The sequence below is a fragment of the Gemella haemolysans ATCC 10379 genome, assembly GCF_000173915.1.
Classification (GTDB): Bacteria; Bacillota; Bacilli; order Staphylococcales; family Gemellaceae; genus Gemella; species Gemella haemolysans.
This window is the reverse complement of record NZ_ACDZ02000014.1, coordinates 1-115,343: the sequence shown is the minus strand read 5'-3', so window position 1 is coordinate 115,343 and position 115,343 is coordinate 1. Positions and strand designations below refer to the sequence as shown.

Here is a 115,343-nt window from a genome sequence, read left to right as displayed (position 1 = left end):
TTCATACATTGCATCGTATCTGTAATTGCTTTTAAGACTATTATTTTTCACATCATATACCAATCTTATTTCAGTAGGTACCTCTTTAGAGTTCTCTTCAAAGAGTACTTCTATCTTTTCTGCATCCTCTATTCCATATTCTAATAGCGAGAATTGGATATCATCTGAATCATTAATTTTTTCTGACAAATACTTATTTACATCACTTTTCTCAGAAATGAATCCACCAATTTTATAAAAAACATCAAAAGAAACTAAACCATCCTCTAAAACCACATATATAAAAACTGTCTCTGCTTTATTTTCTATATACTCGAGTGATAAAGAAATCATATCAGATTGAATATCCATCAATTGATCTTCGAATACCCTATTCATAATAACTACCTCTTATTAATATTTCTAATAATCTCTATTCTTGTTTTTCTATCAATTTTATATCGAACTTGAAATTTTGATGGCCTTAATGAGTTTCCATCATACTTAATTTTTACATTTACGCTAACTTTTTTATTATTCTTATAGTGCATTCATCCATTCTCTCTCAAGACGACGATACTCTTCCAAGTTAACATCTTTCGCTTGTGATAATAAATTATCTGATTCAGGAGATGCACCAAATAAATCTCCAAATATATGACCCGCATGATTATCATGTAATTTATCCGGTGTATTTTCTTTATGTCTTAGTCTACCATCATGTAGCTTTAATTGCAAGTTATCTTCGTACGCTTCACTAATACGCCCCAACTCGTCTGTCTGATATGAATAATTATGCTCTCCAGCCTGACATCGAACATTGGGCTTTAATTTCCCTGCATCATCAAAGTGAGAACCATCTCGAAGTATATCACCGACCTTGTCCGCTACTTTTCCAGCATCATCAGAAACTCTCACCACATCATCTGTATATTTTTTATAGAGATTGTAAATATCTCTTAGCGTTCCTTCCTTCAACGTGAAACCTGCTGGGAAGCGTCCATAGACTGCTACTTCTACTGTTCCTTGGAAGACTGGCCGGGGGAGCTTGGTGTCTAAGATTTTATTAACAAGGTTTTTGAGATGTTGGTCACCTTTAGTCAGATATTTCTCAATCTTCGGTGCCCATTTCTCTACCTGGAGGGCAATCTTACCTTTTGTAGCTAAACTGGCCAGTTTAATACTTTCTGCTAGTTTAGTACCATACGTCGTGCCTTTGACTGCCCCTTGACTTCACCGATACCTATAAACATGGAGCCGATTTCTCCAATGTATTCGCCATACTTGAAGAAATCGCCACTGGCGAGGTCTGTCTTGAGTTGATGAACAATTTGATCCCGAACCTGTTGGTAAGTAGTATGGAGTTCGCGGACTGGCTCAACATCTTGAAAAGCATGTCCCAAGCCAGTCTGATCTAAAACGTAACCTGCCGTAACTTTTCCCATCACCAACAGCTTATCTGCGGTCCCTTTCAGATATTGCTTGATCCATTCGGAGGTCTTCTAACCAGTAAGCACATTAAAATCAGCTATAGCACTGATACCAGCCAATTGGCCTAAATCGACCGCACCGATAGCTATCGTAGAAATACCACTTCCAATACTCCCTATCACACCTTCACCTAGTAAAAGTGTTTCTCTTAGCACAGGAATAGGCAGATTCCGTGTGCCCTCAACGACATTACCCCTCCAGGAGACAATCTCATTCGAGCGTTCCTTCAGCCAGGCTTAGATGGGGCGATAATGTGCCAGAATTCCTTATATGCTACGCTTAGTAATCGTATTCTGCGATACCAATAAACTCTAATGTCCCAGAACCATTGTTACTTACTTTTAATTCTTCTTTAGAATAATCAAAATCATAAATCAAAACAATTGTATTATAGGTTGATGATATTTTAGGAAACTGCATAATAATCTCTTCATCGTATGAGAATCCTTCAAGCAAAACATCAATATTATTTTCAGAAACATCAACCCAATCTTTTTCAACTAAATCTCTATCGTAGTACGACAAATGAAAGTCTGTCTCAAATTCTGAAGAAACGCTATCCCCATCCTCTTTATTTGAAATTTTGAAGTATTCTTGAAATTCTTCTTGACTGGCAAAATTACCAAGCCATAACGATACTTTTTGTTTCATTTTTAATACCTCCTCAATCCTTCTGGTAAATCTAAAATTCCATTTTTCATTCTTCGACTTGCCCATTCATTTAATCTGTGTGCAAATTCCTCATAATCATATGACAAATCAATAATTTTTAATATCTCATTATGAGCTTTTGTAAAGCCCCGTCCTCCATGTACTCCACGAGGATTTATGAACTGCATATCTTCAATTAAACTTCTCATTTCTTTGATATCACCCATGGAAACTCCCCATTTTTTAAATTGAGGAGTCCGAGAAACAAGATTCCATTCATGGTAGCCACCTGGTCTTCTTATTCTATCTTCGATTTTTTTTACGTAATTTTGGGATTTCCCATAATTTCTCTAGTTCTTCTGGAGCTAAATTATCAAACCACCCATTAAATTTACCATTTTTAACTGTTGGAATAATATCATCATAGACTCGCTCCATCCTACCAGAACCACTTACTCCTCACGCCACATCCTCCGCTGGACAAAATCTTTAATACGTTTAGAAAAACAATAAATATCTATTCTTTAATTTCCAGTTTCATCATCCTCATCGTCTAAAATTATTTCATCTGAACTGACTAACTCCTCTTTGGTAATTTCTCCCATTTTAAATCTGCGTCTTTTGTTTAGATCAAAAATTATTTCATGCAAATCTGCAAAGTAAGAAGAAAAGTTAGCCATCGAAGACAATAACTCGCAATAGAATTGACTGTATTGCTCATCAGCTATACTTTGATCAATTATTTCTTCCTTAAATGCTGAAATACCTGACATAAGCTCTTGAAAGTCATCAGATAGATTATCATCTATCAATTCTTTAAAATCTTTTAATTTCTTATTTTCTTCTAACGAGTATCCTAGCCTCGAATTGAATCGTTTACACACCTCATAAAGTTTATAGATTTCTTCCTTCAATATAATTTCCTTCCTTTAGCTTTTAATAACTTATCTGTGTTTAAAGTACCATCAAGATTAAGTACAGATTTCAAATTACCACGTTTATCAAAAACTTCAAAATGGTCCATATGTAAACCATCCAAATAAAGGTAATCTCCTTTGCACAAATTTCTATCAACCTTCTTCATCACTTCATAAACACTCTGCCCGTCATACTTCTTCTTAGTCTTTCTAAGGCTTCCCACAATCTTTTGTCTAAATTCTGTTTCAAAAAACTTCGACATATTATTGACAGCTTGTGTGACTCGCTCCGTCCTACCAGAACCACCTACTCCTTGTACTACATCGTCTGCGTGTTCACTTGAGAAGTGCATCACATCAGGCAGAGTCTTACTCTCAACGCTGAAGGTAGGCATGGTTCCAATACCTCTCGCAAAGGCAACTGCCTCTTTACGAATGCCGACTGGGATTCGGATATCTAATAATTTCTCCCCAAATTTCCTAATGACATTATTAATCTTAGACAGGATATTGTCAACCTTTGAACCCCATTTTTCGACATTTGTGAGAATTCTTGCCTTAGTACTGTTCTTGGCTATCTGAATCATCTCAGCTGCCTTAGCTCCGAGTTTCGTACCCTTAGCCATCTCCCCTACAACTGCTGGACCAACAAAAAGACTCGCAACTTCAAAGGTCAAGCCTCCTGCATCATAGGCATCCATATGGGTAACTTTATCTCAGAGGGATTTTCCTGTCTCTTGAGCACGATAAGCCGCCTTATCCGCATAGCTAGCATTGGGATCCTGGCCACGCTGAGCCGCTCCTGGATCCGTCAGAGCAGTGTAAGTTCCTACTCCTAACTCCGCAAGGCTAGACAGGTTATCTGCTGTTCCTTGCAAGTCACGCTTTATTCACTCGGGCATTTTCTAACCTAAAAGTATACTACAAAAAGCTATCACACAGATAATTGTTCACTAATTTTCTACCATATTTAAAAACTCACTAAATGAATTTGCCAAAAAATAAGTATTCATATTATCAGTAGACGATGCAAATTCATAGGTATCATCATAAAAATAAATTCCAGCATTATCATCCTTGCTCAGCCAGAACACTATGAAGCCATGCTGAATAGTGTCCCCAATAATGATTGAGTTCGGAAACAAATCATCTTGATATTCACTTGTCCACTGTTTAATATCTCCATTTTTTACATTCGTTGAAACACCAAACATTACATCAATATTAATTTCTTCACTAACTTGAGGAATTCTTACTAAATTTTTATATCTATAAGCTGTATTTCTACCACCGTTTTCCTGCAACAAAAAACTCTTATAATCCTCCGGAAGAACCACTTCAAATTCATTTTCTAACATTAAAATTTCCCCGTTATTAGCAAATCCAAATTTATCTAGCTTTATTGTCATTTTTATTTATTACCTTTCATAATTGATATATCGCCTCAATGGGAAAATTGTCTGTGTACAGCACTATCAACTGCTTATATCGTTTTCCCATCTTGATGATGATGCCAAGTATTACCTACACCTGCATCTCCTACCTTGCAAAAATCTTTTAATCTCTCCTCAAATCCACTTTCTATTACAAATTCTTTTTTTACTTGTGGTGGAATACCATTTTTAAAATCAGAAAATCCTTCAATATATTTTATTGTGATACCCTCAGAATTTGTATATGCCCATGTTCCATCTTCAAGTATTTCAACTTTCCCTCCTTTATCCATCCATTTTTGTAGTGCGGTATCCAACTGACTCTGAGCAGTTACGACCATCTTCATATAGGCCTCTTGGGTTTTCTGAAGCTCCGCAATATCTACATAAAATCCCATTAGCCTTCCTCCTAGTGAACATAAAAAGCGAGGAATCAATATCTATTCTTCAATCTCCAAATTCATTTTCTTCGTCATCCAAGACTACTTCCCCTGAACTTTTCCATTCTTCTTTTGTGATTTCACCACTTTGATACATGAAGTTCTTATTCAATTCAACTAAAATATCATCAAAGTCATCAAAACAATCGATTATCCCCCTAATTCCAGTTAATAAATTTAGAAAGCAATAGTGTAATCTGAATTCTCTGAAGAGGAAATTGTAGTAATGTCTATCTTGTTAAACAATCTTAATCCTTCATAAAAACGATCTTCATATTTTTCTAGAAAGATATTTATAGTATTGTCTATATCTCTGATGCTTTCTTCTCTAAGTAGCACACCTTTATTATTCTCATTAAGAATAGTCAATCGTTTCATTACATCTTTTAATTCTGAACTAATCATTTTAATCTCCTCCCAGAAGCTAAATTAAATTTTTTACTATTAGAAGTTCCATCAGGATTAAGAACATCCTTTACTTTGCCTCTTTTATTGAATACCTCAAAATGATCTTTATGCCGACCATCTAAGTGCAACTTATCTCCTTTTTTTAAAATATCATCTAAACCACAGGACTACGATTTAAATCATAAATATCTATTTGTTTTTTTTCAAATAACATTTCTAATTTTTGATACCCATTCTCAACAAAAAAATGGTACTCCGACTCAGAAATCGGAACTGCAAACAACCAAGTTACATATTCATGATCAAATTCCAAATCGTGCAACTCCCATAAAAATGGGATAGTCAATAACATGTGCTTCATATTAAAATCTAGATAATAATTATCTATTGCATTTAGAAATACAGTCCCTGGTATACAAGGAGATGATCCATCCATAACTTTAAAAGCACAGTCACTTATTATATTTGGAAACAAATCATTCCTACTATCTGTTGAACCAATAATTTCTGCTCTTAAAGATTTATCATCTATCTTTTTGTTCAAAGTGTAGTCTGATAACCCAACAGTGGAGTAAGAAGATACGTGTTCAATTGGAGAATCAGCACCACAAAATATGTCAATTTCTTTTCCAGATTCATCTTTAAATACATATACTCTTGGAGTACCGCCAACATCATCTAAAAGCTTTCTAGCTGTCTCTTTTTTATCATATTCCATAGTAAGTCCCCTTTCTTCAAAATCATGGACCAAAATAAAAATCCATCTTATCTTCACCAATATGACTTCTATTAGATTCTGGTAGCTCTGGTCTATAGCTATTGGGATTATTATATTCATCTAAAAATTGTTTACGAGTTATTTTTCTATCAGCCGCACTTTGTTGGTGTTTTCTAAATTTATGTCCCGGCTTATACCCCATATCCCAAGGCTCCTCAATATCCATTACCTTTTTAGTAATAGGATCTTTGACAACACCTTGTTCATCCTTAGCTTTATCCCAGACAGTTTCCTTTGCATTCTTCCTATAACCTGATGGACGCTTGTAAAGTTTTTTCTCTAAACAGGAGTGTATCTTTCACTCCTTGACGGTAAAATCATCTAACGCTTTATAGGATATCAAAGATAAAGTGTAGAATCTAACTTTTATTTCATCTCTATGAAGGTAGATGTAAGATTTCAATTTATTAAATAGCTCATTATAAAAAGTTTTTTCAATAAATAACTCAAGGAATTTATCACCCATAAATAGGACTCCTGCATTATATTTTGTGCATTACTCTTAACATATACTCAAAAGCATGATTCCGTAACCAAATACTAGCTATTTGCAATATCATCTTTAGAATATAGCATTCCTAAAAAGTCTTCAAATGTGTCCGTGATAAAAGTTGTAGATGGATTAAGTTCATAAGAAGATTCATGATGCCATATGCACACACTAGGATTCTCCCTTCTCTGACTATAATCTAAGCAAACAAAGTCTCCGCCAAATAAAGCCGCTACAGGTAGTAATTCTACTCCTAAAATATCTTCAGAATACAGTAAGCGTTCAGCTAATTGCGTTAGAATTACATCTATATCATACATACCCAAAGTATGATTTTGAGTATCATGTAAAATACATAAAAAACGTTCTATTATACGTTCCTGATCTTGAGGTAACTTTCCGCTAAAGATATTCTTCTTAGGAATCAACCCACTATATTGTAAAAAAAATTCCTTAGCAGATGCTGGGAGTGAAACCCTCCATATCTTTTCTTCTTCATTCAGTAACTGTTCGTCAGGTAATGGTGTTATTATCGTATTTTTATATTCCATTATTAAACATTAAATCCTTTCTATTTATCTTATAGCGTCGGCCCAATGACCTAAAGCATGATTCCGTAACCAAATACTAGCTATTTGCAATATCATCTTCAGAATATAGCATTCCTAAAAAGTCTTCAAATGTTTCTGAAACAAACTCTACACTAGGATGCCATTCATATGAATCCTCGCGCTTCCAATAACATACCTTAGGATTCTGGGGCCCTTCTCTATAATCTAAACATATAAAATCACCACCGAACAGTGTTGCTACTGGTAATAGTTCTACACCAACAGAATCTAGATCCACACTTAAAATTTCTAGTATTGGACTCCATATAACATCAATATCGTACATTCCTAGGGAATTCTCTTCAAAATCATCTAAAATGCAAAGAAATCTTTCTATAACATACTCTTTATCATCACTGATTTTAAAAAGATTCTTTTTAGGAATTATCCCATTATATCTGATTATAAATTCCTTAAAGGAACTCGGTAAATCAATGCACCATTCTTCCTCTTTTTCCTTAACTAATTCAATACTAGGCAAAGGGAGGATTACCGTTCTAATATCTTCCACCTTCTAATTTTTTCCTTTCTTTTTATATTTAGAATGAATACCACATTCAATATATATTAGCAGCACTATACAAGAATTACATACACCTCATAAAAAATCAATCATGATAATACTACTATATATAACTAATCTAAAATTTCAGATATTTTTACCTCTTTTTCCTCATTTAAATCATAGAAACCAACATGAACCCCCTCCTCGTATAGCCACGCTAAATTCGTCCCATACTTCGCTTCAAAAATTTCTTCCATCACAGGTACAATAGAAAACATGGTTTTTGCTGATACAATTTCAAAATTTTGGGGATTATTTACGTATTCCTCATCATCGGAACTAGAATAAATAGTCCATCCATTTAATTGTAACAGTCGAGATTCTTCTCTGTAAGTATACGCAATAGGTAATCCATTTTTTACATTCCTTGATAGAACAAATCCTCCATAATTATCATTTACTTTCATTTTCATACTTCTCCAAAATATTTAAAAAATCATTTCTCCAAGATAACTCTTTAGCGTAGTCTAACGCAGATTTACCCGCATCATTTTTTAGAGTATAATCTACATTATGTTTTAGCAATAATTCATAAATAGGATATGCATCTTGCGTTGTTAATTTTAAAACAGTTAAAGAATAAATTAATGCTACTGATCCATATTTATCAACTGCATTAATATTTATACCCGCTTCAATTAACTTAGCTATTACATTTACTGCGTAATCTACATTCGGTCTCCAATTTGCTTTAAATTGAAAAAAATTATGTAGTGCTGTTCTACCATCTCTATCCTGATAGTTTATATCTATACCTCTATCAAGCAAGAAGTTAATTATCTTAATTCGGTCTTCAATTTTATCACTATTAGTGAGGACAACCGATAAAAGATTCAATTGTTCCTTATTTACCTGATTTATACTACCGATATATAAATCTTTCAGTAATTTAAAATCGCCTACCTGTGCAGCTTCAAATATTGCTTTTGATTCCATGTCATCCATCTCCTTACTCATACTTTTAAATTATTGTTTTATCTATAATCTACACTTGTAATGAAATTTAAATAATCTGAGGATTTTACAGAGCCATCATAAGCATAGTTATAGATTAGTACAACTGTATTGCCTTTATTTATAGTCAGACTCTCTAATGCGTTCAATTTACACAACAACTGTTCCTCATAGGAAGCAGTGCGCAAAATAATAGATATATCGTTTGTTTCATTTGGCAAAACTGCTTTTTCAATTAAATCTTCATCTATATCATTAATGTCTATCTTAAAATCATTGAAAAAATCAGAAACAACGATCTCTCCCTCATCATCATAAGTTAGATCAATATAATTTTCTAATTCAGTTAAATTTTTGAAATTACCTATCCAAATAGATACCGTATTGTCTGTTTTCATTTTATTAAATCCTTTCTATTGGCTATGGGGTTCTTAGCCACTTAGGTAATACCTAAAATCATCCCTCAAGACTATAATTATCCCAGATATTTAATCTTCTCACAAACATATCATAATCTTTCAACGAATCAATAATTTCCAGCAATTCATTATGTGATTTTGTAGAACCTAAACCACCATGGCCTCCTTCAAGATTAATAAACTTTTCATCTAAAATTGCAGTACGTAACTCTCTAATTTTTTCGGCAGTTATATCCCAATACTTGAATTACGGAGTCCTTGAAACTAAATGCCACTCATGCATTCCACCAAGATATCTTAATTGACGTTCAATTTTCTTACGTAGTTCCTTTTTCTTCCAAATAAAGTTTAACTCTTCTACCGTTAGAAAATTAAAAATTTTTTCAAAATCTCCACTTTTAACTGTTGGAATATCCTTAGCTGTTATATTTTTTATATCATCATAGAAGCGCTCTACTTTCCCAGAACCACCTACTCCTCGTACTACATCATCCGCATGTTTACTAGAGAAGTGCATTACCTCACACAGAGTTTTCGCCAACAAGATTCTGAAAATCCGTGATTGTCTTAGAAAACTCAAAAAAATATGATTGTAAAAATTACTTCAATTATTCAATCACAGTCAATTGATTTATAAACTCCTCAAAAGAGTTAGCTATAAAATAAGTATTTCCATCATCATCCGAACCCTCTAAGTTATAAGCATGATCATAATAGTACACCCCTTTATCTTCTCCTTTACAAACCAAAATAAAGAACCCCATCAGTACATCATCTCCAATAATAAGAGTGTTTTCTGGTAAATCTTCTTTGTATTCTTGAGTCCATTCAAGAATGTTACAATTCTCGGTTTCTGTATCAATTCCATATAGAATATCTATGGCTATTACTTCTTGATTCAAAGGAATTGCTATACCAAGCTCACCTTCTGCGCACATCCCATTATTCGATAGAATAAAATCCTTATAATCTAAAGGGAATGAGATATTTAAAGTATTTTCAACTCGAGTAATTTGCTCCTCATTTATTTTTTTAAAACCTTCTAAAATCATCTTATTTTCCTTTCTTTAATGATATTATTGCTCTTCGCTAGGACTGTAGACACTGTCCATAATCCCCATGAAACCCTGTAAATCAGTGATGGAAAATAGTTGATCTAGTTGATTGTAATGAATCTGAGCTTCCTGATTCTCATAACTATATGATAATGGAGTAGAAACTAAGTTCAAAGCGCTTGACTACTTGTAAATCCATTATCTTATCTTCAAATATTATTTTCTACTTTCACCGTATCATACCAGTTATTGAATAATTCTAATTCTGAAGTATCATCTGAAATAGGTGAATAACTATATTTAGATTTGAGACTATTGCTGCTCTTATTATAAATAATTTTGATTTCGGTAGGTACTTCTTTTTTATTATTCTCAAACAAAATCTCGAATTTTTCCAAATCATCAATTCCTAATTCTAGAAGTTGTATCTGTCTATCACGTGAATCGTCTATTTTTTCATTTTCACTCAAAAAATCATTAATCTGATTGAGTCTAATTATCTTCCCATTTTTCTTAAAAAATAAATTGAAAAAATAACTACCTTCTTCTATATAACCATACAAATAAATTTCATCAATTTGACTATTCGAATATTCTAATCCCAAAGATACCAAATCAGATTGAATTTCCATTAATAAATCTTCAAATATCATCTACTTCACTCAATTAATATTTTTTGACGTGTAAAAGTTTGGCCATCAATTATATAATTTACTCTAAATGTCTTCGGTCGTGCAGAATTCCCTACGTACTCAATTTTGACGTGAACTTCAACTTTCTTATTCACTTTAATTGATTCTGACCAGTCTCGTTCAAGACGACGATAGGTTTTGAGATTTACGTCTTTCGCTTGTGATAATAAATTATCTAAACCTGCGGACACATTCCTAATTGTTGACCAAGTTGAATCAAAGTATCATCTACTTCGAATATTTCTCTCGTACGGTTAGTAATAATACTTGTAAAAATATTATTCTTATCGTATTGAACCATTACTTTAATCTCACATTGGCTGATTCAAAGAATTTATCACTCATAAATAGGATTTCTCTTTTATATTTCTATGGTTCAGAAATATATAACTTTTCTATAAAATTAGTAAAATTATCTGCTAAAAAGTATACATTTGAATCTACCGAAGACTGGTCAAATATAAATGTGTGGTCCCAAAAATAAATTCCTCTATCTTCTCCACTCACAATCATAACAAATAACCCTCCTCCATATTCCGTTCCAAAGACAAATGAATCGTATGGAAGTTCCATTTGATATTCTGAGTTCCAATCCGTTAGACTAAAGTTTTTATTCTCTGAAATACCTAACATTGTCCCCAAAATCACTTCTTCATTTAAATCATCCATAAAAAACGATAAGTACTGCTCTTTAGGAATACCCACATTAACTTTTAATAGAAATTCCTTATAGTCTTCTGGAAGTATTACATTTATTTTTTTTTCTATCTCTGATAGTTCTGAATTTGAGATAGGTCTCTCTAACGATTTAAAATAATACATTCTTTCCTCCATTATTTTCTTTTTAAAGCAAATCCACCTTATTTTATGGATGCCATTATATTATCAAAATCCTCTTTTAGTTGCTCGTACTTCTCATTACTATAGAGATAAAACGCCTCTATTCCTCTATGTATTATTGCATATACAGTCGAGTGGAAATTCTTATCTGTGGCATCGATAACAAATTGCGTCATTTGAGTAGCTGCCTCTGGACTATAGCCCAATGCTTTTATTCCAACCCGAATCATTGTAACTTGAACATCGATTGGAGAAATGGACTCTTGAATTGCTTTAGCATTTAAAACACCAAATATATAGGAAGCTAAAATTTGCCTATTCATTTCGTCCTTTAAATCAATTTTAACCAATTGGATAATATCATTTGCTATTCTTAATGACTCGCTTACATATTGCTTTTCCATTTATTTCTCCTTCTGAAATTATTTCCATTTTAAATACACACCTTTCTACTTACTGCAGATAAAAATTTTCTGTTCCATCCTGAATATGGAGAATGCGGAACATCTGCTCATCAATCCATCTTACTGAAACAAAAAGTGAACTTTTCTCCAAATTTGAAAGAAGCTGTTCCCTATTTTTTTCTGTTCTATTTGATGAAAAACGTTGTAAACTATCTTTGACGTTCATTCTTTTTTAATTCCTTATCTAAATCTTGAAGTAGATAGATAATTTCTAAATTATAATTAGCAGTTGCATCTATCAACATACGTGCATGATTCTTAAGATGAACATTCGATGGGATAGTTTCTGTTTCCTTTATTGATCTAATAATGGTATAAAGAGTGTTAATTACTCCTTTTTCCTGTATTTCTGAAGGATACTGTTCATCCATTATTTCTAAAATTTTATTAGCTATCTCTATTGATTTCATACTCATAATCTACTCCTTAATTAGGGACAGTCCTTACATTCACAACCCAATCCTGCGACCATCCCTGTGGTAATAATATTTGGTCAGCTTAAATACACACCTTACTACTTACTGCAGATAAAAATTTTCTGTTTCATCCTAAATATGGAGAATGCGGAACGTCTACTTATCTACCCATCTTATAGCGACGAACAGCGTCCATTTCTCCATATCTGAAAGAAGTTTTGACCTATTCTCTTCTGTTCGATTCGATGAAAAATATTATAAACTATCTTTTATATTCATTCTTTTTCAATTCCTTATCTAAATCTTGAAGTAAGTAAATAATTTCACTTTGATAATGCGTTGTCTCATCTGCAAACATTCTAACTAGACTTTTAAGATTTATGTTTTTTGCTACTTCTCCACTTTCTACAATTTCATTTGCTAATTGATAAATACTTTGAATTGAGCCTGTAACACTTTTTTGTTTAGGGTGCTCTTCTTCAATAATAAAAACAATTTTTTCAGCAATTCGTTTTAAACTACTTGTCATATCTCTTTTCTCCTTCAATTATTGATAATCCACCAATTAGGAACTATTCTAAAATCCGAAATCCATTCTAATGGCCAGTCTTGCGATAATAATATTTGGTCAGCACCACCTTTCAGTACAGTCGCTGATGAAGAAATCTTCTGCATGATAGGAAGAGCTACTAATACTGCACTGGGAATCCAACCATTTATTTTGTAAGGAATTTCTTTTGGCTAAGATACTTTAAGACTTCCTTCATTCAAATCGTAATAAACTGGATTCTTTTTATAGTAGCCAAAGGGAATTATTTTTTATAATCATACATATCTTTTACTCACTAGAACAACACTTCCAACAGTCAAGTACTTACTCATTCTCTAACTCCTTTATCAATTGATTTAAAATAATATATCGTTCTTTCGTTTTTGTATTTAAGAATAAACAAAAAGGAAAAAGTAAACCGACGGAAACAAATAAGAATAAAAAGATTGATGTCAGTAAATATAGAATAGCAGAAATTGTAACTATTAGAAATAAAGATATAATAGTTATCATCGCAATCTTAGAATTTCTTTTTTCTTGATGAAGAAATATACCATATGATTCTCTCGACAGATATAAATCAGATAATTCTATCCCTCTATACAGCTCTTTAACATAGATTCGCGAAACAGAAAAAACTGCAATTGTCCCAAATATCAGTATCAAAATATTAAATAATAAAATATTTATAAATAGATATTGATTTAACCATCTAACTATTGGCAACATAAACAGTATAATTATCACTAAGAAAGATTGACTATAGCTGCTTTCTTTTTTATCTATCCTGAGCAGTAATTTTTGACTGCTTTTATCATAAAAAACAGATTGCTTTTGATAGATTCCTACAGGAATAATTTCATAATTATCTTTCATCATCTCACCTCAATACACTTCCCAAACCACTCATCATTCCTGTAAAAGTATCGCCTATATTTTTTCCTACAATTAATGATGAACTTTTTGATATATACTCTTCCGTTATATTTAACTTATTCCCTTCATCTTCATCACCTGACATTTCTGGCCATTTGCTATGAGCGAAGTTAATATTCTGTGCTTCTTCACCATATTTTCTATAATTCTTTATTGATAAGATTTTTAAATACATAAAAACTCTCTCCTATTTTGGGGTTCTCATACTTAACTCTCTCAAACATTCCTGCCCTATCTTCAACATATCTTTTTCAACCGTGTTCCATTCTCCAAATAGTAAATCATGAAGAACGGTTGCTGCTGAAGTTGTATTCCCTCCTGAATCATATACACAACTTCTATCTCGTTGATAAATTTGAATTCTTTCAAAGATAGCTAGTTCTTCCAATTGTTGTGTATTATCAACTAGACGATTTACAATGAAATCATGATGTTCTTTTGGAGTTGCACGTGCTTAATTTGGATTGACAGCGTACAGTTCTTAGCAGTTGTTGTTTAAATTAACCATGCCCCGGATTTAATATACAACCTAAATATAAACTCTCTGATTTTTTCAATTATCTTTCATCTATGATATAGATAAATTATTAGTTTATACATTCTCAGTGCAACTTTTGACATCAAAACAACGCACTCTACATACTCATCGTTATCCAAATCTATTTTCTCAACTCTTCTGTGTTCTTCTCAACTCTTCTGTGTTCTTCTCAACTCTTCTGTATTCTTCTCAACTCTTCTGTGTTCTTCTCAACTCTTCTGTGTTCTTCTCAACTCTTCTGTGTTCTTCTCAACTCTTCTGTGTTCTTCTCAACTCTTCTGTGTTCTTCTCAACTCTTCTGTGTTCTTCTCAACTCTTCTGTGTTCTTCTCAACTCTTCTATGTTCTTCTCAACTCTTCTATGTTCTTCTCAACTTTTTTGCGTTCTTCTTAAATTAGAATTTTAGAGTATAGTATTGTGTACGATCGTTTTGCGATGTACCATGCCACTCTAATAATTCTTTATCAGCAAGATTTTTAAGTAGCTTCCTACAAAATGTTGAACCTTTTTCAATAAGTTCTGTTGCCTTTTTTGTAGTTATTTTTTGCCCACTATTATACATAAAATATATAATAGTTTGTTCATCTTGACTTAGTTTATTAAATTCCTCTTCAGAAATGTTATCTTTAATTCTATCTATTGTTCTAATACTTCTATTTAAAACATTATTTTCTAAAACTAATAAAACACTACTATTAGGTTCTGCATATTTAGGTTCCTTTAGAAACAACTTTTCCATTTCAGAATATATTCTCTTAACGCCTTCATTCATTTCTTTTACCCAGCCAAATTCACATAAAATTCTTGCAATTCTTGGATTCCTTGAGTATCTTTGGTTTAGAATATTTTCCACAGTTACAATATTAGGTAGTAACCCGGGACTATGTATCTCTAGCCTATCATCAAATATTAATACCTTAATATGCTCCCCACGGATAGCATAATTCCGGTGAGTCAAAGCATTGACTATTCCCTCAAACCATGCAAATTCTGGATACTCTGGCATTATTTTAAATTTTCCATCTTTATCTAAATACTGAAAATCTCTTAGTTGTGTATTAATAAATTCTCTTACTTCTCTAATAACGTTTGGTATCGCCTTATCAAATGTTTTTTCCTTAATGATATTTATTTCTGTACCAACCTTTTGATACATTCCACTATATTTAATAACTCTTAGTCTGGCCTGTGGTAAAAATTTAGAAGGGTTATTCCCAAATAACAAAAGCCCCGCATTAGTCAGTTTTCCATTAATCATTAAATTTCTAGCTTTCAACACTTCTTCATCAGAAAGCCCTTCTATATTCAAGATTTTCTTATAATCATCAATAAGTCCATCATCTATATCTTCTATGCTTGATAATTGAACCACTTCATCCTCAAAATATCTTTGTCCTCTATCATACTGCAATTGAAGAATCTGCTCAAAATTTAATTCTATAGATTTATCATTTTGTCGAAGAAAAACTTTTCCGTTATAAGATTTTATAACTCTATCTGTAGAAATATCTACTGATATGACCAATATCTTATCATCAATACCTGTATTATTTTTTACATCTAAAATATTAAATTTGGGATTTATTGGCGTTTCTTTTAGTTCAGTTAGAAATATATTTCTATACTCATCAATCTGATGAGCACCTTTATAATTAAATCCCGTAATCGTCCCATCATCTTCAATCCCTATAACTAATTGTCCACCCTCTGCATTGGAAAATGCAACTAGATGCTTTAAAATGTCTAAAGGTTTAATTCTAGCACTTTTTCTATCAAAAAATTGATTCTCATTTTCAGAACAGTAAAATGATAATTTATTTAATATATTAGTATTCATTATTTTCTCCTCAACTTTACATATATTTAATATAATACTACAAATCTTAAGATGCTTCAACATATCTAAAATAGCTTCTTCTTTTTCAATTGGACACTGTGGAATCTTCTGATTTCCATTTTTTGATATATTATAGTGTTCTCTAACTTCTAAATCATATTTTCTCTTCACTTGTACAATATATAGTGTAGACACCTCAAATCCAAACTTTTCAAAAACATAGTTCTAAATTTGTTTATAAGAAGCCTTAGCCTCCAAACTGGTTAAATACACCTCGTCAATTGTAAACTCAACGCGAATATGTCTTTTTTAGTCTAGTTTGGAAAGCAACACGACTGTTTCAACGTGATACGTCCCTGGGAACATATCTACAGGTTGCACTGAACCTAGTTTATAACCTAGACCTCTCATAATTTCCATATCTCTAGCTAATGTTGCTGGATTACAACTAACATAGACTATTTTTTCTATATCCATAGCTGCAAGATCACGTAGGAAACTTTCCTCACATCCTTTACGTGGTGGATCTACAATAACCGCATCTAATTTTACATCTTGTGAGATTAATTTTTTAATTACATCTTCACTCTTACCTAGTAAAAACTCTACATTAGTTATATTATTATTTTTCGCATTTTCGCAAGCATCTAAAACAGCCGCTTCTACGATTTCAATACCATATACTTTCTTAACTTTCTTCGCTGCGAATAGACTGATTGTTCCAATACCACAATATGCATCGATTATCGTATCAGTTTCTTTTAATTCTGCAAGTTCCAACGCTTTACTATATAATACCTCTGTTTGAACTGGATTCACTTGATAGAATGAACGAAGTGAAATCTTAAAGTCTATTCCGTCTAACGTGTCAGTTATGTAATCCTTACCAAATAGATTTTCAGTTTTATCACCAAAGATTACATTTGTCTTCTTATCGTTAATATTTAACATAATGCTAACAATTCTATCATCTAATTTAGATATTTTCTCAACAAATTCATCTAGTTTATTAAACTTCTCCTTTGCTACAATACCTACCATGATTTCACTTTTCAGGGTATTTGTTCTGAACATAATATGTCTAATAGCACCTGAGTGGCTGTTTTCATCATAAACAGATAAGTTAAGCTCTGAGATTAGACTACGTAATTTATTCATCAATACATTATGTTCATCATATTGAATAAAACACTTCTCTATATTAACAACATCATGGCTTCGTGGTTTATAATACCCCATCTTAACTTCGCCATTAACTTTTTGTACTGGAATCACAGATTTATTACGATAATGGTATCCGTCTTCCATTCCTAGCGTATCTAATACTTCGATATAATCTTTTCCAAGAGCTTTATCCATAACATTTTGAACTTTTTTCTTCTTAAATTTTAATTGCTCTTCGTAGTTCATATGAACTAAATTTGCTCCTGAAGTCTTCGGAATTCCATCTACTCTATTTTTAGAACTTTCAATAATATTAAGAACTTTTCCGTAACCAAGATTTTTCTTTAGTTTAATTATCTTAAACTCGATTACTTCACCTTCTATAACATCTTCAATAAAAATCGGAAAATTGTCAATTTTTACTACACCAAGACCATCGTGGGTATAATCTATAACTTTCCCTTCGAATACATCATTTTTTTGCATAATTCACCTTTCTAAAATAAAAAGGAGAACAGCTATAGGAAACTGACTTCCCTACTCTGTTCTCCTACATTTAATATTTATTAAACTATCTTTACATGCTTAAACCAATTACTTTAATTGAATTAACAAACTCAAGATCTTTAATTCGTTTATTTAATTTTTCAATATTTATATCACCTGAACTTAGCTCTAAAGAAATAATTATCGTAGCTTTTGCATTAATCGGCACCGTTTGGTGAATAGTAAGTACACTACACTTTTCTTCATTAACAACCGATAAAATTTTACCTAATATTCCAGGAATATCATCAACATCGATAGACAATGATAGAATTGATTGTCTTTTCACATCTTGAATCGGAAAAATTGTATCTTTATATTTATAAAATGCACTTCTACTTAAATCAAACCTTTTAGAAGCTTCTAAAATTGATAATTTAGAATCTTCTTCTAAAGCTTTTTTCATCGCTAATGTCTTCTTTACAGCTTCTGGCAATACATCTTCTCTAATTATATAATAAACTTTTTCTTTATCCACAGTGGTTATCTCCTACTCTACGAATTCAAACTCACCTTTAAGAATTTTAACCGTATCACCGTTTTTACATCCTCTATCACGTAAAGCATCATCTACGCCCATAGAACGCATTTGTTGAGCAAAACGTCTAACAGAAGCATCACGGTTGAAATCAGTCATTAAGAATGCACGTTCGATACCTGGTCCACTTACTACATAAGCTCCTGTATCATCACGAGTAATCTTGAATGTTTCATCCTTAGGTTTATGTTTATAAAGAACTCTATTTTCCATACTTTCTTCTTCAGTATCAAGTTCATATAACATATTTGGATCTGTATTATCAAGTATATCACTTATTTTATAAAGTAAGTTGTCGATATTACTACGTGTAAATGCAGAAATTTCAACGATATCTACTTCTTCACCATCGTTTTCTAAGTGTTTTTTAAACTCTTTAAGATTGTCACTAGCTACTGGAATATCCATCTTATTAGCTACTACTACTTGAGGTCTTTCTAAAAGTCTCATATTGTACTCAGCTAACTCTTGATTAATAATTTTATAGTCTTCATATGGATCACGACCATCAGTTGCTGACATATCTACTACGTGAACAATAACTTTTGTTCTTTCAATATGACGTAAGAACTGGTGTCCAAGACCTACACCTTGGCTAGCTCCTTCTATTAATCCTGGAAGATCAGCCATAACAAAACTTCTGTGGTCTTTTGTTTCTACTACTCCAAGATTTGGCGCTAATGTTGTAAAGTGATAATCAGCAATTTTTGGTTTTGCTTTTGATGTTATCGATAATAATGTTGATTTACCAACAGAAGGGAATCCAACAAGTCCTACATCAGCCATAAGTTTTAATTCTAATGTAAGATTTCTTTCTTCTCCTGGTTCACCATTCTCAGCAATTTCTGGTGCTGGGTTCGAAGGTGTTGCGAAACGACAGTTTCCGCGTCCTCCACGTCCTCCACGAGCTACTACTACTTCTTGCTCATGTTCTACTAAGTCTGCTAATACTTCTCCAGTATCAGTATCACGAATTACTGTTCCTGGCGGTACTTTTAAGTATAAATCTTTAGATTTTCTACCGTGCATACCTTTACTCATTCCGTTCTCACCATTAGGTGCTACGAACTTCTTCTGATAACGGTAATCCATGAAAGTTCTTAGACCTTCATCAACTATAAATACTACATTGGCTCCACGTCCACCGTCTCCTCCAGCTGGTCCACCTTTTGGAACATATTTCTCTCTTCTAAATGCTACTAATCCATTCCCACCATCACCTGATCGGACGAATATTTTTACCTCATCTAAAAACATAAAATTCTCCTATAAAATTCTCTTTATTTTCTTAATCTTCAACTTTTAAACTATATAAAATTCAACTCGATAAAAGTTCATATACCATGAACTATTATAACATAATTTTTCCTACGATAATAATATTTAGCGAGATTTTAAACAAAAAAATATACGGCTGCATACACAGCCGTACTTTACTCCACAGGCAGGACTCGAACCTGCGACCCTCTGATTAACAGTCAGATGCTACTACCAACTGAGCTACTGTGGAAAAATCTCTAAATAAAAAAATGGAGCGGGTGATGAGAATCGAACTCACAACATCAGTTTGGAAGACTGAGGTTTTACCACTAAACTACACCCGCATAAATATTTGTTATTAACTTATGTATTAATTATATAATAGATATTATTGTTTGTCAACAACTTTTTTAATTTTTTTTTATTTTTTTTGAAATTTGTAATTTTGTTAGCTTTACTAAAGAATTCTTTTGAAAATCAAGAAATATCTGTAGAAAAATAACACTATTTTCATTGGATAATATATAGTATAATAGTTTTCCTTTAATTTGTAAAGGTATTTTACAAAAATCTATAAAATTTATTCTAATTTTACAAATCAAGAGAAAACGTAATCACTGCATATTGACTAGCAATATCTTATAATATATAATTTTTATATAGATGTAACTTATTTGGTTAAAATTACTCATTTATAGATTAGGAGAAGAAAAACATGAAAACTAAATTACTATTTACAAGTCTACTATCCGCTTCAGTAGTTCTAAGTGGCTGCTCTTTAATAAAAGGTGAATTAGTTAGACAAAGTAGATCTGCAGCGGAAAATAAAGCTAAAACAGCAGATAAAACTACAACAGAAAATAAAACTAAAACAGCAGATAAAACTACAACTACAGAAAATCAAAACTCTACAGACAAAGTATACGGGCTTAATGAAGAATGGATTGTAGATGGTCAATGGAAACTGAAAATAACTGAGGTTAAAACTACTCCAGACAGAAATAAATATAGCAAGGCACAAGTAGCACAAGTAGTTATCATAAAATATACTTATGAAAATTTAGGATATAAAGATGAATACCAAGACCTATTTTTAATACCTAGAACAGTTGTTGATAGTGCAAAAAAAGTTTCTGAAATTTATCCAGTTAGATCTTCAAAATATCCAGAACCTACTCCTGTTGGTGCAATTTCAGAATCTACCGTGGGCTACGGTTTAAGTACGGAAAGTGATAAAATTAAAGTTTATTTCGAGCAATTCGATCATAATGCTAAAAAAATGCAAAAAGCTACTTTTGAAGTTCCTGTAACTAAATAATAAGATAAAAATAAAGGTTTGATATACAAAATTTTTGCTAAGGATATATATATACACATTACTACTATAGGCAAAAATAAAATTTGACTTTCATTCCTATTTACAATACAATATAATTACTAACATAGATACTTAATTGTATCTATCGCAAATCATAACTAGAGCTGAATGCTCTCATCCGTCAGTATTAATTTACTGGCGGTTTTTTTATTAGTATGGCATTCAAACGGCATTCAAGTGGAAAAATAAAAAGCCTTAAACGTTGATACTTTAAGGCTTCTCTAACTTTATTATTTAGTTTCTCTGTGTAAAGTCACTTTTTTTAATCTTGGACAGTATTTTTTAAGTTCAATACGGTCTGGATTATTTCTTTTGTTCTTTTTAGTAATGTAGTTTCTGTCACCACATTCTGTACAAGCTAATGTTACATTTACGCGCATTAATATAACCTCCTATAAAATTTAATCTTAACAACTTTTTCATACAACAAAATATATTATAACATTACTTTATAAATATTTCTAGTATAAAATACAAAATTTTTAAATTTTTTTAAAGAAAAATATTTTTAACGTAAAAGTTTTCTACCGATTATTCACCAAATACTTTATAATAATCTTGTTTGAATTTTTCAATACCGATATCAGTTAAAGGGTGTTTAACCATTTGTTTAATTACATTATATGGAACAGTAGCAATATCGCATCCTAATTTAGCACATTCTGTAACATGAATTGGATTTCTCACACTGGCTGCAATAATTTGTGTATCAATATCATTATTCGCAAAAATTTCCACTATTTCTTCGATTAATAATAATCCATTGTGAGCAATATCGTCTAATCTACCTAAAAATGGAGATACGTATGTTGCTCCTGCTCTTGCCGCTAGTAAAGCTTGAGTTGGGCTAAAGATTAATGTAACATTAGTTTTAATCCCCTCTTTTTTCAGTACATTTACTGCTTTAAGACCATCTTCTGTCATTGGAATCTTAACTACCATATTAGGATGAATTTTAGCAATTTCTCTAGCTTCTTCTAACATATCTTTCCAATCAGTAGTAGTTGCTTTTACTTCTCCACTTATTGGCCCATCAACAATTGATGCAATCTCTTTAATGACTTCCTTGAAATCACGTCCTTCTTTAGCGATTAAAGATGGATTAGTAGTAACTCCACAAACTACCCCTAATTCATTAGCATTTTTAATATCTTCTACATTGGCTGTATCAATAAAAAATTTCATTATTATTTTTCCCCTCTCATTAGTTAGTATAATAATCATAGCATATTTAAAAAGTGGTTTCAAATTTATAGATTTCATTGCATATATTTGTTTATTGTTTTTTAGTTCAATATATGATAGAATAACACTATAATTAGGAGGCAGATTGATGAAGAAATTTTTAGAAAAAGTACCATATTTAATTTTTTCTTTCTTTTTATTTATAATACTCCCTCTGTGTTCTTACTTTATATCGAATAGATCAGGCATGATAATTTTGCTATTGATTATCATATATCCTGTTATTAGTTTTCTAATATCGTTTCTATATGCATACAATAAAGAAGACTTTAGCTATATTTTCTCATTTATTATAGGAATTTTTTACATTGTATCTTGTTTAATTATTTTAAACTTCGATATTCTTATATACGGTTTAGGATATATATTCTTCAGCCTTTGTGGTCAAGGGACTGGATTTTTAATTGGGAAGCTGCGCAGAAGTAAAAAAAGAGCTAAACAGAGTTAGTTAAATTCAATAAAAAAAGGAAAGGTGTTTTACGCAGAGTAATCACTTTTCCTTTTTTATTATTTTATTTAAATATATATATATTCTATATTTCATATCCCAAAAGCATTCCGCCTTCTTCTCCATAGAAACTACAAATTCCAGAAGTAGGTACGGTTATAAATTCTATATCAGAGAATTTTTCTTTTAATTTTTCTTCTATTTTTTTACATATATTTTCATTATTTCTATGAGTTATTACGGCTCTTCCACCTTTATATCCGGCTTTAATCATCTCATCAACTACTGTTGAAATAGCTTTTTTCTCACCGCGAACTTTATGCAGTAAGTGTAGAGTTCCTTCATTACTTGCCTCTCCTACCATACGCATATTTAATAATCCTACAACCGCTGCGGCAAGCTTAGACAAACGTCCATTTTTTACTAAATTATCTACTTTCTCTAAAGAAAAAATAAGCTTTGTATTTTTTTGATACTCCTTCACTTTTGAGACTACTTCATCGAAAGATAATCCTTCTTTAATTAGTTCATTTATCTTAAGAAGAAATAAGTCAATTTGCCCTCCTGCTGAAAGAGTATTTACAATATGAATATTGACATTCTCATTTTCTTCTTTTAACATTTTTTCGCCAATTACTGCACTATTATAACTTCCTGACATTCCACCAGTTAAAGTTAAAACTATTACATTTTCCGCACCTCTACATGCTGATAAATATGCCTCTGGACTTGGGCAAGCTGATCTTGCTGCTTCTGAACTAGCATACATCTCTCTCATCATTTCATCAATATCTAAATCTAAAGTATCTACATATACCTTATCCTCTATTTGCAATGAAAATGGGACTCTCTCATAAGTAACATTCTCAGCTTTATTAGGAATTTCTCTAAAATCGCATGCAGTATCAACTACAATCTTCCACTCCATCATTTACCTCCAAGTACATTTATTTTAATTTTTCTACTAAATCATGTGTTCTTTTATATAATCTTACAGTGTCACAAGCTGCTACTATTACGTCTGCTAATCCATCTCTCTTTTCTTCATTCATACACATAACAAAGTTATCGTACATTTCTTCGGAACTAACTTCTGAAGTCAGACTATTTATTGTCTTGCTAATTTCTTGAATTGAAAATACATTTTTTAAGCATGTGATAACTATTAATCTCGCTAATTGTTTTCGATTATATTTTTTCTTAATCGGTTTATCCAGATGACCATTTTTAACATAATTATTTATCATTGCGGATGTTAAACCTTTATCATCATCTACAATTGAGGAGCTATCTAATTGATTTACGTATAATAACACTTGATCTAAATATAAGTCAAGATTTGGTAATTCAGACCATTTTGGATATACTTTGTTCAAATTTTCATCTCCTTTTTATCTAGTTTTGATAATCACATTATATAGTTTTCCAGAATTTTAGTCAAGCAATTATACAAATGAAAATAAAAAAGATTTTGTAGTACTTACATTTACTACAAAATCTTTTATTATTTAGCTAATTTAATTTTTTACTAATTCCTCTTCTCATATATAGATAATAGAATAATACACCTAAGGCATAAACAGCTAGCCCAATTATCCATCCTGTCCACAGACCTTCTATACCAATCTCTTGCTTAAATACAAAGTAGTATGCTGTAGGGATTCCTACTAAATAATACCCTATAAACATTACAACACATATTGGTACTACTTTTTTATATCCACGTAGGACTCCGGCTAATGCTGAGGCAAATGAATCACAAATAGCAAAACCAATTGCAAATAATAATAACTCTGCTGTTAATGTGATTACCCCACTATCATTAGTATATAAATACGGAATTTTCGTATCAAATAACAAGACGATTAATCCTGCTATACTCGAAAGTATCATCCCCATTATTACCGTTAATTTTGTATACTCAGTCGCCAATTTATAATCTTTTGCTCCTACATGAAATGCTATTATAATTGTTGCAGTATTTGCAACACTAACTGGTAAAGTATATAAAAATCCAGAAAAATTTAACGCAGCCTGATGGGAAGCAATGATTGTCGTATCAAAACGTGAAACCATTAACGATAACGTTGAAAAGACAACCGTCTCAAGTGCTGTAGCTATGGCTATAGGAATTCCTAGTTTAAAAATTTCTCCCCATTTTTCAAATTTCACCTTTTCTTTTTCAAGTATTTTATACTTATTAACTTTAGGATTTGTTAATACTATAAATAATGCTATAAAAAATAGTACTGTATACGTCACTGAAACAGCTACTGCATTTCCTGCACCACCAAGCTCAGGCATACCAAATTTCCCAAAAATGAAACTATAAGCAAAGAATACATTCACAGGTACAGATACTATCATCATTATCATCGATAATCTTGTTAATCCTAAACTATCAATAAACGAACGTAAAACTACATATAAGAAGATAGATAGTACTCCAAAACTTTCATAAAACAGATAGTTCTTAGTTATTTTTGCAATATTACTATCCATACCTAATCGATCTACTATTGGTGTTGCTAAAATATTTAGTCCAATAATTAAGACAACACTGATAATAACAGCTATGTACAGAAATTGTCTAACAACTGTAGGAATCTCTTCTTCTTTATTTTTTCCGATTAATTGTGAAACTATTGGAATTAATGCTAAAACGATTGCATTTAAAGTATACATAACTGGATTCCAAATGTTAACGCCCATACTTACACCTGCTAAATCTGTAGGACTATAATGTCCCGCCATAAACGTTCCAATCATACCAGATGAATATGAAATTACTTGATAAACTAAAACTGGCAATAGCAATTTAATAAAAATACTTGCACGTTCAGAAAAGTTTTTTCCTTGATACATAACCCCTCCTATAATTTACATAATTTTATTTTTTCAAAACACAAAAAAAAATCCAAAAGCGAATTTACTTTTAGATATCATCGATTTATACTATATGCAACCGAGACTTGAATAGATTAAAAAACCGTTAGTCTAATCGACAACTCAACCTCGACAAAAACTCACACCCACAATAGACTTACTTAATGCTGCTTCCTTCCGGACCTGACATGGTTCATAAGTATTGCGTCGTAAGGTGCCTTAGTCTCAACATTACGTGTTAAACTCGACATTCCCTATTCTACCCGCATCTCGGTATTCGGTCTTGCTAAAGCGGATTGCAAGTACAGGGCACCGCTAACTCCCCACCTAGCATTTTTTAATTATATCAAATTTAAAAATAAAAAGCAAGGAATAAATTATATTTTAAATCAAAATAAACTCCAGATTAGAAAAGTATTAATTGATTTTATAAATATCATTTTCCCTAATTTGGAGTTTACTATTAATTTATTTTTTTAATTTATCTAATTCATTAAGTTCTAAGATACATTCAGTTTCATTAACAACTAAACAAGGGATACCGATTTTCATATTACCTCTTATTCCATCGAACTGCGAATATGTATCTCTAACATATAGAAATTCCTTAAAATTTCTTAATGAAGTCATTACTTCTACTTCTTTATATGCAACCCCTAATTCTGATAATTTTTCTTTAAACGGCGCTGTATCCGGACAGCTTTCTGCAAAATATAAAATATATTCCATTATCTACTAATCTCCTTTGTAATTCACTAACTATATTATATCACTTTTATCGTTTTCTTTGTAATTTTACTCTCTGAATTGAAGTTGAAAATACTGATGCAAGTAATATCCCCATAGCAATTGCTCCTGCTTGCAGAATAGTTTCAATACCAACTTGAGAGGCTATTCCATAATTCTTTGTTACTATATTTTGCATAGTATTATACATACCGTAACCTGGAACTAAAGGTACCATACCTGTATAAATAAATATAGTTGCTGGTAGTTTTAAAATCCTAGATGCATTTGTAGAAAGAACACCTACACAAACTGCTCCAAGAAAACTACTTACGACAACATCTACTAATAGCAAATTAGTTACTACATGGACCAACCAACCGATGGCACCAATTCCCCCACAAGTAAATATGGATTTCTTAGGTGCATTAAAGAAAATACTAAAAGATGCACTAACCACAAAGCCAGCTATAAATTGTATAAAAATATTATTTTCCATAGTTTCTCCTTACACCAATTTTAATCCCATAACAACACCAAGCGCAATAGCTGTAGATACAAAGATTGCTGCTTGTATTCCTATCATTCCAGACAGATAGTCCCCAGCCATAAAATCACGAACAGCATTTGTGACCTGAACTCCAGGAACAAGAGGCATCAAACTCATAATAATAATACTAAATGGATTATGTATTAAGAAAATCTTATTTAATAACATTACTAATACTGTTGCAATAAATGCTCCCAAGAAATTACTTACAAATAATGTCAGTTTATATTTTGAAGTAAGAGTAATAAACGTAGCCTGTATAGCCATTATTAAAAATGCAAACAGAATATCCTTAAAGGTTCCTCCAAACATTATCGCAAAAAATGGAGCAGATAAAGTTAAAGCAACTATAACCGAAGTAGTTGAGTATCTTTTTTTCGCTTTTATCTCTTTCATTTTTTTAAACGCATAATCTAGCGTACAACCACCCATTACCATTTTTCTAGATATATCGTTTAGAAGTGCAATCTTCTCTAAATCACGATCTCCTAAGACAACCCTACGCATCGCTGTATATGTATTATCATTGTATATAAAAGACACAATAACAAAATTATACGTAACTAAACTATTGGCTGCCTTAATATTATCGAATGATTTATATATTCTATTCACTGTATCTTCAACTCTATAAACCTCTGCACCATAAGATAACATACTCTTCGCTATCTTCACACTAAAATTTAATAACTTTTTAGCTTCTCTTTCATCCTGTAGAGATTGTAACATCCCTTCCCCTCCTTCTAAATCAAAATATTAAGAAATAACTTCTAATATTTTTGCATATCTACTTCTAAATTCAACAACCTTATTCTCTTGAACTTCATTTGCTTTTTCTAATTGATTTAAAATATATTCAATTTTTGAAAGTTCTTGTTTTTGTTTTTTTACAAATAATTCATTTTTTTCTACTAATAAATACTTACCAAAATTAACTTCATCTTCAGATAACTTCATAACACCAGGTTTTGCAACTATAATCTCATATATATGACCATCTTCTTCTATAATATTTTCTGCTGTTATCTCATAACCTAATTCTTGTAATTTTTCTCTAACAAAATTTTCTCCAACATTTGGCTGAAGTACTAAATTTGGTTTATTCGCTAATTTTTCTTTACCTTTTTCTAGTATATCTGCTATTAGCTTTCCGCCCATACCACAAATTGTTATTACTTCAATATTATCACTTAACTCAATAGCATCCAAACCTGCAGCTTTACGACAATCAATAGTTCCAACTAAACCTTCTTCTCTAACATTTTTTATAGAAACTCTATGTGGTCCATCAACGATTTCTCCTGCTACAGCATAATCAATTTTATTATTTTTAGCTAAATAAATTGGTAAATATGCATGATCACTTCCAATATCAGCTAATCTTCTATTTTCTACATATTCAGCCACTAATTGTAATCTCTTATTAATTGCTAACATTCTATCTCCTTTACTAATCTAAAAAATCTTTGCTAAAACTTGTCGTTATAATCGATTTATTTTTTTTATCAAAATTTTCAAAATCGGTTATTATTGTATTACCGAACTCTGCTTTTAATTTCTTAGAAAGTTTTCTAAGTTTCTCTTCTTCTTTATAATCTTTTTTATCAAAAATATCAAGCTGAACCTTTAATCCTTTTACTTTTTTTATTTCATTTAATGAAACTCCTAGTAATCTAATACCTTTGGTAAAATCATAGTGCTCAAGTAGTAATTCCCATGCATAATTAAAAATATCATTAGTATCACAAATAAATTCCGGAATCTTTTTAGATCTAGTAATCGTCTTAAAATCGCTAAATCTCACCATTATTGAAATATTATTTCCTACATAGCTACGTGATTTTACTCTAGAACTAACCTTTTCACTTAATTTTTTAATTTCTTTTAAAATATCATCTTCATCTATTAAATCATTGGTAAATGTTTTTGAATTACCAATAGATTTTCTATCAACAGTATATTTCAGTTCGGAATTACCTTCACCATTAGCCTTATTCTTAAGCCTCAACCCTTGAACACCAAGAAGACTATGTAAAATCACTTCATTTGCTACAGCTATATCACCAATTGTGTTTATTCCAATTTTTTTTAGCTTCTTTGTAGAAGCATTTCCACATCCATGCATCTCTCCTATATCCAGATTCCATAGTATATCTTTATAGTTTTTCTTATTAATAATCGAAAATCCTAAAGGTTTTTTTAAATTTGATCCCATCTTTGCGAAAAATTTATTAAAAGAAACACCCACTGATGAAGGCATACCTAATTGTTTATATATTCTTCTTTGAATTGTGGCTATAACTTTTATAGGTTCTGAAAAATCGCTTAAGTCAATATATGCTTCATCAACAGAAACTATCTCAATTTTGTCTGTATATTCACGCACTAAATCAAAAATCAACTTAGATTCTTGTTGATATTTAGGCATATCCGGACGAAGAATTTTTATATTGGGATATATCTTCCTAGCATCTCCAACTCGCATTGTTGTCTTAATTCCTAACTCTCTAGCCTCATAGTTAGAGGTTACTATTATTCCATGTCTAGTTTTTACTTCACCTGCAATTGCTAATGGTTTACCTTTTAACTCAGGATTATATTTTTCTTCAACACTTGCATAAAAGCAATTCATATCGATATGAGCAATAACTTTTGACATTTTTTCACCCCTTTTAAATAGACTAAAAACGGGAACAATAAGGAGCAACTCAAAACAACCTTTAAATAAAAGTCTTTTGAGCTATTCCCTATTCCGATTTCCCGTTATATTTCATTACTAAATTAATGAAAAGTTAATTATTATTATTGGTTTTCTCTTAGTATTATCGTATAGTAAACTTGAAAGCATACTTCTTATTTCAGCTTTCACGGCTGCACATTCTCTAATACTCTTAATTGGATTATTCTCCAAATATTCGATTACTCTTTCTTCCGCTTCTTTGATTAACTCCATACTCTTCTTAACATAGACGAATCCTTTTGTTTGAATTACTGGTCTTCCAACTAAAGTTTTCTCTTTTCTGCTAATAGCATAAGAAGCTACAAAAATACCATCATTTGATAAAAGTTTTCTGTCTTTTAACACACTATCCTCAACGTCACCAATACCACGTCCATCGACTAGCATATTACCTACTGGAACATTGTTTTGTAATGTCTTAGATTTATTTCCGCTTAATTCTAAAGTTGTTCCTTTAGATAGAATATGTATGTTTTCAGCAGCAACACCAGTTTCACCTGCGATTTCAGCATGTTTACGAAGATTTCTAAATTCTCCTTGAACTGGAATAAAGTGTTTTGGCATAAGCATGTTTAACATCATCTTCAACTCTTCTTTTGTTGCATGGCTAGCTGCGTGAAGACGTTTAGAAGCTGTTACTACGTTTGCTCCAAGTTTAACTAATAAGTTTAGAGTTTGGAATAACATTACTTCCATATTTGGTGAAGGAGTAGCAGCGATCATGATTGTATCACCAGATTCAATTTGAATTCCATCAATTTTTTTCTCAGCAATATTCTTCATAGCCTCTATTGGTTCCCCTTGATCACCCGAAGAAAGGATACATACTTCATTTTGAGGATAATCTTTTAATTCTTCTACTGAAATTAAGTTACTATCTTCGATTTGTAAATAATTCATATTTCTAGCAGTATTAATTGATGCTTTAATAGCTTGTCCTAGAAGTAAAATTTTTCTATTTTGAGCCAATGCTGCTCTTACAATATGTGAAATTGTTAAGAAGTTAGAAGCATAACAAGTTACAATAATACGCTTATTAGCTTGATAAAATGCATTATCAATTTGTTCTGCTGCTTCATTTTCAGGAACGTTATAACCTTTAACATTAGCATTACTTGAATCACTTAATAAAGCTAGAACACCTTTTTGACCTAATGTACTAATCTTCACAATATCAGATTTATATTCTTTACTTACTGATTGGTCAAATTTAAATTCACCAGTATAAACAATATTCCCTTGACTTGTCTCAATACAAATACCTAAAGAATCTGGCATTGAATATGTAGTCTTAAAGAATGTAACACTAGCATTATTAAAGTCATACTTATTATTATCTTTTACATAATAAAACTTGATTCTTCTTTTAATACCTAGTTGTTTAAGATGATTCTTTAATAAATCGATTGTTAATTTAGAACCATAAACTGGGCATTTTAATTTATCTATAATATAGGGTACAGCCCCCATAGAACTTACGTGCCCATTAGATAAGAAAATCCCTTTAATCTTTTGTTTATTACGTACTAAGTAACTTATATCAGGTATAACAGCGTCAATACCGATCATTTCTGTTTCTGGGAACATTAACCCTGCATCAAGAACAAAAATCTCATCCCCAATTTCAACCATATACATGTTTTTCGCTACTTCTTCCACACCTCCTAATGGAGTAATACGAATTTTCGCTAATTTCTTAGATTTATTTGCTTGAGATTTATCCTTATTTACATTATTAATCTTCTTAACGACTTGTTTTGAACTATTAGTTTGTTCTTTTGCTACTATTTTATTTTTATTATTAGAGCGACTATTATTTTTCTTCTTTATTTGAGTATTATTTTTTTTACTATTATTATTTTTTTGTAAATTTTTAGAAATACTAATACCACTATTATTACTCATGTTTTCCTCCTTGTATCATCGATTTTATAGGTTCAAAATCTCTTCTATGGATTGGTGTTACCCCATGTTCTTTTAAACCTTCTAAATGTTTTTTTGTTCCATACCCTGCATTATTCTCAAAATCATAATGTGGATATTTTTTTGCATATTCTTTCATTAAATTATCACGATATACTTTTGCTATTACTGAAGCAGCTGCTATAGACACACTCTTCTCATCACCCTTAACCATACTAAAGTTAGGAATCGGATAATTTTCAAATGGCATAGCATCTATAAGTAAGAAATCCGGCTTTACTTCCAATTTCTCCACCGCTCTTTGCATAGCAATACGTGCAGCATTATAAATATTATATTTTTCTATCTCAATATTATCTACTTCACAAATTGCATATGCCACAGCTTCTTTTCTTATCTGTTCATATAACTCTTCACGTTTTTTCTCTGATAATTTTTTTGAGTCATTTAATCCTTCGAAATAGTTATCTTTCTTTAAAATTACCGCTGCAGCAACTACCGGTCCAGCAAGCGGTCCTCTTCCTACTTCATCTATTCCGCAAATATACTTACATCCATTATTATAACATTTATTTTCGTAAAATGATTTTTTTTCATACTCTTTTTTATAAAAAAGTTTTTTTTCTTGCTTTTTAGCATAGCTTATAAGTAATTTCTGAACTCCGCTTCTCTCATCTTTTTTTAACTCATTTAGTATTTCTTCGGAAATATTATCTTGGTTTAAGAGTTCTTTTACCTCACTAATTTTCATCATGTTCCTCATTTTCTAATAAATCACTATAATTATCTAGTGTAATAAGTCCAAATTTTTGTGTTCTAAAATCTTGGATTAATAGCTTTATAGTTGAATCATAATCATAATCTCCACCGATTTTTTTAAATCTCTTTTCAGCTACTTTTTCCATAATAAATACATTTTCATCTTCACTTGTCACGTTTATTTTATAAAGATTATTTAAATTCTCTAAATAATTATATTTTAATAATTCTATTAAATATAAACTTACATCATCAAGTGGTGTAATATCATCCTTTATAGAACCAATCAAACTTAATTTTTTACCAATTTCTTGATTATCGAACTTAGGCATAAGAATCCCTGGTGTATCTAATAATTCTATATCTTTATTTAATTTTAACCATTGTTGTTTTTTCGTAACACCAGGTTTATTGGCTGTATTAGCTACATTTTTCTTAATAAGTTTATTAATAAATGTAGATTTCCCAACGTTTGGAACACCTATTACCATAGATCTAATTGCTCTTGGTTTAATTCCTTTAGCTACTTGACGTGCAATTTTTTCTGCTAGTTCTTCTTTAGCTTTATCAATTACTTTATTCAAGTTATTACTATTTTTTGCATCAGTATAAACTACTGTATATCCTTTATTTTCAAAATAACTTTTCCACTTTGCTGTCTCAGCTCTATCACATAGATCAATCTTATTAAATATAATTATTTTCTTCTTATCTTTAACAACTTCATCTAAGTACATATTATGTGAAGAAAGTGGGCAACGTGCATCAACTAACTCAAAGACTATATCTACTAGTTTTAGCTTCTCTTTAACTTCTCTTGTTGCCTTGGCCATGTGACCTGGAAACCATTGAATAACCATAAATTTAACTCCTTATCTTTTTATTTTATAAGTTCCTTGTTTTAAACAGTCTTTATTATTTTACCACATTTTCAAGTTTTTTTAACCTATTTTGGTGTCAATTATTCGTAAAACATTAATATTTTATAATTTCCATCCATAATAATTTATAAAATCGTTCATTATTTGTTTAAAATTTTTTTAAAAAATAACAAAAAAACAAGATAGCTATGCTACCTTGTTCTTCATATTTATCTTTTATCAACTTTTTTAACAATTGTATCACCAAGTATTTGTACAGCGAATACGATTATTAAGATTAATACCGTTGCAACAAATGTTAAAGTATTGTTGTTACGCTGGAATCCGTCTAAGTATGCTAAGTTACCTAGTCCTCCAGCTCCAATAACACCTGCCATAGCTGTTGATCCTACTAAAGCAATTGCTGTAACAGTTAATCCTGAAATTATTGCTGGTAAACTCTCTGGTATTAAAACTTTTAAGATAATAGTCGAATTTTTAGCTCCCATTGCACGAGCTGCTTCAATTACACCTTTATCTACTTCACGAAGACCAATTTCTACTAAACGAGCGTAGAATGGTGCTGCTGAAATAATAAGTGCAGGAATAGCAGCTTGAACACCAATAATTGTACCAATTAAAAACTTAGTAAACGGAATTAATAATACAATTAAGATAATAAATGGAATCGCACGGAAAATATTAACTATTGCAGTAACAACAGCATAAAATCCACGTCCAAATGCACTCTTACTATTAGATGTTAAATATAATAATAACCCTAAAAACAGACCAACTAAAAACACTGCAATAAGTGACTCAAAAGTCATAATAAGTGTTTCAATTGTTTTATCTTGTACTTTTTCCCAATTAACTCTTGAAAAATCAAACATTATAACACCTCCGTTAAAATACCTAGTTCATTTAATCTAGATATCGCCTTATCTGTATTTTCTTTAGTTCCAATTAATTGAACAAACAGTGTACCAATATTAGCATCCGCAGTTTTATCAATATGTCCATTAATTATTGTAAAGTCAAAATCAATTTCTCGTACTAAAGTACTAAGAATTGGTTTTTTCGATGTATTATTATCAAATGTAAATTTAATAATAACTCCTTCAGTGAATATTTTTTTCCACTCTTCAATATTTTCTCTTTCTTCAAACTCTGAAGCGAATGATGTTTGAGCTAAGAATTTCTTAGTAACTTCTTGAGTTGGGTGATAGAATACTTCTGAAACTAATCCATCTTCTGCAATTGTTCCACCATCTATAACAGCAACCTTTGTACAAATCGTCTTAATAACGTTCATTTCGTGAGTAATAAGAACAACTGTAATATTAGTTTTACTATGAATTTCTTTAATTAAATTTAAAACTTCCGCAGTTGTCTCTGGGTCAAGAGCACTTGTAGCCTCATCACAAAGTAAGATTGAAGGATTACCAGCTAGCGCACGAGCAATACCTACCCTTTGTTTTTGACCACCTGAAAGTTGAGATGGATAAGCATGTAATCTGTCTTCTAAACCTACTAATTTAGCTAATTCTTCTACTCTTTCTTTTATTTCAGTTTTAGATTTCCCTAGAATTTCTAATGGGAATGCAATATTTTCTGCAACAGTTCTACTCCATAATAGGTTAAAATGTTGGAAAATCATCCCTATTCTTTGTCGTTTTAAACGACGTTGTTCTTCAGTTATTTTGTTGAAGTCATCACCATCGATAATAACCTCACCATCTGTCGCTACTTCAAGTCCGTTTAACAGCCTTACTAACGTACTTTTACCAGCTCCAGAATAACCGATTATTCCATAAATATCACCTTTTTCAACTTTTAAATTAATATCTTTTAGAGCATGAACTTTATTATTATATATCTTATTAACTTTTTTTAATTCAATCATGTCTATCTCCTTTCTCTTTTTGAAAATAAAAAACACCCTTACTCTGAATTTCAGAATAAGGGCGTTTTACGCGGTACCACCTTATATTTTACTTATTGCAACTACTAACATAGTCTATCCTATAACGTGGATCGCCGAACAAAGTTTACATTTTATGTTTACCTTATTAACCACTCGAACCATTTTCATAGATTTTATAATATACCTTCTCAGCTAACGGCACTCTCTTAAAATATTCCATCTATTACTTATACGAGTATTGGTTACTATTAATTTCTAATAAGTATACCATTATATTTTTCTGGTGTCAAGTGTGATTTTTGAAAACATTCTATAGAATATTCTGAAAATAATTATCTAATTTTCTATTTTAATATTATTTTCTCTAAGATATTCTGCTACTACTCGAGCCATATCATCTAGTAAATCATCTAATTCTTCCCAGTTTTTCACCGTTGCCCCACTCGCTAACGGATGACCCCCACCTGCATACTTTTCAGCAAGAGTATTGATTACAGGCCCTTTAGAGCGAATACGCACTCGTACCTTGTTCCCTTCATCAATAGCAAAACACCATGCATATAAATCTTTAAGACTTCTAAGTAAGTTGACCCCTGTTGAAACTTCACCAGGATCTACTCCATATTTATCCATATCTTCTTTTGTAATTTTTAGATATGCAACTCCATCTTGATAAACATCATAATTTTCAAAAATAAATGCTCTAAAACGCATAATATTTTCACTAATTATCTCCATCTTATCTAATAATGCACTCATATTAAAATCATACTTTATTAATTCTGAAGCAACTCTTAGCGTGTCGTTAGAAGTATTCGGGAATAAAAATCTTCCAGTATCTCCAACTATACCAAGGTATAATAATTTAGCAGCTTCATCATTTAATTTAATACCATAATTTTTATTTAAATACTCATAAAAATTATATATTAATTCACTACAAGATGAAACATCAGTATTAACCAGATTAATTCCTCCATAATTATCTAATGGTGGGTGATGATCTATTTTTATAAGAAAGTTATTTTTAGTAAATAGTTTTCCGTCTATTCTAGGAAAGTTTGCAGTATCAGTTACTATCACCAAAGCATCTTTATAATCTTCTTCAATTACTTCTGAATTTTTAAACAGAAATTCTAGTGATGGTGAATCTTTACCTACTGTTATAACTGTTTTTTCTGGAAAATTTTCTTTAATAAGTTGGTACATTGCCCCTTGTGAACCATAAGCATCTGGATCAGGTCTTTCATGTCTATGAATAATTATCTTATCATTTTCTTTTATTTTTTGGAAAATTTCCTCATATAAATTTCCGTATATATCCATTTAATTTCTTCTTTCTTTAATTTCTTTGGAATACTTGACATGTTACCATAGCTTTGGCAACTAATTCTGTTTTATCATAAACTTCTACATCAAATTTAGCAGTTTTTCTACCAATATCCAAGATATTTACCTTCGTAGTTATAGTTCTATCTAATGGCACAGATTTTAAGAAGTAAAGCGTTGTATTCTGCATTAGAACTTCACTTCTGTTATAGTTATAGCTTGTGATATGAATAGATTCATCTATAATGCTTAGTAAAGCCGAACTTGAAAATGTACCAAACTGATCTAGCATTTGAGGAATAACTTTGACCTGAAGTCCATCCGCTCTTGGAACTATACCTTTACGCATTATTTCATCAAATGTATCATTATTATTTCCATCTTGGAATCTATTATTAGTTAATAAAGAGTTTATAACAATTTTTCTAGTTACAACCCCTAGTAACGTATTCTTAGAATCAATTACAGGAATAAGTTCATAACCTTCAGATAACATAGTATTAGCTACTGAAGATATAGGAGTCTCTAAAGTCGTAGTTTCAACTTTTCTCTCCATAACTTCTTTAATTAATGCATCTTTTTCTTGTAAAAATACATCACGTGCTGTAACTATACCAACTAATTTACCATATTCGTTTACAACCGGATATCTAGTATGTCCAGCTTTTAATTGAAGTTTATACCAATCTTGAACAGTATCATTTAAATTAATAGTATACAGTTTTTCAACTTTTATATAAATACTTTCAACTGTTATTATATCTCGTTTGATTATTTGGTCGTTAGTTACCCTATTAATTAAGTGAGTAACAGAGAAAGTATCATGAGGTGTAATTATCAATGGTAGATTCTTACTATCTGCTAATGCTCTAATTGAATCATTTGGAACATATCCTCCTGTTACTAAGATAGCACATCCTTTTTCAAGTGACATTTCTATAATTTTTGGACGATTTCCAATTATTAATAATGTACCTTTTCTTATATGTTGACCAACTTGCTCAGAGTCCATTGCACCAATTGCAAAATCTTGCACTATTTCATGTACTCCTCCACGTCCTGCAATTAATTGTCCGCTTACAATGTTTACAATTTCAGAATAAGATAATTTTTCTACATTATCTCGTTCTTTCTTCTGAATTCTTACCGTACCGACACGTTCAATAGAAGAAACAAAACCACGATTTTCCGATTCTTTTATCGCTCGATAAGCTGTCCCTTCACTAACTTTTAATTCTTTAGCTACTTGACGAACTGATATTTTACTTCCAATAGGAAGACTCTTAATATATTCTAATATTTTCTGGTGTTTTGATTTCATGATTTTTCCTCCTTATATTTTTATTATAATACAAATATGCATTTATAACACATTATACTCATATGTAATTATATACTTTTTATAAAACTATTTCAAGATAAAAAAATATGAAAGATAAGTTATTTCCCTTATCTTTCATCAATTCATTAAAAATTTTTACTCAATATTCTTATAGTTAAAACACGTTGAAATTTTCTCTATTATTTAACTAATACAGTTTATTTCAGTTTTTTTTACTATAACAATCAAATAAATATTCAACTATAATATTTTACGATTTTCTACCTGCTGGCATCTTCTTAGCATAACCCATTTTATTTTCTTGTTTTACTCGAGCTATTACTAATGTATCATCTGGGGCATTTTCTGTAACTGTCGTTCCAGCTGCAACTACTGCACCATCTCCGATTTCTAATGGAGCTATTAAATTAGAATTACATCCTATAAATGCGTCACTTCCAATTTTTGTTTTGTATTTATTTTTACCATCGTAGTTAACTGTGATTGTCCCACATCCAATATTTGTATTATTACCTACTTCTGTGTCTCCAAGATAACTCAGATGTGCCGTTTTAGATCCATTTCCATATGTAGTATTTTTTAATTCTACAAAGTTTCCAATTCTAACAGACTCACCTAAGTCACAATTGTTTCTTATATGCGCATATGGACCTACACTAGTAAAATCTCCAATTTTCGAATCACTGATAGTTGAAGATAATACTTTTACTCCATTTCCTATTTTTGCATTTTCTAAATATGAGTTTGGTTTAATTTGACAATCTTCTCCAATTACCGTATTAGATTTAATAGTAACATTCGGGTAAATTGTTGTATCTCGACCAATAATTGCATTTGGGGCAATGTACGTATTAGTAGGATCTACTAATGTAACTCCAGCAAGCATATGTTTAGTATTAATTCTATTTCTCATAACACTTTCTGCATAAGCTAAAGCTACTCTATCGTTCACTCCAAAAGTTTCATCAAAATCATCACATAGATATGTTTCGATTATTTCTTTTTGTTCACGAATTAAAGCAAGTACATCTGGTAAATAATATTCCCCTTGGTTGTTATCATTTTTAACTTTTTCTAGCATTTCAAATAATAGTTTATTATCAAAACAATAAATTCCAGAGTTAATTTCTTTGATTTTTTTCTCTTGTTCTGTTGCGTCTTTTTCTTCAACAATCTTTACTAATTTCCCGTTAACATCACGAATTATACGACCATATGCAAATGGATCGTCGGCTATTGCTGTTAATACAGTTGCTTTAGCATTTGTATTCTCGTGGTGATCTAGCATACTATTGATAGTTTCAGGACGAATTAGTGGAGTATCTCCATACATTACTATAGTCGTACCTTCTTTATCTTTTAGTTCATCTTTAGCAACTTTAACAGCATGGGCTGTACCTAATTGTTCTGCTTGTAGAACAAACTTAGTTCTATCCCCTAAGACTTCTTTAACTCTCTCTGCTCCATGACCAACTACAGTAATCACTTCTTTCATTTCTAGATCACTAAGGCTATCTAGAACTAATTCAACCATAGTTCTATCACAAACTTTGTGTAGTACCTTATATAACTTCGACTGCATTCTAGTTCCTTTTCCAGCCGCTAATATAACTGCATATCTATTATTACTCATTTTCAATATCCTCTTTTTCTACTTGGCGTAATTTTTCTATAACATTCCCTAGTTTAACATCAAATGTCCCATTAAATTCATCGATATTTTCAATTTTTGATAAGTATAAATAATCATCTTCATGTTCTCTTGGCGAATCAAAACATTGTGTGATTATTACTTTCCCAACAACATCAACATCAAATTCACTCATTAGACTTTCCATACCTGTTAGGACTCCTCCTCCACGCATGAAATCATCCACTAATAGTACTTTTGATCCTGTATTTAAACTTCGCTTAGATAAAATCATCGTTTCTATTTTCTTAGTTGAACCTGAAACATAGTTTATTGCAACAGTAGTTCCTTCAGTAACTTTATTGTCTCTTCTAATAATAATTACAGGTTTATTCAGTATTGAAGCTATAGCATAAGCAACAGGAATCCCTTTTGTTGCTACTGTAACTACAGCATCTATTTCTTTATTCTTATAAACTGTAGCAACCACTCGTCCTAGCTTGTTCATTAAACTAGGATTTCCTATTATATCAGACATAAAAATATATCCACCAGCTAATAAACGATTTCCATCATTAATTTTATCAAGAAAACCATTAAGAATTTCTCTAGCATCTTCTTCTACTAACGTTGGTGTAAATAAAACACCTCCACTTACTCCTGCTAGCGTTTTAACTTCTCCAATATTTTCTTCTTTAAAACCATTTTTTATTATGTGTATATCTTCACTAATAGAAGACTTAGCTTGATTGAATTTTGAAACGAAATATGTTAATGGAATTAATTTATTAGGATTATTTAATAAATATTCCGTCATAACTACTATTCTTTCACTTCTCTTTAACTTCATCTCATACTCCTTACATGTATGTATAATAATTCACAATCATTATACAATACATTCAATATATTTTATTCGTATATTATATGTATATAATACCATTATTGTTCGGAATAGTAAAGATATAGCAGTGATTTTTAAGTTCATTTTAACTAATCAAACAATTTATTACTGTATATATAAAAAGAAGAGATAGCATTTTCATTCTATCTCTTCTAATTTCTATTATTTTTCTTTCCAAACTTCTAAAGTTCGTATTTGATTTTCCTCTACTTTTCTAACTACAAATGTTAATTTATCTATAGAGTAAACAGCCCCGACTTTAGCTTCATATTTTTCTAAATACACATAAGCTCCAATCGTATCTACTTCTTCATGAGGAAGCTGTACATGGAACAATGCGTTCACATCTTGAATAGGAACCCAACCATCGACTAGATAGTGACCATTTTTTAACTTTTTAATTAAGCTTTGTTCATCTTCATCGAACTCATCTCGAATTTCTCCAGTAATCTCCTCAACTATATCCTCAAGTGTAACTACACCACTAGTTCCTCCATATTCATCAGTTATAACAATCATATGTTCTCTATTTTGTTTAATAGTTGCTAAAACTTGAGAAATAGGTGTATGCTCAAAGATTTTTATAGCTGGAGCGATGTATTCTTCTAAATCTTTCGTTGTTTCTATAGGTTTATCTGTAAATAATAATTTCTTAACATTCAAAATCCCTAGAATTTTATCTTTGTCTCCATCTTCAATTACCGGGTATCTTGTGTATTCTTCTTGTTTTAATTGTCTCATTATAATTCCTAAAGAATCACTCATATCAATTGCTTCAACCTCTGTTCTAGGTGTCATGATCTCTTTAGCAATTTTATTATCGAATTCAAAAACTCTTTCTACATAGCGGTACTCTACATCATTAATTTGACCGTGTAGTCTTGAAGATTTCATAATCGTTCTAAGTTCTTGTTCACTGTGAATATCATCATGTTCAGAAGCAGGTTCGAATCCTAACATTTTCGCTATAAGATTAGCTAATGAATTAAGTAACCACACTAGTGGTCTCATAACTTTATCGAACATATACATTGGCCAAGCTACTCGCAAACATGTTTTTTCTGCAGATTGAATCGCTATAGTTTTAGGAACTAATTCTCCTAAAACAACATGTAAAAGAGTCATAAATCCAAATGCTACTACTAACGAAATAGTATGCGTAACAGTTTCGTTTAAGTTTAACAATTCAAAAATAGGATTAAATAGAGAATGAAATGTAGATTCCCCTATCCAACCTAATCCAAGAGAAACAATTGTAATGCCTAGCTGCGTTGCAGACAAGTAGTGATCTAATTGTTCTACCATCGTAACTAATATTTTTGCAGTTTTATTTCCTGATTCTACTAATTCATTTACCCTTGTTGGTCTAAGTTTAACAAGTGCAAATTCAAACATTACAAATATTGCCGAGGCAATAAGTAATAATACAATTATTAATATTTTAATTAAGATACTGAGATCCATATGGTTTTAATTTAACCTCTTTCCTTATTTTTTAGTCATTAATAAATAATTTTACTACATATGAAAATTTTTTTCAATCATTATAGTATCCTTCGATATTTTAGATTAGTAAAACTAGTAAATATTACAATTCAAAATATTGGAATTTTTCCATTACGGATGATAGTATATAAAATGAATGAAAACGTTAAATCGAGGTGCACCATGGAAAATTTTCAAAAATTTTGGACAGAAAAACTTAAATTAATCAAAACTATTCACCCCCAATACACCCTAAAGAAAACTTCATTTTCTAAATTTGATAATATAGAATTTTATGATCTATCCTTCTTTAGCTGTGACAATTCTAATATTTATGCAAAATACATAAAAAACATACAGTATAGAAAATTATATCCGAACAAAGATATACCAGTGCTTTTTTATTTTCATGGATACCCTGCATCTAGTAGAAATTGGCTTGAAAAATCATCATTTGCTTCATTAGGATATGATGTCGTTGCTATAGATTTTAGAAACCAAGGCGGTAAAAGTAAAGATTCAGGCAGTTCCGCACCCTCAGTTTTTGGACATCTAACAGTAGGTCTTGATGAAAATATAGAAGATATGATTTTTTATAAAAATATTCTAGACACTCTTATTTTAACTAAAATCGTATCTTCTTTCGAAGACGTCAATGAAAAAGAGCTTGTTAGTTTTGGGGCATCCCAAGGAGGAGCATTTTCTATAATATTTTCAGCACTAAACAAAAATGTAACGAAATGTATAAGTCTATATCCATTCTTGGCAGATTTCCAAAATAATTACGAAAAAGATAACAGAAAAAATGCATACTCAGAATTCACTCATCATGCAAGGTGGTTTAATACAAGAGGACAAAATACCGATACTTTCTTAAATAATCTATTCTACCTTGATACATTAAATTTCGCTAAACTTTTAAAGTGTAACGTGTTATTCGGCATTTCAAATCTAGACGAAGATTGTCCTAAAGAAACCCAAGAAAAAATATATTATAATATCAAAAGTCAGAAAAAATTATGCTTATATAAAAAGTATTATCACGAAAATATTCCAAACTTCAATAATGAAATAGTGAACTTTTTGTTAAAAGAAAAATAGGAGTAAAAAATGAAATTAGATAAATATAGAAATTTTAACTACGAAGAAATATTATTAAATATACCACACCCCTTTGTTCAATATAAAAAAATAAAATTTTCAGCAGTTGATAATTCAAAAATAGTTCTTGATCTAACTATCCCTAAATCTAAAATTAAAGGGGTTATTATTGATTCCCCTGAATTTAAAGTAAAAAACAAAGACTACTTAAATTTAGCTAAATACAGTATGCTTGGTTACATAATAGTTTCTTTACACATCAGAGGTCAAGCTGGAAACAGTGAAAATAAAACCCCTTGTTCTCATTTCCCATTCGTTGATTGCAATTACGAAAAACCTTATTATAACTTAGTATTTCAAGATAGCTTAGATACCATTCACCTTGTTGAAAAATTATTTCCAAATAAAGACATAATTGCAACCGGCCTAGGTCAAGGGGCTGCTATTAGCATAGTTTGTGCTAGTTATTACGATTCCATAAAAGAACTATTCATCTTAGACTGTTCGCTTTGTGATATTGTAAATACCTATAACAATAATAAAAAATATCCTTTTTTCAAGAATATTTATAAGTTTGAAAGTGATTTTTCTGATAAGATAGATCATCTATATTCTACACTAAATTCAATAGATGTACTAAATTTCAGTAATTCTATAAGACAAAAAGTACATTATGGACTTTCATACCTAGATCCTAAAACTCCAATTAAAACTCAGCTAAAACTTTTAGATACTCTACAAGATGTAGAAATTCAACATTATAAATTTTTGGACTATAAAAAAATATTCCAGCATCATTTTGATGATTATATACTGGAGATACTTGCTAATAAGTAGTAATAAATCGACATGAGAAATCTCATGTCGATTTAATTTTTTGTAATTAGCTTAATTTACCTTTTAGCTTCATGTTTTTAACAATTTTTTCAATAGAGTTTACATAAGCTGCTTTTCTCATAGGAATAGCAAATCTTTCTTTCACTTCCCAAATATCATTAAATGCTTTTGTCATAACTCTTGCTTGTTTTTCTACAACTTCTTCTTCTGTCCAGTAGTAACCTTGTAAGTTTTGTACCCATTCAAAGTAAGATACAGTAACACCACCACTATTCGCAAGAATATCAGGAATAACCACAACTCCTCTTTCTTGTAGAGTTTTATCTCCAGCTAAAGTTGCTGGTCCATTAGCACCTTCAGAAACAACAGCAGCTCTTATTAAATTAGCTTCTTTTTCATCAATAGCATTCTCTAATGCACAAGGGCACACTACATCTACATCTAAAGCCCAAAATTCATCTAGAGTTAAGCGTTTTGTGTTTGGTAATGTGTGGAATCTAACTCTATTATCTTTACATTCTTGCAGTTCTGCATATGATAATCCTTCTTCACGATAAACAGCATATTGAACACCATCATCATCACGCTCAGTTACAGCAACCACAGTAGCACCAAACTTCACAGCTGTATCAACAGTATAACTACCTACATTTCCAAAACCTTGGACAGCAAATTTCGCTCCTGCTGTAGATTTACCTAATTTCTCTAGTGCTAATTTTGCAGCAAGTGCCACACCGTATCCAGTCGCTTGAGTTCTACCTAAAGAACCACCTAATTCTAATGGTTTCCCAGTTAGCGTTCCTATACCTTGTTCTCCAGTAAGAACATTAAACTCATCAATCATCCAAGACATGATTTGTCCATTAGTATTAACATCTGGTGCAGGAACATCTTGTTTCTCACCTAGATATTTATATAACCCACGAATATATCCACGTGATAATCTTTCTAATTCACCTTTTGATAAGTCTTTTGGATCTACGATAATACCACCTTTACCTCCACCATATGGTAGATTAGCAACAGCACATTTAAATGTCATCCAAATTGATAATGCCTTAACTTCATCAGCTGTTACAAGTGGATGAAATCTTAATCCACCTTTTGTAGGACCGATTGCATCATTATGCTGAGAACGGAACCCTTTGAAGTATTTCACCTCACCATTATCCATTCTAACAGGAATAGAAATCTCAATAAATCTTTGCGGATCTTTTAAAGATTCATACACTTCTTCTTTATAACCTAAAACTTCACAAGCACCTTTAATTTGCTCTCTTGCGTTAACTAATGGATTGTTATTCATAACCACATCTCCTCAGAATGTTATTTTACATTTGACATGTAATATTGTTTTTATTAATTATATCAAATATCAAGGTAATTTGTAAACTTTTATTTTTAACAACTTTTTTAGATTATTATACTTTATTACGTAAACATATTTCTTAATTAATAAGAATAAAAAAAGGCTAACTTATAATCAAAAAACTAATAATAAGTTAGCTCTATAAAAAATAATCCTAGAAATTCTCAAGTTATCTATATTATTTTTATAAGTTTTTTAAGTTGTAATATGTTTTATTTTGAAAGAATTTTATCATAAATTAACTGTCATTAATTTATAATTTTCTGATTTTTTATCGTGTTAATCTTTTCTTATTTAGCATCATACCATGACGCTCCACTACTAGCTTCAGCTTTCAGTTGAACATCTAAATTAGCCGCTTCTTCCATAATTTTAATCATTTCTTTTGTAAACTCTTCTTCTATATCTTTATTTACATCAAATATTAATTCATCATGTACTTGTAATAATAATTTTGCATCTACATTTGTTTTTTCTAAATATTCAAATACATTAACCATAGCTATTTTTATAATATCCGCAGCAGTTCCTTGAATTGGTGAATTCATCGCAATACGCGCATTTAGATTAGCTACAATTTTATTCTTCGCATTAATATCTGGTAATGCTCTTCTTCTATTGAATAAAGTTTCTACATAACCGTGTTCTCTTGCAAAATCTACGATATCAGTCATATACTTATCAACACCTTTGAATGTTTCTAAATATTTGTCAATAAATTCTTTCGCACGTTTTCTAGTAATTCCAAGGTTGTTAGATAGACCAAAATCAGAAATCCCATAAACAATACCAAAGTTAACAGCTTTAGCTTCTCGACGCATTGAAGATGTCACCTCATCAAGGCTAACTCCGTTAACATCACTAGCTGTTTTAGTATGAATATCTACATCATGTTTAAAGGCATCTATCATTCCTTTGTCTTGTGCGATATGAGCTAATACTCTAAGCTCTATTTGCGAATAGTCAATAGATAAGATTACTCTATCATCAGAGGCTGGAACAAATGCTTTTCTGATTTTTTTCCCTTCTTCAATTCTCGTTGGTATATTTTGAAGATTTGGATTCACTGACGATAAGCGTCCTGTTTGAGCTAATGTTTGCTCATAACGTGTATGGATTTTCCCTTCACGAGTAATATCTTTTACTAACCCTTTTGCATAAGTTGAATTTAATTTTGTAATTGTTCTATACTCCATAATTAACGGAATAATTTCATGACTATGTTGTAGTTGTTCTAGTACCTCTACGGCTGTAGAATAACCAGTTTTTGTTTTCTTAATCGGTGGTAGTCCTAGATCCTCAAATAATACTACTCCTAGCTGCTTAGGTGAAGCTATATTGAATTCAGAACCAGCTAAAGTATATATGCTAGCTTCTAAAGTTTTAATTCTTTCATCAAACTCAGCACTCATTTCTTCAAGTGCTTTTTTACTAACATGTATTCCTTCATATTCCATATTAGCTAATACTTTAGCCACTTTAATCTCTATATCTTTATACAAGTCCGTCATATTTTCTTCTGCAAGTTTTTCTTCCATCAATGGTTTTATCAATGCAATACTCTCTGCAATTTCAGCTATATACGGATTAATAACTTCTTGAGCCGGTAAAGTTCGTTTTGCCCCCTTACCATATATTTCTTCATCACTACTCATTATTTTTCCAAGATAGTTAAAGACTATTTTATCAATTTCAGTTTTGGCATTAACATCAAGAAGATAAGATACAATTTTCACATCGAAAACTTCTCCATTAATATCTACGCCGTTTCTCTTCGCTATAAATAAAATCTTTTTAAAATCATAAACAGTTTTAGAAATTTCACTTTGAAGATAATCTACTACAAACTCATTAGTGAAAAATTGTTCTTCACTAAAAATATAAGCAGTTCCTTCTTTATAGACTACTATTCCAACTACATCTGAATTATGATAATCTTCCGTATAACACTCAACATGTAAAGTACTGTCGGTAAAATCTATTTTCGTATTTTTATCTGCTAAAACAATACTAACTTCCTTTTTAGGAGCAACTGTCTTTTCAGCAGTCATGTCCACCTCTTCAGTAGAAGTTTCTTGAGATAATTTTTTTAAAAATGAAACAAATTCAAGTTTTTCAAATAACTCTCTTTTTAGTTCTACATTCTCACTATATGTTAAATCTTCTAACTTATTATCAACTGGAACTTCAGTATAAATAGTTGCTAGTTTTTTACTTAATAGAGCATCTTCTCGACCTTCTGTTAGTCGCTCTTTTAGTTTTTTACCACTAATATTATCAATATTTTCTAGTACATTTTCTACAGTTTTATATTCAGTCAATAATTTTATCGCAGTTTTTTCACCAACTCCTGCAATTCCTGGGATATTATCACTCTTGTCCCCCATAAGACCTTTCATGTCAACGATTTGTCCCGGAGTTAATCCATATTTTTCAGCAATAAACTCAGGCGTATAATAATCTATATCTGTAACACCACGCTTAGTATAGTAAATTGTTATATTTTCACTAGCTAGTTGAGTTAAATCTTTATCTCCAGTCACTATTATTACTTCTAAACCTTCTTTTTCAGCGATTTTAGCATAACTTCCAATAATATCATCCGCTTCATAATCAAAATGTTCTTCATACTTTATTCCATATGAATCAAGAAGCTCTCTAACATATCCGAATTGTTCTACTAACTCACTAGGAGTTTTATCCCTAGTACCTTTGTATGCTTCATAACTTTGATGTCTAAACGTTTGTTTCCCCTTATCAAAGGCAACTAACGCATACTTTGGATTAGTGTCTGCCAATATTTTTTCTAGCATCAATGTAAAACCATATACACTATTTGTATAAAGTCCTTTTTTATTTTTTAAAGCTGGCATAGCGTAAAAAGCACGATAACTCAAACTATTACCATCTATTAATATTATCTTATCCATTTTCTTCTCCTAATAATTCTTAAAAAAACTATAAATGGGAGCAACTCAAAAATCTTATTTTTACAAAGCGATTTTTTCTAGTCACTCCCGTACAATTTATTTAATATTAAAGCTCAACCGTAAAGCTTATCGATATTCCATTAAAACTTTACATCTACATATTTTAAATTGATGAATATATAATCTTTTGTTTAATCCATCGTTAGCAAATAATCACTAAGTATTATTTTACAATAATTTGTAAATAATTTCTATTTTTCTCTTCCAAGAGTGGTGTTCAATTTCTTCTAGTAACTTAGCAGGAATCTCACGTTGTTCTCTTGTTCTTTCTATCATAAGTTCTAAAGCACCTACTATTCTATTTACAAATGCTGGTTTTTCTTCTTCAACAGCCTTATCAGTGTCATAAATAGTTGGCATTGCTATATATTCTATTATCTCAGAATTATTTATTTTGTCTCCAAGAAATTCTATAAGCCCTTCTATCTCAGTAGCAACTACTCTTAATCCACTTCCTAAAGCTTCAACCGCTATAAGACCTAACCCCTCAAAATAAGATGGTAGTATAAAAATATCTTTATGCCTCATTATTTCCCCTAAATGCGCTTGATCTACGGCATTATAAATTTTTATTTTCTTAGAATCACCAACTAAAGCTTCGACCCTAGGTCTATCCTCTTCTTTCAAATTCCCTATTAATTCTAATTCTACGTTATTGTCTTTTTTCTCTAATAATCTAAAGGCCTTTATCAACTCATAAAAACCTTTTGATTCATCAAATTTTCCTGCATATAAAATTTTTACAATACTTTGTTTTTCATATTTTTCAACAGGATAAAAAATCTTCTCATTATATCCAGCACCAATATTTACAATTTTATCCTCAGGGTAGCTATAGATATTAGAAATCCCTTCTATTGCACCACCGCTTAATGCTAATATCTTATCTAACTTAACAAGGCTTTTAACATACTTATCTTTCATTGCTGGGTTCTTTTCAGCTTGTCTTATATCCGTATTATGACAAACCCCAATTACTTTTTCACCTTTAAACACATCGCAAACTATAGAACTTAAAATCCATAAGTGATGTGTGATTACAACGTCTGGCTTAAATTCTTTTTTAGCTATTTCTAATTTTTTACGGAATGCACTTTGCCAAGTTTCCAACATCTCAACAGTCATATTTTTGTACAGAGTATTTTCATAAGGCATAATATCGCTCATCCCTACGATAGGAAAACTAATATCCTTACCTTGAAACTCAACTTCAAACTTTTCGTCTAAGAAATTAAAATCATATTCCGGCGTTGTTGCATAAACCGCAGCTTGTTCAACATCAAACTTCTTTAATCCCTCAATCACATTAGTAAAATATACACCACTTCCTGTCTTAATAGGCAATTGTGCTAAAACGTGTAGAATTTTCATAATTATCTTCCTCTATTTCATATTTTCCTTCACTTATATTATAACCTAATTTAACATTTTTTTATAGTAAACGTATTAATTCTTTAGGTTAGTTATATAAAAAAGAAACTCACCTAGAATAATTCTCTGCTCCATGTGAATTTCTTATAATTAAATTACTATCTCTATATTCTATAATTTCACAAGGGAGTGACTCAAAAATCGTGATTTCTAGAAACAAGATTTTGTCGAGTCCCCCCCTGCACAGTTTATTAGATATCTAAAAAGCTTTCATAAAGCGAATCTAGATATCAATAAACCACTGCGTCTATGAGTTATCATATACACTTTTTTAAAAATTTATGACTTTTTAAGTCAGCCTCTGTAACTTTATTAAAACGATAACCTATCGTTTATTTTAACTTCTACGCTCAACCACAAGATGATGCTTCTTGATCAACTTGTGTTTCTATATAATCATTTTTATTATAGAATGCATTTCTATATTTAGCAGTATTGAATGGTTCAATTAAATTAAAAATTGTGTAACCATCTAAACCAAGTTTTTTGCATACTTCTTTACTTTCTTCAGGTTTATCACTATAAACAAAAATTTCTGAATCTTTATTTAACTTATCTAAAATACTGTCTATTTCATTAGGTGAAACTTTGATTTCTTCATCACTTAAAATTTCACTACCTAAGTTTAAAAACTGCTTATTTTTACTTACTGAGATACGGTACTTGAATTCAGATAATAATACATTGCTGTATATTGCTTTACCATAGTCATATTGTTTAACCCCATCTCCAATATGAAGTTTCGTGAATCCACGCTCTCTTAATAATTTTTCAGTATTACGTGATGTTACATCGACTACACAATATAAAATTATATCTTTATCTTTATAATCATCTAGCACATCACTATTATTTTTAAAAAGTTTAATAGGTAAGTTTACCGCATTTATCGCATGCCCTCTTGCATACTCTTTTCTCCAACGAACATCTACAACAATTGCTTCATCGAAAGTTTTTTTCTCTACTTCTGCCCCAGCAATTCGTCCTGGCTTACCTTTTAACAATTTAAGCCAGAATGCATAAAGACCTAGTAATATAATTAACAGTATTATACCAATAACTACTAATATGTTCATCCTGTTTACTCCTTTCTTAACATAATTATATTATATCATACATTTTGTATTTTTAATAATAAATAATATTTTAAAATTGTTTTGATTTTTTTTCTATTTAAGAGTAAAATTATGATATAGATATTTTTTAGAAAGGAGATTTAAATGAAAATTTCCAAAATCAATAAAATAGAAAATAAGAATTTTAAACTTGAAACATCGTTACTTTTTGATGGAATTTTGGTTGGATTATTTGCTGGAATTGTCGGTGCTAGCTACAGATTACTTATAGGTTATAGTGAGAAACTAGTTCACTATACTGCAGAATTTATAAAAAATGGTTTCATATATAAGATATTCCTCTTAGGGGCGCTAATATTACTAGCCTTATTTTCTGGTTTCTTACTAAAACGAGAACCTATGGCTAGTGGAAGTGGAATTCCACAAGTATCTGCTGAAATTACGGGTCGATTAAATCCTAACCCATTACGCATACTTATTTATAAAATTACAGGTGGTTTAACAGCAAGTTTAGGTGGCTTATCTCTTGGACGCGAAGGTCCTTCTATTCAACTCGGTGCTATGAGTGGAAAACTTGTATCGAGAATTCTAAAAAAGGATATCATTAAAGAAAAATATTTTATTACTTGTGGTGCTAGTGCTGGACTCTCAATTGCTTTTGGCGCTCCATTGGCAGGGGTCTTATTTTCAATAGAAGAAGTTCACAAGCAAATCACAAAAAAAATCATTATTTGCTGTTTTAGTGCTGCTGTCGTAGCTAATATAGTTGGTCAATACATCTTTGGACTTACAGCTATCTTTAAATTCCCAGATATACCTTATGTGGAAGTTAGTATATATCCTTGGGTTGCCTTACTAGGAATATTATTGGGAATATTTGGAACATTTTATAATATTACTATAAAAATACTATTTAGAATTTATGAATTCTTGAAACTAAATATAGTATTTAGACCTCAGATAGCTTTTCTCATTTCATTTGTACTTTTTATTTTCTATCCTATAGTACTTGGAAGTGGGCATAATTTAGTAGAATTTTTAATTGAGAATAAATTTAGTTTTATGTTTTTATTAACATTATATTTTATAAAAACTTTATTCTCTCTTATATCATTTACTTCAGGAGTTGCAGGCGGTATATTCCTACCTATTTTAATTCAAGGTGCAATACTTGGGACATTATTTAGCAACTTCTTTGATGCAAAATACACAGCCTTATTCGTAATATTATCAATGTCTGGATACCTAACAGCAATTGTCAGAAGTCCTATTACTTCAATAATATTACTATTTGAAATGACACAAAAACTTAACTATTTCCTTCCTATAGCACTATGTTGCCTATTCGCTTATATGACTGCGAATATACTAGGAACAAAACCTGTTTATGAATATTTATTAGATCGCATACTAACTAGCAATAAACTAGAAGATAATGAAGTTGAAATGGAGGTAGAAATCCTCACAACAATATCAAACGATAGTTTCTTAGTTGGAAGATCTATCAGAGAAATAGAGTGGACAAAAAACACACTTATCTCTCAGATTGAACGCTCTGGACGTGAAATAGTACCAAAAGGAACAACAGTTTTAGAAGCTAACGACAAACTTACTGTAATAATGCCAAAAGAAAGTGTTGATGCATTCTTAGAAAAATTTAGTAAATAATTAAAGACTAGAAGATTTATTAAAATTCTTCTAGTCTTTGTTCTTATATTACATTAAAATGTTTTAACGCATTTGTTATTCCATCATCATCTACGCTTGTTGTGATATAATCTGCAATCTCTTTAACATTCTCTCCAGCATTTCCCATCGCTACACCTATTCCAGCATGTTTAAGCATATCTATATCATTACCACCATCACCAAATGCCATAGTTTCCTCTAATTTAATACCAAAGTGCGCGATAACCGCATCAATTCCAGTATTTTTTCCACCATCTTTTGGAATGACATCAGTAAAATGAGTAGTCCATCTTGCTGCTTTTGAAGTAGGCATATATGCTAAAAAGCCCGCTTCTTCCTCTTCTGATACAAAGACATTAAGCTGATAGATTTTTTCACTAATTGCTTTATCATATGCTAACGGATCTTCTTTAAAACGCTCTGGATCTCCTAGCTCATCTTCTAACCATTTTACCCTTGAATTTTTCAAATTCATAAATGCACCATCTAGTAAAGCAAAGTCACACGCAATCTTATTTTCCTTAAAATAAGGAAGGACATTTTTTATATCTTCTTGAGATAATATCTTATCATTTAAAACTTCACCATTTTCTAAATAGCAATATTGACCATTTATCGTAATATAGCCATCAAATTTAAAATCTAATAAATCATTTAAAAATGTAGTATGAAATGGTGCTCTTCCTGTAGCTATGAAAATCTTTATCCCCTGTTCTTTTAATTTTTTTAAAGTATTTACTGTATTTTCTGGAATTGTTTTTGTTTTAAAACTTCTTATTGTACCATCAATATCAAAAAAAATTGCTTTTATTTTAGTCATTTTTATTCTCCATCTTATTTAAATCAACTACACTATCTCTCGTTTTTAATTCATAACCAATTAATAGTTTCATAGCTGTTTCTTCTTTTTTTATTACATTTAATAACATTTCTACCGTCTGCTTAGCCGCATCTTTTAAATCAAATTTTATCGTTGTTAACGGTGATTTTAATAATGCAGATGAAGTATAATCTCCAAATGCCGCTACAGAATAATCTTCACCTACATTTAAACCCTCTTCTTCAAGAGCCTTTATTGCTCCATAAGCCAAATTATCAGTTGCACAAATTAAACAACTATCTTCTTTTAACTTTTCAATATTCTCTTTTACTATTTCATAGCCTTCTTCCATTCCGAAATTAGTAATTAATATATTCTCTGGTTCTAGATTATACTTTTCTAATGCTCTTAGAACCCCTAATTTTCTATAGTATCCTACTGCAATATCGTCCTCACTGACACCTAAGTAAGCTACTTTTTTATGACCGCTTGATAATACATAATACGTTAAATCCCTAGCAGCATTGAAGTCATTGTACTCAACACTATATGTATACTCGCCTTCTTGTCCTAACATAACAACAGGAACATCTATAGATTTAATAGTACTTTCATAAGCTTTACTCATTGTAGTAGGTAATAAAACAATTCCATCTACATTCATTCGCGCTAATTTTTTTATATATTCCAATTGCTTATTCTCATCAAAATTGGTATTCATTATTAGTGTCTCATAATTATTTTCTTTTAATTCCTTATCAAGGTATTTTAAAGTATTTCCACTGATATAAGAGTGCAAACATGGAACAATCACTCCTATAATTTTACTATCAATACTTTTTAACGCTTTAGCAAAAGTGTTTGGCGTATAATTGTATTTATCTACTATTTCTTTAATTCTTTCTCTTGTTTCTTTTTTTAAATTTCCACCATTAAAATATCTAGAGACAGTAGTAGTACCTACTCCGGCCATTTTTGCTATATCTACTATTGTCAATTTTTTCATAGATTACCTCCTTAAATCATAACTATAATTATAAACGATTCAACTAAATAAATAAAGAATTATATAAGAACATTTTTAGAAAATATAAATACTAATTTTTTTTGTTAAATACTTTAATTTTTCATCATGAATACAAAAAAATAATCCACTTTTGATTTTTATTCTAATACAATTCATTTCATATCTTCTAATTAAGAATAATACAAATCGCTATAATAATAGTAATCTTTACTATTTTTGTTATATTTTTAAAACTATCTTCAATTTACATCGATAAACTGTATCAGTACAAATTAAAAAAAATCACACAACAGATGTCTAAACACTATCAAACATGCATAGAACAATATGAACAAATAATTTTAAAAAATTAAACAAAACTCTTGAAATCCTTTTCCGAAAGTGGTATAGTTTAGCTTGGAGGTATATTATGATAGTTCAATTAAAAAACGTATCAAAACAATATAAAGATGCTAACTTCAAATTAGAAAATATATCATTTGATATCAATAAGAAAGAAGTTATTGGAATTATCGGAAGAAATGGTACAGGTAAAAGTACTATTCTCAAGATGATCAACGGGATTGTTTCATATGATAGTGGAGATATACTTTATAAAAACTCTTCTATAAAATCTATGGATGCAAGCACCCTTAGAAATACTAGAAAAAATCTAGCATACATATTCCAACACTCTAATCTTATTGATAATAAAAGTGTATATTATCATTTAAGTTTAGTATACAAACTAAATAAGGTTTCTGTTGATAAAAAGAAAATAGATGATATTCTTGAATTCATGAATATTACAAGACTAAAAAATAGTCTTTGTGGTAGCTTAAGTGGTGGTGAACAACAAAAGGTCGCTATTGCTATGGCACTACTACAAGAACCTGAAGTTCTACTTTGTGATGAAATCAGTTCTGCTTTAGACACTAATAGTGAGAAAGAGATTTTCGCTCTTCTAAACAAACTACGAACTACAACTGATATTTCGATTGTTATGATTTCACACAGTCTTTCATTATTGAAGAACTTCTGTGACAGAGTAGTAGTTATCGATGATTCTACTATAAAAGATATTGTCGTACCTAACAAAAATGCAAAAGACGATTACGACAGTAATTACTATAACTACGTAAAGGAGTTTTTATTAAATGATTGATTTATTTAAAGCCAATTACGATGGTATTATGAAAGCATTTTGGGAAACAAACTATATGATGATTTACTCTATGTTAACAGTATTTTTCATTTCCCTGCCATTAGGTATTATGCTTTTTTCTTTCAGTCGTGATTATTTATTAAAAAATAGAGCAGTTTATGAAGGTCTTAGCATTGCACTTAATGCCCTACGTAGTGTTCCATTTTTAATTTTTGTATTCATACTAATTCCTGTAAATAGATTTCTATTTAAAACATCTTTTGGGAATATTGCAGCAATCTTGCCGCTTACTCTTGTTGGTGTAAGTATTTATGCACGTTTTGTTGAACAAGCCCTTATTAATGTTCCTAAAAAAATTGTAGATAGAGCTATAAGTATGGGAGCTACAAAAATTCAAATTATTAGATACTTCTTATTACCTGCTACAATGGATAACTTAATCTTATCATTCACCTATACTACTATTAGTTTACTAGCGTATACTACTGTAATGGGTGTAATCGGAGCAGGTGGACTTGGTGAATTTGCATTTAGATATGGATATCAAGAATACAATTATGATCTGATGTATTTAATAGTAATAATATTTATTGTATATGTATTTATTATTCAATCTATAGGTTATGGATTAGCTAAACGTTTTACAAATAAAAAGGAGAAATAAAACCAATGAAAAAACTATTATCATTTGTTGCTAGTCTTTTAGCTCTTGTACTTGTATTAACAGCATGTTCTAATCAAGCTAGCGATAAGAAAGAAGAAAAAAAAGAAAACAAAACTATTAAAGTTGCTGCACACGTTCCACCATTTACTGATATGTTAGAATTAGTTAAAGAAGATTTACAAAAAGAAGGATATACTCTTGAAATTGTAAAAGTATCTGATAACGTTCAAGCTAACGTTGCTTTAGCAAATAAAGAAATAGATGCTAACTTCTTCCAACATGAACCATTCATGAAACAATACAATGAAAAAAATAAAACTAACTTAGTAGCTGTGGCAAAAGTTTACAACTCAATTCCAGCATTCTACTCAAAAACTGTTAAAAATATTAAAGATCTTAAAGATGGTGCTGATGTAGCAATTCCATCTGATGCTTCAAATCTAGCTCGTGCATTAAGATTATTAGCTCACGGTGGATTAATTACATTAAACGATCCTAACAGTTACAATGTTACTGTAAAAGATATCAAAGATAATCCAAAACATCTTAAATTTACAGAAGTTAGTCTTTTAAACTTAAGTGATGCATATGCTGAAAAAGATTTAGTATTCAACTACCCAACTTACATTGCTAAATTAGGCCTTACACCAATGAAAGATGGACTTCTAATGGAAGATAAAGCTGACTTTACATACGCTGGTGTTCTTGCAGCTCGTGAAGATAACAAAGACGATGCAAAAATTCAAGCAGTGAAAAAAGCTTTAACTAGCCAAAAAGTTAAAGATTTCTTACAAAAGAATTTTGAAGGTAAAGCTACTGCAGCCTTCTAATAAATATATTATTATTAATCCAAAATCTATATTATACAATCAACAACCTTACCTCTAAATAAAAATATACTTAATAGGAGAATATATAATGAAAAAAATAATTTCATTTATAGCTAGCTTAGCTGCTTTATTATTAATTTTAACAGCATGTTCAAGCAAAACTGAAGCACCTAAAAAAGAAGAGAAGAAAGAACCAGTTACTGTAAAAGTAGCTTCTCACACTTCTCCAATGACAGACATGTTAGAAATGATCAAAGAAGATCTTAAAAAAGATGGTTACAACTTAGAAATCGTTAAAGTTTCTGATAACGTTCAAGCTAACGTTGCATTAAACAATAAAGAAGTTGATGCTAACTTCTTCCAACACAAACCATTCATGGAACAATTTAACCAAAAAAATAATGCTAAACTTGTAGCAGTTCAACCTATCTACAACGCGACTGTATCATTCTACTCAAAAACTCTTAAAGATATTAAAGATCTTAAAGATGGTGCTGATGTAGCTATCCCTTCAGATCCAACAAACTTAGCACGTGCTTTACGTTTATTAGATCACGCTAAAGTTATTACTCTTAAAGATCCAAATAGCTTTACAGTAACAGAAGCGGATATCAAAGACAATCCAAAACACCTTAAATTTACTAAAGTAAGCTTACTTAACCTAAACGAAGCTTATAACGAAAAAGATTTAGTATTTAACTACCCAACTTACATCTCTAAATTAGGATTAACTCCTGATAAAAACGGTCTAGCACTTGAAAAAGCAGATGACTTAACATTCGCTATCTCACTAGTAGCTCGCGAAGATAACAAAGATGATGCTAAAGTTCAAGCAGTTAAAAAAGCATTAGCTAGCGAAAAAGTTAAAGATTATATTAACAAAGAACTTAAACCAAAAGGACACGCTACTCCAGCGTTCTAATATAAATTAAAATACTTAGCAGACAATGTTTGCTAAGTATTTTTTTACCTTAATATACCTTTATAACTAGCCTTAATCACTCTGTTTAACAATGTTCCATTGATTATTAAAACATATATTATTATGTAGCTCTTCTGTTGAATGCGAGGAAAAACAGTATTTAATATAGTATATATATCCATTCATAACAAAAAAAGAAACTGACTTTTACGTCAATTTCTTTTTTTATACTCTTATTTGTGTAATTCTTTTTCGAAAGCTTCTCTAACTTGTCCTACTGAGAATCCGATGATTACTTGAATTGCTTTACCGTTACGAGCAACTCCTAGAGCTCCAGAACGTTTTAAGAACTCATCATCTTTAACTAAGCTTTCATCTTTAACGTTAACACGTAATCTTGTTACACAGTTAGTAACGTCTACGATATTATCTTTACCACCTAAACCTTCTAAAATGATAACTGCTTGATCATCATGAGTAGCTGCATCATCTCTAACTTCAGGTTTAGCTGCTTCTTTACCTTTTTCACGGTACTCTTGTTTAGAGTAAAGTTTTGTTTCAGCATCATCTGCTTCACGTCCAGGTGTGTTTAATTGGAATTTAAGAATCATAAATCTAAATACAAAGAAGTAGATTGCTGAGAATACTAATCCAATTGCGATTTGAACGAATACTTGAGATGAGTGGTTTTTGAACATTGGTAACCAGTTAAGAGCTAAGAAGTCGATTAATCCACTTCCGAAGTTACCTACAACTCCAAATTGATACATAGTTGCTGACATTAATGCACCTAATACTGCGTGAGTAGCGAATAACATTGGTGCTGCGAATAAGAATGTGAACTCGATTGGTTCAGTGATTCCTGTTAAGAAACCAGTAAGTGCTGCTGGGATTAATAACCCTGCTACAACTTTTTTCTTGCTGTCTTTAGCTGTTACATACATAGCTAAAGCTGCTGCTGGTAAACCAAATACTTTTGAGTTACCATGTAATGAGAATCCACCTTGTGGGAATAACTCTTTTAATGGAGTTGAGCTTTGAGAGAACTCTTGAATGTGTTGTACCCAGTAAGCTGTGATTCCATTTTCTACTACTGCTGGTCCAAACATGAATGGTCCATAGATAAAGTGGTGTAATCCTGTTGGGATTAAAATTCTTTCTAGGAATGTGTAAGTGAATACCCCTGCAACTCCAGATACTTTTAAGAATCCTTGTAATGCAGCGATTCCTAATTGAACTTTTGGCCATAATAGAGCTGTTAAGAATGCAGCTGGAATCATAATGATAAATCCTACTAAGATAACGAATGTTGATCCTTGGAAAATTCCTAGTAATTCAGGTAATTTTTTATCAAAGAATTTGTTGTGAATCCATACTGAGATAGATGCAATAACGATAGAACCGATGATTGAAGTATCTAATGTGATTGCTCCAGCGATTCTTGTAATACCTGTAGGTAATTTAAGAGCTGGTGTTACATCTACTCCAAAGAATTTGAATTGAGTTAAGAATCCGTTGATGAAGTAGTTGAAAACCATGTAGATTAAGAACGCTTCTAATGCAGCACGACCATTTGCTTTTTTAGCAAGACCGATTGGGATACCAAGTGCGAATACTACTGGCATTTGATTGAAGATTGTCCATCCTCCTTGTTCAACTACGAACCAGAAGTTATACCAAAGAGTACCCTCTGTCGCGATGCTCCCTACTAAGTTAGGGTTTTTGAAAATTGAAGTTAATCCTACTACTAATCCGAAGAATGCGAATATAATAGAAGGCATTAACATAGCGCCACCAAAACGCTGAATTTTTTGTAACATAACATTTTCCTCCTTTTTTTTATTTTTCTGCTAATGTTACTTCTAAGCCATTATGATCAGAAATTATTGGATAATTATCATCATTAAATATAACAAAACTTTCTTTTACATCCAATTTTCTATTAATAAAAACATAATCCAATTTTTTCTGACACATAGAATCTTCCCAACCACTTATATTTTTATATACGGTAACTCCCCCGTCTTTTTTCTCGGCTAATTCATATGTATCATATAATCCTTTATCAAGTATTCTTTTGTAATCATCTACTTGATGAAAATAATCCGTATTGAAATCCCCCATGAAAACTTTAAGATTTTTGTTATCTGTATAATTAATTAGGTTGCTAAGATTTTGATCTATGTCTTCCCCTTTACAAGTTGGCAAATTCATATGACAACTGTAAAATTCTACGATCTCATTATTTACTTTAAGATCTACTTTTAAAATTTTTCTTGATTCGATAGAAGTCACGGTTTGTTGTGCCGTACAGTAAAAGTCCTCTACGGCAACAACCTCACCTTTAGCTAATATCGCTAGTCCTTCTTCGAATTTATCAAATCCAATGTGAGAATATGTCCAGTAATAACTGTAACCTTCTTCTCCATATTCTCTAATCTTATCTAACAATAATTTCCCGAAGTTATCTGTTTTTATACCTTGTTGAACATCTTCACTATTAATCAATTGATTTACTTCTTGCATGGCAACCACGTCATAATTTTTTTCTACAATTACCTTCGCTAAAATATTTAATTTTTCTAGTTGATTTTCTTCTAACCAACTATGAACATTAATCGTTAATAGTTTCATCGTATGTTCCCCTTTATTTTTATTTATTCCAAATATCTTCATTATATTGAGCAATTGTACGGTCAGATGAGAAGAATCCTGCTTTCGCAATGTTCGCAATAACTTTCTTCATCCATAATTCACGGTTTTCGTAATCTGCTAACATTTCTTCTTTCTTAGCGTAATATTCCTCAAAGTCAATTAGTGTCATAAACCAATCTTTGTTAAGAAGTTCGTTGTATAATCTTTCTAGTCTTTCTTTGTTTCCAAGTTTAACTAAATCATCAGATACGATAAAGTCAACAACCTCTTTAACACCGTCTTTTTCATAGTATTCTTTAGATACATATCCAGCAGTTTCATAAAGTTTAATGATTTCATCACTTTCTTTACCGAAGATATAGATATTTTCACGACCAACTAGTTCGTCAATTTCCACGTTAGCTCCATCTAAAGTTCCTAGAGTTAAAGCTCCGTTTAACATGAATTTCATATTACCAGTTCCACTTGCCTCTTTAGATGCTAATGAAATTTGCTCTGAAATATCAGTTGCTGGTATTAATTTTTCAGCTACACTTACGTTATAGTTTTCAACTAAGTATACATTTAAGTATTTGTTTACTTCTGGATCATTGTTAATTAATTCTGATAGACATAGAATTAAGTGAATGATATCTTGAGCTATAATATAAGCCGGTGCTGCTTTACCACCGAAGAATACAGTGATTTTTCTTTCTGGTAATTTTCCATTTTTAATATCTAAGTATTTTTTGATTACATATAAAGCGTTCATTTGTTGACGTTTATATTCATGGAATCTCTTAATTTGCGTATCAATAATACTGTTTTCATCTAATTCAATACCTTGAGTTTCTTTTAAGTATTCTTTAAGAACTAGTTTATTCTCGTGTTTAATTTCTTCTAATTTAGCTGCTACTTCTTTACTATCTACAAACGCTAATAGTTTTTCTAATTTAGTTGCATCTGTTAGGTATTCATCACCTATTATATCTTTTAAGTATGCTGCTAATGGTCTGTTAGAGAACTCTAACCAACGTCTGAATGTAATACCGTTAGTTTTATTGTTGAATTTCTCTGGATATAATTCATAGAAGTGTTTTAATTCAGAGTTTTTAAGAATTTCAGTGTGTAGGTAAGCAACCCCGTTTACACTGTTAGAGAAGTGAATATCCATGTTTGCCATGTGTACTCTATCATCTTTATCAATGATTTGAATATCTTCACCTTCATATTTTTCTCTAATAACTGCATCTAATTGTTTGATGATTGTTACTAAGTGTGGCACCACTTCTTCTAAGTATTCTAATGGCCATTTTTCTAGAGCCTCAGCTAAGATAGTGTGGTTTGTGTAACCAGTCATTTTTTGAACGATTGTGTATGCTTCTTCAAATTCAATTCCGTGTTTTTCAGTTAGTAAACGAATTAATTCAGGAATTACCATACTTGGGTGAGTATCGTTAATTTGAACATATGCATATTCATATAGATCATGTACATTACTTCCCTTAGCAATAGCTTCATCTAAAATTAATTGAGCTGCATTTGATACCATGAAGTATTGTTGATAAATACGTAGTAATTCACCATTTTTATCACTATCATCTGGATATAAGAATAATGTTAAGTTTTTCTCAATTTCAGTTTTATCGAAACTAATACCATTTTCAATGATACTGCTATCTACTGATTCAATATCGAATAAGTTTAGGTAGTTTTTAGTATCTTTTTTGTATCCTAGTACATCAATTCTTTTTAGAGTTGAAGTTAGGTTGAAGTTTTTGAATGGTACTGTGTATTTAACATCAGTGTCTCTTAACCATGAAGAATCTTCAATCCAGAAGTTTGGTTCTGCGTGTTGTTCATTTTTAACAAATACTTGTCTGAATAATCCACAGTGGTAGTTTAATCCAACTCCATCACCATTGATTCCTAATGATGAGATAGAATCGATGAAGCAAGATGCTAAACGCCCAAGACCACCGTTACCTAGTGATGGTTCTAATTCTGCTTCTTCAACATCGCTAAGACGTTTGTTAGCCGCATTTAATTCTTTTTCAATTTCTTCATAAATCCCTAAGTTAATTAGGTTGTTTGATAAAAGTTTACCAATTAAAAATTCTGCTGAAATGTAGTAAACTTTCTTTTTATCTGAGTTTAAAGCTTTTTTATCAGCTTGTTCTTTTACATAATTTAATAGTTGTATATATATTTCTTTGTTCTCTAAAGTACTTAGTTCTTTATTTGTATTATCTAATACATATTTACTAAATGACATTTTATACCCTCTCTCTTGAATATCTTACTGTAATGTTTCTTAAAAATTCTTTTCTCTCTTCTGTTAGATCTTCTGCAAGCATTCTCCATTCCCAGTTTCCTCCAACTGTTGATGGAACGTTCATTCTGCTTGTTGCATCTTTGTCTAATAAATCTTGCATTGTTACGATTGCATAATCACTTACTGACGAGTAGATTCCTCTAATCATTGCTTCAGTGATTGTTTCATCATCACGACGGTTCAAGTATTCAGAAACTAGTTCTTTTTCTGATTCGCTTAGTTTTTCATACCATCCATTAACTACATCATTATCATGAGTTCCTGTGTAAGCAACACTGTTTTGTGTATAATGATGTGGGCGATCTAAGTTATCTTCTCCAGGGAAAGCAAATTGAAGAATTTTCATTCCTGGATATCCAGAATCATCTAATAATTTTTCTGCTTTAGCATCGATAAATCCTAGATTTTCTGCAACAATTGGTAAATCACCTAACTGTTCTTTTATTTTTTGGAATAATTCAATTCCTGGACCGGCTTCCCAAGTACCATTTACTGCATTTTCAGCATCTTTATCTATCTGCCAGAAATCAGAGAATCCTTTAAAGTGATCTATACGAAGTACATCGTAGATTTTGAAACTCTCTTGCACTCGATATATCCACCATGAAAATCCTTGTTCTTTGTGTTTTTCCCAATCATAGATTGGATTACCCCAAAGTTGACCAGTAGGACTGAAGTCATCTGCAGGACAACCAGCTACATAAAGGGGTTCATTGTTTGCATCAACTTTAAATAGTTCTGGCATAGTCCACATTTCAACACTATCAGCACTTACATAAATTGGCATGTCTCCAATAATTTTAATTCCTTTTTCATTAGCATATTCTTTTAACGCTAACCATTGTTTAAAGAAGAAATATTGTGTTACTGTATAGTATCTTATGCTATCTTGAAGTTCTGTACGATATTTTTCACATGCTGTCTCTTCACCTTTTTTAATATCTTCATCCCAGTGAATAAAGCTCTTATATCCAAAACTTTCTTTTATAGCCATATACTCAGCATAATCAGCTAACCAACTTGAATTCTCAGCTTCAAATTTTTCAATTTCTGCTAATACTTCACTATTTTTACTAGTGTTAGCGACTGCTTTTTCTAAAATTGGTCTTCTTGCTTCGAATAATAATGCATAATCAACTTTTTCAGGGTTTTCTCCAAAGTTAACATTCACATAATCACTTTCTTCAAGCAATCCATCTTCTTTTAATAATGAAAAATCAATTAGATTTAAGTTCCCTGCTACTGCCGAGAAACTTTGGTATGGTGAATCACCATAACTAGTAGTTGTAAGTGGTAAAATTTGCCAATATGTTTGTTTTGTTTCTTCTAAGAAGTCTACAAATTTATAAGCACTTTTACCAAATGTTCCTATTCCAAATTGACCTGGTAATGATGTAATATGCATTAAAACACCGCTTGAACGTTTTGACATTATTAGTTTCCTCCGTTAATTTTTAACTTGTATTTACAAAATAAGTTCTTATAACTTAACATTTATTATTATAATAAAACACTTTCATTTTGTCAACACATTTATGTAATTCTTTTTATTTTATTATATAACCTATACGTAAATGTTGAAAGCACTATGAAACTTTTACATATTTCTTGATTTTTTGCCTCAGTACATTTATAATAATATAGATAAACTTTGAGAGGTTAATAGTAAATGAGTAAATATAAACAAGTCTACAGAGATTTAAAAGAAAAAATAGACACTCGAGTATATAAACGTAATACTGAATTACCGAGTGAAAATGAGCTAGTCAAAGAATATGGCTATTCTAAAGATACAATCAGAAAAGCTCTATCTTTACTAGAAATTAATGGTTATATTCAAAAAATTAAAGGAAAAAACTCATTAATCCTAGGGCATGGTAGGATTAAAAATAACTATCTAGGAAATATTAAAACTTCTTCTGAATTAAATATTGATGGAAAATATGAAATCAAAACTTCTTTAGAATCCCTTTATATCATTCAAGGTGATAAAAAGATAATGGATATTTTCGGATCAAATGAAGACAATGATTTTTACAGAGTTAGTCGTAGTAGATTAATAAACGGTGAACGACTAGAATACGAGGTGTCTTATTTTGATCGTAAGCTTGTTCCATTTATTAATAAAGAAATAGCTGAATCTTCTATTTATAAATATTTAGAAAAGGAATTAGGATTAAATATCACACACTCGCGACGTGAAATTTCATTTAGATATGCTACTGAAGAAGAAAAACAACATATGGACTTGGGAGAATATAATATGGTCGCTGTTGTTGAAAGTATCACCTATTTATCAAATGGAAATATACTACAATACGGAATACTGACATATAGACCAGATAAGTTCACATTTGTAACTATGGCGAAAAGATAAAAACGACTCGTAAATTACGATTTTATTAGAATCGAATTTATAGAGTCGTTCTCTTTTTTGTTTTTAATTCTACTAATCAAATATTTTACGTATGGTGGCGGACGGTTCCATCTAACTATAATTGTCATTTAGACAATCAAAGTGGATATTCCACCTTGAAATTAAGCTTAAAATCTTAATTTCACCGATGGAACTTTTTCAAGTTCCATTATCACCATTACAAAATATTTGAATATAATTAATAATACTATTTAAAAATTAATCAATTTATTTATTAATCAAGTTTATATTTTTCTTACTGTTTTTTAGTAGCTGTAGTGAAACACAAAAGTGTTTCACTGCGAGAAAATAAGACTACAGGCTTATTTTCTAACCGGAATATCCTTTTGAGATAACAAAAGATATGGAGGTGTCGCAAGCTACAACTAAAACAGGAAAAAGAAAAATATAAGAATTCACGAAATATAGTATCTAATCACATATAAAAAAACTGATAAAGGAACATTATTCCTCTATCAGTTTTTATTTTATTCTAGATTATTTTAATCTTTCTTCTAATTCTGCTTTTAAATCTTCAAATCCTGGTTTTCCAAGAAGAGCAAACATATTTTTCTTATATGCTTCTACTCCTGGTTGGTCAAATGGATTTAGACCTTGCATGTATCCAGAAATACCTACAGCTTTTTCGAAGAAGTATACTAAGTATCCGAATGTAAATTCACTCATATCTGGAAGTTCTACTACGAAGTTAGGTACCCCTCCATCAGTATGAGCAAGAAGAGTTCCTTCAAATGCTTTAGTATTTACAAAGTCCATAGTTTTTCCAGCTAGATAGTTAAGTCCATCTAAGTTATTTTCAGCTTCTTTAAGTTCAATATCTTTATTTGGAGATTTAACTTTTAAGATAGTTTCAATTAGAATACGACGTCCTTCTTGAACATATTGTCCCATAGAGTGAAGATCAGTTGAGAAGCAAACACTTGATGGATATAATGCTTTTCCATCTTTACCTTCAGACTCACCATAAAGTTGTTTCCACCATTCATTGAAGTAAACCATTGATGGTTCATAAGAAACAAGAATTTCGATTAATTTACCTTTTTGTTGAAGTACGTTACGCATTACAGCATATTGGTAAGCAATGTTAGTACTTAAATCTGGTGAAGAAAGTTCATCTTGAGCTAATTTAGCTCCAGCCATCATTTTATCAATATCAATTCCACTTACAGCAATTGGAAGTAATCCTACTGCAGTAAGAACTGTGAAACGTCCACCGATATCATCAGGTACTACAAATGTTTCATATCCTTCATCATCAGCCAATGATTTTAATGCTCCACGAGCTTTATCAGTAGTAGCAAAAATTCTTTCTTTTGCTCCTTCTTTTCCATATTTTTCTTCAAGTAATTCTTTGAAGATACGGAATGCAATCGCAGGCTCAGTAGTTGTACCAGATTTAGAAATTACATTTACAGAGAAATCTTTTCCTGTAGTTTTTAAGTAATTTACTAATTCTTGAGTGTAACTTGAAGAAATAGTGTGACCTACGAAGAAGATTTGAGGAGTTTTTCTATCCTTTTCATAGAAGTTATAGAAACTATCGTTAAGCATTTCAATTGCAGCACGAGCTCCTAAATAAGATCCACCAATTCCGATAACAACAAGTACTTCAGAATTACCTTGAATTTTTTTACTAGCTTCTTTAATTCTAGCAAATTCTTCTTTATCGTAGTTAGTTGGTAAATCAACCCATCCTAAGAAGTCACTACCAATTCCAGTTTTATTGTGTAATTGATCGTGAGCAACTTTCACATAACCTTCCATATTTTTCACTTCTTGTTCGTTAAAGAAGTTTAGTGCTTTCGAATAATCAAATTTTAAGTGCATTTTTGTTCTCCTTATTTGTTTTCTCACCTTTTATTATAAATCATTGTTGGCTTATCGTCTATAATATAATCGTAAATTAATTCAGAAACTTTATCCGCATTGTGCCTAATCGTATTATTATCAACGATTCCAACGTCATTATTTTTTATTAATTTTATCCCCAATGCTTCAATTTTTTCATGATCGATTTTGACCGGTTCTTGTTTTTCTTTGTGATATTTCGATAAAATACTATCATCAAATTCACGTGAATTAGCAATTACTAAGTCAAAGATGTTCTCTTCAACATGTTTATTAATCGCAACGATATGATCGCAAACCGAATAATTATCTGTTTCACCATGTTGAGTCATGACATTACAAACATATATCTTCTTAGCATTACTTTCTCTAATCTTTTCCGACACATTAGAGATTACTAAATTGGGAATTATAGAAGTATATAGACTTCCAGGTCCCATAATAATATAATCTGCCTCTTCTATTGCTTTAAGTACATCTTCATTAGGTTTAACTCTCGAAGGAGTAATATAAACATGATCTATTACTCCACCTGCTTTTGTAATTGAAGATTCTCCACGAATAATCTCTCCATCTGATAATACTGCATTTAATGTCGCTATATCATTAGTAGTCGGCAATACAGTTCCACGTACATTTAAAATTCTACTCATAACTTTTACCGCTGTAGAAAAATCTCCATGAATATCCGTCATAGCAGCGATCATTAAATTACCAACTGGATGCCCCTTTACTTCACCGCTATCAAATCGATATTGGAACATTTTTTCTAAATATGGTTCAACATCTGATAATGCTGCGATAACATTTCTTATATCACCTGGAGAAGGAATATTCATATCACTTCTTATTTTTCCAGAACTTCCTCCATCATCTGCTACCGTTACTACAGCAGTTATCTCAAGAGGGTACTTTTTTAACCCCCTCAAAAGAACTGATAATCCAGTTCCTCCACCAATAGTAACTACTTTTATTTTAGTGCTCATTTTTCTACCTACCCTTATTAATATCGCGATGTTCTAAATACACTCTATATCCCAATTTTGAAATATCTTCATGTAATTTTCTTGCCACACTGACAGAACGGTGTTTACCACCTGTACATCCAACTGCTATAGCAACCTTATCACGACCTTCATATTGATACTTATCTACCATAAACGTTATAAGTTCTAAATACTTATCATAAAATTCTCGAGTAACTTCATCCTCAAAAACATAATCATATACTTCACTATCTTGACCAGTTTTTTCGCGTAATTCATTTATATAAAACGGATTTCTCAAGAAACGAACATCGACAATATTATCTGCGTCAATAGGAACCCCATATTTGTAACCAAAACTTGAGATTGTAATATGATAACTATCTTTTTTCTCAATTCCGAAGTCTTCCAATATTTTTTTCTTCAAATCTTTTACAGAAGTATTTGTAGTATCATAAATAAAATTTGCAATCCCTTTGATGTCATTCATATCTTTTCTCTCTTGAGCAATACCCTCAAGTAAACTAAACTCAGTTGATAAAGGATGATTTTTTCTGGTTTCTTTATATCTATTAACCAATACTTGATCATCACTATCTAAGAATAAGATTTTCACATCAAAGTACTCACTTTGTTGTATTTTTTTTAATAATTCCTTTAAATCAACAAAAATGTGTTTACTTCTTATATCAATACTTATCGCTGTTTTATCAATATCTTTTTCTTCTATTATTCTCAAGAAATCTTCTACAACTAATCCAGGTAAATTATCTGTACAAAAATACCCTTGGTTTTCAAAGACTTGTAATGCTGTATTTTTCCCTGCTCCACTTATTCCTGTAATTATAACTAATTTTTTCTTCATAGCTTCACATCCATCTTTATAATAATATAAGTTTTATGGAATAATATATTCAGTTTAACAAAGAATAAATAAACTGCTCCATTCCTATATTGTACACTATTTCTAAATTTTTGTGTAGTATTTTAAAACTACAATAAAAAGAAAACTACTGTAAGAAACTTGTCTTACAGTAGTTTAAATACTAATTATCTCGTATTTCTATTTGTATTGTTATCAACACCATTATTTACTCCACTATTGTTTCTTACACCTGGAGTTGTAGCGGTAGTGTTATTATTGTTTCCTCTTGATGATTGATTATTGTTATTTGACGTATCATTTTGATTATTATTTGAATTGTTATCATCAGAGTTATTATTTCGACTATTGTTGTTATTGTTATTATTGTTATTATTGTCGTTATTATTCTCACGATTTCTTTCTTCTTGTTCACGTCTATTTTGTTCTTCTATTTGACGACGTTCACTATCAGAAATAACTTTAACCCCTCCATTTATAGATCCAACGTTCCCAGGAACAGAGAATCCTTTTGGTGGATGTATTCTAACAATATTCTGCATATTTATTCGATACAATGCTTGTGTCTTTTGAGTATCATCTTGGGTCATATACTTCGTAGGACCATCTATTGCATCAAATCCTTGCCACACAGCCATTGTATAGTTACTTGTGTAACCTATCGTCCATGAATCTTTCGAATAGTTATTTATATCGAAACCGAATTTCTGAGCTTCACCTTCACCAAAAGTAGTAGTACCAGTTTTAACTGCCATATCCGCTCCACTAATTCGTGCATTTGCAGCAGTTCCATTAACTACATTTCTTAACATAGAAGTCATAATATATGCTGTAGAATCTTTAATAACTCGTTTTCTATCATCTGTACTGAAACTTTTCACTTCAGTTCCTTCACTATCATATACTTTCTTAATAGCTTTAGGTGTTGCATAATATCCACCGTTACTAAATGGAACATATGCCCCTGCCATTTGTAATGGTGAGAATCCGTCACTACTTCCTCCTATTGGAGTTGTAATTGAATCATCTGTAATATTCATTCCAACATTAGATGCGTATTGTTTTACTCTATTAAATCCTACTTCTTGATAAGTCTTAATAGCAGGTATATTATACGACCATACCAATGCATTATTAATAGTTATATTACCATGGAATTGTCTATCCCAGTTCTGAATTTCTGAACCTTGGATTTTATTATCATTAACAATATGATCAGATCCCCAGTTTAAATACTCAATTGCCGGTCCATATGCAAGTACTGGTTTAATTGATGAACCAGGTTGCAATTTAGCTTGAGTAGCAATATTGAATCCATGGAATGTTTGTTTTTTTCCACCATACAATGCTGAAATACCACTATTTTCATTATTTAATACAACCATCGCTACATTACTTGCTTGTTTTATTCCAGCATAGTTTGCATTAACACTTTCTGTTAATGTATCTTGAATTTTAGAATCAAAGTTCGTATAAATTTTCAGTCCTAAGTTTAAGACATCACCTTCATAGTCCTTGTATTCTTTACTATTTTTCAATTCATTAACAATTTGGTTCATGTAAGAAGTATATTTTGAATCAAACTCACTTGATAATAATACACGTTCACTTTCATCACGCTGTATAATTCCTGATAAAACATCAGTTTTTTGTGCAGCTTGTGAATCTGCTTCTGATATTTTACCATGATATTGCATTAAGTAAAGTACCGTATCACGACGCGCTTTAGCCGCTTCTGGATTATCATAAGGATTATATGTATTAGGGTGCTGTGGCATTCCTGCTAAAAGAGCCATTTGTGGAAGAGTAAGTTGATTTAATTCTTTTCCATAATAATATTTAGCTGCTGTTTTTAGACCATACACACCATCAGAATAATATATTCTATTTACATACATTGTAAATATTGATTCTTTGTCATAGTTTTGTTCAAGTTTATAAGCAAGATATGCTTCTTGAACTTTACGTTTTACACTCTTATTATCATCAAGGAATGTTCTCTTAATTAACTGTTGAGAAATAGTTGATGCCCCTTGTGATCCAAAACCACTAGTTAAGTTTGACACAACAGCTCCTACTAAACGTCTAAAGTCTACTGCACCATGTTCAAAGAATCTATTGTCCTCTGTTGCCAAAATAGCATCTTGCATTTTTTGTGGTATATCCGCAGTTTCTAAGTTCTCACCAATTTGGTTACCTAATTTTGCCACCTCATTGTTATTTATATCATAAACAATTGTTCTCGAATTGTTATCTAATATCTTAGAATCAAATGCCGGTGCTTGGTATATCCAGAACACACACAATAAGAAAATTGATATAATAGCAACACTCGCTACATATAAACCATATCTAATAATCTTCATCCATAATGCTTTATTATTCTTTTTAGAATTTGGATTACTTATTCTATTTGGACCTATCGGTCTTCTCGGCCCCCCTGGACCTCCTGTTCTATTACCTCTAGCTGATTGCTGAGGATTTCTTGGTTGCACTGGTGGTACACCTTGTCTTTGATTTGTACCTTGAGGCCTTTGTGGTTGAATAGGACGACTTTGCCCTTGTCCACCACTTCTCATTATTTCTTCATTTGTTAACGGTCTTCTTTGTTGACCATTATTCGTTGGATTAGTATTTCCTCTAGATATATATCCACCTGGCATAACACTCTTTCTTTCTTGAGAGTGTCTATCTCTTCTCGATAACCGATTGTTATTATTTTCTGCCATAGTATATCCTCTCTTTATATATATTTAAACTTTCACTTTATTCATATTAATTTCTCATAATAAAATGTCATAATATACTACATTAATTTTAATGTATATTGAAAAAAAAATCAATTTACTTTGCATATATTAACTATTATTTAACAATATTGTAACATAAGCCAAGCTCTTTCAATTATAAGCTTATTAATTAATATCAAATTTAAATAATTTACTACTATACTCTAAGCTATCTTTTTATTACATAAAAAAAGAAGCTATCTTATTTTGATAACTTCTTTTTTTTGTATTATTTATTTACTGCTGCTTCAACATTTTTTATAGCTGCTTTAGCTGCCGCAATCCTGGCAATAATTACCCTATATGGTGAGCACGATACATATCCTAAGCCTATTTTAGAGCATAGTAATATTGATCTTTCATCTCCACCATGTTCTCCACAAATTCCAAGCTTAATACCTGACTTGGTAGTTTTGGCTTTTTCAACTGCAAGTTTCATAAGTTCTAGTACTCCACTATCATCAAGATGAACAAATGGATCTGACTCTAGGATATTTTTTTTCTTATAAATATCAATGAATTTTTCAGCGTCATCTCTAGAGTAACCAAATGTTAATTGAGTTAAGTCATTAGTACCGAAACTGAAGAAATCTGCATGTTCTGCAATCTTATCAGCAATTAGACAAGCTCGAGGAATTTCAATCATCGTTCCTACTTTGTATTTGAAGTCTGCATTGTACAATTGAATTTCTTTTTCCACAAGTTCAACGATTTGTTCACGTAACACTGCTAGCTCTTTTTCTAATCCTACTAAAGGAATCATAATTTCAACATTTACTTCAATACCTTCTTTACGAGCTCTAATCGCTGCTGAACTAATAGCCTTCGCCTGCATTAAGTAAATTTCTGGATATGTAATACCTAGTCGACAACCACGATGTCCCATCATAGGATTGAATTCTGCAATGCTAGCTATTTTCGCTTCTAATTGATTAACACTTATACCTATTTCCTCGGCAATAAGCTTAACAGTATTTTTATCTTTTGGTAAGAACTCATGAAGCGGTGGATCTAATAATCTTATATTAACAGATTTACCTTGAGCTTCTTTAAAAATCTTGTAGAAATCTTCACTTTGAATTGGTTGTAATCTATCTAAGAATCTAAGTCTCTCATTAGTATCACTTGCTAAAATCATTTTTCTAACTAGACTAATTCTATCTTCTTCAAAGAACATATGCTCTGTTCTACATAATCCTATTCCTTCTGCTCCAAACTCAAAAGCAACTTTAGCGTCAGTTTCATTATCTGCATTTGCTAGTACTTTAAGTTCTCTAATTCCATCAGCCCATCCTAAAAGTTTATTGAATCTATTGCTAAATTTGGCATCAACTTTATCTACTTCACCTAGATACACTTTTCCACTGCTTCCATCGACTGAGATTATATCACCTTCATGTAATGTTACTCCAGCAATTTTTAACGTTTTTTCAGCATAATTTATAATCATGTTTTGGCAGCCACAGACACAACATTTCCCCATTCCTCTTGCTACTACAGCTGCATGTGATGTCATACCTCCACGTAAAGTTACAATAGCCTCTGAGCTAATCATACCTTCAATATCTTCTGGAGAAGTTTCTTCTCTTACTAAAATAACAGGTTTTGTTTTCGCCGCTTCTACTGCTTCTTGCGCTGTGAAATAAATACCACCGACTGCTGCACCAGGTGATGCCGCTAACCCTTGAGTTAATTGTTTAGCTTCTTTTAATGATTTTTCCTCAAATGTAGCATGAAGAAGTTTATTAATCTCCTCTGTTCCCACTCTTAGAATCACTTCTTCTTTAGAAATTACACCTTCTTCTGCTAGTGATACCGCTACTTCAACTACTGCATTTGGTGTTCTTTTTGCGTTTCTTGTTTGAAGAATATACAACCTTCCATCTTCTATAGTAAACTCGATATCTTGCATGTCTTTATAGTGTTGTTCTAATTTTTTAGAAATTTCAACAAATTCTTTATATAAATGTGGCATGTCATCTTTTAAGACACTAATATTTTTAGGAGTTCTTATACCTGCTACAACATCTTCCCCTTGCGCATTAATTAGATATTCACCAAAAAGTTCATCCTCTCCAGTTACAGGGTTTCTACTAAATGAAACTCCAGTACCACAATTATCTCCCATATTACCAAACACCATAGCTTGAATATTTACAGCTGTACCAAGTTTATCACTAATATTGTGTAGTCTTCTATATACTTTAGCACGATTATTATTCCATGATCTAAAAACAGCTTCAATAGCTAGCATAAGCTGCTCTTTTACACTCATAGGAAATTCTCGACCTACTTCTTTTTTATAAATTGCCTTAAACTCTTCAACAATATTAAACAAATCTTTCTCATTTAATTCACTATCTTGCTCGTAGCCATTAGCATTTTTAACTCTAGTTAAAACTTCCTCAAACTTATATTTTTCTACATCCATAACGACATCTGAGAACATTTGGATAAATCTTCTATAACTATCATAAGCAAAACGATAGTTATTATTCTTCTTAGCCAATGCTATAGTAGTTTCATCATTTAATCCCAGATTTAAAATAGTATCCATCATTCCTGGCATAGAAAATACTGCACCACTTCGAACAGACACCAATAAAGGATTATCAATACTTCCTAATTTTTTCCCAATATTTTCTTCTAAAATTTGAAGTTGTTCGTTAATCTGTTTTAAAATCTCAGGTTTAATTCTTTCCCCATTTTCATAATAACTATTACAACTTTCTGTAGTAATAGTAAAACCAGGAGGAACACTAATCCCTAAACCTTTCATCTCTCCAAGGTTTGCTCCTTTTCCCCCTAATAAAGATTTCATATCTTTATTTCCTTCACTGAAATTATAAACATATTTTTTTGACATTGTAAAATCCCCCCATAAAAAAATTATTATTTTATATAATTATTTCTTTTTATTATTTTTGTTTAAACCTTTAGGCCTCTTTCTCTCATAATCCCAATTATCAATTCAGCTGTCTCCTCAACAGCTTTATTTTGAACGTCTATTATCGGACATCAAAGTTTTCCCATAATCTCTAGAGCATATTCTAACTCTTCGAAAATTTGTATTTCATCAGTATAATCCGAATTCCCTGATACTCCTAGAGTCTTCAATCTTTCTTCCCTCAACTTATTAAGTTGTTCTACTGAATTCGTTAAACCAATTACTTTTCTTTTTACTTCATATAGCTGTTCCGGAAGTATCAAGTCTTGAATAATAGGAACATTCATAACTTTAATGTTTCTATTTGCTAAATATAAGCTTAATGGCGTTTTAGAAGTTCTTGATACACCTAAGATTATAACATCTGCTTCTTTTAGACCATTTATATCCTTCCCATCATCATACTTCACAGCAAATTCTAAAGCATCTATTCTCTTGAAATACTCCTCTCCCATCTTTCTATTTAAACCAGGATTCCCTTCAGCTTTTACTCCTAATTTTTCTTCAAAAGTACTAAGCATTTCACTTAATAGATCAATAACTTTTATATTATTTTCTAACCCTTTTTCTTTCACGTAGCTTGCTAAAGCACCATCAACTAATGTTTGAACAATTACATCTCCCTCATTTACATTGGATATAATACAATCTATTTTTTCTTTCGTACAAACATTGGAGTTTTTAAGTACTTTATACTCCTTATTCTCATAAGAAAACTGCACAAGTGCTGCATCAACCACATCCTTTGCAGTGTTTCCTATTGAATCTGAAATTATATGTACAGTTAACATATTATCCCTCCAGCATTTCCAATAATAACTTAATTAATGTAGTTTTCGATATTTTCCCAACGATTACCTTACCATCTTTTTCGTCCCTTACAACAGGTAAGCAATCAATCTCATGTAAAATTAATTTTCTTAATGCATCAGAAACTAACTCATCTTCATATATATATATAACGTTTGGCACACGAGTCATCGCTAATACTATAGGAAGATTTTGTCCATCAGCATTTCTAGATAATTTCAGCATATCCTTTCTAGATGTTACACCAGCAAGGTGATTATTCTCATCTACAATAAAAATAGTACCTACATCATAAATAAATAATTTCGATAATACCTCAGAATAATTTGCTGTACTCTTAGCCGTTATCGCTATCCCCATTACATCTTTAACTAATTTACTTTTTATTTCTTCGCGTTGTTCTCCTGGTGAAAAGTTATAATTATAGTAATATCCAACATTAGGTTTTGCTTCCAAAATCTCTAACATTCCTAAGACCGCAAGGTCATTTCTTAAAGTAGATTTCCCCAAAGAAAGTTTTTCTGCAATTTCATCACTTGTTATCGGTTCAAAATTCTTTACTATTTCAATTATAGCTTTATGTCTTTCAGTAAGTTTCATTGCTCCTCCTTCTTGTATTATATTTTTTATTATACAATATGTTACACATTAATTCAAGCGTTATCATTAATTAATGTGTAATAATATTTTTAATATATTCTACTATTTACTTTTAAAATAGATATATTATGTGATATTAATAACATTTATTACCAAAATATTAAAATAGAGTTACTCGATATCTATTTTATTTAAATTTAAATATTTATATGTTATAATTAATTTAATAATATATTGAGGGGAAAAATTGTATGTCAAAATTATCAAAACTATTTGCAATTGGTACAGGAATAGCCATTGCTAACTATTATTCAAAAAATCCAAATAAAGTAGAAGATCACACTGAATACGTTAAGAAAAAATCTAAAGATTACTATGGTTACACACGTTGTATGATTCGTTACACTAAGAAAAACGGTGTTGAAGAAGCGGCAATCTACCTATACAACGACCTAGTAAAAAATCTTAAAAAGGCTAAAAATGCTTTAGAGAATAAATACAACGATGCTGTTGATTACGGAAAAGAATTATCTAGTAATGTAACAGATATTAAAGGACATGTATCTAACGTAAAAGAATACACTGCAGAAGTTAAAGAAAACTTAGGAGATGCAAAAAAAATCGTTGAAGAATTCAAACCTTCAGTAGAAGCTTACAAAGAAAAAGCTCTTTCTTCTTTCGAAAAAATTAAAGATCAAGTTTCTAACATCAAAAAAGACGTTGAGGAATCAAATGTTCAAGAAAAAGTTGAAGATTTCGCTAATAAATCATCTGAAACTTTAGATTCTGTTAAAGAACGTGTTGAAACTGAAGTTCTAAACAACACTCCTGAACAAAAAGAAGAAAAATAATATAACGAGGATTTAAGATGAATCTACTATCACTAAATACTCTTCCTAATACAGGCGAAGCGGTTAAGAATTATGGTGCATACATCGGTATAATCATAATAATCGCCGTAATTTTCTTCCTAATCTGGAGAAAAAAGAATAATAAAGATGATTAAAAAACTCTAAGCTAGGTAGAACTAGCCTAGAGTTTTTAACATAAATTAAGATAGTGATTCGAAAATCGTATCGATTTTCGAATCACTATCTATTTTATTTTATACTATTTTAAATTATCTAATGCAGCTATTCTTTCTTTAACACTATCATATTGTTCTTGATATGTTGCTTGTTTTTCTTTTTCTTTAGCTACTACAGCCTCTGGAGCAGAACCGACAAATTTTTCATTAGAAAGTTTTTTATTTACTCTATCTAATTCTTGTTGTAATTTTTCTAATTCTTTTCCTAGACGTTCTTTTTCTTTGTCTACATCGATTAAATCACTTAATGAAACGTAGATTTCAGCACCTGGTAAGATACGACTGATGTCAGTTTCACTTGCTTCTACTTCGCGTTCGATAATAAGTTCGCTAGGACGGGCAAATTTTTCTAAATACGCACTACCACTTAATAGTACTTCTTTTACGCTATCTTGTGAGTATTTAATCTTAATAGGAATTTCACGAGACATTGGCGCATTCACTTCACTACGAATGTTACGAACCGCAGTAATTACATCTTGGATGAATTGCATATCTTCTGTTTCTTTTTCAAACACTAGACTTGCTTCAACTTTAGCAAATTCACTAGTTACAATACTATCTCCTGTGTGAGGAATGTGTTGCCAAATTTCTTCAGTTACGAATGGCATAAATGGATGTAACATTTTCAGAGAAGCATCAAGTACATATACTAAAATAGATTTAGTAGTTTTCTTCGCAGCTTCATCTTCACCATTTAATGAAATCTTAGCAATTTCAATATACCATGAACAGAACTCTTCCCATACGAAGTTGTAAAGAATACGACTCGCTTCACCAAACTCATATTTTTCGAATAATCTTTCGAAGTCTTCAATAGTTTTAGCAAGTTTTGTTAAGATATATTTATCAGCTAATGTTTTTTCTCCAGTTAAATCAATATCACTGTATTCGAAACCTTCAAGGTTCATGATTACGAAACGAGAAGCATTCCAAATTTTATTGATATAGTTCCAACTTGCTTCGATTTTCTCAGTTGAATAACGTAAGTCTTGACCTGGTGTTGAGTTCGTAGCTAAGAAGTAACGTAAGCTATCCGCTCCGTATTGTTCAATTACTTCCATTGGATCTACACCATTACCAAGTGATTTACTCATCTTACGACCTTGTTCATCACGTACTAAACCGTGGATTAAACAATCTTCAAATGGACGAGTACCTGTAAATTCTAATCCTTGGAATACCATACGAGCAACCCAGAAGAAGATGATGTCATATCCAGTTACTAGACAGCTATTTGGATAGTAACGTTTGAAATCTTCACTTTCTAAATCTGGCCATCCTAATGTTGAGAATGGGAATAATGCTGAAGAGTACCAAGTATCAAGAACATCTTCATCTTGAACATAGTTTTCAATATCTTTTGGTGGATTTACATCAACATAAACTTCACCAGTTTCTTTGTGATACCATGCTGGAATACGGTGTCCCCACCATAATTGACGAGAAATACACCAGTCTTGGATATTTTCCATCCAAGTATTTAACGTATTTTCAAAACGAGGTGGATAGAAGTTAACTTTTCTATCTGCATCTTTTTGATTTTCTAATACTTTATCAGCAAGAGGCTTCATATCAACAAACCATTGTTTAGAAAGGTATGGTTCAACAACAGCACCACTACGCTCAGAGTGTCCTACTGAGTGAAGGTGTTTTTCAATTTTGAAGCATACTCCACTTTCTTGTAAATCAGCAATAAGAGCTTTACGACATTCAAAACGATCCATACCGTTATACTTATCAGCATGTTCATTCATAACAGCACCTTCATCCATAACGATGATACGTTCTAAGTTATGACGTTCACCTACTTCAAAGTCATTTGGATCATGAGCAGGAGTTATTTTAACTACTCCACTTCCGAAATCTTTTTCTACATACTCATCTGCAATAACAGGAATTTCTTTATTTGTTACTGGTAAAAGAACTGTTTTACCAATATATTTTTGATATCTTTCATCATCAGGATGAACAGCAACCGCAGTATCTCCGAATAGAGTTTCAGGACGAGTAGTTGCTACTTCTAGATAGTCTCCACTTCCATCAGCTAAGAAATATTTAAGGTGATAGAATGCACCTTCTACGTCTTTGTGAATTACTTCGATGTTAGATAATGCAGTTCTTTGAACTGGATCCCAGTTGATAATTTTCTCACCACGATAGATTGTACCATTGTTGTAGTGATCTACGAAAATTTTCGTTACTGCTTTATTTAATCCTTCATCTAATGTAAATCTTTCTCTTGAGTAGTCTAAACCTAATCCAAGTTTAGCCCATTGTGCACGAATATATCCAGCATATTCTTCTTTCCATTCCCATGCACGTTCTAAGAATTTTTCACGACCTAAGTCATAACGACTTAATCCTTCTTCACGCATTTTAGCTTCTACTTTAGCTTGCGTTGAAATACCAGCGTGGTCCATACCTGGAAGGTAAAGTACGTCAAATCCTTTAAGACGTTTGTAACGTGTTAACATATCTTGTAGAGTTGTATCCCAAGCATGCCCAATGTGTAATTTACCAGTTACGTTTGGTGGTGGAATTACGATTGTATATGGATTCTTTTTACTTTTATTATCAGCTTTAAAAACTTCTTTTTCCAACCACCAGTTGTAGCGATTATTTTCTACTTCGGTCGGATTATATTTTGTAGACATTTCAGTCATGACTGTTCCTCCTAAATTTTTATTTTATTATTAATTATTTTTACTTTTTCTAATTGTATTGGTGATAATTTTTCTAGATAAAAAAAAATAACCTCCATCCTTACATAAGGACGAAAGTTTCCGTGGTACCACCTTTATTCTAATTATATAAATTAGCACTTAATAAGATTAACGCTCTAACCACGTTTAAAGCTACTTACTTTCACTCTAAATGCTCACCGTCTACTTCAAAGTCCTGTCTAGGAGAAATCTCTCAACCACTGATTTCTTTTCTGTATCCTACGGTACGCAAGAACTTCTACTTATCGGCTCATCGCATATATTTTATAATTAAAATATGTTTAATATAATAACACACTTTTTTTCATATTGCAAGTGAAATAAAAAATTCGTGAATGTAGTACTTAAAAATTTGTAAATTTCTACGTCCCCTACCTTTTATAAATTTGACAATCTTAAGAAATAATAGTACATTATCTTTAGATTAGAGGAGGTGCTAATATACCAAACATTAAATCAAGTACAGATTTATGTAATAAATACAATGAAATTTCTTCATTTTGTCATGAAACAGGCGAACCAATCATTATTACAAAAAATGGTCGTGAAGATCTTGTCGTTATAAGCATTGATTTATTCAATAAATTCATAGGAAGATACGAACTATATCAACTTCTAGAACAAAGTGAATCTGATTTTACAAACGGTCGTACCCTTACTTTTGATGATTCCATGAAAAATTTAAGAGAGGAACTGAAAAAAGTACTTCGATGAATAGAAATTCTATCATCGAAGTACTTTTTTAAATATTAATCTTCTTTTTTATTTTTCCATGCTGTGGCATTATCTATTTTAATTGGTAAATTATCTAAATAGAACTCAGGATCTTTTCCTTGTTTATGTTGTTTCACGTAGTCTTTTAATACTACATAAACTACACCAGAAAGACCGATAATAGCGATTAAGTTAAGTAAACTCATAATTCCCATTGTTACATCCGCAAGCCCCCAAACTAAATCTAGGTTCATTACACTTCCTACGTATACAAAGATACATACAATAACACGATAAACATTTACAGCCCATTTTTTAGGAAGTAAGTATTGAATGTTTGTTTCTCCGTAGTAGTAGTTACCAATTACTGAACTATATCCGAATAAGAAAATAGCTACGATTAAGAAAATTGTTCCAATGCTTCCTACTTGAGAAGTTAAAGCAGCTTGTGTAAGTTGGATACCTTGTAACTTACCAGCCCCATATTCCACACCAGGATACAGTAGGATTAAGAATGCTGTTGCTGTACATACTAAACATGTGTCGAAGTAAACTCCTAACGTTTGGATAAATCCTTGTTTAGCTGGGTGAGTACTATCAGCTGTAGCTGCTGCGTTAGGAGTTGATCCTAAACCAGCTTCGTTAGTGAACATACCACGTTTAATTCCTAAAAGTATTGATGTTCCCATACCGATTACTCCACCACCTACTTGTTCAAGACCAAATGCTGATTTCACGATTTGAGCAAGAACACCAGGTAATTTGTCAATGTTAATAATCATAATAACTAATACGATAAATAAGTACGCTACCGCCATTACTGGTACTAACCATTGAGTAATTTTAACAACTTTTGTTACACCACCAAAGATTACGAAAATTGTAAGAATTAATAGTGCAATCCCTGCAATATGTGTATCCACATTGTATACTTGTAAAGCTTGAGCAATAGTGTTAGTTTGAACTGAGTTAAATGCTATACCATAAGTTATAGAAATAACAATCGCAAACAATACACCCATCCATTTTTGTCCAAGACCTTTTTCCATATAGTAAGCAGGTCCCCCACGATAAACACCTTTTTTATCACGAACTTTATACACTTGGGCTAATGTTGATTCGGCAAAAGATGAAGCTCCACCAAAAAGTGCCATTATCCACATCCAAAATACTGATCCAGGTCCACCCATTGCAATCGCAATAGCAACCCCTGCAATTGTACCAGTTCCTACCCTTGATGCTGCTGAAATCGTGAATGCTTGGAAAGCTGAAACACCTTTTTGTTCACCATTTTCACCTACTTTAGGCTTTTCAGTAATAAGTCTAAACATTTCTTTGATATAAGTAAATTGAATAAACTTCGTACTAAATGTAAAATAAATACCAGTTACCATTATTAACCCAATTAGGAAATAAGACCACATAAAGTCGTTAACGGTAGTTAATAATTCTAAAAATCTATCCATTAAGAGTCAACTCCTCATTAAAATTTGTTTTATTACGTTTTCTATTATACTTTAAAAAACACTACAGTTGTAAATATACGTTAGAAAATCTAACATGATAGTGTCATAAATTAACAATACTTTAAATACTTTACTAAGGAATTATAAAAAATTATTGAAATCTTACACAAAAAAACATGTGATTTAACATAATATTTAAATCACATGAAATTTTTTTCTTTAAACATATTCAATTCTATTTACTTCTTCATTGTTGTTCATTGGATAATTATTCACAGGATAAGGATAGTCACCCATCGGATAGTTATCCATCCCATTATACATAACAGGAACAACTAATTTTCTATCACGAGCCTTCAAAATAGAATCAATCTCATAACTATTTAGATTATTATAATCTAACTTTTCTTGAAGAACATATTTACCACTTCTAACTCTAGCTCTAATGTCTGTAGCCGCAACAAAGTATACAACCATAAAGACAATAGAAAATACAAATTGACCAATTGAGAAAATATTTCCTAGTATAGTATTATCCTCGAAAATAAATGCAGTAAACATAGATAATACTGTTAATCCAGCTTGAATGTATAATACTATTCTTCTACCTTTGGTGTCAAGAATAGGTAGATACATAATAAATAACATAATAAAATTAAACACCGTGATTATTAATGCCCCTATTATCAATAGTATCAAACCTGAAATCAGTGTCATTGCATTTTCTTCATAAAATCTATCACTTGTAATTGGTGAGTTAATCAATGCGAATACGAATCCTCCTATGACTATCATAGGAATCATAAAAGTTATTATATAGGCAATTCCCCAATTTTTCTTCCAAACACGCCCTTTATACTCTTTATAAATTCTATAAGTATTATAATACGGTATAAAAGCAAGTCCTGCCTTAATACCAAATATATCGAACATAATTTTTGAAAAAATAGCCGTGATAATATATCCGATAAGTACTACAATGAGCAACACGATTAAACCTATAGCCAATATCTGACTTAGCAGATGTTCATCTATTTCAAACATAAGAATTCCTCCTTTATTTTATATAATTATTTTAAATTACATTATCATCCATTACATAATAATTCGTTATTTTAGAAATTTTAGGTACGACTAGCTTTCTCTCACGAGCTTTTAAAGTTGCATTTACTTCAAAACTATCCATAATCCCGTAATCTAATTTTTCCTGAAGAACATATTCTCCACTTCTAATTCTAGCTCTAACTTCTCTTGCCGATAAAAGATAAACAATCGTAAATACAACAGAAAAAATCATTTGTATCTTCACTAACAATAGAGAATCAAAATGAAGATCTACTTTAAGCATAATACTATTTCCAAGTACAACTAACAATGTTAGTGCGGCTTGAATATACAACACTACTCTTCTTACTTTTGTATCAAAAATAGGTAAATACATAATAAATAACATAATTACACCAAATACTTTTATTATTAGAAAACATATAAAAACTATTATTATACTAACAAGAAAAAGAAGCATGAAATTAAACACAACTTCATTATTCACCTTATAACTCATCAAATTTAATACTACACCTGTGATTATACCAGAGGGAATAATAAAAGTTATTATATACGCGACTCCCCAGTTTCTCTTCCAAACACGACCTTTATACTCTTTATAGATCCTATAAGTATTATAAAATGGTATAAACGCTAAAATCGGTTTAACACCAAGTATATCAAACATAATTTTTGAGAAGATAACTGAAACAATATATTCAATACTACCATAAAAAACAGCTACCCCTCCAAAGATATTATATAATTGTTCTAACATATAATTATCCAAACTAAACATAACTTTCCTCCTTTTCTACCTTTATTATACTAAAAATCTTTATGAATTAATAGTAAAAAAAGAATGAAATTGTCTGAAAAGACAACCTCATTCTTTACAATTATTTATGATAACTTGCGCCTGTTATTATACGATAAGCTCTATATACTTGTTCAAGTAAAACAACACGCATCATTTGATGTGGAAACGTCATACTACTAAACGATAATGCAAAATCACTACGCTTTTTCACACTATCAGAAAGACCATAACTTCCACCAATTACTAATGCCACATCACTCTTACCTGTAAGCATTAAATTATCAATTTTTGAAGCAAATTCTTCACTTGATAAATTCTTACCTAAAATTTCCAAAGTAATAACATATTGATTATCTTTAATTTTTAATAATATGTTATTCCCCTCTTTTTCCATCGCAAGAGCTATTTCTGAATCATTCTCTACCTTTACTTTTTCATCAGAAATTTCAATAGTATTTAACTTAATATATGCTCCAAGACGTTTTTCATATTCTTTTATAGCATCTCTATAAAATTTTTCCTTAACTTTACCTACACAAATCAAAGTTACTTTCATTAGAACCTCTTTCTATCTACACATCTTTACCAAGAACAAATTTTTCAATAGCATAAGCGAAACCATCTTCATCATTTGACTTAGAAATAAAATTCGCCGCTTCTTTTAAAGTAGGATTAGCATTATCAACCGCAACTCCCATACCAGCGAACTCAATCATGCTTAAATCATTAAGACCATCACCTAATGCCATTACATTCTCATTTGTTAAACCAAGTTTTTTACATAATGAATCTAAAGATACTCCTTTAGAAATACCCTTATCGTTAAGCTCAATAAAGAACGGTTTAGACATAGCAACCTCATACTCATCACCTAATTCGAGCGCTAGTTTATCTTTCACCGCAACAGCTTCATCAGGATGTTTAAGAATTATTACCTTAGCCGCACCTTCTTTAATATCATCTTTCATATTTTCACTAATTACTAATTCTGCACTTACTAAACCAGACTCAATTCGTGCATATTCATTATCACGATTTGTAAGAACTTTCCCACCTTGGTAAGTAAGAATATCACAATTATTCTCCAAAGCAACGTCTATTAAGAACTTAATTCTCTCAGGAGATAAAAACTTCTCATAAATCACTTCATTCGTTTTAAGATTAGCAATTCTAGCACCATTAAATGAAAGCAAGTAGTTATCATAACTATCAAGTTGTAAATCTTCTACTATACTCATCATTCCAAAATCAGGTCTACCCGATGCTAAAATAACCTTAATATCTTGTTTCTTACACTCTTCAATTACTTCTCTATTTTTCTTAGAAATCTCACGATCACTATTTAATAGAGTATCATCAATATCTGTAACAACTAATTTTATCATACAAAAGCTCCTTTAGTAGATTTCAAAAAATCTATAATCTTATCAATTTATATATTTCACTTCTTTACATTATATCAGATATCACTACTCTCTCATAGCGAAAAAGGGAAAATCATATCAATCAGATATGACTTCTCCGTTTTTCATTTGTATATCTAGTTCTCTCTTTTTATTTAATATACAGCTGTCTACCTTTTTTAAAAAATTTATTCTCTAAATAATTTTCAAGACTCATATTTATTTACACCATCATTCTCATGTAATAAATATAATTGGACCTTCATATAGATTAAAGAATAAAACATTTCCTAAATCCACTAATTAATTTTGACTGATTGTATAATGTTATTTTGTCTTTTTTGTATATTTTTACGTTGTCATTAACACCTACAAATCGCAAGTAAAAGAAATTAGCTGATTTTTAACCCGTAAAACAAAAAAAGACTTATCGTAGACTAAAAAATCTACGATAGGTCTAAACTTCACTTTTAAATATGTTGTGAGTTTTTATTTTTTCTTCAACACAATTAAACAACTATATTTTCAAACTTTTTATATCAATATTTTATAGTTATAACTTACTTTATTCTATCTCTGTATACCCAGTTGAAAATCCACTGCAAATTAATAAATGGCTTATTTTCTTCTGATTCTTTTAATATAGGTTTAAAATTCTCATATATTTCTTCTTTTATTTTATTTTCATCTACTGTTGATATATCTATATGTTTCATTCCATTACCAAAATCTACTATATCATCTAACATAAACAAATCATTAAAATAATAATTTTGTCTTTCATTACTTATATATACATATTCATAGTTAGCGTCATTTACACTGTATCCATATGATAGATATACATTTTTTGTAGTATTTTGTATAGTTTTATCTCCGTCAACTTCATAACTAAACCCTTCACGATCAGCACTTGCCTGTATATTTTCTACCAACATCATTATTTCTAAATCCCTAGTATTACTACTTGGTGAATGTTTCGCATAATACACTGAACTACCTTTTAAATTTGTATCCCCTATAAAATAAATTGTTGCTAACGCCAACATCACTATTATAATTTTTTTTATCATTTTGCTCGTTTCCTCTCTTGAAACCATTTTTTTATCCAGTTTTTTGCTTTATTATATTTACCTGATATCCAATTACTTGTTGGCTTAATAACTTTGTTATAAATAGGATCTACAAAAGTTTTTACTACTTTATTATATACTGGTTTGATTATATTATTATAAATTGGTCTTTCTATATTTTTAAACTTTTTATATTAGTATTTTATAGTTATAATTTACTTTATTCTATCTCTGTATACCCAGTTGAAAATCCACTGCAAATTAATAAATGGCTTATTTTCTTCTGATTCTTTTAATATAGGTTTAAAATCCTCATATATTTCTTCTTTTATTTTATTTTCATCTACTGTTGATATATCTTTATAATAACGAACTTCTTTAGAATTATATATACCTTTCAATTTTAAAAAATTATCAAAATAATAACCTAGTCCATCCTCATACATATATGCATATTCATAGTTATCGTCATTTACACTGTGTCCATATGATAGATATACATTTTTTGTAGTATTTTGTATAGTTTTATCTCCGTCAACTTCATAACTAAACCCTTCACGATCAGCACTTGCCTGTATATTTTCTACCAACATCATTATTTCTAAATCCCTAGTATTACTACTTGGTGAATGTTTCGCATAATACACTGAACTACCTTTTAAATTTATATCCCCTATAAACCAAATTATTGCTAACGCCAATATCACTATTATAATTTTTTTTATCATTTTGCTCATTTCCTTTCTTAAAACCATTTTTTTTTAACCAACTTTTCGCTATATTATATTTACCTGATATCCAATTACTTGCTTGCTTAATAACTTTGTTATAAATAGGTTCTACAAAAGGTTTGACTACTTTACGTTGTTATTTCTGTAACAACTAATTTTATCATACAAAAGCTCCTTTAGTAGATTTTAATTAATCTATAATCTTATCAATTTATATATTCCAATTCTTTACATTATATCAGATATCACTACTCTCTCATAGTGAAAAAAGGAAGAGGATGACACAAAAGTCCTAAATTTTAAAAAAACATATATTATAACTCATAGAAGCAGTGGTTTATTGATATCTAAATTCGCTTTATAAAAGCTTTTTAGATATCTAATAAACTATGCGAGGGTGACTCGACAAAATCAATTTCTTCGAATCACGATTTTTGAGTCACTCCTTATTCATTTTCCTCATTAAATCACTCTAATATTAAGTTTTTTCTAAAATTAACATAAAAAATAAGACCCAAAGCATTTCTACTCTGAGCCTTTTATTTACTTACAACAAATCTAACTTGCTACCTTTTATGGCGGCTTTTTCCATATTTTTTAACAACACTATTCCTAATATTAAAAATACGAAAGCTAACACTAACTCTCCTCTAATTAGATGTATGTTGCTTATTACACTCTCACCACCTATTAATTTTTGAGCTAAAAGTATAGAACGTGTTAGTGGTAAAGTATAGCAAAATTGCTCTACTAAATATGTAAAATTACTAACTGGAAAATTCGCTCCTGTAAATATTAAAAGTACTTTGTCTATAGTATTCGTTACTAGGTGAATTTCTGTCGTTAATAATATTAAACACGAGATGAAAAATCCAAAACAAGTCGCTACAAATATTGCTAATATTAAAATAAAAACAAACTCCAATATTTTTTGCCCATTCCAAGCTAGTCCTAATAATAAACTAAGTACGCTAACTCCAAAAACTACCGATACAAAACTTAGGAACATAGTTGAGATTGCACTTGAAATTAATATTTCTGAAATACTCGTTTTAGTAGCTAACATTAGAGACAATGTTCCACTTGCCCTCTCCCTTGCTAACTGAAGACCAACTCTATAAATTGCCGTAAATGCACTAGTCACTATCGCATTACTTATAACCCATTTTTCAATATTTTCTGCACCATAAACATAGTATCCTACTAGTGAATAACACATCATTTGCATTAGTGGAATTAACAAATCTATAGTGAAGAAAGCACGCCAATCATTTAATACCGAAGACATTTTATATGAAAAACTAACTCTTCTAAAAAATCTATATACATTTTCCATATTAAAACACCTCCAAAGTTCCATTGATAACACATAGTTTCTTAATTTTTCTAAATGAAAATATACTAATAATAAAATAAATAATTATAATAATCACCAGTATAAAAGCTACTCTCAATAATTCTTCATTACTACCACCTTGAACAGCTAATTTATAACCTTCCATCGCCCATGTTGGACTCAATAAATATGAAATATATTGAATAAATTTTGGGAAGATCGAAATAGGAAAGACCATTCCAGTTAGCATTATTATTGGATAATCAATAACATTCATAAGAATACTTATTTTTCTAGATAAAGTAAATAATCCTGCCATCATAAAACCGACAGCTATCATAGACACTATCATTAAGATTGTTATTAATACAAAATAACTAAAACTTGCAAACTGGATAGATTTATTAAATAAGATTTTTACCGTCAGCATATTAAGTCCAAAACTAAAAATTCCCCAAAGTGTATTCCCTAAAATTTTTCCAAAAATGATATTTTCGAAACCTATCGGTGAAGTGAAAATCATTGGCATAGTTCCTAGCCATTTTTCTCTATCCATATCACTAGCTGATGAAAAACAAATACTTCCCCAAAAAGTAGTAATTCCCGCTCCTATAAAAGCATATAACATAAAATCTTCCACACTACGATTTTGATAAATCATCCCGAGTAAAATTCCACTTAATATAGGACTAATAAAAATACAAAATCTAAACATTGGACGTGCTATTGATTGTTTCATCTGAACTTTGGCACTCATTAATATTGCTCTTAACATATTATGCATCCCCCAATAGTTCTATATAAATATCTTCTAACGTTATTTCTAAATTCTTTTTATTTTTCTCTTCTTGTTCGCGTTCTTTCTTTGCTTTTATTTCTTCTTTTCTTTCGTTAGAAACTAAACTTTGCAGACCTACTACATCGTCTATAGCCAGTAACTTACCTTTTTTTATTATCGCAATTCTATCACAAAGTTCTTCTGCTTCTGGCATATAATGAGTTGTTAGTAAAATAGTTACTCCTTCTTTAGACAGTTTTTTAATTAATTCTCTTAATTCTTTTGCTCCCACCGGGTCTAATCCAATACTCGGTTCATCTAAAAATATTACTTTTGGATTATTTAATAATGCTCTTGCAATTTGAAGTCTTTGTTTCATTCCTTTGGAGAAAGTTTCCACCTTTTTATCTATAAACTCACTTAACCCCACTTGAGCTATTAATTTTTCAATTAACTCTTTTTGATCTTTACTAGGAATTTTGTATAAATCTGCAAAATATGCCAAATTATCTCTTGCACTAAGCCGCCAATAAAGGCTCCTCTCACCACCAAAAACAAAATTAATATATTCTCTAACTTTTTTGGCTTCCGAAAAAGTATCAAACCCAAACACTTTTGCTTCTCCTTCGCTTGGAGCAAGCATCGTAGTCAAAATTTTTATCGTTGTTGTTTTACCCGCACCATTAGGTCCTAACAAACCAAAAATTTCTCCTTCTTTCACTGAAAAGTCTATTCCTTTTATAGCTTCAAATTCACAATTTTTCGAAGTCTTAAAACTTCTTTTTAGACCTTTTACATCTATTATATTATCCATTACTTTCTCCATTTCCTAAAATAATTCCGACCTAGACTTTTCAACAACTAATTATATTCAAATCCCTTAATAGAGAGACTTCAATAACTTTTATTTATATTCTACTTTACGTTGTTATTTCTATAACAACTAATTTTTTCATACAAAACTTTAGTAGATTTTAATTAATCTATAATTTTATCAATTTATATATTTCACTTTTATACATTATATCAAATATCACTACTCTCTCATAGTGAAAAAGGAAAAATCATATCTGATTGATATATAATATACGTTTTATTGTCTTTTATTGACTTTAACACAAAAACACGTTACAATAAAAGCGTTAATAATAGAAATATGATTTTATCTATCTGTAATTACAAACATATATTATTCTCTACATTAATAAAAGAGGTTATATTTCATGAATAAAAATTTAAAATTTATACATGCTATTCTTTCTACTGGTCTTTTAGTCCCCCCTATATCTTCTATGTAATTAAAGTATAGTTAAATCTAAAAAACATCTATTTGGATGTTAGTAGGGGTTAAATTAAATAATGGAGATAACAATGACACAAAACATATTAACTTGTTTTAAATTTATAACAATTATTAATATAATAAATTATGTAATAACAAAGAACACATTCATAATAAATTATTTACTTATATGTACACTTACCGGAATATTCTTAATAATAATAGATTCAGATAAAAATAAATTAAATATATTGACTGATAAAATCAATATAATTTCATTACTAATTTTTACAAGTTTAATAAATATCCTTTACATAATTAATATAAAAATAACAAATTTAGAATATATTATTTTTATATCGCTATCTTATATAATCATTAAATATATAATAAAGAAAAAGACTAGCTAACGAGAGTAATAGCCCTCAAAATTTAGACAAATTTTGGGGGCTATTAACAATGCTTAATTTGATTTATTTTAGTGATTTACTGATAAACAATTCTTTTATGATAGCTACATCTAATTCAGACTGTATAAAAAAGAGCCTTTCTTTTTAGAGTCGTGACTCCTACGACTACATCAACTTGAAAGTATTTTCTTTTTAAAGTCGGTATTACTCTCCGACTTCTTCTACACTTATTATAATGAAAAAATTAATCTACGTCAAATTTATATATAGTAAAGATATAGTAAAATTATTCTGAAAAAAAGCATGAATTTGTTTTAAAAATTAGATAAATATTACTTCCATTTTTACTTTTTGGATTATATAATCTTATTTCGTAGAATTTTTCTTCTCATTGCGATAATCTATAATATATAAAATAATCTCAACTACTAAAAAAATTATAGCAATTTTGATCACCTTTGGAAAGAAAATACAAAATATAACTGTCGGTATCAATTCCACCAGTAATTGTCGTTTATTCTTTTTGAAAATAGGTTGAGAATTTCTTCTAAACATAAAATAAAGAAAAGCAATAGTTATAGTTGCAACTATAGATCCTAATATACTGTCCATTATCAATACCTCCTATTATGTATGTGGAAATTTCATATTCTGTATAATTTTATTTTTATAGTGTTATTAAACTTTACACCATTATTTTAATATGAAAATATAATGGTATCAATACGAAAATCTTAATAATGCATTTCATATGAAAAAATGTACACTTAGTCATCTATCACAACTAAGTGTACATTCTTTTATCTCTCATCACCTAATAACTCTGATCTTATTATCACGCTTATTGCTAAAACAAACATTATTAGACTTAAGAATATTGTAACATAAGTATTTATATCAAGATCCATATCAAAAATTACAGTTCTCATACTCGTTAATTGGTAAGTTAATGGATTAAGTTTTGATATATAATATAGCACCTTAGAATTGTCTAAACTATAAAAAGTTGGTGCAGCAAAAATTATCGGTAGTAATAATGTTCCTAAGATAAGGTCTCTAGTTCTATATGATACAGTTCCTAATGAGATAATAACCCCAAGAGAAAACCAAAATACTAGACTAATAATTACAATAATTAATACTTTTAAGAAAGGAACTATCTGTATTTTTATTCCTAAAAAGAACGATAAAAAGTAAATTAGTAATACTTGTACTATTGTTATTCCTAATGGAAATACTAATTTTCCTAGAAAATATGAAATAGCTGATGTCCCTTTTATTCTTTTATATGCTAGAAGTCCCCATTTTTTATCTAAATTCACCCTATAAACCGACTGATTCATCTGAGAATTTAGTATTACTCCAATTATTCCAACGAAAATATATTCAATATAGCTAACATTTTCTCCTTTAAAAGCTAAACTTGAAAAAGAATTCCCTATTCCAAATCCAAAGAATACAAAGTACAAAATTGGAATCATAAGCTGAGTATATATAATCTGCTTATTATTTTCAATCGCCTTATATTCTATATACGATGTTGCCCAAAAATTCTTCATAACATTTTTCATATAATTACTCCTCCAATTCCAATATTCTCTTCAAGGTAATTTCTTCTTTCTGCAGGCTTCCTATTGTAATATTTTCTGCCAATAATAGTTTTAATACATTTGAAATTTCCTCTTCTTTTTCCAAGAAAATTTTTAAATTTTTATCATCAACAATTGTAATAGTATCTTTATATTTATCTACTATATCTTTACTTAATTCACCATTGTAAGAAATATTGTATACTATTTCTTTATTATATTCTCTTAAGAATGTGCTCATTTTCCCAAAGTATAAACATTCCCCGTCGTTTATATAAATTATCTTATTACAATACTTTTCTATAAGATCTAAATCATGAGAAGATATAAATACAGCATGTTCTTTATTATTATTTTTTATGTATTCTAATATATTTTTTGATAATACTACATCTAATCCTGTAGTAGGTTCATCTAAAAATAATATTTTTGAATTAGACACTAGACTTCTTGCTATTTGTACCCTCTGCAATTGTCCTCCAGATAATTCTGTTAGATCTGATTTCTCCTTACCTTTTAAACCTAGAACAGCAATAATATCATCTACACCTTTCTTACTAATAGTATTTTGAGAATATAATGCCCCCATATAAATATTGTCGTATACATTTAAGTACCAATCTACTGATTGATTTTGCATACAGTAGTCCACATCTCGAACAGACACTCCTTCACCGAAAGATACCTCACCTTCGATATTAGAAAACAATCCTAATGTAGAATTAATTATCGTAGTTTTCCCTGAACCACTTTTACCTATAAGTGCAATCATATCTCCTTTTTCCGCAGAAAAAGAAATATTTTTAATCGCGTAATCACTAGAATTTTTATATTTATATGCTAAATCTTTTACTGTTAAAAGTTTTACCATTTAACTCCCTCCTTCCGATATTACGTTTTACTTTTAATTACTTTCTAGAAAAGGTTGATTTGCAAATACAAATCAACCTTCAACTCTTTAATATGTAGTTTACATGTAGCTTACACAATAAAGTGCGTCTTCTTGAATGAGTGACTTTTTAATCAAGTGTCTACTTTAACAGATACTATAAAATCATTATCGTCTGTTAAAATAGCTGATTCCTCTCCTCTATCCAAATTATGATGAGAAACAACAATTTTTTAAGATCATTAGAAACTCAAAAAATAATGATGATTCTCTTTATTATTATTTACATTATAAACTATAAAATTCCAATATCTAATACCATTTTTTTGTCCTCCTTATTTTATGAGGTTATAAAGCTTTATAGATTTATTGTAATATAAAAACGATGTGAAAGCAATATGAAAAGAAAAAAAAAAAAAACGCTTTCAAAAATTATCACCTGTTATTTCTAGTTAATAAATACCGGTTTTCGTAGTAATATAACATAGTATTACTTCTCAAATAGAAGCAAAAAATGTACACCAAGCTATCTCTAAAAAAACTAAGTGTACATTATTTTATTAATTTTTCATTTTTTCTAAAAGCTTTTCCTTAATCTAATAAAGTGCTCTCTCTATTTCTTAAATTTACATACAATACATGAATAGCCGAAATTGCATTTATTAACAAAATATAATAAGCAATGTTTTCTACGTATAATCCTACAAAACTCAATATAATAGTGAATAATGGTGCACTTATTCGAAAAATTTGAACTATACTTTTTCTATAATCTTTATCATTAATTTTTATGAAATTAGTCCTTAATCTTATACTGATTGATACCCCAAGTGCAACTATTAAAGATAATAATATCACTTGTAATGGTAAAAACACCTTACATATAACCAATATAAAGAATACTATATCAAAAAATATGTAAGACATAAGTATTCTATTTAAATTTATATCATATTTCTTAGTAAGTATTAAAAATAAAACTACTGTTAGTCCTGGTACAAAGAATACAATACTAGAATACTGTATTAAATTCCTAGCCGCTAATTGTTTTATAAACAACGGTATAAAAAATACTGCTGCTCCTGATAATAACGCTGTATTGATAATGATATATTTTCTTTTCAATTTATTAAAAACTAATCTCTCAGGATTTTTCTCAGTTTCATTTTTAAAATTATTTATTTTAAAACTTGAAAATAAAACAAACATAATTATAAATACTATTAAATATTCATCAATATTAACCTTATAAATATAACTACCTAAAGAAAAACCAAGCAATTTAGACAAGTTGCTGTATAAGGATATATCTGTTACTCCTGCTTTGATAGACTTACTTTTCTCTATTACAAATAAATTGTAATTAAGTAGCACTATCGATATTAATAAGTAATAAATAAAATAAAATGTTAAGACGTAATATAAATTTATGTTATTTTTAAGAATAAACACTACTACTGAAAAAACTATTAATATATAATAAAGATACTTTGTTTTTATACTAGTTAATAATCTGATATAACTAGTATCTAGAAAAATAAATATTTCTATCAAAGTTGTTATTAACAAAATAAAATATATAGGAAAATTATATACGGATATAAATTTCACCGTTATGTATGAATATAAAACACTCAAAATTAAGTTCAAACATAAATATAAACTTCTCGCTAATTTAACATTAAATTCTATAAAAAACACCTCCTATATGATTTACTCTCGCTTTATATTCACTATTCTTCTTGAATCTGTTTTTTTTGTTTTTAACTATATTAACGTGTTTTCCTTATAAAGTCAATATTTTCTGAATATTATGTTTATTTTTCTTTTAATTTATGATAAGGAAATTATTTTCGCTAGCGAATTCGGTGATTTTTGAAACAATAAAAAACAACCCCATCTCACTAAATCAGGAGATAAGGTTGATACTTAGTAATTTATTTCTTTTGTCTTTTAACTCTTTTCTTTCCTTTTTCTCTTCTTATTCTTATTAAAAAGAAACACAAGAATCATTATAAAATATCCTACATACATGATATTGTTTAAAATATACAACATGTGATTGTTTATTAAATATCTATTAATAATATCTATTACTATAATAATCGGAAATATATAAATTAATAATTTTTCAAAAAAATCTTTTTTTAGTTTCATAATTTCTAATCATCCTTTTTCATAATTAACAACATATGTACTAATTTTAAATTATTAAATCTATTCTTCCTCACTTTATTCTCCCATTAATTTCAAAAAATAGGCTCTTGATTCAGCAATAACCTAATCTGATACTATAATTTATTCATCTTTTAACAAAAAATAACAATTAATGTAACTGTCTACTATTTCTCCAATTTTATTATCATCTATCAAATTTGGAATTTTTTCTTTAGTTTTTTCTATTAATAAATTTCTATCTAATAAATGTATATCCTCCGCTGCTATTTTATCAGTAATATCCGAATAGAATATAAGCAAATCTTCAGTTTGCTCTGTATTTAGTCCATTTTTAAAACAAGCAAATGTAAATGACGGTTCTTCACCGTGCTTAACCCTTAAATAATCTACTAGTTCAACAATAATTTTAAAATTTAGTAAATTATCATTAAACATTTTTTCAATCATAAGATCCATAATTATTTTCCCCTTTCTGTTGTACTTATTTTAATACATAATTAAATTTAATATGAAAGTACTTTAGCTTATTGGTAACATTATTACCAAATTATCTTATTTTCTTTCTCCAACATAGTATTAATAGCATTATTATCTTCTATTACTTTATTTAAAATTGCTATTTTTACTTCCTCTTCTGAACTATTAATATCTTTATACGCGTAGTTTATTGCTCTTGAAGATGTTAATATTGCCCCTAATCCATTTTCATCAAAAGCATATTTTATATCCTCTATACTACCACCTTGGTAACCTAATCCTGGAACTAAGAATAAAGATTTACTCAAGATAGTTCTAAATTTTTTTAGTTCTTCTGGATAAGTTGCACCAATTACTGCTGCAATATCTGAATAACCATATTTTCCAACTTGTTTGATATTATTATTGATATAGTCGCATACTAATTCAGAAACTGTTTGATTCTTACCTTCAATAACATTATCTTGTATTTCTCCTGATGATAGATTACTCGTCTTAACTAAAATAATAGTTCCCTTATTTTTCTCAGCACCGAGTTTAATAAAAGGATTTAATCCGTCACTTCCTAAATATGGATTTACCGTTACAGCATCAACTGATAGTTTTGATTCCCAACTTTCTTTATCTAGAGTTTTAAAAAATGTTTCAGCATATGCATTCGATGTATCACCAATATCTCCTCTTTTTGCATCAGCTATAACTATCATTCCCTTACTTTGAGCATATTCTACTGTTTTCCAAAAAGCATCCAATCCGAAAGAATCATATTTTTCATAATATGCTAATTGAGGTTTTATAGCTGGTACTTTATCGTATATTAAATCAATTATTACCTTATTAAATCTCAAAATCGCACTAGCTGCGCCTTCAGGAGTTCTACCATATTCTTCCTCCGCCTGCTTTAAAATATAAGTTGGATACTTCTTCAAATCAGGATCCAATCCAACACATAAATGAGACTTCGTTTTAATCACGCTTTCTATATATCTATCTGCGAACATACTATCTTACCTCAACTTTCTCTATATATTTTATTATTAACTCATGAATAAGTTTTACATCTTTTGTTGAATCAACTATTAAAGTTTTTCCTTTCGGCAAAACTTCTAAAAAGTTATTTCTTACTTGTATAAAAGTATTATCATTTTTTTCTTCAAATCTAAGATTTTTACCATCTCGAACTCTCACTCTTTCCAAAGCCTTATCTGGATCTATATCAAGAAAGATAATAATATCAGGTTCTTCAATATCTTTATTTATATTTCTAATTTCTTGATATTTTATTCCTCTAGCTTTAAAAAATGCAAGTGAACTATACAGGTATCTATCTGATATTATATTTATCCCTTTACTAAGCGTAGGTTTAATCTCTACTTCGTTTTGATAAGTTCTATCCGCAGCAGCTAAAAGTGCGATAGAATACATATTAGGAACAATTCCATCCTCTAGATAATCTTTAACTCTTTTATCATTCCTATAAAAATCTGTGGGCTGCCTTGTACTATGTACTAACTTCTTATTTCTCTTAAACCACTCTTCTAGTAAATTTATTTGTGTTGTCTTTCCTGACCCGTCAAGCCCTTCAAACACAATCAATAAACCTTTTTTCACAATAACTCCTCCCAATACTATCTATTTTCTGTTACAACTTAGTATTTAAATTGTCTTTATAACATTATATCAAATTACACCATTCTCTCATACCAAATAAATACCTTTAATTCAATCTGTAAAAGTATTTTTTAATTTATATCCGATAAATCTACGATATTTTTTTAATACTCATAAGTGATATTGCTATAATGATAATTAAAGAATATAAATTTATGTACGAAAAATATTCTTTTCCTAATTTTTCTATCAGAAACGCTATTATTATACCTCCTAGAGAATACAAGATACTTCCTAAAACTAGAATTAATGATAATACTTGCCCCATTATTTTTCTAGAAATTTTTCTTTGGAAGAATGTTGCTTTATAAATTAGTACTGGTGCTGAAGCAACTCCTGCTATAATAAGTATGATTACTGAAAGAATAATATTCGTACTAAAATAAAACAGTATCAATAATAAACAATGCACTATAATACCTAGGCAAATTAATTTTTCTATTTTAATTTTTGATATAAATTGCAAACCTATTATAAGCGAAGCCAGTATAATACCAACAGATTGTAAAGAATTTAATATTCCATACGCTACACTATCATTATTTAAATTTTGTTCTACATATATTGGTAATAAAACGATAAAACTTCCCCAAGTGAACATATTCCACAATGTCGTATTAATTGTCATAAGGAATATTTCACTATTTTTTACAATATACTTCATAGAACTAAATATTGTATATTTTTCCTGTCTATTTTCATTGTTACTAAATATCTCGTCACTTTTTATTGTACTTATTATTATCGCTGAAATGAAAAATAATACGGCTCCTATTATGAAAGCAATTCTATTATTACCTAACACTCCCATTATCGCAACAGAAATCGAACCAAAGATATAAGAGATGTCAAAAAATATTATCATCAATGCATTAGCTGTTACTAATTGTTCATCATTACACACCTCTTTTATTATTATATCTCCTCCTGCTGATAAAGGAATTCCTATAACGCTATTCAAACCTATCAATAATCCTATAATACTTAAAGATATCTTATCATTAAACGGTAATAAGAATATAATCAGAAAAATACCAGCTCTTAGTAGTAAAAACAAGAACATTGCTTTTCCAATATTAAACCTGTCTAACACTTTTGATATTACTGGTCCAAAAACTATAGCTGGCAATTGAGTCAACACACCAAAAATAGCTATCAATAATGGGTTTTTAGTTTCTTCATAAATCAACCAGATAATACTTATACTAACAAATGATTGCGCTAATGTTGTGAAGTTAATCGAAAAAAAATACTTTATAAAATCAACATTTTTTAAAACACTCATATATTTACTCATAAATTAATTCCTTTTTATTCCATAGTCTCTCATGTCTTATTCTAAAATTTTAATAATATGTGAATTTATAGCTTTTAAATACACCTTCTAAAAATTTCTCCCTTATTTTTTATAACATATAAACAATTACTATATTTATTATAATATGAAAATAAAATGGTAACAATTTGAAAACTTTAATATAAAATCATGCTCCCTCTACTTCACTTCTTCCTTTTTCTTATAATATTCTTTCGCAAAATCTACGCAACTTTTTAAATCTATACAAAGAACTGATGTTTTCTGAATCTCTTTTATTTGATAACTTCCCTTACAATTTTCCATGAATTCTTTCTGTACTGTTAAAAAATCATCATATATATCTAATTCGATATTAGAGAACTCTAACCACTCTCCATCCACATTAGCACTTTCTTTTATTGTTTTTCGATTTAGTGAGTACTCTGCAAGATGCAATGCTGTATTAGATTCAAAATCAGTTCCTAATAACAAAATTTTGGCATTCTGATCATACAATCTCCCTAATGGTGAATTGTATCCTAAGCCATCATCTAATGGATGCTCTTTTATAATTTCCTGTGCTTTTTCTCCTACTGCAGAAAAAGAATATAGTGGATGAGAACTTCTAACAGAATGTTTTAGATTCATAACAAACTCGCTAAATTTCCCCATACCTCGTGTACTAGATAGATCAACATCATAAGATAAACTCTCCTGTTTTATTTTTTCTATCCACTCCTTAGGAACTTTAGGATATTCCCAATACTCTGGAGACATATTTTCTAAAGATTGTGTTGGGACAACGAGTGTTCCACTTTCTCCTAATCTTTCCATAAGAGCTTCATAAATACATCTTGCACCGCCGATTATATAACCGAATTTACTAAGAGAAACATGTGCAATCAGGGTATCACCTTCTCCTATTTCTAAATCTTTAAATAAATTTAAAAAATCACTTTTACCAATAGGCATTAAATTATTATCTAAAGCATCACTCATAAACTTATAACTCATTCTTTTCCTCCCTATTAAATGGGAGTGACTCAAAATCTTATTCTCAGAGAAATTTATTTTTTAGCCACTCCCCTATTTTCATTTTTCTATTCAATCTATATCATTTTTTTACTAACTTTCACTTGTATCACAATTTTATAATATTATCAAATTTTCCTCTTAGTTCATCACTTATATCATGGCTAATCATTATTATAGTTAATTCTTTATTTCCTAACAACATTTCTACTAAACTTTTCGCTGATTCTTTGTCTAAAGCTGATGTTCCTTCATCAATTAAAAGTATTTTTTTACCATTAAATAACGCTCTAGCTATAGCCAATCTTTGGCGTTGTCCTCCTGAAAGATTCTTTCCATGAACCTCTACTTCTGAATATAAGAAGTCTTCCTGTGTTAATCCCACTTTTTCTAAATACTCTGCTACATCACTATCCTCTACTACTTCTCCCATAGTTATATTGTCTTTAACAGTACCTGAAAATACAAAATTTTCTTGCTGAATTATAGTCAGTTTTTCTAGTATTTGTTTAGTAGATAATTTATTCAAATCGACACTACAATACTCTACACTACCTTCATAATTTCTTAATTGCCCTGTAATAATTTTAAATAATGTTGATTTACCAACGCCACTATCTCCACTTATTAAATATTTATTCCCCTCTTTTATATCAAGATTCACATTATTAAGGATTTCTCTATCACCATAACTGAAATGTAAGTTTTTAATTTTAAATAATGTTTCTCTTAAAGAATATTCAACGGGTGAGTGAGTATCCTTATTATTTAACATGAATTCATCATGCTTAGAGAAAATAGGTTTTGCACCTTTAATAAATGCTATTCTATAACCTACTTGGCTCATACCATCAAATACAAGATTAGCAAACATTCCTACAGCTGCAACTGCACCGATTTCCAAATTATCTTTAACAACTAAACACCCTGTAACAAAAACTAATAACACTTGGAAAAAGACATTTAAGCCAAAGTTAAGCATATAATAATTACTTTCCAACTTACTTTGTTTAACAAATACATTTTTCAAAATTCTACTTATATGAGCTATTCTTTTAGGAATTATTTGTAATTTATTAAGAGAGAAATACGTATCATAACCTAGAATCGTCTCCTCTAACGAAGCTACATAGTTTTCATTTTCTTTAGTAACTTCTGATCCCATATTATGAAGTTTTTTATTAAAAATTTTTGGAAGATAAATTAATATTCCTGTTCCTATAATAGTAATTAAAGAAATAATCCAGTGATATTTCAATAGAGCATAAAGAGAAAATACCACACCAGAAAGACTGTATATTATAGCAAATATATTCCTCAAACCTTTTTCTTGAATCATTTGAATATCATTGTTAAACCAAGATTGATAAACACCAGATGAGTTATCTTTATACTTTTCAATATCTAATTCTATAAGGCTACTAGACAGATTATCCTTAACATCTATTCCAATGTCTTGAATAAAAATCTCCTCTCTTACCTTTACCACCCTATCAATTACTATAATAAAAATCCACGTAACTGATAAGAATAAGATAATTTCAAAGAAACTATGTAGATTTCTATTAGTAAGCACAGTTATAGCATCTGCATTTAAAAAGTTACTCTTCATAAGAAATAACTGTCTTAACAATATAAGAAAACAAATTAATAAGAACCTATATTTAAACTTTAAAATATATTTTTTCATAAATACCTCCTACTTTTAATTCCACTTAATTTAACAACACGCTATTAAGGGGAATTTTGAGAAATATATAAATTCTATAAATATTCAAATACCTTAAATTACTAACCTAATAATTTCACACAACCCTTAACTATTTTATTACTCCCAATTTATCTTTCTTTTCTAAATAACGCATATATCATTAAAAACATTATATTTTACTAAAAAGATAATTTCAAGCATTTCTATAGAAATTACTGAAAAAGGATGTCACCTGTACAATACAGAATAACATCCACTCGTCTAAACTAAATATATATGAGTTCAGAATTTTGGGTACACATCATTTCTTTGAAATCACGATTTTTGAGTCACTCCCAACCGCACTTGAACAGTCTAACTTTCTCGCCTACCTTTATTTTTCCACTTATCATAAAACAAATAACTAAGAAATTCTATTATAAAGTCCGTATTAATTTCTCCTATTTAAGATTCATCAACAAAATAATATTTAAAATTTATATTATTATTTTACAATTCTTCTAGATAATATCAATAATATAATAAAACTTGCTAATAACAGTCCATAAATCATTAAGACGAGTTTTACTTCTATCGCTAAAGATAATACTAATGAAATATATATAATAATTAGTAATGAAAATAATAGAACTCCTATGAAATTCATATAGATTTCTCCAATTACAAAAGTTCTTATTTTATCTAGAGATATTCCCATGTTTTTTAATATCTTAATTTCAGCTTTTCTTTCTTCTAAACTTAATATCATCGAATTAAATAGATTTATTACAAATATAATTAAAATAAAGATATTTAAAAATAACAAACCAAAATAAACAAAGTTATAAAACTGTAAATTTTCACTTATTACATCTCTTGTATATAGACCTTCTAAATGTCTATTAGAATTCACGTAATTCTTAATAGTATCAGTATTGTTGTCAGTATTATAGACTTCTACTGATAAGATATTAGAAGTTTCTATTTTTGATGTTTTAGGTGCAATAGCTACTAAATTATAAGGATAAAATTGATTATCTATTATTGTGGATATAACATACTTCTCCAATTTTCCTGTCCTAGAATCTTTTAAATCTAAAGTATCACCTAACTGTAAATTCAATAATCCCCTAAGCTTTTCATTCAGAATCAATTCATTATCTAAAAAATTATTATTTAATTTTTTCCCTGAAATCACATTAAAAGTTCTCAGTTTATCTCTTTTTTCTATGTCTAATTTAATAATTTCTATTTCATTTATATCAACTTTTGATTTTTCACTTAATCTTCTCCAATCATCACTATAAGGAACATTTGAAGCTATTCTATAGTCTTTTGTATATAATATTTCTACTATATCATTGCTTCGTATTTTTTCCATTATATATTTTAAATCATTATTATTAACAAAATTCTCACTTTTATTCTGATCAGCATTTGTTATTATATAATCAGCAGGTAGCTGATTTAAAGTATTTTCTTTAACCTTATTAGAAAATATAGATAAAAAATTAAAACTAAATAATAATAAGACAATTGATAAAACCATCAATTTCATTATCATAGCATATTTCTTATAATTATTTGCAAATGATTTAACTGGATATGAAATATCAAAGAACTTTTCTCTTTCAGACAACTTATACAATCCTACAAAACAGTGCTTAAATACTATAAAAAATGATATTATTGAAACCACTACAGTTAAATATTTGAAATTTTCATTATCTAATATCTTAGATAATACAGAGAATAATAAATTTATTATTAATAAGGATAAAATTTTCCCTCTTAATTTTGTATTGATAATACTATCTTTTTTATGAATAACCTCAATATCATCTACATATTTATTTTTCTCTTTTCTAAGCAACAGATATGTTACTAAGAAAACTATTAGTTGATTTAACAGTAAATATACAACAGCACAAAAAACAAATATTGAAAATGAAAGTATTTCAAAAGATACATCTAACTTCTTAAAAATACTATTAGAAAGTAAATATATACCACCTGATAAGAATATTCCTAATACCGATCCTACTGTTGCTAAGATTAAGTTTTCACCTATAAATATTTTATTTAAATTCTTATGACTAATTCCCATTCTCTTTAAAACTGTCATTTCAAAAAAACGAGATCTTATTCTCATTTTAAAAATTCCAAATAATGATATTATATATGTCAGAAACATTCCTGTTACCATAATATAAAATAAAGGAGTATATATTCTTATTTTTTTATAATCTAATTCTTTACTTTTCATACTATCATATTTTAATTTTTTATCATTAAAATATTGTTCTAACATTTGTTTTATAGCTTCTTTATTTGCTTTTGTTTTCAGCTGAAGCAAATTAACTTTATCTTTATATTTATTATTTTTCTGTAGGTCAGATAAATTAATAAATATTTTCAACGATAAACTATCCTGAATATTACTAGAAACAATTGCAGATATTTTATAACTATTATTATATATAGTCATAGTATCTCCTACTTCTAATTTATACTTATCAGCATAATTTTTATTAATAACTATTTCGCCAGTATTCAACTCTTTATTTCCATTTAATATTTGGTATTTTGCAAGTTCCATAGAATTATTTTCAAGTCCATAAATTGTTGTTTTGTCCTCTAATTCTAAAACTAGTAATTTATTAAACTTTTCGTAGGGAATAGGAATCCCCCTTATCTTATCATTATCAAAAAACACATTTTTTTCGATGTACCCAAATTGTAGGTCATATTCTCCAAATTTCTGATTATTTTTATTTTTTAATCCAGTACTCACACTAAAGAATATAAGAGTAAAAACTAGTAATAATACTAGACTTATACATGAAGATATTAATAGAATTTTGCTTTTATTTCTATTAAATTTTATTGAATTTAAAATATATTTCTTTATCATATCTTCTCCCCCATAAACTAAATGTTAATTTTTAATAACTCTCTTTGTATCAAATCTACTCGATTACTTAAATCAATATCTATATTAGTCCTGTCAAAAGATAAATTTGAAATGATGTTCCCATCTTTTAAAAAATATACTTTATCCGCATATGCAGCAATATAAGAATCATGACTAACCATTATCATCGTTTGCCCTAATTTTTTTATAGATTCACGAATAAACTTTATCAAATTAGCTGCGTTTTTGGAATCTAATGCTCCCGTAGGTTCATCCGCTAAGATAACTTTAGGGGTATTCATAAATGCCCTAGCAAATGCTACTCTTTGTTTTTCTCCTCCTGATAATTCAGTTATATTTTTATCCTTTTCATTCTCCAAATTCGCCATTTTTATAAAATAATTTGCTTTATTTCTAATTGTTTTTATGTCTTCCTTTTTTAATACTCTAGCAGGAAAAATAATATTTTCGTACGCAGTAAAGATATCTAGGAGTTGATAATCTTGAAATACTATCCCTATATTCTTTAATCTATATTCTGCAAGTTTCTCATTGTTAAGACTAGTAATATTTTTATTATCAATTACTACTTTACCACTATCTAACTTTAACAAACCTGCTATAATTTTTAACAAAGTACTTTTCCCTGATCCACTCTTCCCCATAATAACAATAAATTCACCTTTTTCCACGAATAAATTTAAGTTATCTATGATTTTTCTATTTTTAATTTCTTTATTAATATTTAATAAATTTATCATATTTTTCACCCATTCATTACTCCAATATATTTCATATCACATAAAAATAAACTAAATTTTATAAAATATATCAGTCTTCCCTTTATTAAACTATTTATGTAACCGTACTTTTGTTTTATCTTTAATATTTGAATTTTTTTAAAAAAGAAAGTAATCGTTTACTTTAATTGTATTTTATCACAATGAGCATAGAAAGTGAATATTTCAACATATAAAACTTAGTTTCTTCAAATAAAAATATTTATCTTATTTAAAGAATTAACAACTCATATTTACGCATAATAGAATCAATATTTTTTTATTTAAAAATTGATTTAAATACAATAATATTTCCTCTCTCTTTATCCACTATATTATTTTTTTCTATATTAGCAATAAAATTTCTTAACTTTTTTGTGTTTTAGTTAATTAAAATTTTCAGAAAATTTAATCTAATTATCTTGACACACAAAAAAAAGTCAGTATAATTAAAGTTACATAGATACTATAGGGATTCAAAAATAACTAAATCTTAAAAAAGTTTATATGAAAGCTCGTATTCCTAGTCTAAACTCATCTTATAAAAGCTTTTTAGAGATCTAAGAAACTTCGTGGAGAAATTGACAAATCGAAGTCTCGGAAGTCGCTATTTTTGAGTAACTTCTATAGAAATATAATCTATACAAAGGAGAGCAATATGATTAAAAATATTTTAGAAGTTATAACATTGAACAAATTAAAGTTATGCATTATGTTTATTTTGACATTAATAGTATCAATAGGGACTGTTTATGTTGTATACGCTCGTGTTGATATTGTTGATTCTGTAATATACAAAACAGGGTCTCTTTGGACAAAAGTTGGCGTTATTATTTGTATTTTAATAATAGTAGAATTGCTTAGAGCGTGGTTGAAAATTATAATTGCACAATTAGTTAAACAATGGAAAATTTATCTAGGTGATAGAATTAGTAAAAACATAGAAGCTATGTCTCAATCAGAATTTAATAAGGTTGATTCTGGTGAGCATATGACTAAATATACTTATCAACTTGAATTATTATCTGCATATTTATTCTCACCATTAACTGGTTTACTTAGTGCTATTGTATTATTTATCTCATCAGTAGTATTTTTATGGCTTATTAACTGGAAATTTGTTGTATTCGCCCTATTATCATCAATAGCTATGTTTTTAATAAGCGGTAAGTTCGGTAATAAAATTAGTGTAGGATATACAAATTTATCAATTTTATCAGGGAAATTTTCTGGAGTTTTAAAGGAATATTTAACAGGTTATGAAGATTTAAAAAATATCGGTAAGATAAATTTATTCTCAAAAAATGTTAAGACTAGTCAGATCCAAAAAGAAGATCAACAGTATAGTATTTCTAAATTAATGGCATTTGCTGAGTTAACTTTTCAAAGTATCGAGAAGTTACTTGAATTATTAATTTTTATATTTGCGATTTACTTAGTTTTAAAAAATGAATTAACTATCGGAACAATAGCTTCGGTATCTACTATACTAGGCATATACCTTACTTCTATCAATCAATTGGTTGATTTGTATATTAAGGTAATCGGTACAAAAGAAATATTAAACAGCGTTATAACTAAAGCTACTGCTAAAGAAACTATTTATCCACACGTTGAAGAAAATATTGAATTTAAAAACTTTAATTATAGTTTTGGAGATAACCATGTTATTAAAAACTTTAACTTTAATATAAATAAAGGTGGAAAATATGCAGTAATCGGTAAAAGTGGTTCTGGAAAATCTACTATAATCAAGTTGTTATTAGGGAAATTACAATCCAATCAAGATAAAATCTTAATCGATGGAAATCCTCTTGAAATACAAGATGATATTAACTTCTCCAAAGAGATTGGATATGTAAGTCAGCAAACATCTATCTTTACTGGTTCTATTAGATATAACATAACTTTAGATGATAGTTATTCAGATGAAGAAATATGGAGCATACTGGAAAAAGTTTGTTTAGCTGATAGAGTTAAATCTTTATCTGATGGCTTAGATCATAACTTATCTAATATGGGAGAAATCTTATCAGGAGGAGAAAAACAAAGGTTAGTTCTTGCGAGAGTCTTAATTAGAAACTATCCAATTTTAATTCTTGATGAAGCAACCTCGGCATTAGATGAAAGAACAGCAGTACAGATAGAAAACAATATCTTAGCTGACGATAAGTTAACCTTAATAATGATTTCTCACCATATACAAGAAGAGATTAAAAAACAACTAACAGAATGTGTAGAATTAAAAGTACAGTAATATGATTTATTAAATGGATTAAACAAAATGGGAGTGACTCAAAAATCAAGATTTTTAAGTCACCCCCATTTTTTTATTTTTCCCTATATAATCTAGCAACAGCAGTATAATAATTATATTGAATACCTACATTCCAAATTAAAATTTTAAACTAAAAATTTCTACACTTTGAACAGTGTTTACCTCCTGCAATTGTTCAAAAGCATAAACTTATGCAAATTTCTTATAAAAGTATAAATATCTCATTATGAATAGAAATGAAACTAACACAAATAGAAATGCAAACTTAACTAGATTATCTATAAATTGTAAATAGATAAATACTAGTAAAACTCCTGCCACTTCTACTAAGTATTCTATTACACTCGCTTTTTTCCAGTTGATTTTGTCATATAAGTCAACCACATAATATTGAGCAATACCTAATATCATAAACGCCAATGCAGCTAAACTATATGCCTTAATATCTGTTTTATCTTGAGTGAAAGCTTCAGGTAAAAAGCTTGTAGTGTTAGTTAAATATTTATTCATCGCTATAAATAAGAAACCTACTAATTCAACTTGCAATATCAACAAACCTAAATCTTTAAGCTTATTCATTTTTCTCCTCCTCCCTTTTAAAATTATTTTATTAACTAATACAATATAATTACTTATACTTATTCGATTATATTATACCACTTTATAAAAACGCATTCAAAATATTTGTGATGTAATGTTACGTGTATTTTTTTAATTCATCAGAAAATAATACTATACACAAACCTAATAAAACTATAATTACCGATATTAATATCGCCATTTTTACAGAAAAATATGTTGAAATACCTCCACCTATTGTCGCTCCTAGTGGAATAAGCCCTCTTCCAAAAATTCTCCAAATAGCAGAAACACTTCCCAACATTGATAAATCAACATTACTTTGTTTTATAGTAGTAGCATTCACATTATATAAAGGCATCGCTGCTCCTATACACATAGTTGCAACAAATAAAGATAATGTACTCTCTTCACTGCTTAAATAATAAAGAGTGAAACCCACTGCATATAAAATAAATGATAATATTATAGTTCTTCCCATTCCTATAGTATCAGATATTTTTAAAGAACTTATCGATGCTACTACAAGACCTATATTCCCTACGCTTATAATCATCCCAATTGTATATGGAGCAACATTTAAAACTTTACTTAAGTAATAAAACTGAATCGACTGAAAAATACCTATACCAAATACCAATACAAAGTAACTCATCGCCAATCTAAATAATATTTGATTATTAAAAACATAATTATATGCTTCTCTTATATGAACTATCGATTTCTTTTTTGTTTTTACTTTATATTTCTCTATATCACATGGAAGTAATATCTGACAAAAACTTGCTAGTATAAATGTTATCCCATCTATTATAAAAATAAATGGAGCAGAAAATAAACCAAATATAATTCCCCCAACACTTGGAGCGGCAGTATCAATAACACTATTACTTAATTCCATTTTATAATTTGCTTTCTTTAGATTTTCTTTCTCTACTACCATAGGAATTTGACTATAAAAAGATATACTCCCAAATAATAAGAATGTATTCAATAAGAAAATTAAAATGTAAAACCCCCACAGTGGTAATATTTTGAAAATAGAAAATACAAATAATATTATAGAAATAACAAAACAAATTATATTTGTAAAAATCCCTATTCTCCTTTTATCCCCCCTATCTACAATAACTCCTATTATTGTTCCAAAAAGTAAGCTCGGTAAAAACGACATTACTGTAATCATAGAAGTTTCTAATACCGTAGTATCGTAAATGAATATTCCTACTAATGGAAATCCAAATATAGTCAGTTTATTTCCAATTGAACTAACTATCTGTGATAACCATAATAAATTAAAATTTCTATTTAACATATTAGACTCTCCTATATCTATATTTTAAAATATTATGGGAGTGACTCAAAAATTGTGATTCCGGACAAGGAGATTTTATCGAGTCATCTCCGAAAAGTTTATTAGATATCTAAAAAGCTTTTATAAAGCAAATTTAAATATCAATAAACCACTGCGTCTATGAGTTCTCATATAAACTTTTTTAGAATTTAGGACATTTGATTCAGTCCCTTTTTCCCCATTACATATACCTCATCATACATTCTCAAAGTTTCTGGATAAGATCTGTGTGAAATATGAATTAAAGTCTTATCTTTCATACTTAATAGTAATTTTTCGACTAAAATATATGTATCTTTATCCAACCCTGACAATGTTTCATCTAAAACTATAACCTGCTTTTCCTGTAATATAGCCCTAATTAATGCTAGCCTTTGTTTTTGTCCACCAGATAAATTTGCTTTTCTCTTATCGTACGTAATATTAATCAAATCAGAAGCTTCTTTAATTTTGTCATCTAATCTAGTTTCTTTTATTAAGGTCATTATTTTACCCGCTTCTATGTTTTTATAAAAAGTAAGATTATCGATAACCTTACCTACAAATATAAAACTATCTTGAGGTACATAAGTTATTAGTTTCTGAATTGTGTTGTATTCATAACTGTTAATATTTTTTCCATTTAAAAAGATGTTACATCCTTCAAGGTTTTTCGTTAATAGTAATGCTAACGTCGATTTTCCACTACCACTATCCCCTTGAATTAAATACTTTCTACCTTTTTCAAAACTAGCTGAAAAATTACTAAAAATTTCTCTATTATTAAATTTATAACTTTCATTTAGAACTTCTATGTTTTCAAAATCGATAGTTTTATGACCATCTATATATTCAAACTTCTCTTTAGAATCTAATTCTCTCTTTATATCTTTTACCGATGTTATATTAGATATAGAAGCTGTTATCAAATTAACAGGCATTACTAACTCTGCAGAAATAGTAAAAATTGATACTATATCCCCTACACTAGTATTTCCTAACAGAGCTTGACGACCTCCTATATATAAAATAGCAATAATAGTAGCATAGAATACTAATCCTGTTAAGACATTTACAAGTGATGCTAAAACATTCTTTCTATTAACAAGTTTATTTATTTTTTTATATTCGTTAAGTAATTTTTCATAAAATATATTAGCCGAATCACTATTTTTAATAACTAATAACCCTTCTAAAAAATCTTCAAGTTTATCGTTATAACTAGCCTTTTGTATAGAAATACTGTTTTGAACATTTTTCAAATATAATTTGAATAGGTTAGGAATTAAAATCGGAAATAGTGACAATCCTATAACCCAAAACGCTGTTGTTACATCTAATTTGAACAACGCTATTGTAGCAAAAATAAAATAAATTATCCCCTGATACAGAGAAAAAATCGTATTATAATATTGATCTTTTACCATTTCAATATCATTATTTACAGTAGATAATAAATTTTTACTCTTTGTATCTAGTTTATTTCTAAGTAAACTACCCACAAGTGTTCTATGAATATTAAACCCAACTTTATTTAGATAAATAGTATCTAAAAGCTGACGTAAATATTCACATATAAGCATTAGTATTATAATTACAGATAAATATATAATTTGATTGTAGAATAATTGCTCATTTTTAGTAGTAAGGGCATCAACAACATATTTTATTTGATAAGAAAAATAAATATTAATCCCCGAAACTACTGTAATAAGAAATAAAACTATCGCAAATAAAAATTTCCTCATATTTCCCACTCCTTAGTTGAGTCCTCTATTTAAAACTTCAGTTTTTATTTTATAAATAGCCTTTTAAAATCTAAATACAATAAAAAGAAATCAATTGCTCATAGAAGCTAATCAATTTCTTTCTTAATATTTGATATTCTAAAATAATTCAATCTATAGATTAACTTTCCACTCAACATAAAATCCAATTAACGTTTGTTAAATTATAGAAATTATATCAAATAAAAAATTGCTAGTCAATGTTATTTCTGAAAATTTAAGGTTGTCTATAGAATTTATAAATTAACTTGAAACTAGTCTTTTAACTAGAACTAAAAAAATACATGTCTTCTCTTTTCTATTACATTAATAGTACTCCATACAAAAAAGCTAGGAAAAATTCCTAGCTTAACATTCACACTTGAAATATAGGTAGTGAACCACCTTCTTCTATACTACTATATTTATACTAAAAAATCAATTTTTTATATTTCATTTTAGACCTTTTACTTCTTTAATACTCTCCTATAACCTTATATTTTCTCAGTATATATTTTAGCTGTTCACCTGTAACATCTTCGTATTTATAATCTATATTTTCTACTGCTAGATAATTCAATACTTTCCTAATGCTAACATATCCTTTTTTTGCAACCACGATATGATCTAGCATTTCAATACCAACTATTTCACCAACTTCCATTAGATTTATCGTCGTTTTAATATCTTCTATAGAAGGAGTTGCGTCTCCACTCGGGTGGTTATGTACACAGACGATGCTCGAAGCACTATTTTTTATTGCTAGTTTAAATACTTCTCTTGGATGCACTACTGACATAGATAAGCTACCTTTAAATACTTCTCTTTTCTCTATTATTTTACCTTTCGTATCAATATCTAATACTACGAAAACTTCTTGCGTTAAATTCTCTAAAGATGATTTTAAATAATTGGCTATTGACTGCGGGCTATCACACTTCACATCTAAAACATTCGTCGCATATATTCTTCTTGCAAACTCTATATTCGCCAAAATATGTATCGCCTTTTCCTGACCTATCCCCTTATGTTTCATAAGTTCTGTTAAAGTTACATCTCTTAACTTTGTAATGCCTCCTATATCTTTTAGAATTATATCGGAAAGCTCAATTACATTTTGATTTTTTGTACCTGTTCTTAGTAATATTGCTAGAATCTCTTTATCACTGAGAGCTAAAGCACCTAATTTTTTGAATTTCTCCCTCGGACGATCTTCTTCACTAAACTCTTTAATAGTGTATGCTACCATAATAATCCCTCCCTTATTAATATGATTGTTAAATAACTAAGTGCAATAAATGGCACTAGTGGTAGTTTCGTTTTTCTTTTAACTTTTTTCAAAATAATTAATCCAATAGCGAAGAATCCTGCATATAAAAATGTGAAAATTAACAAATACACTCCCTCAAATAAATTTAAATTTAAAGCTAATACACAAAATACTTTTATATCGCCATAACCTAAACCACCTCTTGTGAAAATATATAATATATGAAAAATAATAACAAGATAAATAAAATCTAAAAAATTAAATAAATAATAGTGTATATATATAGAAGAAAAATTTAATATAATTAGAAGATAAAACAACTCATCATTAACTTCAAATGATTTTATATCTTCTATTCCTAAAAAAATGAGAATAATAAATATACTGACTTCAAGATAACTAATAAAAATAAAATGATTTTGGAAAATAATAAATAATACAATAGTAATAAAAGTAAAAATTTCGTATAAAAATATATCTAATGGAATTTTTTGATTACAGTAACTACATCGTCCTTTTTTAAACAAATAGCTAAAGATTGGAATTAAGTCGCTCCCCCTTAATTCTTTATGACAACTTGAACAACGACTTCGTCTAAATAGGAACTCTTTTTTATTCTCACTATCTACTAAACATTTCATTGCGCTAGCAAATATAAGACTTACAATAACAATAAATATGTATCTTTCCATAAATAACTTCCCCCACTGTATAACCCTTCGATTATATTTTATCATAAACATATTTCTCTAACCAACTATATCCTTGCTGGTGTTTTAGCTATTAAATAATATTTTTTTATTCGTAATATTTTTTAAAAATCTCTTCGGAATTCTGTATACAACTTTTCCTCTTGAATAGATTTTCACAAAAAATCATACTCATTTTCAATTTCTATTATCATTCTAGTCCACTCATAGTAATATCTATTTTCAAAAGAATTTACATTTTTTCATTTTTGTAGTATAATATTGTTTATAGTTTTCCTGAGGCAAGATTTCTGCCTTAAGGAAAGCAGTTTTATATTCTTATTCTACACTATTATTTTTAGAGAAGGTGATTAAATGATTTTTAAAAAATTTTTGAGAAAAAGTCAAGAAGAGTTAGAAGCTGCGAATCAGCTTTCTCTTCAAGAAATTAACAATACAGTTGATGTTCCAAAAGAAGGAAGCTTTTTAAAGAAAGTCCTGGCTTATAGTGGACCGGGAGCATTAGTAGCAGTCGGTTATATGGATCCTGGTAACTGGATTACCTCTATCGCTGGTGGTGCTCAATATGCGTATAGCTTACTATTCGTTATACTTATATCGAATCTTATCGCGATGTTGCTTCAATCAATGTCTGTAAGATTAGGTATTGTAACTGGTATGGACCTAGCTCAAGCAACTAGAAAGCATACTGGTAAAAAAATGGGATTTGTTCTCTGGATAATTACCGAACTAGCTATTATGGCTACCGATATTGCAGAAATTATTGGTAGTGCTGTAGCTTTAAAATTATTATTCGGTATTCCTTTACTAATAGGGGTTATAATAACTATCTTTGATGTATTCTTACTCCTATTATTAGCACATTTTGGATTTAGAAAAATCGAAGCTATTGTAGCTACCTTGATATTTACAATTCTAATAATATTCTTCTATGAAGTTTTATTAGCTAACCCTAATACCGGAGAATTAATTAAAGGTTTTATTCCGAATAAGGATGTAATTAATAATAAAGGTGCATTATTTATTGCCTTAGGTATAGTGGGGGCTACAGTTATGCCTCACAATCTGTACCTACATTCTTCTATTGTTCAAGCAAGAAGATACGATAGAAAGGACAACAAAGTTAAAAAAGAAGCTATTAGATTTTCTACTATAGATTCTAATATTCAACTTTCAATCGCATTTGTTATTAACTGCTTACTATTAGTTCTAGGTGCTTCTTTGTTTTATGGTCATGGTGATAGTCTTGGACGCTTTACAGATCTTTATAACGCTTTACAAGATAGCAGCATTGTCGGAGCTATTGCTTCACCACTCCTTAGTACACTATTCGCCGTAGCTCTATTGGCCTCTGGTCAAAATTCTACTATTACTGGAACATTATCAGGACAAATAGTTATGGAAGGTTTCATTCACATGAGACTTCCTATGTGGATGAGAAGAATGCTGACTCGTGTAATTGCGGTAATGCCTGTTGTCATTTGTTTAATAATTTTTGGTGATAGTGAACAAGCAATTGAAAGCTTACTGATTTATACACAAGTATTTTTAAGTATTGCTCTACCAATATCTATTATTCCTCTAACACTATATACATCAGATAAAAAACTTATGGGAGAGTTTGTTATTAAACCATGGATGAAAATTGTTGCATGGATCTGCACAGTCGTATTGATAATCTTAAATTTCTGGTTAATAATATCAACATTCATATAAAAAAAATCGGACTGACAAAAATCAGTCCG

Annotated in this window: 115 protein-coding genes, 2 tRNA genes, 1 other RNA gene, 1 pseudogene and 1 other annotated feature (1 of these 120 running past the window's edge); of the genes and pseudogenes, 14 read left to right on the top strand and 105 right to left on the bottom strand. The window is 29.7% G+C overall.

Annotated elements, in window-relative coordinates; translation table 11 throughout:
• The 39 genes and pseudogenes from GEMHA0001_RS06215 to GEMHA0001_RS06045 form a co-directional block, all read right to left on the bottom strand.
• Positions 1-378, bottom strand: the 5' portion of a protein-coding gene (locus GEMHA0001_RS06215; RefSeq protein WP_003145101.1) for a hypothetical protein. The gene continues 75 nt to the left of window position 1, outside the view; 378 of the gene's 453 nt are visible here — the first part of the coding sequence; it begins with the start codon at positions 376-378; its stop codon lies off the left edge, out of view.
• Between the two features lie 5 nt (positions 379-383).
• Positions 384-530, bottom strand: coding sequence for a DNA/RNA non-specific endonuclease (locus tag GEMHA0001_RS09385; RefSeq protein WP_081450728.1), 147 nt, complete (start codon positions 528-530; stop codon positions 384-386).
• Positions 520-957: a DNA/RNA non-specific endonuclease gene (locus GEMHA0001_RS06210; RefSeq protein WP_003145428.1), complete on the bottom strand. Its 438-nt coding sequence runs from the start codon at positions 955-957 to the stop codon at positions 520-522. The genes GEMHA0001_RS09385 and GEMHA0001_RS06210 overlap by 11 nt, the downstream gene beginning before the upstream one ends.
• A gap of 212 nt (positions 958-1,169) precedes the next feature.
• On the bottom strand, positions 1,170-1,424 hold the full coding sequence (locus tag GEMHA0001_RS06205; RefSeq protein ID WP_040464446.1) for a hypothetical protein: 255 nt from the start codon (positions 1,422-1,424) through the stop codon (positions 1,170-1,172).
• A gap of 57 nt (positions 1,425-1,481) precedes the next feature.
• On the bottom strand, positions 1,482-1,625 hold the full coding sequence (locus GEMHA0001_RS08975; protein ID WP_003145396.1) for a hypothetical protein: 144 nt from the start codon (positions 1,623-1,625) through the stop codon (positions 1,482-1,484).
• A gap of 124 nt (positions 1,626-1,749) precedes the next feature.
• Positions 1,750-2,121 (bottom strand): immunity 22 family protein, encoded by a 372-nt coding sequence (locus GEMHA0001_RS06200; RefSeq protein ID WP_003145667.1) that lies wholly within the window; start codon positions 2,119-2,121, stop codon positions 1,750-1,752.
• Positions 2,122-2,123: 2 nt separating this feature from the next.
• Positions 2,124-2,348, bottom strand: coding sequence for a hypothetical protein (locus GEMHA0001_RS09240; RefSeq protein ID WP_003145528.1), 225 nt, complete (start codon positions 2,346-2,348; stop codon positions 2,124-2,126).
• Between the two features lie 76 nt (positions 2,349-2,424).
• The gene (locus GEMHA0001_RS09330) at positions 2,425-2,559 is read right to left on the bottom strand and encodes a hypothetical protein (protein WP_003145741.1); all 135 of its coding nucleotides are present in this window, start codon (positions 2,557-2,559) and stop codon (positions 2,425-2,427) included.
• A gap of 86 nt (positions 2,560-2,645) precedes the next feature.
• A complete protein-coding gene (locus GEMHA0001_RS06190; protein WP_003145592.1) occupies positions 2,646-3,035 on the bottom strand; it encodes a hypothetical protein in 390 nt (129 codons plus the stop codon).
• On the bottom strand, positions 3,032-3,739 hold the full coding sequence (locus GEMHA0001_RS09235) for a hypothetical protein (protein WP_003144953.1): 708 nt from the start codon (positions 3,737-3,739) through the stop codon (positions 3,032-3,034). The genes GEMHA0001_RS06190 and GEMHA0001_RS09235 overlap by 4 nt, the downstream gene beginning before the upstream one ends.
• A 252-nt stretch (positions 3,740-3,991) precedes the next feature.
• A complete protein-coding gene (locus tag GEMHA0001_RS06170; RefSeq protein ID WP_003145136.1) occupies positions 3,992-4,447 on the bottom strand; it encodes an SMI1/KNR4 family protein in 456 nt (151 codons plus the stop codon).
• 74 nt (positions 4,448-4,521) lie between these two features.
• Positions 4,522-4,869 carry an HNH endonuclease family protein gene (locus GEMHA0001_RS06165; RefSeq protein WP_003145128.1) on the bottom strand — a complete coding sequence of 116 codons (348 nt, stop codon included), beginning with the start codon at positions 4,867-4,869 and terminating at the stop codon, positions 4,522-4,524.
• Between the two features lie 219 nt (positions 4,870-5,088).
• The gene (locus tag GEMHA0001_RS09230; protein WP_003145248.1) at positions 5,089-5,316 is read right to left on the bottom strand and encodes a hypothetical protein; all 228 of its coding nucleotides are present in this window, start codon (positions 5,314-5,316) and stop codon (positions 5,089-5,091) included.
• A gap of 157 nt (positions 5,317-5,473) precedes the next feature.
• Positions 5,474-6,037, bottom strand: a complete 564-nt coding sequence (locus GEMHA0001_RS06150) for a suppressor of fused domain protein (protein ID WP_003145445.1) — start codon at positions 6,035-6,037, stop codon at positions 5,474-5,476.
• Between the two features lie 22 nt (positions 6,038-6,059).
• Entirely contained in the window at positions 6,060-6,392 is a 333-nt protein-coding gene (locus tag GEMHA0001_RS09120) for an HNH/ENDO VII family nuclease (protein WP_197720178.1), read from the bottom strand.
• 245 nt (positions 6,393-6,637) lie between these two features.
• The gene (locus GEMHA0001_RS06140; protein WP_003144943.1) at positions 6,638-7,138 is read right to left on the bottom strand and encodes an SMI1/KNR4 family protein; all 501 of its coding nucleotides are present in this window, start codon (positions 7,136-7,138) and stop codon (positions 6,638-6,640) included.
• A gap of 76 nt (positions 7,139-7,214) precedes the next feature.
• Positions 7,215-7,679, bottom strand: a complete 465-nt coding sequence (locus tag GEMHA0001_RS06135) for an SMI1/KNR4 family protein (protein ID WP_233445906.1) — start codon at positions 7,677-7,679, stop codon at positions 7,215-7,217.
• A gap of 155 nt (positions 7,680-7,834) precedes the next feature.
• The gene (locus tag GEMHA0001_RS06130; RefSeq protein WP_040464443.1) at positions 7,835-8,170 is read right to left on the bottom strand and encodes a DUF2185 domain-containing protein; all 336 of its coding nucleotides are present in this window, start codon (positions 8,168-8,170) and stop codon (positions 7,835-7,837) included.
• On the bottom strand, positions 8,157-8,720 hold the full coding sequence (locus tag GEMHA0001_RS06125) for an ankyrin repeat domain-containing protein (protein ID WP_233445905.1): 564 nt from the start codon (positions 8,718-8,720) through the stop codon (positions 8,157-8,159). The genes GEMHA0001_RS06130 and GEMHA0001_RS06125 overlap by 14 nt, the downstream gene beginning before the upstream one ends.
• Positions 8,721-8,737: 17 nt before the next feature.
• Complete coding sequence (locus GEMHA0001_RS06120) at positions 8,738-9,115, bottom strand: immunity 22 family protein (protein WP_003145336.1); 378 nt, start codon at positions 9,113-9,115, stop codon at positions 8,738-8,740.
• Positions 9,116-9,383: 268 nt separating this feature from the next.
• Positions 9,384-9,677, bottom strand: coding sequence for a hypothetical protein (locus GEMHA0001_RS09225; protein WP_224207471.1), 294 nt, complete (start codon positions 9,675-9,677; stop codon positions 9,384-9,386).
• Between the two features lie 67 nt (positions 9,678-9,744).
• Positions 9,745-10,188 carry an SMI1/KNR4 family protein gene (locus GEMHA0001_RS06110; protein WP_003145597.1) on the bottom strand — a complete coding sequence of 148 codons (444 nt, stop codon included), beginning with the start codon at positions 10,186-10,188 and terminating at the stop codon, positions 9,745-9,747.
• Between the two features lie 212 nt (positions 10,189-10,400).
• A complete protein-coding gene (locus GEMHA0001_RS06105) occupies positions 10,401-10,823 on the bottom strand; it encodes a hypothetical protein (RefSeq protein ID WP_248657386.1) in 423 nt (140 codons plus the stop codon).
• A 26-nt stretch (positions 10,824-10,849) separates the two neighbouring features.
• On the bottom strand, positions 10,850-11,074 hold the full coding sequence (locus tag GEMHA0001_RS08820; protein WP_224207470.1) for a DNA/RNA non-specific endonuclease: 225 nt from the start codon (positions 11,072-11,074) through the stop codon (positions 10,850-10,852).
• Positions 11,059-11,184 carry a hypothetical protein gene (locus tag GEMHA0001_RS09325; protein WP_003144937.1) on the bottom strand — a complete coding sequence of 42 codons (126 nt, stop codon included), beginning with the start codon at positions 11,182-11,184 and terminating at the stop codon, positions 11,059-11,061. The genes GEMHA0001_RS08820 and GEMHA0001_RS09325 overlap by 16 nt, the downstream gene beginning before the upstream one ends.
• A 68-nt stretch (positions 11,185-11,252) precedes the next feature.
• The gene (locus tag GEMHA0001_RS06100; protein WP_003145324.1) at positions 11,253-11,705 is read right to left on the bottom strand and encodes an SMI1/KNR4 family protein; all 453 of its coding nucleotides are present in this window, start codon (positions 11,703-11,705) and stop codon (positions 11,253-11,255) included.
• Positions 11,706-11,743: 38 nt separating this feature from the next.
• Positions 11,744-12,127, bottom strand: coding sequence for an Imm48 family immunity protein (imm48, locus tag GEMHA0001_RS06095; RefSeq protein WP_003145182.1), 384 nt, complete (start codon positions 12,125-12,127; stop codon positions 11,744-11,746).
• Between the two features lie 209 nt (positions 12,128-12,336).
• Positions 12,337-12,603 carry a hypothetical protein gene (locus GEMHA0001_RS06090; protein ID WP_003145478.1) on the bottom strand — a complete coding sequence of 89 codons (267 nt, stop codon included), beginning with the start codon at positions 12,601-12,603 and terminating at the stop codon, positions 12,337-12,339.
• 262 nt (positions 12,604-12,865) lie between these two features.
• Complete coding sequence (locus tag GEMHA0001_RS06085; RefSeq protein ID WP_003144893.1) at positions 12,866-13,132, bottom strand: hypothetical protein; 267 nt, start codon at positions 13,130-13,132, stop codon at positions 12,866-12,868.
• Between the two features lie 14 nt (positions 13,133-13,146).
• The gene (locus tag GEMHA0001_RS09320) at positions 13,147-13,278 is read right to left on the bottom strand and encodes a hypothetical protein (RefSeq protein WP_003145280.1); all 132 of its coding nucleotides are present in this window, start codon (positions 13,276-13,278) and stop codon (positions 13,147-13,149) included.
• Between the two features lie 199 nt (positions 13,279-13,477).
• On the bottom strand, positions 13,478-14,029 hold the full coding sequence (locus GEMHA0001_RS06080) for a hypothetical protein (protein ID WP_003144985.1): 552 nt from the start codon (positions 14,027-14,029) through the stop codon (positions 13,478-13,480).
• A 4-nt stretch (positions 14,030-14,033) separates the two neighbouring features.
• Positions 14,034-14,264 carry a hypothetical protein gene (locus tag GEMHA0001_RS06075; RefSeq protein WP_003145308.1) on the bottom strand — a complete coding sequence of 77 codons (231 nt, stop codon included), beginning with the start codon at positions 14,262-14,264 and terminating at the stop codon, positions 14,034-14,036.
• 12 nt (positions 14,265-14,276) lie between these two features.
• Positions 14,277-14,528 (bottom strand): annotated as a pseudogene (locus tag GEMHA0001_RS08815) (hypothetical protein); the annotation flags it as partial.
• Positions 14,529-15,021: 493 nt separating this feature from the next.
• A complete protein-coding gene (locus GEMHA0001_RS06070) occupies positions 15,022-16,635 on the bottom strand; it encodes an ATP-binding protein (protein ID WP_003145192.1) in 1,614 nt (537 codons plus the stop codon).
• A 138-nt stretch (positions 16,636-16,773) separates the two neighbouring features.
• Complete coding sequence (rlmD, locus tag GEMHA0001_RS06065) at positions 16,774-18,114, bottom strand: 23S rRNA (uracil(1939)-C(5))-methyltransferase RlmD (RefSeq protein ID WP_003145292.1); 1,341 nt, start codon at positions 18,112-18,114, stop codon at positions 16,774-16,776.
• A 91-nt stretch (positions 18,115-18,205) separates the two neighbouring features.
• Positions 18,206-18,652: an ACT domain-containing protein gene (locus tag GEMHA0001_RS06060; protein ID WP_003144896.1), complete on the bottom strand. Its 447-nt coding sequence runs from the start codon at positions 18,650-18,652 to the stop codon at positions 18,206-18,208.
• 12 nt (positions 18,653-18,664) lie between these two features.
• A complete protein-coding gene (gene obgE, locus GEMHA0001_RS06055) occupies positions 18,665-19,969 on the bottom strand; it encodes a GTPase ObgE (protein ID WP_003144998.1) in 1,305 nt (434 codons plus the stop codon).
• A 179-nt stretch (positions 19,970-20,148) separates the two neighbouring features.
• Positions 20,149-20,222: transfer RNA gene (locus GEMHA0001_RS06050), tRNA-Asn, on the bottom strand.
• A gap of 20 nt (positions 20,223-20,242) precedes the next feature.
• Positions 20,243-20,316: transfer RNA gene (locus GEMHA0001_RS06045), tRNA-Gly, on the bottom strand.
• A 371-nt stretch (positions 20,317-20,687) separates the two neighbouring features.
• Here GEMHA0001_RS06045 and GEMHA0001_RS06040 point away from each other — a divergent pair.
• Entirely contained in the window at positions 20,688-21,290 is a 603-nt protein-coding gene (locus GEMHA0001_RS06040) for a hypothetical protein (RefSeq protein WP_003145540.1), read from the top strand.
• 290 nt (positions 21,291-21,580) lie between these two features.
• On the opposite strand, the gene rpmG is transcribed toward GEMHA0001_RS06040, so the two are convergent.
• The 21 genes from rpmG to GEMHA0001_RS05935 form a co-directional block, all read right to left on the bottom strand.
• Entirely contained in the window at positions 21,581-21,730 is a 150-nt protein-coding gene (gene rpmG, locus GEMHA0001_RS06035) for a 50S ribosomal protein L33 (RefSeq protein ID WP_003145675.1), read from the bottom strand.
• Between the two features lie 151 nt (positions 21,731-21,881).
• On the bottom strand, positions 21,882-22,535 hold the full coding sequence (gene fsa, locus GEMHA0001_RS06030; protein WP_003145295.1) for a fructose-6-phosphate aldolase: 654 nt from the start codon (positions 22,533-22,535) through the stop codon (positions 21,882-21,884).
• 593 nt (positions 22,536-23,128) lie between these two features.
• On the bottom strand, positions 23,129-23,971 hold the full coding sequence (locus GEMHA0001_RS06020; protein WP_003145028.1) for a DegV family protein: 843 nt from the start codon (positions 23,969-23,971) through the stop codon (positions 23,129-23,131).
• Between the two features lie 19 nt (positions 23,972-23,990).
• Complete coding sequence (locus tag GEMHA0001_RS06015; RefSeq protein ID WP_003144919.1) at positions 23,991-24,419, bottom strand: DUF1836 domain-containing protein; 429 nt, start codon at positions 24,417-24,419, stop codon at positions 23,991-23,993.
• 136 nt (positions 24,420-24,555) lie between these two features.
• Positions 24,556-25,908 (bottom strand): MATE family efflux transporter, encoded by a 1,353-nt coding sequence (locus GEMHA0001_RS06010; RefSeq protein WP_003145700.1) that lies wholly within the window; start codon positions 25,906-25,908, stop codon positions 24,556-24,558.
• A 92-nt stretch (positions 25,909-26,000) separates the two neighbouring features.
• Positions 26,001-26,265: signal recognition particle sRNA large type (ffs, locus tag GEMHA0001_RS08810), an RNA gene on the bottom strand.
• A 132-nt stretch (positions 26,266-26,397) separates the two neighbouring features.
• Positions 26,398-26,658, bottom strand: coding sequence for a hypothetical protein (locus GEMHA0001_RS06005; RefSeq protein WP_003145627.1), 261 nt, complete (start codon positions 26,656-26,658; stop codon positions 26,398-26,400).
• Positions 26,659-26,704: 46 nt separating this feature from the next.
• The gene (locus GEMHA0001_RS06000; protein WP_003145410.1) at positions 26,705-27,154 is read right to left on the bottom strand and encodes a threonine/serine exporter family protein; all 450 of its coding nucleotides are present in this window, start codon (positions 27,152-27,154) and stop codon (positions 26,705-26,707) included.
• Between the two features lie 9 nt (positions 27,155-27,163).
• On the bottom strand, positions 27,164-27,934 hold the full coding sequence (locus GEMHA0001_RS05995; protein WP_003145335.1) for a threonine/serine exporter family protein: 771 nt from the start codon (positions 27,932-27,934) through the stop codon (positions 27,164-27,166).
• A 27-nt stretch (positions 27,935-27,961) separates the two neighbouring features.
• Positions 27,962-28,642: a tRNA (adenine(22)-N(1))-methyltransferase gene (locus tag GEMHA0001_RS05990; RefSeq protein WP_003145480.1), complete on the bottom strand. Its 681-nt coding sequence runs from the start codon at positions 28,640-28,642 to the stop codon at positions 27,962-27,964.
• A 13-nt stretch (positions 28,643-28,655) separates the two neighbouring features.
• Entirely contained in the window at positions 28,656-29,864 is a 1,209-nt protein-coding gene (locus tag GEMHA0001_RS05985) for a DNA polymerase IV (RefSeq protein ID WP_003145413.1), read from the bottom strand.
• A 117-nt stretch (positions 29,865-29,981) separates the two neighbouring features.
• A complete protein-coding gene (locus tag GEMHA0001_RS05980) occupies positions 29,982-31,850 on the bottom strand; it encodes a ribonuclease J (protein WP_003145367.1) in 1,869 nt (622 codons plus the stop codon).
• Positions 31,843-32,619 (bottom strand): ribonuclease HII, encoded by a 777-nt coding sequence (locus tag GEMHA0001_RS05975; protein ID WP_003145651.1) that lies wholly within the window; start codon positions 32,617-32,619, stop codon positions 31,843-31,845. Before GEMHA0001_RS05975 ends, GEMHA0001_RS05980 begins: the two co-directional genes overlap by 8 nt.
• Positions 32,609-33,487: a ribosome biogenesis GTPase YlqF gene (gene ylqF, locus GEMHA0001_RS05970; protein WP_003145642.1), complete on the bottom strand. Its 879-nt coding sequence runs from the start codon at positions 33,485-33,487 to the stop codon at positions 32,609-32,611. Before ylqF ends, GEMHA0001_RS05975 begins: the two co-directional genes overlap by 11 nt.
• A 230-nt stretch (positions 33,488-33,717) precedes the next feature.
• Entirely contained in the window at positions 33,718-34,380 is a 663-nt protein-coding gene (locus GEMHA0001_RS05965) for a methionine ABC transporter permease (RefSeq protein WP_003144966.1), read from the bottom strand.
• Positions 34,380-35,393, bottom strand: a complete 1,014-nt coding sequence (locus GEMHA0001_RS05960; protein ID WP_003145065.1) for a methionine ABC transporter ATP-binding protein — start codon at positions 35,391-35,393, stop codon at positions 34,380-34,382. The genes GEMHA0001_RS05965 and GEMHA0001_RS05960 overlap by 1 nt, the downstream gene beginning before the upstream one ends.
• 357 nt (positions 35,394-35,750) lie before the next feature.
• Positions 35,751-36,740, bottom strand: a complete 990-nt coding sequence (locus GEMHA0001_RS05955) for a DHH family phosphoesterase (RefSeq protein ID WP_003145181.1) — start codon at positions 36,738-36,740, stop codon at positions 35,751-35,753.
• A 16-nt stretch (positions 36,741-36,756) separates the two neighbouring features.
• Positions 36,757-38,064, bottom strand: coding sequence for a DRTGG domain-containing protein (locus GEMHA0001_RS05950; protein ID WP_003145270.1), 1,308 nt, complete (start codon positions 38,062-38,064; stop codon positions 36,757-36,759).
• Between the two features lie 271 nt (positions 38,065-38,335).
• Positions 38,336-39,718 carry a bifunctional UDP-N-acetylglucosamine diphosphorylase/glucosamine-1-phosphate N-acetyltransferase GlmU gene (gene glmU / locus GEMHA0001_RS05945; protein WP_003145373.1) on the bottom strand — a complete coding sequence of 461 codons (1,383 nt, stop codon included), beginning with the start codon at positions 39,716-39,718 and terminating at the stop codon, positions 38,336-38,338.
• Positions 39,711-40,565, bottom strand: coding sequence for a pur operon repressor (gene purR, locus GEMHA0001_RS05940; protein ID WP_003145500.1), 855 nt, complete (start codon positions 40,563-40,565; stop codon positions 39,711-39,713). The genes glmU and purR overlap by 8 nt, the downstream gene beginning before the upstream one ends.
• Positions 40,566-40,781: 216 nt before the next feature.
• On the bottom strand, positions 40,782-42,083 hold the full coding sequence (locus GEMHA0001_RS05935) for a hemolysin family protein (protein ID WP_003145398.1): 1,302 nt from the start codon (positions 42,081-42,083) through the stop codon (positions 40,782-40,784).
• A 60-nt stretch (positions 42,084-42,143) separates the two neighbouring features.
• Between GEMHA0001_RS05935 and GEMHA0001_RS05930 the strand changes: the two genes are divergently transcribed.
• Together GEMHA0001_RS05930 and GEMHA0001_RS05925 are read left to right on the top strand one after the other, a co-directional pair.
• A complete protein-coding gene (locus GEMHA0001_RS05930; protein ID WP_003145607.1) occupies positions 42,144-43,205 on the top strand; it encodes an alpha/beta fold hydrolase in 1,062 nt (353 codons plus the stop codon).
• Positions 43,206-43,214: 9 nt separating this feature from the next.
• Positions 43,215-44,042: an acetylxylan esterase gene (locus tag GEMHA0001_RS05925; RefSeq protein WP_003145513.1), complete on the top strand. Its 828-nt coding sequence runs from the start codon at positions 43,215-43,217 to the stop codon at positions 44,040-44,042.
• A gap of 46 nt (positions 44,043-44,088) precedes the next feature.
• Here GEMHA0001_RS05925 and GEMHA0001_RS05920 read toward each other — a convergent pair whose 3' ends face one another.
• From GEMHA0001_RS05920 to GEMHA0001_RS05905, 4 genes are all read right to left on the bottom strand, one after another.
• Complete coding sequence (locus GEMHA0001_RS05920) at positions 44,089-45,348, bottom strand: Glu/Leu/Phe/Val family dehydrogenase (protein ID WP_003145356.1); 1,260 nt, start codon at positions 45,346-45,348, stop codon at positions 44,089-44,091.
• A 353-nt stretch (positions 45,349-45,701) separates the two neighbouring features.
• Positions 45,702-48,341 (bottom strand): DNA polymerase I, encoded by a 2,640-nt coding sequence (gene polA, locus GEMHA0001_RS05915; protein ID WP_003145261.1) that lies wholly within the window; start codon positions 48,339-48,341, stop codon positions 45,702-45,704.
• A 228-nt stretch (positions 48,342-48,569) separates the two neighbouring features.
• Complete coding sequence (locus tag GEMHA0001_RS05910; RefSeq protein WP_003145175.1) at positions 48,570-49,772, bottom strand: glycosyltransferase family 4 protein; 1,203 nt, start codon at positions 49,770-49,772, stop codon at positions 48,570-48,572.
• A 410-nt stretch (positions 49,773-50,182) separates the two neighbouring features.
• Entirely contained in the window at positions 50,183-50,908 is a 726-nt protein-coding gene (locus GEMHA0001_RS05905; RefSeq protein ID WP_003145305.1) for a rhodanese-like domain-containing protein, read from the bottom strand.
• Positions 50,909-51,052: 144 nt separating this feature from the next.
• Here GEMHA0001_RS05905 and GEMHA0001_RS05900 point away from each other — a divergent pair, with 144 nt between their 5' ends.
• Positions 51,053-52,576 carry a ClC family H(+)/Cl(-) exchange transporter gene (locus GEMHA0001_RS05900; RefSeq protein WP_003144868.1) on the top strand — a complete coding sequence of 508 codons (1,524 nt, stop codon included), beginning with the start codon at positions 51,053-51,055 and terminating at the stop codon, positions 52,574-52,576.
• A gap of 43 nt (positions 52,577-52,619) precedes the next feature.
• Here GEMHA0001_RS05900 and GEMHA0001_RS05895 read toward each other — a convergent pair whose 3' ends face one another.
• Complete coding sequence (locus tag GEMHA0001_RS05895; protein ID WP_003144997.1) at positions 52,620-53,417, bottom strand: Cof-type HAD-IIB family hydrolase; 798 nt, start codon at positions 53,415-53,417, stop codon at positions 52,620-52,622.
• Positions 53,410-54,423 (bottom strand): LacI family DNA-binding transcriptional regulator, encoded by a 1,014-nt coding sequence (locus GEMHA0001_RS05890; RefSeq protein ID WP_003145149.1) that lies wholly within the window; start codon positions 54,421-54,423, stop codon positions 53,410-53,412. The genes GEMHA0001_RS05895 and GEMHA0001_RS05890 overlap by 8 nt, the downstream gene beginning before the upstream one ends.
• A 430-nt stretch (positions 54,424-54,853) precedes the next feature.
• On the opposite strand from GEMHA0001_RS05890, the gene GEMHA0001_RS05885 reads away from it, so the two are divergent.
• The 4 genes from GEMHA0001_RS05885 (at position 54,854) to GEMHA0001_RS05870 (ending at position 58,004) form a co-directional block, all read left to right on the top strand.
• Entirely contained in the window at positions 54,854-55,588 is a 735-nt protein-coding gene (locus GEMHA0001_RS05885; RefSeq protein WP_003145135.1) for an ATP-binding cassette domain-containing protein, read from the top strand.
• A complete protein-coding gene (locus GEMHA0001_RS05880; protein WP_003145521.1) occupies positions 55,581-56,252 on the top strand; it encodes a methionine ABC transporter permease in 672 nt (223 codons plus the stop codon). Before GEMHA0001_RS05885 ends, GEMHA0001_RS05880 begins: the two co-directional genes overlap by 8 nt.
• A gap of 5 nt (positions 56,253-56,257) precedes the next feature.
• Positions 56,258-57,082, top strand: coding sequence for a MetQ/NlpA family ABC transporter substrate-binding protein (locus GEMHA0001_RS05875; protein WP_003145260.1), 825 nt, complete (start codon positions 56,258-56,260; stop codon positions 57,080-57,082).
• Positions 57,083-57,170: 88 nt separating this feature from the next.
• Entirely contained in the window at positions 57,171-58,004 is an 834-nt protein-coding gene (locus GEMHA0001_RS05870) for a MetQ/NlpA family ABC transporter substrate-binding protein (RefSeq protein ID WP_003144895.1), read from the top strand.
• Positions 58,005-58,237: 233 nt separating this feature from the next.
• Here GEMHA0001_RS05870 and GEMHA0001_RS05865 read toward each other — a convergent pair whose 3' ends face one another.
• The 4 genes from GEMHA0001_RS05865 to malQ are packed head-to-tail and all read right to left on the bottom strand — an operon-like array spanning position 58,238 to position 64,405.
• Positions 58,238-59,824, bottom strand: a complete 1,587-nt coding sequence (locus GEMHA0001_RS05865; protein WP_003145666.1) for an alpha-glucoside-specific PTS transporter subunit IIBC — start codon at positions 59,822-59,824, stop codon at positions 58,238-58,240.
• Between the two features lie 19 nt (positions 59,825-59,843).
• Positions 59,844-60,638, bottom strand: a complete 795-nt coding sequence (locus GEMHA0001_RS05860; protein ID WP_003145173.1) for an endonuclease/exonuclease/phosphatase family protein — start codon at positions 60,636-60,638, stop codon at positions 59,844-59,846.
• 19 nt (positions 60,639-60,657) lie between these two features.
• Positions 60,658-62,913, bottom strand: coding sequence for a glycogen/starch/alpha-glucan family phosphorylase (gene glgP, locus GEMHA0001_RS05855; protein ID WP_003145702.1), 2,256 nt, complete (start codon positions 62,911-62,913; stop codon positions 60,658-60,660).
• Between the two features lies 1 nt (position 62,914).
• Positions 62,915-64,405 (bottom strand): 4-alpha-glucanotransferase, encoded by a 1,491-nt coding sequence (gene malQ, locus GEMHA0001_RS05850; RefSeq protein WP_003145386.1) that lies wholly within the window; start codon positions 64,403-64,405, stop codon positions 62,915-62,917.
• A 237-nt stretch (positions 64,406-64,642) separates the two neighbouring features.
• Here malQ and GEMHA0001_RS05845 point away from each other — a divergent pair, with 237 nt between their 5' ends.
• The gene (locus tag GEMHA0001_RS05845) at positions 64,643-65,350 is read left to right on the top strand and encodes a UTRA domain-containing protein (protein WP_003145472.1); all 708 of its coding nucleotides are present in this window, start codon (positions 64,643-64,645) and stop codon (positions 65,348-65,350) included.
• A gap of 537 nt (positions 65,351-65,887) precedes the next feature.
• Here the strand turns inward: GEMHA0001_RS05845 and GEMHA0001_RS05840 are convergent.
• The 7 genes from GEMHA0001_RS05840 to GEMHA0001_RS05810 all read right to left on the bottom strand — a co-directional run bounded on the left by GEMHA0001_RS05840 (position 65,888) and on the right by GEMHA0001_RS05810 (position 76,273).
• The gene (locus GEMHA0001_RS05840; RefSeq protein WP_003145120.1) at positions 65,888-67,237 is read right to left on the bottom strand and encodes a glucose-6-phosphate isomerase; all 1,350 of its coding nucleotides are present in this window, start codon (positions 67,235-67,237) and stop codon (positions 65,888-65,890) included.
• 23 nt (positions 67,238-67,260) lie between these two features.
• A complete protein-coding gene (locus GEMHA0001_RS05835) occupies positions 67,261-68,244 on the bottom strand; it encodes a gluconeogenesis factor YvcK family protein (RefSeq protein WP_003145177.1) in 984 nt (327 codons plus the stop codon).
• Between the two features lie 4 nt (positions 68,245-68,248).
• The gene (rapZ, locus tag GEMHA0001_RS05830; protein WP_003144922.1) at positions 68,249-69,109 is read right to left on the bottom strand and encodes an RNase adapter RapZ; all 861 of its coding nucleotides are present in this window, start codon (positions 69,107-69,109) and stop codon (positions 68,249-68,251) included.
• Positions 69,110-69,294: 185 nt separating this feature from the next.
• Positions 69,295-71,856, bottom strand: a complete 2,562-nt coding sequence (locus GEMHA0001_RS05825; protein WP_003145069.1) for a transglycosylase domain-containing protein — start codon at positions 71,854-71,856, stop codon at positions 69,295-69,297.
• A 289-nt stretch (positions 71,857-72,145) separates the two neighbouring features.
• Positions 72,146-74,782: a pyruvate, phosphate dikinase gene (ppdK, locus tag GEMHA0001_RS05820; protein WP_003145431.1), complete on the bottom strand. Its 2,637-nt coding sequence runs from the start codon at positions 74,780-74,782 to the stop codon at positions 72,146-72,148.
• A gap of 152 nt (positions 74,783-74,934) precedes the next feature.
• A complete protein-coding gene (locus tag GEMHA0001_RS05815; RefSeq protein WP_003145584.1) occupies positions 74,935-75,654 on the bottom strand; it encodes a pyruvate, water dikinase regulatory protein in 720 nt (239 codons plus the stop codon).
• A 1-nt stretch (position 75,655) separates the two neighbouring features.
• Positions 75,656-76,273, bottom strand: a complete 618-nt coding sequence (locus GEMHA0001_RS05810) for a CBS domain-containing protein (RefSeq protein ID WP_003145405.1) — start codon at positions 76,271-76,273, stop codon at positions 75,656-75,658.
• Between the two features lie 251 nt (positions 76,274-76,524).
• On the opposite strand from GEMHA0001_RS05810, the gene GEMHA0001_RS05805 reads away from it, so the two are divergent.
• On the top strand, positions 76,525-77,124 hold the full coding sequence (locus tag GEMHA0001_RS05805) for a hypothetical protein (protein ID WP_003145509.1): 600 nt from the start codon (positions 76,525-76,527) through the stop codon (positions 77,122-77,124).
• A 17-nt stretch (positions 77,125-77,141) separates the two neighbouring features.
• Positions 77,142-77,279 (top strand): LPXTG cell wall anchor domain-containing protein, encoded by a 138-nt coding sequence (locus GEMHA0001_RS05800; protein ID WP_003145131.1) that lies wholly within the window; start codon positions 77,142-77,144, stop codon positions 77,277-77,279.
• A 104-nt stretch (positions 77,280-77,383) separates the two neighbouring features.
• On the opposite strand, the gene GEMHA0001_RS05795 is transcribed toward GEMHA0001_RS05800, so the two are convergent.
• Positions 77,384-80,026 (bottom strand): valine--tRNA ligase, encoded by a 2,643-nt coding sequence (locus GEMHA0001_RS05795; RefSeq protein WP_003144992.1) that lies wholly within the window; start codon positions 80,024-80,026, stop codon positions 77,384-77,386.
• Between the two features lie 103 nt (positions 80,027-80,129).
• Positions 80,130-80,349, bottom strand: a binding site (T-box leader).
• Positions 80,350-80,509: 160 nt separating this feature from the next.
• Between GEMHA0001_RS05795 and GEMHA0001_RS09380 the strand changes: the two genes are divergently transcribed.
• Complete coding sequence (locus GEMHA0001_RS09380) at positions 80,510-80,800, top strand: type II toxin-antitoxin system prevent-host-death family antitoxin (RefSeq protein WP_197720179.1); 291 nt, start codon at positions 80,510-80,512, stop codon at positions 80,798-80,800.
• A 35-nt stretch (positions 80,801-80,835) separates the two neighbouring features.
• Here GEMHA0001_RS09380 and GEMHA0001_RS05790 read toward each other — a convergent pair whose 3' ends face one another.
• From GEMHA0001_RS05790 to GEMHA0001_RS05680, 22 genes are all read right to left on the bottom strand, one after another.
• Positions 80,836-82,266, bottom strand: a complete 1,431-nt coding sequence (locus GEMHA0001_RS05790; RefSeq protein WP_003145257.1) for an alanine/glycine:cation symporter family protein — start codon at positions 82,264-82,266, stop codon at positions 80,836-80,838.
• Positions 82,267-82,485: 219 nt separating this feature from the next.
• A complete protein-coding gene (locus GEMHA0001_RS05785) occupies positions 82,486-83,310 on the bottom strand; it encodes a hypothetical protein (protein ID WP_003145482.1) in 825 nt (274 codons plus the stop codon).
• 31 nt (positions 83,311-83,341) lie between these two features.
• Positions 83,342-84,112: a hypothetical protein gene (locus GEMHA0001_RS05780; protein WP_003145394.1), complete on the bottom strand. Its 771-nt coding sequence runs from the start codon at positions 84,110-84,112 to the stop codon at positions 83,342-83,344.
• Positions 84,113-84,212: 100 nt separating this feature from the next.
• On the bottom strand, positions 84,213-84,689 hold the full coding sequence (rlmH, locus tag GEMHA0001_RS05775) for a 23S rRNA (pseudouridine(1915)-N(3))-methyltransferase RlmH (protein WP_003145229.1): 477 nt from the start codon (positions 84,687-84,689) through the stop codon (positions 84,213-84,215).
• A gap of 16 nt (positions 84,690-84,705) precedes the next feature.
• Positions 84,706-85,518, bottom strand: a complete 813-nt coding sequence (locus tag GEMHA0001_RS05770; protein WP_003145281.1) for a Cof-type HAD-IIB family hydrolase — start codon at positions 85,516-85,518, stop codon at positions 84,706-84,708.
• A gap of 578 nt (positions 85,519-86,096) precedes the next feature.
• Entirely contained in the window at positions 86,097-86,609 is a 513-nt protein-coding gene (locus tag GEMHA0001_RS05765) for a hypothetical protein (protein ID WP_003145000.1), read from the bottom strand.
• 215 nt (positions 86,610-86,824) lie between these two features.
• On the bottom strand, positions 86,825-87,337 hold the full coding sequence (locus tag GEMHA0001_RS05760) for a hypothetical protein (protein WP_003144909.1): 513 nt from the start codon (positions 87,335-87,337) through the stop codon (positions 86,825-86,827).
• Between the two features lie 550 nt (positions 87,338-87,887).
• Positions 87,888-88,676 (bottom strand): ABC transporter permease, encoded by a 789-nt coding sequence (locus GEMHA0001_RS05755; protein WP_003145643.1) that lies wholly within the window; start codon positions 88,674-88,676, stop codon positions 87,888-87,890.
• A 1-nt stretch (position 88,677) separates the two neighbouring features.
• Positions 88,678-89,451 (bottom strand): ABC transporter permease, encoded by a 774-nt coding sequence (locus GEMHA0001_RS05750; RefSeq protein ID WP_003145660.1) that lies wholly within the window; start codon positions 89,449-89,451, stop codon positions 88,678-88,680.
• A gap of 1 nt (position 89,452) precedes the next feature.
• Positions 89,453-90,268, bottom strand: a complete 816-nt coding sequence (locus GEMHA0001_RS05745; protein ID WP_003144965.1) for an ABC transporter ATP-binding protein — start codon at positions 90,266-90,268, stop codon at positions 89,453-89,455.
• A 1,244-nt stretch (positions 90,269-91,512) separates the two neighbouring features.
• On the bottom strand, positions 91,513-91,758 hold the full coding sequence (locus GEMHA0001_RS05740) for a hypothetical protein (protein WP_040464435.1): 246 nt from the start codon (positions 91,756-91,758) through the stop codon (positions 91,513-91,515).
• A 188-nt stretch (positions 91,759-91,946) separates the two neighbouring features.
• Positions 91,947-92,717, bottom strand: coding sequence for an ABC transporter permease (locus GEMHA0001_RS05735; protein WP_003144974.1), 771 nt, complete (start codon positions 92,715-92,717; stop codon positions 91,947-91,949).
• 4 nt (positions 92,718-92,721) lie between these two features.
• Positions 92,722-93,606 carry an ATP-binding cassette domain-containing protein gene (locus tag GEMHA0001_RS05730; RefSeq protein ID WP_003145614.1) on the bottom strand — a complete coding sequence of 295 codons (885 nt, stop codon included), beginning with the start codon at positions 93,604-93,606 and terminating at the stop codon, positions 92,722-92,724.
• A 609-nt stretch (positions 93,607-94,215) separates the two neighbouring features.
• Positions 94,216-94,914 (bottom strand): hypothetical protein, encoded by a 699-nt coding sequence (locus GEMHA0001_RS05725; protein ID WP_040464433.1) that lies wholly within the window; start codon positions 94,912-94,914, stop codon positions 94,216-94,218.
• A 1,008-nt stretch (positions 94,915-95,922) separates the two neighbouring features.
• Complete coding sequence (locus GEMHA0001_RS05715) at positions 95,923-96,258, bottom strand: hypothetical protein (protein WP_003145325.1); 336 nt, start codon at positions 96,256-96,258, stop codon at positions 95,923-95,925.
• 83 nt (positions 96,259-96,341) lie between these two features.
• Positions 96,342-97,280, bottom strand: coding sequence for an orotidine-5'-phosphate decarboxylase (gene pyrF / locus GEMHA0001_RS05710; RefSeq protein ID WP_003145200.1), 939 nt, complete (start codon positions 97,278-97,280; stop codon positions 96,342-96,344).
• A gap of 1 nt (position 97,281) precedes the next feature.
• Complete coding sequence (gene tmk / locus GEMHA0001_RS05705) at positions 97,282-97,890, bottom strand: dTMP kinase (RefSeq protein ID WP_003145109.1); 609 nt, start codon at positions 97,888-97,890, stop codon at positions 97,282-97,284.
• 151 nt (positions 97,891-98,041) lie between these two features.
• Complete coding sequence (locus GEMHA0001_RS05700; protein ID WP_003144964.1) at positions 98,042-99,247, bottom strand: MFS transporter; 1,206 nt, start codon at positions 99,245-99,247, stop codon at positions 98,042-98,044.
• 198 nt (positions 99,248-99,445) lie between these two features.
• Positions 99,446-100,261 (bottom strand): AAC(3) family N-acetyltransferase, encoded by an 816-nt coding sequence (locus tag GEMHA0001_RS05695; protein ID WP_003144889.1) that lies wholly within the window; start codon positions 100,259-100,261, stop codon positions 99,446-99,448.
• A 127-nt stretch (positions 100,262-100,388) separates the two neighbouring features.
• Entirely contained in the window at positions 100,389-101,969 is a 1,581-nt protein-coding gene (locus GEMHA0001_RS05690) for an ATP-binding cassette domain-containing protein (RefSeq protein WP_003145683.1), read from the bottom strand.
• A 505-nt stretch (positions 101,970-102,474) separates the two neighbouring features.
• Positions 102,475-104,763: an ABC transporter permease gene (locus GEMHA0001_RS05685; RefSeq protein WP_162010649.1), complete on the bottom strand. Its 2,289-nt coding sequence runs from the start codon at positions 104,761-104,763 to the stop codon at positions 102,475-102,477.
• Between the two features lie 137 nt (positions 104,764-104,900).
• Positions 104,901-105,644 (bottom strand): ABC transporter ATP-binding protein, encoded by a 744-nt coding sequence (locus GEMHA0001_RS05680; protein WP_003144864.1) that lies wholly within the window; start codon positions 105,642-105,644, stop codon positions 104,901-104,903.
• A gap of 676 nt (positions 105,645-106,320) precedes the next feature.
• On the opposite strand from GEMHA0001_RS05680, the gene GEMHA0001_RS05675 reads away from it, so the two are divergent.
• Positions 106,321-107,919, top strand: coding sequence for an ABC transporter ATP-binding protein (locus GEMHA0001_RS05675; RefSeq protein WP_003145174.1), 1,599 nt, complete (start codon positions 106,321-106,323; stop codon positions 107,917-107,919).
• Between the two features lie 210 nt (positions 107,920-108,129).
• On the opposite strand, the gene GEMHA0001_RS05670 is transcribed toward GEMHA0001_RS05675, so the two are convergent.
• The 5 genes from GEMHA0001_RS05670 to GEMHA0001_RS05650 all read right to left on the bottom strand — a co-directional run bounded on the left by GEMHA0001_RS05670 (position 108,130) and on the right by GEMHA0001_RS05650 (position 113,580).
• Positions 108,130-108,519 carry a hypothetical protein gene (locus GEMHA0001_RS05670; protein WP_003145268.1) on the bottom strand — a complete coding sequence of 130 codons (390 nt, stop codon included), beginning with the start codon at positions 108,517-108,519 and terminating at the stop codon, positions 108,130-108,132.
• 118 nt (positions 108,520-108,637) lie between these two features.
• Positions 108,638-109,834 carry an MFS transporter gene (locus GEMHA0001_RS05665; RefSeq protein WP_003145664.1) on the bottom strand — a complete coding sequence of 399 codons (1,197 nt, stop codon included), beginning with the start codon at positions 109,832-109,834 and terminating at the stop codon, positions 108,638-108,640.
• A gap of 188 nt (positions 109,835-110,022) precedes the next feature.
• Complete coding sequence (locus GEMHA0001_RS05660; protein ID WP_003145314.1) at positions 110,023-111,600, bottom strand: ATP-binding cassette domain-containing protein; 1,578 nt, start codon at positions 111,598-111,600, stop codon at positions 110,023-110,025.
• Positions 111,601-112,093: 493 nt separating this feature from the next.
• The gene (gene radC / locus GEMHA0001_RS05655; RefSeq protein WP_003145027.1) at positions 112,094-112,867 is read right to left on the bottom strand and encodes a RadC family protein; all 774 of its coding nucleotides are present in this window, start codon (positions 112,865-112,867) and stop codon (positions 112,094-112,096) included.
• Positions 112,861-113,580 (bottom strand): prepilin peptidase, encoded by a 720-nt coding sequence (locus GEMHA0001_RS05650; RefSeq protein WP_040464485.1) that lies wholly within the window; start codon positions 113,578-113,580, stop codon positions 112,861-112,863. Before GEMHA0001_RS05650 ends, radC begins: the two co-directional genes overlap by 7 nt.
• Positions 113,581-113,952: 372 nt before the next feature.
• Here GEMHA0001_RS05650 and GEMHA0001_RS05645 point away from each other — a divergent pair, with 372 nt between their 5' ends.
• A complete protein-coding gene (locus tag GEMHA0001_RS05645; protein ID WP_003145288.1) occupies positions 113,953-115,314 on the top strand; it encodes an Nramp family divalent metal transporter in 1,362 nt (453 codons plus the stop codon).
• The last annotated feature ends 29 nt before the right edge of the window (positions 115,315-115,343 follow it).

Excerpts from the sequence above, each read along its gene's own strand:
- GEMHA0001_RS09385 (WP_081450728.1), bottom strand. The coding sequence starts at position 530 with ATGCACTATAAGAATAATAAAAAAGTTAGCGTAAATGTAAAAATTAAG.
- GEMHA0001_RS06205 (WP_040464446.1), bottom strand. The coding sequence starts at position 1,424 with ATGGGAAAAGTTACGGCAGGTTACGTTTTAGATCAGACTGGCTTGGGA.
- GEMHA0001_RS06200 (WP_003145667.1), bottom strand. The coding sequence starts at position 2,121 with ATGAAACAAAAAGTATCGTTATGGCTTGGTAATTTTGCCAGTCAAGAA.
- GEMHA0001_RS09240 (WP_003145528.1), bottom strand. The coding sequence starts at position 2,348 with ATGGGTGATATCAAAGAAATGAGAAGTTTAATTGAAGATATGCAGTTC.
- GEMHA0001_RS09330 (WP_003145741.1), bottom strand. The coding sequence starts at position 2,559 with ATGGAGCGAGTCTATGATGATATTATTCCAACAGTTAAAAATGGTAAA.
- GEMHA0001_RS09235 (WP_003144953.1), bottom strand. The coding sequence starts at position 3,739 with ATGGATGCCTATGATGCAGGAGGCTTGACCTTTGAAGTTGCGAGTCTT.
- GEMHA0001_RS06170 (WP_003145136.1), bottom strand. The coding sequence starts at position 4,447 with ATGACAATAAAGCTAGATAAATTTGGATTTGCTAATAACGGGGAAATT.
- GEMHA0001_RS06165 (WP_003145128.1), bottom strand. The coding sequence starts at position 4,869 with ATGGGATTTTATGTAGATATTGCGGAGCTTCAGAAAACCCAAGAGGCC.
- GEMHA0001_RS09230 (WP_003145248.1), bottom strand. The coding sequence starts at position 5,316 with ATGATTAGTTCAGAATTAAAAGATGTAATGAAACGATTGACTATTCTT.
- GEMHA0001_RS06150 (WP_003145445.1), bottom strand. The coding sequence starts at position 6,037 with ATGGAATATGATAAAAAAGAGACAGCTAGAAAGCTTTTAGATGATGTT.
- GEMHA0001_RS06140 (WP_003144943.1), bottom strand. The coding sequence starts at position 7,138 with ATGGAATATAAAAATACGATAATAACACCATTACCTGACGAACAGTTA.
- GEMHA0001_RS06130 (WP_040464443.1), bottom strand. The coding sequence starts at position 8,170 with ATGAAAGTAAATGATAATTATGGAGGATTTGTTCTATCAAGGAATGTA.
- GEMHA0001_RS06125 (WP_233445905.1), bottom strand. The coding sequence starts at position 8,720 with ATGAGTAAGGAGATGGATGACATGGAATCAAAAGCAATATTTGAAGCT.
- GEMHA0001_RS06120 (WP_003145336.1), bottom strand. The coding sequence starts at position 9,115 with ATGAAAACAGACAATACGGTATCTATTTGGATAGGTAATTTCAAAAAT.
- GEMHA0001_RS06110 (WP_003145597.1), bottom strand. The coding sequence starts at position 10,188 with ATGATTTTAGAAGGTTTTAAAAAAATAAATGAGGAGCAAATTACTCGA.
- GEMHA0001_RS06105 (WP_248657386.1), bottom strand. The coding sequence starts at position 10,823 with ATGGAAATTCAATCTGATTTGGTATCTTTGGGATTAGAATATTCGAAT.
- GEMHA0001_RS09325 (WP_003144937.1), bottom strand. The coding sequence starts at position 11,184 with ATGGTTCAATACGATAAGAATAATATTTTTACAAGTATTATTACTAAC.
- GEMHA0001_RS06100 (WP_003145324.1), bottom strand. The coding sequence starts at position 11,705 with ATGTATTATTTTAAATCGTTAGAGAGACCTATCTCAAATTCAGAACTA.
- imm48 (WP_003145182.1), bottom strand. The coding sequence starts at position 12,127 with ATGGAAAAGCAATATGTAAGCGAGTCATTAAGAATAGCAAATGATATT.
- GEMHA0001_RS06090 (WP_003145478.1), bottom strand. The coding sequence starts at position 12,603 with ATGAGTATGAAATCAATAGAGATAGCTAATAAAATTTTAGAAATAATG.
- GEMHA0001_RS06085 (WP_003144893.1), bottom strand. The coding sequence starts at position 13,132 with ATGACAAGTAGTTTAAAACGAATTGCTGAAAAAATTGTTTTTATTATT.
- GEMHA0001_RS09320 (WP_003145280.1), bottom strand. The coding sequence starts at position 13,278 with ATGCAGAAGATTTCTTCATCAGCGACTGTACTGAAAGGTGGTGCTGAC.
- GEMHA0001_RS06080 (WP_003144985.1), bottom strand. The coding sequence starts at position 14,029 with ATGAAAGATAATTATGAAATTATTCCTGTAGGAATCTATCAAAAGCAA.
- GEMHA0001_RS06075 (WP_003145308.1), bottom strand. The coding sequence starts at position 14,264 with ATGTATTTAAAAATCTTATCAATAAAGAATTATAGAAAATATGGTGAA.
- rlmD (WP_003145292.1), bottom strand. The coding sequence starts at position 18,114 with ATGCAAAAAAATGATGTATTCGAAGGGAAAGTTATAGATTATACCCAC.
- obgE (WP_003144998.1), bottom strand. The coding sequence starts at position 19,969 with ATGTTTTTAGATGAGGTAAAAATATTCGTCCGATCAGGTGATGGTGGG.
- GEMHA0001_RS06040 (WP_003145540.1), top strand. The coding sequence starts at position 20,688 with ATGAAAACTAAATTACTATTTACAAGTCTACTATCCGCTTCAGTAGTT.
- rpmG (WP_003145675.1), bottom strand. The coding sequence starts at position 21,730 with ATGCGCGTAAATGTAACATTAGCTTGTACAGAATGTGGTGACAGAAAC.
- fsa (WP_003145295.1), bottom strand. The coding sequence starts at position 22,535 with ATGAAATTTTTTATTGATACAGCCAATGTAGAAGATATTAAAAATGCT.
- GEMHA0001_RS06020 (WP_003145028.1), bottom strand. The coding sequence starts at position 23,971 with ATGGAGTGGAAGATTGTAGTTGATACTGCATGCGATTTTAGAGAAATT.
- GEMHA0001_RS06010 (WP_003145700.1), bottom strand. The coding sequence starts at position 25,908 with ATGTATCAAGGAAAAAACTTTTCTGAACGTGCAAGTATTTTTATTAAA.
- GEMHA0001_RS06005 (WP_003145627.1), bottom strand. The coding sequence starts at position 26,658 with ATGGAATATATTTTATATTTTGCAGAAAGCTGTCCGGATACAGCGCCG.
- GEMHA0001_RS06000 (WP_003145410.1), bottom strand. The coding sequence starts at position 27,154 with ATGGAAAATAATATTTTTATACAATTTATAGCTGGCTTTGTGGTTAGT.
- GEMHA0001_RS05995 (WP_003145335.1), bottom strand. The coding sequence starts at position 27,934 with ATGTTACAATCTCTACAGGATGAAAGAGAAGCTAAAAAGTTATTAAAT.
- GEMHA0001_RS05990 (WP_003145480.1), bottom strand. The coding sequence starts at position 28,642 with ATGTTAGCAATTAATAAGAGATTACAATTAGTGGCTGAATATGTAGAA.
- GEMHA0001_RS05985 (WP_003145413.1), bottom strand. The coding sequence starts at position 29,864 with ATGTCAAAAGTTATTGCTCATATCGATATGAATTGCTTTTATGCAAGT.
- GEMHA0001_RS05980 (WP_003145367.1), bottom strand. The coding sequence starts at position 31,850 with ATGAGTAATAATAGTGGTATTAGTATTTCTAAAAATTTACAAAAAAAT.
- GEMHA0001_RS05975 (WP_003145651.1), bottom strand. The coding sequence starts at position 32,619 with ATGAAAATTAGTGAGGTAAAAGAACTCTTAAACCAAGATAATATTTCC.
- ylqF (WP_003145642.1), bottom strand. The coding sequence starts at position 33,487 with ATGGTTATTCAATGGTTTCCAGGTCACATGGCCAAGGCAACAAGAGAA.
- GEMHA0001_RS05965 (WP_003144966.1), bottom strand. The coding sequence starts at position 34,380 with ATGTTTGATTTTTCAAGAGTTAATTGGGAAAAAGTACAAGATAAAACA.
- GEMHA0001_RS05960 (WP_003145065.1), bottom strand. The coding sequence starts at position 35,393 with ATGATTGAATTAAAAAAAGTTAATAAGATATATAATAATAAAGTTCAT.
- GEMHA0001_RS05955 (WP_003145181.1), bottom strand. The coding sequence starts at position 36,740 with ATGGATATATACGGAAATTTATATGAGGAAATTTTCCAAAAAATAAAA.
- GEMHA0001_RS05950 (WP_003145270.1), bottom strand. The coding sequence starts at position 38,064 with ATGAAATCAAAACACCAGAAAATATTAGAATATATTAAGAGTCTTCCT.
- glmU (WP_003145373.1), bottom strand. The coding sequence starts at position 39,718 with ATGAGTAATAATAGATATGCAGTTATATTAGCGGCTGGAAAAGGAACT.
- purR (WP_003145500.1), bottom strand. The coding sequence starts at position 40,565 with ATGAAGTTAAAGAGAAGTGAAAGAATAGTAGTTATGACGGAATATTTA.
- GEMHA0001_RS05935 (WP_003145398.1), bottom strand. The coding sequence starts at position 42,083 with ATGGATCTCAGTATCTTAATTAAAATATTAATAATTGTATTATTACTT.
- GEMHA0001_RS05930 (WP_003145607.1), top strand. The coding sequence starts at position 42,144 with ATGAAAATTTTTTTCAATCATTATAGTATCCTTCGATATTTTAGATTA.
- GEMHA0001_RS05925 (WP_003145513.1), top strand. The coding sequence starts at position 43,215 with ATGAAATTAGATAAATATAGAAATTTTAACTACGAAGAAATATTATTA.
- GEMHA0001_RS05920 (WP_003145356.1), bottom strand. The coding sequence starts at position 45,348 with ATGAATAACAATCCATTAGTTAACGCAAGAGAGCAAATTAAAGGTGCT.
- polA (WP_003145261.1), bottom strand. The coding sequence starts at position 48,341 with ATGGATAAGATAATATTAATAGATGGTAATAGTTTGAGTTATCGTGCT.
- GEMHA0001_RS05910 (WP_003145175.1), bottom strand. The coding sequence starts at position 49,772 with ATGAAAATTCTACACGTTTTAGCACAATTGCCTATTAAGACAGGAAGT.
- GEMHA0001_RS05905 (WP_003145305.1), bottom strand. The coding sequence starts at position 50,908 with ATGAACATATTAGTAGTTATTGGTATAATACTGTTAATTATATTACTA.
- GEMHA0001_RS05900 (WP_003144868.1), top strand. The coding sequence starts at position 51,053 with ATGAAAATTTCCAAAATCAATAAAATAGAAAATAAGAATTTTAAACTT.
- GEMHA0001_RS05895 (WP_003144997.1), bottom strand. The coding sequence starts at position 53,417 with ATGACTAAAATAAAAGCAATTTTTTTTGATATTGATGGTACAATAAGA.
- GEMHA0001_RS05890 (WP_003145149.1), bottom strand. The coding sequence starts at position 54,423 with ATGAAAAAATTGACAATAGTAGATATAGCAAAAATGGCCGGAGTAGGT.
- GEMHA0001_RS05885 (WP_003145135.1), top strand. The coding sequence starts at position 54,854 with ATGATAGTTCAATTAAAAAACGTATCAAAACAATATAAAGATGCTAAC.
- GEMHA0001_RS05880 (WP_003145521.1), top strand. The coding sequence starts at position 55,581 with ATGATTGATTTATTTAAAGCCAATTACGATGGTATTATGAAAGCATTT.
- GEMHA0001_RS05875 (WP_003145260.1), top strand. The coding sequence starts at position 56,258 with ATGAAAAAACTATTATCATTTGTTGCTAGTCTTTTAGCTCTTGTACTT.
- GEMHA0001_RS05870 (WP_003144895.1), top strand. The coding sequence starts at position 57,171 with ATGAAAAAAATAATTTCATTTATAGCTAGCTTAGCTGCTTTATTATTA.
- GEMHA0001_RS05865 (WP_003145666.1), bottom strand. The coding sequence starts at position 59,824 with ATGTTACAAAAAATTCAGCGTTTTGGTGGCGCTATGTTAATGCCTTCT.
- GEMHA0001_RS05860 (WP_003145173.1), bottom strand. The coding sequence starts at position 60,638 with ATGAAACTATTAACGATTAATGTTCATAGTTGGTTAGAAGAAAATCAA.
- glgP (WP_003145702.1), bottom strand. The coding sequence starts at position 62,913 with ATGTCATTTAGTAAATATGTATTAGATAATACAAATAAAGAACTAAGT.
- malQ (WP_003145386.1), bottom strand. The coding sequence starts at position 64,405 with ATGTCAAAACGTTCAAGCGGTGTTTTAATGCATATTACATCATTACCA.
- GEMHA0001_RS05845 (WP_003145472.1), top strand. The coding sequence starts at position 64,643 with ATGAGTAAATATAAACAAGTCTACAGAGATTTAAAAGAAAAAATAGAC.
- GEMHA0001_RS05840 (WP_003145120.1), bottom strand. The coding sequence starts at position 67,237 with ATGCACTTAAAATTTGATTATTCGAAAGCACTAAACTTCTTTAACGAA.
- GEMHA0001_RS05835 (WP_003145177.1), bottom strand. The coding sequence starts at position 68,244 with ATGAGCACTAAAATAAAAGTAGTTACTATTGGTGGAGGAACTGGATTA.
- rapZ (WP_003144922.1), bottom strand. The coding sequence starts at position 69,109 with ATGAAGAAAAAATTAGTTATAATTACAGGAATAAGTGGAGCAGGGAAA.
- GEMHA0001_RS05825 (WP_003145069.1), bottom strand. The coding sequence starts at position 71,856 with ATGGCAGAAAATAATAACAATCGGTTATCGAGAAGAGATAGACACTCT.
- ppdK (WP_003145431.1), bottom strand. The coding sequence starts at position 74,782 with ATGTCAAAAAAATATGTTTATAATTTCAGTGAAGGAAATAAAGATATG.
- GEMHA0001_RS05815 (WP_003145584.1), bottom strand. The coding sequence starts at position 75,654 with ATGTTAACTGTACATATAATTTCAGATTCAATAGGAAACACTGCAAAG.
- GEMHA0001_RS05810 (WP_003145405.1), bottom strand. The coding sequence starts at position 76,273 with ATGAAACTTACTGAAAGACATAAAGCTATAATTGAAATAGTAAAGAAT.
- GEMHA0001_RS05805 (WP_003145509.1), top strand. The coding sequence starts at position 76,525 with ATGTCAAAATTATCAAAACTATTTGCAATTGGTACAGGAATAGCCATT.
- GEMHA0001_RS05800 (WP_003145131.1), top strand. The coding sequence starts at position 77,142 with ATGAATCTACTATCACTAAATACTCTTCCTAATACAGGCGAAGCGGTT.
- GEMHA0001_RS05795 (WP_003144992.1), bottom strand. The coding sequence starts at position 80,026 with ATGACTGAAATGTCTACAAAATATAATCCGACCGAAGTAGAAAATAAT.
- GEMHA0001_RS05790 (WP_003145257.1), bottom strand. The coding sequence starts at position 82,266 with ATGGATAGATTTTTAGAATTATTAACTACCGTTAACGACTTTATGTGG.
- GEMHA0001_RS05785 (WP_003145482.1), bottom strand. The coding sequence starts at position 83,310 with ATGTTTGAAATAGATGAACATCTGCTAAGTCAGATATTGGCTATAGGT.
- GEMHA0001_RS05780 (WP_003145394.1), bottom strand. The coding sequence starts at position 84,112 with ATGTTTAGTTTGGATAATTATATGTTAGAACAATTATATAATATCTTT.
- rlmH (WP_003145229.1), bottom strand. The coding sequence starts at position 84,689 with ATGAAAGTAACTTTGATTTGTGTAGGTAAAGTTAAGGAAAAATTTTAT.
- GEMHA0001_RS05770 (WP_003145281.1), bottom strand. The coding sequence starts at position 85,518 with ATGATAAAATTAGTTGTTACAGATATTGATGATACTCTATTAAATAGT.
- GEMHA0001_RS05765 (WP_003145000.1), bottom strand. The coding sequence starts at position 86,609 with ATGATAAAAAAAATTATAATAGTGATGTTGGCGTTAGCAACAATTTAT.
- GEMHA0001_RS05760 (WP_003144909.1), bottom strand. The coding sequence starts at position 87,337 with ATGATAAAAAAAATTATAATAGTGATATTGGCGTTAGCAATAATTTGG.
- GEMHA0001_RS05755 (WP_003145643.1), bottom strand. The coding sequence starts at position 88,676 with ATGGAAAATGTATATAGATTTTTTAGAAGAGTTAGTTTTTCATATAAA.
- GEMHA0001_RS05750 (WP_003145660.1), bottom strand. The coding sequence starts at position 89,451 with ATGTTAAGAGCAATATTAATGAGTGCCAAAGTTCAGATGAAACAATCA.
- GEMHA0001_RS05745 (WP_003144965.1), bottom strand. The coding sequence starts at position 90,268 with ATGGATAATATAATAGATGTAAAAGGTCTAAAAAGAAGTTTTAAGACT.
- GEMHA0001_RS05740 (WP_040464435.1), bottom strand. The coding sequence starts at position 91,758 with ATGGACAGTATATTAGGATCTATAGTTGCAACTATAACTATTGCTTTT.
- GEMHA0001_RS05735 (WP_003144974.1), bottom strand. The coding sequence starts at position 92,717 with ATGAAAAATGTTATGAAGAATTTTTGGGCAACATCGTATATAGAATAT.
- GEMHA0001_RS05730 (WP_003145614.1), bottom strand. The coding sequence starts at position 93,606 with ATGGTAAAACTTTTAACAGTAAAAGATTTAGCATATAAATATAAAAAT.
- GEMHA0001_RS05715 (WP_003145325.1), bottom strand. The coding sequence starts at position 96,258 with ATGGATCTTATGATTGAAAAAATGTTTAATGATAATTTACTAAATTTT.
- pyrF (WP_003145200.1), bottom strand. The coding sequence starts at position 97,280 with ATGTTCGCAGATAGATATATAGAAAGCGTGATTAAAACGAAGTCTCAT.
- GEMHA0001_RS05700 (WP_003144964.1), bottom strand. The coding sequence starts at position 99,247 with ATGAGTAAATATATGAGTGTTTTAAAAAATGTTGATTTTATAAAGTAT.
- GEMHA0001_RS05695 (WP_003144889.1), bottom strand. The coding sequence starts at position 100,261 with ATGAGTTATAAGTTTATGAGTGATGCTTTAGATAATAATTTAATGCCT.
- GEMHA0001_RS05690 (WP_003145683.1), bottom strand. The coding sequence starts at position 101,969 with ATGAAAAAATATATTTTAAAGTTTAAATATAGGTTCTTATTAATTTGT.
- GEMHA0001_RS05680 (WP_003144864.1), bottom strand. The coding sequence starts at position 105,644 with ATGATAAATTTATTAAATATTAATAAAGAAATTAAAAATAGAAAAATC.
- GEMHA0001_RS05675 (WP_003145174.1), top strand. The coding sequence starts at position 106,321 with ATGATTAAAAATATTTTAGAAGTTATAACATTGAACAAATTAAAGTTA.
- GEMHA0001_RS05670 (WP_003145268.1), bottom strand. The coding sequence starts at position 108,519 with ATGAATAAGCTTAAAGATTTAGGTTTGTTGATATTGCAAGTTGAATTA.
- GEMHA0001_RS05665 (WP_003145664.1), bottom strand. The coding sequence starts at position 109,834 with ATGTTAAATAGAAATTTTAATTTATTATGGTTATCACAGATAGTTAGT.
- GEMHA0001_RS05660 (WP_003145314.1), bottom strand. The coding sequence starts at position 111,600 with ATGAGGAAATTTTTATTTGCGATAGTTTTATTTCTTATTACAGTAGTT.
- radC (WP_003145027.1), bottom strand. The coding sequence starts at position 112,867 with ATGGTAGCATACACTATTAAAGAGTTTAGTGAAGAAGATCGTCCGAGG.
- GEMHA0001_RS05650 (WP_040464485.1), bottom strand. The coding sequence starts at position 113,580 with ATGGAAAGATACATATTTATTGTTATTGTAAGTCTTATATTTGCTAGC.
- GEMHA0001_RS05645 (WP_003145288.1), top strand. The coding sequence starts at position 113,953 with ATGATTTTTAAAAAATTTTTGAGAAAAAGTCAAGAAGAGTTAGAAGCT.